This window comes from Acanthopleuribacter pedis, from assembly GCF_017377855.1.
In the GTDB taxonomy this organism is placed as follows: Bacteria; Acidobacteriota; Holophagae; order Acanthopleuribacterales; family Acanthopleuribacteraceae; genus Acanthopleuribacter; species Acanthopleuribacter pedis.
This window is the reverse complement of record NZ_JAFREP010000015.1, coordinates 1-115343: the sequence shown is the minus strand read 5'-3', so window position 1 is coordinate 115343 and position 115343 is coordinate 1. Positions and strand designations below refer to the sequence as shown.

The window sequence follows — 115343 nt, the reverse complement described above, 5'->3', positions numbered from 1 at the left end:
GCTCGCCGATGGTTGCCGTGGCGTCGCCGCCTGTACCAAACGCGGGTTGGGTATCTGTTCCGCTACCGAGGGGATGGTTGTCCGTGGTGAATGCGTCGCTGCTTCCGCCAGACGCGGGGTCGTTGTCCGTGGACAACGCGTCACCGAAGGGATCGTCGGTGGTGGGCTCGGATGCGTTATCCATGCCCGCGAAGGGATCGGGTGCATCGGTTGGTTCGGGTTCACCGCCCATGCCCGCAAAAGGATCGTCCGTGGGCGGAGGTTCGGGTTTGTCGCCCAGACCCGCAAAATCGTCATCGGTGACCGGTGCATCCTCGTTTGCTTGAGCCAGGAAAGCGTCGAGCTGGGAACGGTCGACCGCCACCGTGGAGCCCGCTTCGTCGAGGGGGCCTGTATCCGGGGTTTCATCAAAGGTCAAGGAATCGTCGTCAACCGTAACCGGAGGAGGGGTTGGTGTTTGGTTTTGTTCCAGGAAGGCGTCGATCTGAGAGCGGTCGACCGCCATGGTGGCGCCGGTGTCGCCTTCAAAGGCGCCAGAGTCGCCCTCAAAGGCGCCATTCGTGGCACCCGGGGTTTCATCCAGGCCCAGTTCATCGGAGGGTTCGCCCGGCGCTTGTTGTTGCTCGAGGAAGGCGTCGAGTTGATCGCGATCCATCGCCATGGTGGCACCCGTGTCGTCCGCCGGCGGCGGCTCTTGGGTTGCAAATGGATCGGGCGCGCCCGCGTCACCTTGGTTTTGGTTGAGGAAGGCGTCGATTTGGGAACGATCCACCGCCATGGTGGCGCCCGCGTCTTGGGGCGATTCGGCGGGCGGTTCTTGTGTGGCAAAGGGGTCGGGCGCCGGTGCTTGGGCGTCGCCGGATGGATTTTGATTCAGGAAAGCGTCGAGTTGAGAGCGATCCACCGCCATGGTGGCGCCCCCATCACCGCCGTTAGCCGGGGGGGGTTCTCCGCCGACATTGCCCAGACCCAGAAGGTCGTCATCCTCGCGTTGGTTCATCATCGCGTCGAGCTGGGAGCGGTCGAATGCCATGGTCGCGCCGGAATCGGCCGTGTCGGCGCCCAGTGGATCGTCGCCCGCCAATTCTCCGAGCGGGTCGTCTTCGTCGACTTGCTGTTTGAGGAATTGGTCGATGTGCGAACGATCAACCGCCATGGTGGCGCTCGCGTCGCCGCCCATTTGCGCCGCCAAGGCGTTGGGATCGACTTGGACCGTATCACCCGTGGTTCCGTGGTTGTCCAAATTGCCCAAGGGGAAATCATCCTCGGGGTCTTGTTTGAAGGCGTCAAGGGACGGGGGTGGGGGGGGCTCTTCCGGTGTGTCGTCCGACTGTTTGATGTAATCCTGGAGCTTGCTGCGATCCACCCGCACCGTGGCTTGGCCCGCCACCTCGCTGGAACTTGGATCGGCCGGAGGGGGGGCCGGTGCCGCCGGGGCTTGTGCGCCGACGCTGACTTTGATGCCCGCCGTCGCCGCCGCCGCCGCCGGATCGACCTGGCGCGTTTTAAAATCGTCTTCCTTGCCGGGCGCCGCTTTCAGCAGGACCGAGTCTTTGTCGCGGAATGCTTTGAAGATCGCGCCGCATTTTTTGCACTTGACCTTCTTTCCTTTTTCCTTGATCAGCTCGTCTTTTACTTTGTAACGCGCATTACAGGAAGGGCAGGCGATAATCATAGAGGCTCCTTGAATGATTCCAGCCGAATGGTTGGTGAAAAAGCTTCATGGATGTTGCAATCAGAGCACATGATTAAACCTAAACTCAAGGTTGGTGGTGGGCTTCTTTTTTGAATACAGCACACCCGGCAGGTTCACCATGCGTTGGAGGTCAACGGCTTGGGCAAATCCTCGCCAGAAATCGCATAGCTTAGGTTGAAGACAAACTTTAACACAATGACCGCTGCAACCCAAACCAACAATTAGGCTTGGCTCCTTTTGAAATGTCAACAGCTACCTCACTTTCTCTTGCGGCGATCTTTGGTCTTATCGCGCCTTGGTCTTCGAACCTAAAGAAGCGCGATAAGTCGCGGTGATTTTAGCCAAACCTCTGGGCTGCAAGGGCCTGTGAAAATGCACGACCGCATCCGGCGGGTGCGGTCGTGCGCGACCCCGGCTTGCTTTTTTCAAGCCATTTCGCTCCAGACTTTTAGCGGAAATCCCTCACGCTTATCGCGCCGCTTAGGTAAAATGCCGGTGTTTTATTCTAATCACGTTTTGGAGGTTTTATGGCCGGCGCCCATCACAGGCCCGCTCATCCTTTTATGATCGAACTCGAGGAAGCTTGGCGGCTGTTGGCCGAAACCGTCGCCGCTGTATCCCCGGCCCCCGCCAACCCCTCCTTGCCGGTCGAGGCCGCCTTGGGGCGGGTGCTCGCGGAAACCGTCGTCGCCCGTTGCGATAATCCGCCGTTTGACCAGAGTGCCATGGACGGCATCGCCTTGAGCGCCGCGCTTAAAAAGCCGGGTGAACCGCTGGCTTGCCCGGTTGTCGCCACCGTGGCCGCCGGCGATGTTCCAGACGATGCCAAACCTATTGGCCAAAATTGTGTTCGCATTATGACCGGCGCGCCGATTCCCAGTACCTGCGACACCGTGGTAATGGTTGAGGATGTTTCCTTTACCCCGGGTGAACCCGAGATCGCCCATCTTCAAAACGAGCTGATCGTCGGTCGGCATATTCGGCGTCGCGGCGAGAATATCGCACGTGGCGAGGTTCTCGCGCCGGCCGGCACACGGGTTACCGCGCCGATGTTGGCCGCCTTGTTGTCCCAAGGGGTGCGACGGGTCTCCGTGCGTCGTCCGATTCGGGTCGGCGTTGCCACCACGGGTGACGAGGTCGTCGATTACCGTCGCGAGTTGCGACCGGGGCAGATATACAACAGCAACGCCCTGGCCGTTGCCGCCGCGCTGTCGGGCTCGACCGGCACCTTCGCGCTTGGGCCCGCCGGGCTCGGCGACAGCGCGCTGGAGCTACAGCATCTGGGGGTTTTGCCCGATGATTTGGCGGAAACCGAGTCCGCCTTGGCCCGTTGCACCGATTTGGATGTGGTGGTGGTGACCGGCGGCGTGTCCATGGGCGAATTTGATCACGTACCTCGGGCCGCCGCTCAGGCCGGTTTTCAGCCGCTTTTTCACAAAGTACGCATGAAACCCGGCAAACCCGTGTGGTTCGGAAAACACAGCGCCGGCACCCTGATGCTCGGTTTGCCTGGGAACCCGGTATCTTCTTTGGTAGGGACCTTGTTGTTTGTTCAGCCGTTGGTGCGTGGACTCCAGGTGGGCGCTTTGACCCCGCCCGGTTTTATCCAGCTTCCCTTGGAAGGTGATGTGCGTAATGGGGGGCGTTTGCCGTTATTTGTTCCCGCGCGGGTGGTACGGCGGGCGGCAGGCTTCTCGGTGATGCCTTTGACGACGAGTGGCTCCGGTGATGTGACCCGTTTTTCCTTCTGTCAGGCCTTGCTCCGGGTCTTGCCGGGTGATGCTCTGAAGAAAGGTGAACTTGTCCAAGTTTTGCTTCCGTTCAATCCGTGACATCGGTTAGAATGGGCGTGCTTTAACCTTTTCGAACTGCAAAAGATCCGCAATATTCTCCGGGACTCTATGGGTACCATCGTGTTTCCGGTATTGATTCTTTTGTGTCAACCTCGGTAGGATAAGGCATCTCCGAAAAAAACTCCAAGAGCTAACCCCAGGAGGTTGATTTTGAAAATCCTGACGATTGATGATTCAACCACCATGCGACGCATCATTATTAATACGCTTGCCCGCATTGGTTATAAAGACGTCGTTCAGGCCGATAACGGCAAGACCGGGCTCCAAAAGTTGGATGAAGGCGGCGTTGACGTCATCATTACCGACTGGAACATGCCCGAGATGGACGGTCTTGAATTTGTGAAAAGAGTGCGTTCCGGCCCCTACAAAGAAGTACCGATCCTCATGGTAACGACCAACGCCGCCAAAGAGGATATCGTTGAAGCTTTGCAGGCTGGGGTTAACAACTATGTTGTCAAACCGTTCACGCCTGAAACCCTCAAAGAGAAAATCGAACTCTTGATTAACTCTTAGTCGGGGTGACTGAACGGACGGCCGCGAGCTCCTGTTTCGCGGCCGAACAAGTCCCCTCCCTTCTACCATGAACGATAGGCGTGGCTTTCGTCCGCGACGTTTTGACACGCTTCTCACCATGCCCGTCCCTTTGTTAGGTTGGCTTCATGCAGACGTTTGTCTTCCTTGGCCTGATCTTCGGAATCCTTAACGCCATCCTCCTTTCCGTGGTGATTTTCATTCTTAAGCAGCCCGACCCCAACCGCGGTCGTCAGCTTGCGGAAACACAAGAGTTACAGGAACGCATTACCGAACTCACCAAACACGTTGTCAGTTTCGAAAAGAAAATCGAAAGTTTGATTAACGATTCCAAGAATGAGAACCTTGCTAAACTGGAGCGTGTCAATCAGGACATGGGTCGTCAACTCAAAACGATCCATGACAATCTCTAACCCTCTTTCTTTTCCTGTCGGGAGCACCTGAATTGCTCAGCCAAGAGTTTTTGCGTCAGACCGTGTTGTTTAACGAGCTCACAGAAGATGAGTTGCTCGAAGTGGTCATGATTGGCTGTGTCAAAAATTACAACGCCGACACGGTGATTTTCAAAGAAGGTGATCCCGGCGACACCATTTACCTCGTCGTTTCCGGTTCCGTGCGTATTTCCAAAATGCACAACGGTACGGAAGAAGCGCTGGCTGTTTTAGAATCCCGCAGCTTTTTCGGCGAGATGGCCTTGTTTGACCGCCAGGATCGTTCGGCTTATGCCATTGCGCACGTGCAAACCTCGTTGTTTGCCATCACCATGCAGGATTTGGTGGCCCTGTTTGACCGCAATCAAGCGATTGCTTACAAGTTCCTGTGGGCCTTTTGTCGTACCCTCACCGACCGCCTACGCACCACCAACGAAAAATTCCAAGTGATCATGAGCCTGGCTAACAGCGGCTTTTAACGCGGATCTTTTTGGTTTGGTGGATGGATGCGCCCTATTTGGCAGGGCGTGGTATCCGTTATTTCGCGGGATGTGAGGATGGATGGAAGATGCGGGCGGGCGTGGGCGCCCTCTTGTGGCAATTCCCGGCCGCGGATGAAGCCGTGCCTTCGGAATGATGGTTTTTCGAAGGTTCGGCTTCATCCGCGTCGGGAATAGGTGAGCGCAACCGGAGGTTGGGCGGAAAAGGGGTTGAAGGGTAGGGCCGCATCCTCGACCGATCCCGCGATCCCGAGAAATAAAGGAACCCAAGCCGAGCCGCGGCCAATCAAACCCGAGTGGGGGCACCCTTCCATCCCCTCCTTGTGCTACAATGCCCGGCGCCGCAATGGGTCGGCTGTTATTTTTTGACGTCCGCGGGCGTCGTTTTCGGAGGCGGGAAATGAGCTTATCGGCGGGTATCGTCGGCTTACCCAATGTGGGCAAATCCACGATTTTTAATGCGTTAACTTCGGGGAAAGCGCAAAGCGCCAACTACCCTTTTTGTACCATCGACCCCAATGTCGGGGTGGTTCCGGTCCCGGACCCGCGCCTCAAGCAGATTCAAAAGTTTATTACCACCGAGAAGGTGATTCCCGCGGCCTTGGAAATTGTCGATATTGCCGGTTTGGTGCGCGGCGCCAGTAAAGGCGAAGGCCTCGGCAACCAATTCCTCGCCAATATCCGCCAGGTCGATGCGATTTTGCATGTTGTTCGTTGTTTTGAGGGCGATGTGATCCACGTTGACGGCAGCGTCGACGCCATGCGCGATGTGGAAACCATTGAAACCGAGCTGATGTTGGCGGACATGGACTCCTTGGAAAAACGCTTGAAGCGCATCGCCAAAATGCCGGATAAAGAATCCAAAACCCAAGCCGCCGCGATCCGGGCTGCCTTGGACAAGCTCAACGACGGCCAGTGGTTGGCCCACGCTGATTTTAGCGAGCTGGAGCGCGAGGCCTTGAAGCCCATGTTCCTGTTGTCCATGAAAGAGGTGCTTTACATCGCCAACGTTCACGAGGATGAGTTGGGTGAAGAGAATGCCCAGGTCGCCGCGCTGCGTGAGCATGCCGCCAAAGCGCAGGCCGGGGTTGTGTTGATCTCGGGCAAAATTGAATCGGAACTGTCCGACATGGAAGCGGAAGAGGCCGCTGAATTTTTGAGTGAACTGGGGTTGGAAGAGCCCGGTTTGCATGCCTTGACCCGCGAAACCTACCGCTTGCTGGGTTTGCAAAGTTATTTTACCGCCGGTAAGAAAGAGATCCGGGCTTGGACCGTTCGGGTCGGGGCGAAGGCGCCTGAAGCCGCGGGTGTGATTCACACTGATTTTGAGCGCGGTTTTATCCGAGCAGAGGTGTTTACCATCGCCGATTTGGAGAAGCACCAATCCGAGGCTGAAATCCGCAACAACGGGGTGATGCGTCAAGAAGGCAAGGAATATGTGGTTGCCGACGGCGACATCATGCACTTTAAGTTCAACGTGTAAACGACCGAAAAAGTCATCGACCAAAAAACCCCGCCGTTGACTCGGCGGGGTTTTTTGGTTGTGGGCCCGTCGGGGTGGTTGACGGCCGGGTTTTGTGTCCGGGCGGGGGTTGACAAATTCCGCGTCATCAATGTTTTACCTGTCCGGGTGTGGCCTTTTGTGGGGAAATTTTTGCGGGGGATAGATCGTTGGTGAGAAGCCCGCGATATAGGTTAGAATACGGCATCCCATCCCGAGGAGGAAATCCCTTGTCCGAACCTAAATACCAACGTATTTTGTTGAAGCTCTCGGGCGAAGCCCTCATGGGACCACGTGAGTTCGGGGTGGACCCCGATACGGTGGCTTCCCTTACGTCACAAATCCGCGAAGTCCATCGTATGGGCATTCAGGTTGCCGTGGTGGTCGGCGGCGGCAATATTTTTCGCGGCGTTTCCAATGCGGCCGCCGGCATGGTGCGCGCCACCGCGGATTACATGGGCATGCTGGCGACCGTCATGAACAGCCTGTCGTTGCAAGACGCATTTGAAAAACACGAAATTCCCACCCGTGTCCTCAGCGCTTTTGATATGCGCCAAGTCGCCGAAACCTATACCCGTCCTCGGGCGATGCACCACTTGAAATCCGGCCGCATTGTGATTTTTGCCGCCGGAACCGGCAACCCCTTTTTTACAACGGATACCGCCGCCGCATTGCGCGCGGTTGAGGTGGGTGCCGACATTATTATGAAAGCGACCAAAGTTGACGGGATTTACACCGAAGATCCGGTGAAAAATCCCAACGCCCAGCGAATCGAGCGGACCAGTCACATGAATGTGCTTGAGAAGCAGCTCAAGGTGATGGACGCTACCGCCATTTCCCTGTGTATGGACAATAAAATGCCGATCCTTGTGTTCCAAATGACCAAACCCGGCAACATTGTCAAAGCGGTATGTGGTGAAGAAATCGGAACCCTAGTGGAGGAATCATGTTAGACGAACATTATGCAGATGCGAAAACCCGGATGGGACAGGCCGTCAAGAAGTTTGCCGGCGAATTGTCGAAAGTGCGCACCGGTCGCGCTTCCTTGGCCGTTTTTGACGGGGTAAAGGTTGATTACTACGGTTCGCCCACGCCGATTAATCAGGTAGCCGCGCTCGCCAATCCCGAGCCCAACCTGATCACCATTCAACCCTGGGAACCCAACATGTTGGGACCGATTGAAAAAGCGATTCTCGGTGCCAACCTCGGTTTGACCCCCAACAACGACGGCGCCCTGATTCGCATTTCCGTTCCGCCACTGACGGAGGAGCGCCGCAAGGAATATGTCAAGCAGGTGCACAAGTTGGCCGAGGCCGCCAAAACCGCGGTGCGCAACATTCGCCGCGATGTGAACGACGCTTTGAAAGGGTTGGAGAAGGAGAAAGAGATTTCGCAGGACGACCTGCACCGTGGTCTGGATGAGATCCAGAAGATTACCGACGGCAAGGTCGGCGAAATCGACAAGTTAACCAAAGGCAAAGAGAGCGAGATTCTCGACGTTTAACCCGCCTGGGTTCTTTGCGTTTCCGCGGGCCGGTTCATGCCGGCCTGTTTTCATTTCTGATGTCCGCCGGGTTCCGTTATCCTTCGTGTGTCTCGCGTTGGGTTTCGGGGTCATAAGGTTAACCATGTCCATTCTTTATTATTGTTCCGTGTTGGTGTTACTATAAAAATCCCCTTTCCCGACCTTTCTCGCCACGGGTATCTCTCCCGATCGCGGCCCAGCTTTTTTGACGGGTTCCGCCGCGATTTCCCCATCGAGCGCGGCAACGACCGCATGGGTGGCCTGCCGGTTTTTGGCCGAGACCGCGTATTCGGGGTGGTGGTGGCGACTCAAGGCTCGCGGAGACGTTTTTGATGAATGATGAGTTTGTGCCGTTACAGCCCGGCGAAATGGTCGACCACTACGAAATATGGAAGTTCCTGGGCAAAGGTGCGATGGGCCGGGTCTATCAGGCGTTTGACAAGCAGCTTAATCGCTGGGTAGCCATAAAAATTTTGCATCATGCCGGCGACCCGGAGCGCGCCCAGAAGATGATGATTGAGGCGCGGAACCAAGCGACCGTCGATCACGAGCATGTTTGTAAGGTTTATGAAACAGGGGTGTTGCGCGGTTTTCCTTACGTGGTGATGCAATACATTGAAGGGATTACCTTGGATCGGGCCGTGCGGTTGATGTCGTTGCGCGAGAAAGTGCTGGCCATCCAAAAAATTGCCGAGGGTTTGCACAAGGCCCATGAGTGCGGTTTGATTCACCGCGATATCAAACCGCAAAACATCATGATGGAACGCGGCGATGTCGCCCATGTGTTCCTCATGGATTTCGGGGTTGCCAAGCAAAAAACCGCGCCCAGCAACACCATTGAAGGCGAGGTAAAAGGATCGCCCGCTTACATGTCGCCGGAGCAGGCCGAGGGCCGGGTCGACCTTGATCACACTTCCGATATTTACAACCTCGGTGCCACCCTTTATTTCCTGCTGGTGGGCCGTGCGCCCTTCAGCGGTGACAACACCGTGGAAGTGTTGTTGGATGTCATGGAAAAGGAACCGGAGCCGATTGGACGGGTGCAACCCGACTTGCCCCAGGACCTGCAGAACATCACCATGAAGTGCATTCAAAAAGAGCCTGAGAATCGTTATCAGAGTGCACTCGCCTTGGCTTCCGATCTGGGGCGACTGCTTGCCAACGAGCCGGTGACCGCCACCCCCGCCACCCCTTTGTACCTTATCTATAAGTTCATCCAAAAGAACCGTTACCCCGTTTTGGCGACCTTCCTGGTGTTGCTCTCCTTGGTTGCCGGCTTGCTAGGGACCACCGCCGCTATGTTGCGTGCCTATCAAGCCGCGGACGAGGCCGCCGCCTCGCGGCAGGAGGCTTCCGCCGAATCGCAAAAAGCCGTGACCATCTTAAACTTCGTCGAAGACCTTGTGGTGGATTTTGAGGCCGCTTCGCCGTGGGAACAATCGCCCTCGATTTCCGTGGCCATTCCCTTGGAACCTCGCGAAATCGTCGAGCGCATTGAAATTGAATTTGATCGTCATCCGCGCATCCAAGCGGCGGTCGCCGTTCTGGTCGGGAAAAAGTTACTCAACGAAAGCCGCACCACCGACGCGGTTTACCTGCTCGATTTCGGCTGCTCCCTTCTGGAACGAAACTACGGCCCTTGGCATCCCCGCACCCTACGCACGCGGTTGGAGTTATGTGTTGCTCTGGTGCGGGATCGCAAACCCGAGCAGGCCGTGGAACAAGCCGACCAACTACTGAAGCAAGGGCGTTTGGTGTTTGGCGAAGATCATCCGATGACCATGGCCATTCGCGAGCTTTGGTTGTACCTCCAACTTGACGGCCGTTCCGAGGATGAAGAGCCCGCCGCGGTTTATGCGGCCTACCGTCGTTTAGTCGAGGGTGAACTGTTGCTGCCCGCCAACTTTCGCTGGCGGTTTCTCGAGGGCCGGCGTCGGGCCGTTTATGAGGCCGTTGTCGCCCAGGGCTCCCCGTCCTCGGCGATTCATCGTGAATTTATGCTCAATTTCCTTGCATTGCGTTTAACAGCGGGTGACTACCGCGATGTCTTGCGCGACTTACGCGCGGTCAGCGGACATGTGGCCGACGTACGTCGTGAATCGCCCATTCATGAACTGTCACTCCACCTTTGGGAGGGGCGGATTCGGGCCCGGCTGGGTCAATTCCCACAGGCGCTTTCGTTGTTTGAGAAAATTCATCTTGCCAGCGAGGAGCGGGATGTTGAGGCCCATATTTTGGCGTTGCGGGCCCGCAACGAAATGGTGGATGCCTGGATTTGGGTCGGTGATGCCGAGGCCGCCCTTCAGCTTGCGGAAACCGCGGAGGGCGCCGCGCCTGAACCCGAGTATGCCTTCGAACATTTTTGGCGTGGCGTTTTGCGGGGCAAAATTGCGATTGCGCAAAACAAACCGGAAGAAGCACGATTGTGGTTAGAGCGCAGTCGTTCGGCCGTGCGCCAGTTCGGCGGTGGCTTCCAACTGCGCGCCTTAGAGCTGGAAGCGCTTTGGGCCGAATGGCTGCGTACCCAATACCGCTTTGAGGAGGCCGCGGTGGTGGTCGGCTACGCTTATCGGGCGGCGACCTTCTATTTTGAGCCGGAAAACCGGTTGTGTCTGCGGCTTCAACTGTTGCGCGGCCGTCTCTACATGGACCAGAAACTGATGCTGGGCGCCGAGCCCTTGCTGATCGCCTGTTACGAAACCTTTGCGCGCCAATTCGGTAACGACCATCCAGCTACCCGAGAGGCGATCCAGACCATCCTCTTCCTCTACGACCAAACCCAAAACCAGAACAAGCGCGAGGTTTTCCAAGAGCGTCTCACGCTTTAGGATGGTTTGGGATGCGGTGTGTCCGTAGGGGTTAGCTCGCATTTCTCACAAGGATAGCAGGATGGTTTGAGGATGCGGCTGATGATGGGAACCCTTGGTTGCCGGTTCCCGACGCGGATGGCGCCGTTATTTCGAGGAAGGCGCGGCGTGACTGTGCATTCGAACCCTTTCTGGTTTAACCCGCATTTCTCACAAGGAGGGGTTCGACCATTCGCGGGGCCGAGCATTCGCGGGGCCGACCATTCGCGGGGCCGAGCATTCGCGGGGCCGACCATTCGCGGGGCCGACCATTCGCGGGGCCGAGCATTCGCGGGGCCGACCATTCGGCGTAGCAGCCGCGGCGGAAGCGGCAAGACCCAGTAATACGGCCGCCCGCCCCGCGGATGGCAAACCCTCGTCATCGCATGGGGTTGCCCCGGTGCAGAATCCCTTTTGAGAAATGTGGGTTAGGAGCTATCGCTTAAACCAACCGGAACAGCGGGGTGACTTGCGGTGGGACGTGGTGGTGGGCGCTTTATCGCGGTTCGGTGGAAGCCAAACGAAGTAACGGCCCTATCCGCGGCGGGAAGTGGTTGAGAGGGGGGGACGGCAAAGCCGCATCCTCCATCCATCCTGCCTTCCTGTTAAAAAAAGGAGCCCAAGCCAAGCTGATTGGAACCCAAGCAGTCGAGAAGCCGATTCTTCAGACCGCGATCCTCACCGCAACTTAGGACGGATGGTTGCCCGACCCCAGCGCGCACTTTTATCCTCTTCCCAAATGGAGACCGAAATTTCGCAGAGGTTGAGGTTGTGGAAGCGGGGGTCTTCTCTAAATATGGGTTGAAGGCGCCACAGGAAATAATGGGCGAGCGTGTCACAGGTAGGAAATTGTTGGGTGGTGTTGACGAGGTGGTTGTCGCTCGTGAACTGGGGACATTCGTGGAGGTTGCACCCGTCCAGCTCTTTGACATAAGGGTCGAAAAACTTAGCGAGGTCGAGCATGTCATGAACCATCCCGGTGCGGGGATCTAATGGGCCGGAGACGCTAAACTCAACTTCCCATAGGTGCCCGTGCAGCTCGGGGCGGGCCGGCAATGCATGGGAGGCGTGGAAGTGTTTTTGGACACTGACCACGATTTCATATTCTTGATCATCGACGAACATGGCGTTTTTAAACCTTGTGGGTCACCGTTTTTGTGACGTGAAAAAATGTGCCGGTCGCATCGTTTAGGGTTGCGCCGGGGGTGGCGTAGTTTGTTTTGACGAGGGCTAGCCCGACAGAGACGCCTCGTTCCGGGTTGTTCATCAGCGAGGTTAAGCTGCCGGCCGGTTTGTCTTCCAAGGTGAGCGGGCGGGGGAGTGTGCCGACCTTGCCGTCGGGATCGCCGGTGACCAGGCATAAAACCTGTGGTGGGCGACCGCGGTCATTGGTTTTGGCAACCGTTTCTTGGCCGATGTAACAGCCTTTGTTAAAAGCGATGCCGCTCACTCCGCAAACCAAGGGGTTTTGACCGGCGAGCATGTCGATGCCGAACCAGGCAATCAACGCTTCGATGCGGGCTCGGTTGAGGGCGTTGAACCCGATGGGTGCCAAGCCCATGTCGATGAGGGCGGTAACCGCATCGCCTGCTTCTTCGCGACCGCACAGCACATCGGTTCCACCAAAGCCGCAGCGATTATGGTCGATAAAGTGCCAGTGTGGATAAATCTTGGCGAGCGCCTCGCGGTGCAAAGGCGCTTCCTTGCCTTGGAGTGAAAAGAAGTAATAGTCCGTCAAGGGGCGAATGGTTACATCTTCCATGATGACGAAACGAGACAGGTTTTTTTGAATCGTGTCACGCAATTCGAAGGGGCATTCCATGACCAAATGGTTGTCTTCCAGGTGGTAAAGGTTCAGTTTGGCTTGCACCTTACCGGAAGCGTCCAACAGAAGCGAGGGCTTGGCTTCGCCGACGGGAAAGGGCTGCATCGATTGGGTAAGCATGCCTTGCAGAAATGAGAAGACGTCGCGGCCGCGCAGGGAAAGCAAACGTTCTTGGGTGAGGTCGACCAAGCCGGCGCGCCGTTGGAGGGCGTCATATTCCGCTGAGCCGTAATTGGCGGAGAGCTGGTAATCGCCCTGGGTGTCGAGGATCTGATCGGGACGGCCTGACTGTTGATTCATGAGGTTAACTCGGCGCGACGGGTTTTGGGGCGGTGCCCCTTGTCGAAAAGGGAAGGTTCGACCGGTTTTTTTCCGGCCGAACCCTCAATTTGAATATACACAATGATCTAACCAAGCGCGATGAAAACGCGTGTCGTCGGTTAGCTCGGGATGGTAGGTCACGGCAGTCAGGTTGCGATACTGGACGCCGGTAATTTGATCACCCAGCCTGCTGATGACCTTGGTTTCGCCCTGGATGTTGGTGAATCGTGGGGCGCGAATAAACAGCGCGTGGTATTCGGCAAGGTTCCACGTCGGACAGGATTGGCTTTCGGTGAAACTGTCGACCTGAGAACCGTAGGCGTTGCGTTCGATGTCGGCCGGCAACCAGCCGAGGCTGTCTTGCTCCGGGTGGGTTACCCGTTGACTGAGCAGAATGGCCCCGGCGCAGGTTCCAAGCACGGCTTTCCCGGATGCGGCAAACTGATCCAAGGCGGGTTTGAGATCAAACGCTTGAATGAGTTTGAGCATTGTCGTGGATTCGCCGCCCGGCAGGATCAGTGCATCGCAGTCCTCAAGAGCCTCGGCGAGGCGCACCTCTTTGGAGGCGACGCCGCACCGATCAAGCGTTTTGCGGTGGGCGGCAAAGCCGCCCTGTATGGCTAAGACACCGATCATCAGGCGTTTACCAGCCTCGGCCGGCGAGGAGTTCGCCTTGGGGGATGTCGCTGATGTTGATGCCCACCATGGCTTCGCCCAAATTCGCGGAAACTTCCGCAAGAATTTTGGGGTCTCGGTAGTGCGTGGTTGCTTTGACAATCGCGGTGGCGCGTTTCAGTGGGTCGCCGGATTTGAAGATCCCGGAGCCGACAAAAACCGATTCGGCGCCGAGCTGCATCATCAGTGCCGCGTCCGCCGGCGTGGCAATGCCGCCCGCGGCGAAGTTAGGAACCGGCAGTTTGCCGTGTTCCGCCACGTAACGTACCAGGGTGAAAGGCGCACCCATGTTTTTGGCCGCGCTCATCAGCGAGGCCGGGTCCATGGCTTTTAATTCCGCGATGCCTTTGTTGATGGAGCGCATATGGCGAACTGCTTCAATGACATTCCCCGTGCCGGCTTCGCCTTTGGTGCGCATCAACGCTGCACCTTCGCCGATGCGGCGCAGTGCTTCTGCCAAATTGGTGGCGCCGCAAACGAAGGGCGATTTGAAATCGTGTTTCCAGATGTGATTGCTTTCATCTGCTGGGGTCAATACTTCGCTTTCATCGATGAAGTCGATGCCGAGTGATTCCAGAATTTGGGCTTCCACGAAGTGGCCGATGCGGCATTTGGCCATCACCGGAATGCTGACCGTTTCTTTAATGGAAGTTACCAATTCAGGAGGGGACATCCGGGCCACTCCGCCTTGAGCGCGGATATCGGCCGGGACCCGTTCCAGTGCCATGACGGCAACAGCGCCCGCGTCTTCCGCGATGCGTGCTTGTTCGGGCGTGACAACGTCCATAATGACGCCGCCCTTGAGCATTTCGGCCAAGCCGGTTTTGAGCTCAATCGTTCCTACTTCTTTCAATCCATGCCTCCCAGTAAGTGGTTGCTAGAGCGAGTGTTTGCTCCAACCCTTGAAGCGCCTTGTCAAAAAAAATTGAATCGTGATTACAAAGCTTCGCTTGCCTTGCGGCGCGAGAAAAATCGGGGGTGCTTCAAGGTGTGGTGGAACCACCTCATTTTCGGAGCATGATTATCGCTCTAAAGCCGTTGCAATGCAACTTGTCCGCTTGGTTTCCGGCACGCAGAAATTGAAATAATGACGACCAAAGGGGACTGATTCGGGTTCGCAACCCTTCCCGGTGCCGGTGCCGCGACCCTCGACGGCGACCACCTACCCGTTCCCACCGATTGAGCGCGTAAGGTTTTACTTTTTTCTGCTTGCGATTCGTGTATCATGATCATCTTTGTGGTGAAATGTGCCCCGATTTGACGCAAACGCCGCACTTACTGTCTGCGATGCGAACCCCCCAGCCGTTTTTTTATTCGTGTCTTTGTTCTTTTTGAGACGTGAGGTTTTCCGGGTTCATTTTTATCGTAGCTGAACAAGAACTGTGAAGCTTGAGGAATCCCTGCCATGACCAAACGCAAAGATGAACGCAAAGAGTTGCTGAAAACCGACGAATTCAAGGCCGCGCTTGAGAGCGGTATCTCTCAAACCAAGGAATCACCACGCACGGTAATCGGTGCCGTGGTCGGCGCTTTTGCGCTGTTGGGCCTTATCTTTTTGGTAATGTCCTTCCGTGACAACGCCGCCAAAAACGCTGCAGGCCAGGTCTATCAAATTGAAGGCCCTTTGTTTGCGCAGGTTGATGATACGCGTGACCGCTTTGATTTCAGCAGCGAGCGACAGAAATACGAACAAGCCTTGGCTGAAGCGGAAAATACCATTCCTTCCTTGAGTGGCGCTGCCAAGCAGCAAGCCCTTCTTCTCAAAGCCGGCGCCCTGGCCGCCCTGGGCCGTCAGGATGAAATTCCCGCGGTTTATGAAGAAGTTCTGAAAGGCGATTCCGGTTACCACTTCTTCGCCCACAAAGGTTTGGGCGATTATCACTTTGCAAAAAAAGCTTTTGATGAAGCGCTCTCTCATTACGATAAGTTGGCGAAGTCCGGTAGTGTGGTCCCCGACATGCAAGACTTTGTTAACTACCAGCGTGCGCGTTGTTTCCAAGGGAAGAATGATTTCGCCCAGGCGCGCACCTTGGCCAATGCCGTGATTGATCGTTACAAAGACAAGGAAGCGGTTGATCGTTCGCCCGTCTACCGTAAAGTGGAAGAGTTGTTGAAGGAATTGGATGAGGCGAGTCCCGCATCCGATGCAGGCGCCGCTTCCTAAGCGTCCTTTCCGTTGTTTATTGCTAAAAAGCCGGTCGATGACCGGCTTTTTTGATGTTTGCCCAGCGTGGCGGGCCAACCCGGCCGACTGAAAGAAGATGCAAGGAAAGCCTCCAAACCGGCGTTCTTGTGCCCGTCTAGGGCGGATAACTTGCAGGAGCCGTATACGAGGCCCGTAGGTACGGTTCTGTGAGAGGGATGAGCCGGGATTAATTGCCCCGTCTCACCCTGCTCGATGTTTGGAGTCCGCGTCTTTTTTTATGGGGTAGATCCGCTGGTGAGGCACGTGGATTAGCGGATTTTTGACTTCAGCCAGGAGACGACCCTTTGCGCTGCCTCAATTTGATGGGGTTGGTTGGTGAAGGGGGCCTCGTTTTTCTCTAAAAACCCGTTTAACCCCTGTTTTGGGCCGGGTAATGTGAATTGGGCCCCGAACCCGGTCTGTTCGAATTGGTGCGCTGTCACGTTTTTTGGTGCCGCTGAAAAGTAAGTGAGCAAGCGTCCCGGCAGGTTGGCGTCGATGCGACCGCGGATGACTTGCTCGAAAAAACGCAAGGCTTCATCGAAGCCCGTTGCTGCGCCGCGGAGTCTGAGTGGGTGCGTCGCGGGCGTGTTGATGGAGAGCAGGAAGGCCCGGTCGTACAGGGCGGTGTCCGTTGTTCGCGGTTGATGAACCATGAGCCATCCGTTTGTTGCGGATTTGGGGGCGCCTGGGGGCGGTCCGGCATGGAAGTTTCGAAAATCAAAGAAGAGTTGAGATTCGCTCATGATTAACCCTCATCATTCGCGGAAGCTGTGTTTTTCGGTTCGGAATGGGCCGACTTGTTTGCATCAAGTAACCTATTTAGATTAGGATAAAAGACTTGGTAGGGGAAGGTTAAACCAGGTCGGGCCGGTCCTCCCTGAGAATGGGTCCGGTTGAAACCTCGGGCCGGATTCCTGAGGCGGCGGGAAAAGAACCGCTAACCCGCATTTCTCACCAGAATTCGTCGCGAGGCTTTGAAATCGTTGTGAGGACACAGGTTACGACCGCGGGCAGGCGTAGCAGCGCCACGTCGAGGCTGTCACCGTTGCTTTGCAACGGTGCAACCGAGTAATCTAAGTAATTGCAGCTGTTTCAACGCGGGAGCAGAGCTTCTGGTGAGAAATGCGGGCTGATTGTTCGGGGTGGAGTCGGCGGCGGATGATGGGTGATCGAGTCCTTGTGTCATTCGGTTTTGTAGCTATTTGGGGAGCATTTTCACATGACCATCGGTGAAAAGCTAAAACGAGCGCGCAAAAAGATGAACTACGACCTCGACGATGTCGCGCGCGAGACCAAAATTGCCAAAATGTTTCTCATTGCCATTGAGAATGACGATGTTTCCGCGCTGCCGGGCGGTGTTTATACGCGGAATTTTTTGCGAACCTATGCCCAGTTCCTTGAACTGGATGAAGATATTATTACCGCTGAATTTCACGATCAGTACGACATCAAACCTCACTTTGTTTTACAGCAAGAACAAACCAAGCGCGATGATTCCGCTTTTAAACAGCAGCGCATGCGGCTCCTGATGGTGATTTCCTTGATCGTCGGTGTGGTCCTTTTGGTGCTTTTGGTTTTGTACCGGCCTTGGGCGTCCGCTGATCCCGCCGGCGCCGTGAAAACGTTGCCGCCCCGTGTTGAAGCGCCAGGGGCTGCTTCAACCTCGGTTACCGAGCCCGTGTCTCGGCCCGATGAGGGGCATGCGGGGGCGGTTGACCGCGGCGCTGAGGCCAAGCATGGGCGCGCCGAATCGGATCCTTTGACCGCGGATAAGGCGACGGCGACCCTGAATGGGGTTCCGTCGGAAATTTCCCCGGAAGTGTCCGGTGATATGCCTGTCGGCAATGATTCTCCCGCGGCGAGAAGCGCGGTTTCGGCCGGCGGCGGTGTTTCTTCCGGCTTGCCATTGCTTTCCCTCGCGGGAGAGCAGGTGTTGGGCGGGGCCGAGGGCGATGTCGTTTTGGATGATGTTTTTGTGATTGAGGCGCGTCGCTCCGTCCGGGTTGAGGTATACATCGACGGTGAGATGCTTACCAATCGACGCCTTCCCGCCGGAGAGCGCCGGATTTATCGCATGGGGCGTTTGCACGTCGTTAAAATATGGGATATTGCCGATGTGGTTGTGCAAGTTGATGGGGGTGTTTTTCAAGCGCCCGCCGGTCTGTCGGGCCCGGTTTTATTGACCGATTTTAAGCCGGGTGAGATGTTGGATCGGTTGCGGTCGGCCGAGGTGTCCGCTTCCGATGTGGAAGAGTAAGAGCGGTAACAATAATTCCCTACACAGGAAGTGAGGCGTCTCCATGGAAGGCATTTTAGACCAAATTATTAAGGGCGAATTGCCCGAGCAGGCGACCCTTGCGGTGGTTCGCGGCGTCTTTCCTCTGGAGATCGAAGATCAGTTGGCCGCGTTATTCCATATTTGTGAGGCCGATGAGGCCATGTTAGAAGAGGCGCGTGGTACTGTCGCCGGCTACAGTGAGGATGTGCTTAAGCCGTTTTTTCAAAACCGGGATCAGCGGGGGGAGCTGCTTGACTTCTACCTGCGCCGTTTCCTTTTTCCGCGTTCTGTTACCGAGGTGCTGTTGCTGAATCCCGCCATGCCCGCGGTTGCCTTGGCCGAGGTTGCACCGGAGTTGGAAGAGAACGTGTTGGATTTGGTGGTGAACAACCAGGTCAAAATCCAGGAGCATCCGCCGCTTGTTGATGCATTGCGCAGAAACCCTTCGCTGTCGGTCATTCACACCCAGAAACTTGAAGAATACGAACGTCTGCTCCTGAAGGAGTTGGTGTCAACAGACGAGGAATTGGCCGGCAAAAGCGCCAAAGAGATCGAAGAGGAGGCGATTGCCGAGGCCAAACGGTTTGTTGAGGTGTTTGGTAAAGAAAAGGAAAGTGTCAAAAGCAAAGTTAAGAAAAATGCCGCCGAAGCCAAGGAGAAAGAAAGCAAGGATCAGGGAAACAAGGAAGAGGCGCCCCGTTCCGAGTCGCTGAAAGATATTGCAGGCGACGCCGCCAAACAAAAGCGGCCCGTCCTTGAGTTGATTCAGGAGATGTCGATTCCACAAAAAATTCAGGCCGCGATCAAGGGTGACCGTGAGTACCGCGGTGCTTTGATTCGCGATTCGAATAAATTGGTTTGTTGTGCCGTGATCAAATCGCCGCGGGTTACCGAGTCGGAAGTGGAGTTTTACTCGAACTTGAGAAATGTTCAAACGGATGTGTTGCGGCTGATTGCGCAGAATCGCGAGTGGATCAAGAATTATAAAATTGTGCTGAATTTGGTTAAAAACCCGCGAACACCGCTGGCGTTTTCTATGAAGTTGATGCCGCGTCTCAATAAGGCCGATATGCGATTTTTGGTGCGGGACAAAAATGTGCCGGAAGCATTGCGTACCTTGGCACGGCGTTCGATTCGGACTGGGAAATAAGCCGTTTTTTAGGGGTGGATCGCGGTCTTTGCATGGATAAACAGCGGGGGAAACCGAGATTTATTGATGATCGTAATTGACAAGTAGTCACATCATCCTAAAATGGTGAAAAGACGTTTAAGCTGAGAGGCATTGACACTCGAATGGATCATTACCGAACCCTGCAGGTTTCGCGTCATTGCTCGCGAGAGGAACTTCACAAAGCGTTTCGGCGGCTTTCTAAGTCGAACCACCCCGATAGTTTTCCTGAATCCGAGCGCGACCAAGCCGAAAAGAAATACCAGCAGATTGTAGTTGCGTTTAACACGCTCAAAGACCCCCGCCAGCGCGAGAAGTATGACAAAACCCTTGATTTAGGCGCCCCGGCCGGGCGCCCTCAGGTGGATGAGTCCAACGAGGCACGCGCCGCCCGTTATCTCAAGATGGGGCAAATGCGTTATGAAAAGAACCTATATGACCAGGCGGTCGAAGCGCTCAAGCGGGCTGTGTATTTTCAGGAGACCGCCGAGGGCTGGTTTTACAAGGGTTTGGCTGAGATTAAGGTGTCGGGCATGGGGAAAGAAGGGGTGCGTAGTTTAGAGCGCGCCATCTCCATGGATTCACGGAACGGTTCTTACTATGCTGCTTTGGTTCGCTCCCTGATGCACTTCGGTCTCAAAACGCGGGCGCGCAACGCGCTCCAGAAAGGTTTGCAAATGGCGCCGGGTGATCGAGAGTTGCGCGCGTTGGCTCGGGAAATGGAGCCTGAAGAGGTCCAGAAAGACAAAAGCGCCAAAAAAGGCGGCTTGCTGGGTGGATTGTTCGGCAAAAAGTAGGAGACGGAATCTTGCATTTTCAATCATATGTTGCCACGGATGTCGGCATGAAGCGAAAAGCCAACGAGGATAATTTCTGTGCCAATCGGGAGATTGGTCTGTTTGTGGTGGCTGACGGCATGGGGGGTCATGCCGCCGGTGAAGTAGCCAGTCGGTTGGCGGTGGAAGAGATTGAAACGGTTTTGCTTGAGTCCGAGGGCGACGAGAATTGGACTTGGCCGGATACCTACGATACCGGTGTCTCTCTGACTGCCAACAAGCTGCGTTTTGCCATTAACCTCGCTAATGAAAAAATTCGTCGAACCACCATGGAGCGTGTCGAGTGTCGCGGCATGGGGACCACCATTGTTGCGGCGATTGTGCGAGGGGTCCATTGCACCGTGGCCCATGTTGGCGATTCGCGGGCTTATCTTTTTCGCGGTGGCAAGCTCTCGCCGCTGACCTCGGATCACAGTTGGGTAAATGAGCAGCTTAAGCAGGGGTTTTTGACCCTGGAGCATGCGCGCAACCACCCCTTCCGGAATGTGATCACCCAGGCCCTTGGCAGTGGTGCCGAGGTGAAGGCCGATTTAAAGGATTTGTTGCTTAAGGGCGACGATCTGTTGCTGCTCTGTTCCGATGGGCTTAACTCGATGTTGACCGATCATGAAATTCACGGCATTTTGCTGGAAAACCGTGAAGCGTCGCTTGATGAAACCACCCACAAGCTGGTTGACGCCGCCAATCGGAAAGGTGGCGACGACAATATTACCGTTGCCTTGGTGCGAATATGTGAATAAGGACGCATGTTTGACGTCCTTTTGTGTGAGCAAGCGCAAACTTGGCAGCTTAGCCCCAATTACCCCCCTTCCATCTGCCTTCTTTTCGGTTAAAGTGTTTTCAGACGCGCTCCGATGCACGTGGCGAGCGCGTGTGTTGTAGAACGGGACCTTTCAGTGGGAATGTGATTCTTAGGCGACGGTGCTCAGGTGCCGCCGTTGGGATCCAAGCAGGGGCTGATAATACTAATAGCCGTTATCTGTCCTAATGACATGAATAATGGGTTATGGCCGTGTGTCGCGAAGATGATTTCCGCCGCGGTGGACCCGCGGCGCGCCCGCCGAGGCTGGTAAACAACAAGTTTGCCAAGGGCTTCGTTCGGGATCACGCGAAACTGACCGGCGCGTCACGAAGCGCTAATAAACGGCGAGGCGGGCTTCCCGGCGGCAAATAATTCCCGAAAAACGTTAAACGTTTTCCGGGATAAGCCGATGTTAATGTAGCTTGACTCCCAAACTTGGAAAATGCTAATGTTTCCACACACTTAGTGTCCATAAGTTTGATTTTTCTTGGGTTATGCATGGATCAAAGGGGGCGATTGTGCTGTTTAGGAAGTCCAAGGGGCTTGTCGGTCTCGACATTGGTTCCAGCGCGATCAAGCTGGTGGAGCTGAAACCGTTATCCAAAGACGAAAACAAGTGGAAGCTGGTGAACCTGGGTGTTGCCCACCTGGCCCCGGAAGTGATCGTCGACGGTTCGATCATGGATAGCAGTGTGGTCGTCGACGGTGTTGTTCAGTTGTTTAACGAGAACAAGATCAAAACGAGTGAAGTTGCTATCGCCGTCTCAGGTCACTCGGTGATCATCAAAAAAATCACCATGGCCTACATGTCCGAGGAAGAACTTAACGAATCAATTCGCTGGGAAGCAGAAAGCTACATTCCCTTTGATATTGATGATGTGAACTTGGACTTCCAGGTTCTGGACGAAGGTGACCGCGGTGACGGCAATATGGATGTATTGCTGGTGGCCGCCAAAAAAGAAAAGGTCTCCGAATATGTTAGTGTGGTTCAGCAGGCCGGTCGCGCGCCGGTGACCGTGGATGTCGACTCTTTCGCGCTGCAAAACGCACTGACCGCAAATTACGACATTTCCGACTTTCAAGTGACCGCGGTCATTAACATTGGCGCCTCTGTTATGAATATAAATATCATGCAAGGGAATAACTCCATTTTCTGGCGTGATATTTCTTTTGGCGGCAATGTCTACACGGATGCCATCCAAAAGGATTTAGGCGTCGACTTTGAAACCGCTGAAGTTTTAAAACGCGGTGAGTCGGCCGATGACATCAACTTTGAAAGTGTCATCCCCATTCTTCAGAGTGTTACCAACGACCTTGGTGTGGAAGTTCAAAAAACCTTTGATTTCTTTAAGGCCACCACCTCCGCGGAAAAAATTAACCGCATTATGTTGACCGGCGGTAGCTCCAAGGTTCTCAACCTCGACCAATTTTTGTCGGAGCGATTTGAAGCACCGGTTGAAATGCTGAATCCTTTTCAGAACATCAGTTACAACGAGAAACAGTTTAACCCACAGTTAATACACGATTTGCGAGCGAGTGCCGCGATTGCGGTCGGTCTGGCGATGAGGAGGGTCAACGACAAATGACCATGATACGCATCAACCTTATAGCCGAGCGGAAAGCCGGCGCGCCTAAGGCTCAGAAAAAAGCGACACGCCAAGCCAGTGATTTGGAAGAGAACCTTATTCTGATCATCATGGTGCTCGTTGCCTTAGGTGCTTGCTACGCCAATTACTACGTTTACAAGCAAGAGCAGCAAGAGCTTTTGGCTGAAAAGCGTGCCTTGCAAGCCGAGTATGACAAACTGAAGGTTTGGATCGACAAACGGGAGCAATTTGAGATTCAAAAAGAATTGCTTAACGAGAAGATTCAGAAAATCAGTCAACTCAAAGACCGACGCCAAGGCCCGGTCAAACTTATGGAAGATATCCATAACGTTTTACCCGAGTCCGTGTGGTTAACTGATGTGACCCAAGGCTTGGACAAAAACCTGCTGAATGTTACCAAATCCGGACGACAGCGGGCCAAGGGCGGAAGCCAGCGTGGTATCACCGATATCAGGGAAGTTCGCATCAGTGGTTTTGCCAAAAATACCGATGCGATTACGACCTTTGCGCGAAGTGTTCAGGGGATGGAAGATCGCTACTCAGAGCTTGATCTCAACCAATACTCCATGGCGAGCGACAAAATCGACGAAGGTAGTGGTTTCCAATTCTTGCTTTATTTCAAAATCCAACCCGCGAATGCCGGTAAGGCCAAGCAGGAAGGAGGCACCCCGTGAAGCTCACCAAACTGCACCAGTTGTTGGCCGGCTTTGTCGTGATCATTGTCGGTTTGTTGTTCACTAACTTCTTTTTCCTCAAAGACGTGAAGTTAGGAATTGAACGTGCCAAGGCGGATATTGAACAACTCAATACCGATATTTCGGTTGCAAAAAATATTCAAAATACCGCGAATGAACTACAAGAACAGATGACCCATCTTCGCGCTCAATTGGACCGTCTTAAAAAGGTACTTCCTGTTGATATTAACAAGCCGAAATTCCAGGCGGATGTGAAGCGCTATGCCAACGAAAACGGCATTGAAATTGTTGGCGCGGTTAGCAATAAGCCGGTTATCGACGACGTCATTGTAGAGCACCCTTTTGCCTATGAGGCAGAGGGCAGTTTTCACGATTTTGGTCGCTTTTTTGCCCAGCTTACCAACTACCCTCGCATTGTGAACATCAAGGGTTTGAGTTTGAGCAAATCGGAAGAGGCCGCGCGAGGCGCGGTCGCCGCGACTTTTGTTGTTTCGGTTTACTCTTATCGGGAACCGACACCTGAAGAACTGAAAGCGCAAATTGAAGCCAAGAAAGCTGAGGCTTCCGGTGGAAAGAACAAGAAACGCAGAGGGAGGAGGTAGATGGCTATGAATTGGCTGAGAATCGCCGCTTTTTCCGCTTTCCTCCTGACCGGTTTATTTGTCTGGGCACAGGAACCGGCTGAGGAAGAAGATGATACCCCGATCACCGGTGGGATAACCTATTCACCCGTCGTCCCTGAGGACGAGTTGCCGCGTGATCCCTTTAAATCACCTTTTGAAATCGAAAAAGAACGCGAGGCGACGGTTACCGTCGCCACCGGCATTCCGAATGCCGAAAACCGTCTGCCCCACTCGATTTCGGAAATGGATTTGAAAGGTATTTACCTAGATGCCCGGACCGGATACTGGGCCATTTTCTCAATCGGTGGTGAATACGATTGGTTTCAAGTTGGCACGCTTTTGCGCGACGCCGACTTGGTTAACATTACTGATAAGGCCGTCTTCTTCAAGCACTATACCTCGGAAGACAGTGATCACATTCGTGAAGTGGTTAAAGAATTGCACCGTGGTGAGGAGTAGTCATGTTTAAGAAATGGATCGCTGCTTTTTGTTTGTTGTTCAGTGGCGCAGTCATTATTGCCGGCGATGTTGTCATCGAAAAAGCGGTGCCTATGTCTAATGATGGGAAAACATCGTTGGTCGTTTTTTACGAGGGCGCACCGCAATTAAGTTTTTTCGCGCTGGACACGACCGAGGGCGTTTTCTCGGTTGATTTTCCCGGCGCCACCAGCGAAGTCGATTTCAGCGCACTCGCCTTTCCCCAGGTTGAAAAAATTGTTCAGGAGCCGCTCGATGTGGACGCCGAAAGCGGGATCCGTGTTCGCTTTTTCCTGAACGGTTCAGTCAACTGCTCTGTTTACGACGGTGCACAAGGTGAAGTTACCTTATTCTTTAAATCCGAACTTCCCGAAACGGAAGCAGCGGTTGTTACGGCCCATGAGGAAGTTGAAAGCTTGCCCCAATCCGCGCAGCCGGTGGTCACGCAGCTTGATGGTGGTGACGGCTTGAAGCGTTTGGCACATGTCGACGCCGCCGACTACGACGATTATGGCGTGTTGCGCCTTTCCGTCGCGGGTCTCAAGGAATACCGTACCTTCTATTTAAAAGAACCCAACCGCTTTGTCATTGACCTGAAGGAAACCCTGGTCCGCATGAACGAGCCCAACATTCGTGTTGAAGGCGCGCTGCTTCAGCAAGTTCGTGTTCGCCAATTCCAACGGGAGCCACAGCCCATCACGCGTTGTGTGCTGGATCTCTCCGGGAAAGTCCCGGTGACGATTCGTGAGACCGAAGGTGGATTGGCACTGGTTTACGGTGTAGACGAAACCCGTTTGGCCCAGGCCGTTGCTTTCCTGGAAAGCAACGCAGCCGACTTGAAAGAAGCGGTGGCCGAGGCGACGATTGTTGAAGAACCCGCCGCTGAGGTGGTGGTTGCCGATGTGGCGGACACCGTTTCCGAGGTTAGCGAAGCTTCTGTAGCGGAGACGGCCACTGAAACCCCGCAACACGACACCAACGATGAAACCGTCGCGGTTTCAACAAACGAGCAAGTTGAGCCCTTAAGCCAAGCGAGCGCCGCCGCTGTTACCGAAGCCGCGGATGTTCAAACTGAAGCGCATGAGGCCCTTGCGGTTGAACCAGAACCGGCGGCAATCGAGTCCGCGGCGCGTGCGATTTCCGCTGAAGCCGATACGACTGATGCTGTGCAAATGGTTACGGAACCATCCGTGTCTGCCGCGCGGGAAGTTGACGTTCCGGTTCAGAATCTGCCCGTGGTTGCCGAGGTAGAAGCACCTGCAGCAGGCGTTTCTCAGCCCGCGGCTGAAACAGCGGAAGCGGGTTCCGTGGGTTCCTCATTGCCCGTTTTTGAAGAAGCAATGACCGCTATGGACGCGTTTGAGAAAAATAAAATCGTTGCATCCGCTGAGAAAGCGGATGATGTCATGCCTTCATTTACGATGGTTTCCGATCTTGACGAAGAAGTCACGGACGCCCTGGCCGGCGAAAATGCCTCCGGTAAGGAAAGCCTCTATAAAATGATGAAGGGTCAACGCAGCACCCATTATGAGCTCGGAACCATTGTCGTTACCAATACCGCAATTGAGTCCTCCAAACTTTTGGAAATGCGCCCCATGTTGCAAGACGGTGAAGGCGATTCCAAAGACTTTGCGTCCTTGTTTGAAGAAAACGACGATCCCTACGAAACCATTGACGGTGGCGAGGTTGAATACCGCGGTGAAGAAATTTCCATCATCGACGTTAAAGACGCCGATGTCGTTGACTTGCTTCGTTTCATCGCAGACCAAGTTGGTATCAACCTTTACGTTGATTCCTCGGTTCGGGATGTTCGCGCGACCTACCGTTTCCGCAATATTCCTTGGGACCAAGCGCTGGACATCATCCTGACCAACGCGAACTTGGACAAACAATTTCAAAACGGTGTTTTGCGGGTTGCCACCACGGACAAGTTCCGTCGCGAAGAAGAAGCGCGTGCCGAACTTCGTCTGCAACGTGAACTGGCTGTTGATCCGGTAACGGTGACCTTCCCACTGAGTTATGCCAATGCCAAAGAAGTTGTTCCCATCGTCGAGGAATACCTCTCTCAGCGCGGCATTATCCTGATGGACGAACGCACCAACACCTTGATTATTGTCGATATTCCCAAGAAGATGACTGCCATTCGCACGCTCATCAAAAAACTCGACAAAATGATTTCCCAGGTCACCATCGAAGCGCGTGTTGTTGAATCTTCCCGCCGCTTCCTGCGTGAACTCGGCGTTCAGTGGGGTCTTAATGGTAACTACTCACCTGAATTGGGTACGGATACCGGTTTAGACTTCCCCAACCGCGTCGGCGTGGGCGGACCGCGTCAAGGCACGGTTGGTCAGAGTGGTTTGGCAGGTGGTTATGCCGTCAACCTGCCGGTTGTTGCTGAAAACCCCGCCGGTATCGGCCTGTCCTTGGGTAACTTTCTCGACAACTTCAAGTTGGATATCTCTCTCCAGATGCTGGAAAGCGATGGTGAAGGCCAGATCATTTCCGCGCCTAAGGTAACCACGCAAAACAACCAAACCGCCACCATTAAAAACGGCCAAAAAATTCCCATCCAAACCGTACAACGGGGCACGGTAACCACCACCTTTATTGATGCGGTTTTGGAATTGCACGTGACACCGCACATCACGGCTGACGAAACCATTATTCTCGATGTGAAAGTTGACAAATCACAAGCCGACTTCTCCAGAACGGTTAATGGTAACCCTGTTATTACCGTTCGCGAGGCCGAAACGAAACTGTTGGTTCGCAATGGCGGTACGGCCGTGATTGGTGGGATTTTCACGCTTAACGAACAAAGCTCCGGCTCGGGTGTTCCTAAGTTGCGAAACGTTCCCTTTTTGAAGCGTTTGTTCGGTTATGAATCAGAGCAATTTGAAAATGATGAGCTTTTGATCTTCATCACGCCAAAAATTGTCAAATACTAATCAATCAAGATCGGTCATGTTGAACCGTTGCTCGATAAAGGATGTTAAACCGATGTGGAGAAAAAACTGGATATTGACGATCGCAGTTTGTGTGGTTGCTGTATTGTCACTGAGCTGTGGCGGTGGGGCGAATGACGATCCCCCTTCTTCCGCTGTTTTGTTGACGGTTGATGTCGATGGTAACGAAGGTGGCGCTTCTGATTTTGTAGCCGCCGAAATGGTTAAAAATGTGGCCAACACCACCGCCTTAGTGACGATTCGAGCCGCAACGTCAACCAATGCCCCGGTGGATCCAACCGTGGGTGTGATTACCCTGCGCCGCTACACGGTCACTTTTGAGCGCGTTGACGGTGGTTCCCCCACCTTACCCCCTGTTGAGGGCGTAATTAACCAAACAATTGAACCTGATAACATTACCCAGACATCCGGTGCCGATTCCCAGGCCGATGAAGACATTATTGTGGTTCCCACCAGTGCCAAGTTATTCTCCGATTTTGCATTGGCCTTTAATCAGAACCCCAATCCGGTTGAGTTCAACGCGACCTTCACCATTTTCGGTGACAACCGTGCCGGTCAAAATTTCGAGCGCACCGCCGGGTTCCGTCTGACCTGTGCTGTTTTCGGCGATACCGCCGAACTGGCACCCGAAATCCTTTCCTTCACGGAAAGTAAAAACGTCATTGTTGGCAACCCCTACCGTGCTTTCTGGAACACCGCGCGCCGCACCTTCCCCATTTTCGGCGCTTCCCTGATTTTGCCTTGGGGCCCTGAAGTCAGCATTCCATCCAACCAATTTCCGTTTGGGGGCGCTGAAGTCGATACCAGCTCGCTCATCAACGAAATTGCCCCGGGTGCTACCGCGACCTACCCGGCCGGTCAGCTTTTTGTGTTTAACGCTTTTGGTAGCGCAAGCCGGGTAGCCGACGGCAGTACCATGGATGTGACTGCCCCGGTTGCGGGTGGTAACAGTGTTTCCATTGATCAGTTTTTCCCTGATCGCGACACGATCAACGTTGGCGAATCGGTAAACCTTAACTGGTCCATCAGTGGTGGTCCCGACCGCTTGTCCATGCTTCCTGCTTCTTTTGGCGGGGTTCCTGTTGACTTTGGCGGCAAGAACTTGTCATTTGACGCCATTGAAATTGCGCCGACCCAATCAGTGACACCTTTATTGCGTGCCGAGAAAAACGACGGCTCCTTCGCTGAACAGTTTTTGTCGCGCACCATTCAGGTAAATTCGCCAAATGCAGGCGGCCCGCCTACGGTTGCTTTCTTCTCCGCCTCGCGTGATTCCGCCCCTGTCGGCAGTCAAATTGTTTTGTTCTGGAACATTCAAGGTGAATTTTCTAAAGCTGAGTTGTTCCCCATCAATGGTTCTCGCGTTGAGGTTACCGACCGTGACAGCTTCCTGACGCCGCCGGTTAACCTGGAAGGATCACAGGTCTACACTTTGGTTGTGACCGGTCTTGACGGAACTTTTGTGAACCAAACCGTGACGGTTTCTTATACCCTTAACGACAATGAGCAAATTGAAATTTCGGGTCTTGACCAAGAGCCCGGCACCTCGCTTCCCAACGGCGGCACTGCTTCCTTTAGTTTTGTGGTGACTGATCCCGAACGCCTTGATTCTACGTGGCGGGTTCGCCGCATTGCCGGTGACCGCGCGTCCCATTTCCCCACCGAAGGCCGTATCGACGATGGGTTGGGTGACGCGAGCGTGGCGGTAAGTGACGGTCTTGATTTCAACAATGGTTACATTGTTTTCGAAATTTCCGCCTGGGATGACAACCTCTTTGGTCTTTCACCCGGTTCCACCCGCGACGTTCTTCTGGTGACCTTTCAAACACCGGAAGAGTCGGTGGACACCAACAATGAACTTCCCGCAATTACCGAGGGCCCGACCTTCATCGAAGCCGGCGACTCCCCGGAAGACACCATTCCCGGTGTGATCGGTGTGATCACCTTTGCATTCGCCGATCCCGATACCCAGTCTTTGGAATGGTCGATTCGGATCATCGGTGGTGATTTCGGTGGTGATTTGACGCCTAACTTCGGTCTGAGTAACACCGGTGAAGGCGAAGTTTCGGTTCAGTACCGTGATGATGCCGATACCCCCGACGATCCCGTTATCTTCGAGGTCCGCGTTGAAGAGCGCGGCGTGGAAAATCCCCAATTTGATATCGCGGTGCTGCGTGTTGATAAAGGGACGACCACCGTCGGTGGCGGTGGCGGCGGCGGCTCCGGCGGCTCCGGTCCGATCTCGCTTGGTTTTGATGGTTTGTACGCCAACCTGTTTGGTGGTGTTCAGGAGACCCAAGTCGTCCGCGACTACATCCTGTTCTTCCCCGGTACCGGTAGCGGCAACATTTCTTTCTTCCGCAACAGCGATCTTTCCGGTGAAGTTGACGGTGCCTCGGCGATCTTTGATTTCGCTCACAACACCAGCGATCCCGGCCGTATTACCGATGCCGACTACGCGCGCAACTTCCAAACGGCGGGTACCATCGACAACAACGGTGATATGAGCTTCGCGGGGTACTTTGCAAACGCGGGCGCCAATACGGCATCGAGTAATGCGCCGATCCCCAACGGGGTATCTCGCTGGTACATGCCTTTCAACGTTAACTCGTTCCAAAATACCGGCGGCGATTACAACCTTCCCGCTTCCGGTAATCAGGTATACCAAATCACGATTAGCGTGTCGGATGTTGATACCTCGACGGCGACCTTCAACCGTGCTCTGACGATTGTTGTTCCCGCCCCATGAACCGGTACATTGTCTCTTCGCTAGAGCAGCAGCTTCGGAACGACCCGACCTCTCGGGTCTTCCTTCGGCTGGCTGAAGAGTTCCGTAAGGGGGCTCTTTATGACAAGGCCGTCCACGTTTGCGAGGACGGTCTTCGTCATCACCCGCGTTATGTTCCGGCTTGGGTTTGCCTGGGCCGGTGCTATGAAAGCTTGGGACATCCCGATCAGGCGGATACCGCCTTTTCGAAGGTTCTAGAATTCGCTCCAGATAACCCCCATGCCCTGCGAGGCCTGGGGGTTATTGCGCTTGAACACAAGCAATTCGATCAAGCTCGAAACTATTTTGAACGGCTCCAGATCCAAGAGCCTGCTGATGAAAAAATACTCGAATGGTTGCAACAGTGTGATGAAGGCGCGCTTCAGGAAGAAGCCGAACGTATGGCCCAGGACATTGATCCCACCCGTACCGTTGAGATGACCAAAGGCAACCGAGAAATGTTGCTTGGCGACATTTCGGACACACAGGCGGTACCGGTCGACGCTTTGCCTTCGCCGCCATCCGCGCCTGCCTATGATCCCAAGGATTACGCAACCGATCCCGGTGAATTTGACGGTTCCGAAGAATTCGAAGCGACAGAAGCTTCGGACGCGTTGGATGAGATAGGGGACATCGATGATCTTGAAGACATCGACGAGGACGATCTCGAAACGCTTGATGACGATGACTTAGAAGATCTCGACGAGGACGATTTCCTCGATGAAGATGCGTTTGAACTTGAAGAAGAAGACGATCTCGCGGCAACGATTTCCGATGATGTTGCGGGAATCCCCGTTGAGACTGATGAATCGGGTTCTTTCGATGGTTTGGATGACGATCTTCAGCCGGCGGCCGTGTTCCTGCCTAAGGACGATCCCAAACCCGCGTCATCCGCTTTTGTTGAGGTGACCTCGGAATCAGAGCCCGCCCTGGTATCTGAACCGGAAACCAACGTGGAAGCCGCCCGCTTTGACACTGCCGGTCTCGCCGATGGCGAAGCGGCGCCAACCGATGTGGACGATCCTTTACCGGCCGCTGCGCCCTTCGACGCTGAAGCGGGCGACCGCACTTTGGCGGATGCGTTGGTCGTCGCCCCCTCGATGACGGCCGATGAAGCCGCGGCCTTGGGAAGCGATAACGCCATTGAGTCGGGCTTAGAAGCACTTGATGCGGTGGCCGAGGAAGCTGAACGGGCCGCTCAAGAAATGGAAGCTGAAGAAGATGCCTTTGGCTTTGATTTGGATCCCGATGCCTCCGTGGATGCAGAAGTCACCGCGACCCTTATGGCCGAGGGTGGTGAAACCACCGATGATGAAGCCATGGACGCCATTGATCTTCACTTTGAGCGGGCATTGAGTGAAACCGACAGCGGCGTTTTGGAAGAAGATCTGGTGGTGGCCGCGCGACCGGCGCCCGCCGACGAGCCCTTGATGGGCGATCCCTTGTCTTCCGAGGAATTTGAATCTAAAATGACCAAAGGCTTAAAACACGAGAAAATGGAGCACTTTGAGCAGGCCGAGCAAATCTATCGGCTGTTGTTGCGGCACCGTCCTGGTGACGGGGTGGTGACCGGCCATTTGCAACGTTTGTTGGGCGTGTTGGCCGCGGAATCCAAGAAACGAAAGAAGATTCGCAAACTTTCAAACTGGCTGGATAAGATCAAAGGGGTTTACGATGTTTCATAGTCTAATCAAAGAGATTTGGTCAACAACCCCCGGACTTGAAAACGTTTTGCTTTCGGGTATCGACGGTATTGTCATTGCACGCCATCACGAGAGTGATAAGGATGAAATTGTTGCCGCGGAAGCAGCCAGCCTGATCAAAGATGTTCAGCGTTTTGGTGAAGAGATGGAAGCCGGCGCGTTAAAGGCGCTGACCGCACAGTACGAAGACACCATGATCGCCATCCAAATGGTGACGCCCGAGTATCTTTTGCTTGGGGTTCTGAGCGATGCTCAGTATTTGGGTTTGGTTCAGTACCGCTTCACCCTCAAGTCCTACGAGTGGTATTCGGCCATCGCCTGATCTTCCGATCCAATGAGCCACCGTTTGCGAACACCCGCTTGGTGGCGTTTCTTGCTCGGGCTGGACGGACGCTTTGGGTTTGATCCCTGCCAGGGTCTGGGCTAAGATGCCGAAGAACCAATCATGCAACGCCTTTGAAGCGATTTTTTTGGATGGGGAACCATGGAAGTTAAAGATTTAAAAGAACTGATCAAGTTGTTTTCCGATTCCAACGTGGATCAATTGTCCCTGGAACAAGAGGGTTTTTCCCTGCAACTTGGCAAAGAAAAAACCGTGGTTACCACGGTTGCCGCGGAAGCGCCGGTCGTTACCGCCGCGGTTCAGTCGGCCCCTGCACCGGCGGCCCCGGCCCAGGATGAAGACGAGGGTTTGTTCATCGTGACCTCGCCGATTGTTGGTACCTACTACGCCGCGCCGAATCCGGGTGCCGACCCGTTCGTGGCGATCGGCGACCGCGTTCGCGTCGGGCAAACGCTTTGCATTGTTGAAGCAATGAAATTGATGAACGAAATTATTTCGGATGAAGCGGGCGAAGTGGTCAAGATCTACGTCGAAAATGGTGAGGGCGTCGAATTCGGCCAAAAGTTGATGGGCGTTAAAGTAGGCTAACCGTCCTAGAGACGGCGTTGGGGTGCGGCTTTTTATGTTTAAAAAGATTCTGATTGCCAATCGTGGCGAAATTGCGCTACGCGTTATTTGGGCTTGTAAAGAGCTGGGTATTAAGACGGTTGCTGTTTATTCGGAGGCTGATCGGCTTTCTTTGCATCGTCGCTTTGCGGACGAGGATGTCTGTATCGGACCGGCCCCGTCGAACCAGAGCTACCTCAACATTCCTTCGATTATCAGCGCGGCTGAGATCACGGGTGCCGAGGCGATTCATCCCGGCTACGGCTTTTTGAGCGAGAATGCCCATTTCATTGAAGTCGCCCAGTCCTGTAAGTTGCAGTTTATCGGGCCGGAAACCCACGCCATCCGCACCATGGGTAACAAGGCCATGGCCCGAGATACCATGAATGCCGCCGGCGTCCCGATTCTGCCAGGTTCGGATGGACCGATAAGCGATGTGACCGCGGCTAAGAAGTTGGCCGATGAGATCGGTTACCCGGTCATTGTGAAAGCCAGTTCCGGCGGCGGTGGTCGCGGTATGCGTGTCGTTAACAAAGCGGACGAATTGGTCGATGCGGTTAATTTGGCACGTTCTGAGGCGGAAATTGCCTTCGGTGACAGCGATGTGTACATCGAAAAGTACTTGACGAACCCGCGCCATATCGAGATTCAGGTATTGGCGGATCATTTCGGACACGTGATTCACTTGGGAGAACGGGAGTGTTCGATTCAACGTCGCCACCAGAAAATTATTGAAGAGGCCCCTTCACCGGTTATCACGGAAGAGATGCGTCAAAAGATGGGTCTCGCCGCCGTTGAAGCGGCCAGGGCCGTGAACTATCGCGGGGCTGGGACCGTTGAGTTCCTCTACAACGAGGACGGCACCTTTTACTTCATGGAAATGAATACCCGCATCCAGGTTGAGCATGGCATTACCGAGCTGGTGACGGGTCTTGATTTGGTGAAATGGCAAATTCGCATTGCCGCCGGCGAGAAGTTGAGCATCCAACAGAGCGATGTGGTGATGACCGGTCACGCGGTCGAATGCCGTTTGAACGCGGAGCACCCGGAAACCTTCCGGCCTTCACCGGGTTTAATTGAGCATTTTCACCTACCGGGTGGGCCCGGGGTTCGCGTGGACTCGGCCGCATATGCGGGTTATCGGGTGCCGCCTAACTACGACTCTATGATCGGCAAGTTGATGACCCACGGCGCGGACCGCGCGGAGGCCGTTTCGCGTATGAAGCGGGCATTGGGTTTGACGGTTATCGAAGGGATCGATACGAACATCAGTTTGCACACGCGCATTATGGATGATCCCTTTTTCCTGAAAGGCGACATGTCGACGCGTTTTATGGAGCAATTCTTTGCAAGGCAATCCAAGCCTGAATAAGGCGGTTTACTTAACCGGTTTTATGGGGGCGGGCAAAACGTCTGTCGGTATTTGCTTGGCGACGCATTTGGCGCTCCCTTTTGTTGACTTGGACGCGCGCATTGAAGCGGCCGAACAGTGCTCGATTGCATCCCTTTTTTCGGCGCATGGCGAGCCTTGGTTTCGGGCGCTTGAGGTGCGCACCCTTCAGGCGCTTACCACGCCCGCGGTGGTTGCACTCGGGGGCGGCGCATTTATCCAAGAACCGATCCGGGCGTTAATTGCTTCACGCGGTGGACTTTCGGTTTTTCTGGATCCGCCTTTTTCGGTGCTTTATGCGCGCATCGCCGGGGATCCCAATCGCCCACTGTCGCGTTCAAGGACACAACTGGAGACCCTCTATCAGAGCCGGCTGCCGGTGTACCGGTTGGCCGATGTCGTGTGGGTGCCCGGCGAAGCGGAGACACCCGCGGTGACGGGGGCGCGCCTGGCGGCAGTCCTAAAATGTTGCGTGCGTGGTTCTGCCGACTAATTCAACTGCAGTGGTTTTAACTGCCTGTTTTAGAAAGGGTTGGCGTTGCCGTTAGGGCCCCGCGGAACAGGCGGCGGTGAATCTCGACGGCAGGGTGATTGCGTGCCTTTGTCCAATTCGACGAACCGGGGAGGCTCTGCCGGCCGGGACGGGTAACTGTGTTTAAATTCAGATTGTTCGAAAAATGAATGCGGCGTACAATGATTGACAATTAAGCATGCAAACATTAGGCTAAAGTATCCAATCGCAGTTCCCCTGGGGGCACAAGTGAGTAAAAAGCTAGGCGAGCTCCTGGTGAAAGCCGGTCTCATCACCCAAGAGCAGCTCGAAACGGCTATGAGTGTCCAGAACAAAGACGGTGGGCGGCTGGGTCACACCCTCATCAAGCTCAAATACGTTGGTGAGGATGAGATTACCCAGTTTCTGAGCAAGCAGTACGGTGTGCCCGCTATTAATCTGGCCAAACTCAACATCGACGGTTCAGTGGTTAAGTTGGTCCCGTCCGATGTGGCGTTAAAGTACGAAGTTTTGCCCGTAAGCCGTCAGGGCGCGACCCTGACCCTCGCGATGGTTGATCCAACCAATGTTTTTGCGATGGATGACATTAAGTTTATGACGGGTTACAACGTCGAACCGGTGGTTGCCAGTGAAATGGCGATCAAGGATGCCGTCTCCCGTTACTACGGTTCCAACACGGCGTTGGAGCTGAAGCAGATCATGGATGACATGCAGGAGCAGGAAGAGGAGGAACTCGAAGATCCCGATTTGGAGGTCATCGAGGAAGAAGACGAAATCGACGTCAACTCCCTGCAGGATTCCTCTTCCGAGGCGCCGGTTGTTAAATTGGTCAACATTATGCTCACGGATGCGGTTCGCAAGGGGGCCAGTGACATTCACGTGGAGCCTTACGAAAAAGAATTTCGTGTTCGCTACCGGATCGACGGCATGTTGCACGAGGTGATGACCCCGCCGCTTAAAATGCGCGACGCCATCATTAGCCGCCTAAAGATTCTCTCCAAATTGGATATTTCCGAAAAACGTTTGCCCCAAGACGGACGCATCAAGCTGAAGATGAACCTGGACGGGCGCAAAAAAGAACTGGATTACCGCGTCTCGGTGTTGCCCACCTTGTTTGGCGAAAAAGTTGTTTTGCGGCTTCTGGACCAAGACAATTTGATGCTGGATTTGACCAAACTTGGTTTTGAAGAATATTCGCTGGATATCTTTTTAACCTCGATTGAAAAGCCGTGGGGCATGGTGCTGGTAACCGGACCCACCGGATCCGGCAAAACCAACACCCTTTACAGTTCGATTCAGCGGTTAAACCGCCCGGATACCAACATTATGACGGCGGAGGATCCGGTTGAATTCAACATGGCGGGTATTAACCAGGTTCAGGTGCGCGAGAACATCGGTCTTAACTTTGCCTCGGCATTGCGTTCTTTCCTGAGGCAGGATCCAAACACGATCCTGGTGGGCGAGATCCGTGACTTTGAAACGGCGGAAATTTCCATCAAGGCCAGCTTGACCGGTCACTTGGTGCTGTCGACCCTGCACACCAACGATGCGCCGAGCACGATCAGCCGTTTGATGAACATGGGGATTGAACCTTTTCTCGTGGCGACTTCGGTGCATTGTATCGTCGCCCAACGCTTGATTCGCCGGGTTTGCAAGGACTGTAAAAAACCGATTGAGTTGCCGCAACAAGCGCTGCTCGACATTGGCATGACGGCGGAAGAAGCGGCCGGCGCCACGGTGATGGAAGGCGTGGGTTGCGGTACCTGCCACGGCAACAAGTACAAGGGCCGTGTTGGGCTTTACGAAGTGATGGAAGTTACCGATAACTTAAAAGAGCAGATTCTGACCGGTGCAAACTCTATTGAACTTAGGGAACAAGCGATTGAGGACGGTATGATTACCCTACGCCGTAGCGGTGTCCACAAAATCCTCGCCGGGGTCAGCAACATTGAAGAAGTTGTCCGTGAGACGGTGCTTTAGAGGTTTAACAAATGTCAGTTACGCTTTCGCAGCTTTTGAAAACGATGGTCGAACAAAATGGTTCGGATTTGCACATTACGACCAACTCGCCGCCTCAGATTCGCGTCGACGGTCGTTTGATTCCTTTAAAGAGTCCTCCTTTTTCAGCCTCTGAAACCAAGCAACTCTGCTACTCGGTATTAACCGACGCGCAAAAGCACCGCTTGGAAGAAGATCTTGAGATTGACTTTTCTTTTGGTGTGAAAGGCTTGGCGCGCTTTCGTGCCAACGTGTATACCCAAAAAGGAGCGACGGCGGGCGCGTTTCGGACGATTCCCAACCAGGTCCCGGAAATGTCTCAGTTAGGCTTGCCGCCGGTTGTCTCCAAGTTATGTGAAAAACCTCGCGGCTTGGTTTTGGTGACGGGCCCCACGGGTTCGGGCAAGTCCACGACCCTGGCTTCAATGGTCAACAAAATCAACGATGATCGTCATGCTCACATTTTAACAATTGAAGATCCGATAGAATACCTCCACGTGCACAAGAACTGCTTGGTGAACCAGCGTGAAATTCACGCCGACACCCACGCGTTCTCCGCGGCACTTCGCTCAGCTTTGCGTCAGGATCCCGATGTGATTCTGATTGGTGAGATGCGCGACCTGGAAACCATGGAAACGGCGATTACCATTGCTGAAACCGGTCACTTGACTTTTGCGACCTTGCACACCAATTCCGCTGCTGAAACGATTAACCGTTTGGTTGACTCTTTCCCCGCACACCAGCAGGCTCAGGTTCGAGCTCAGTTGAGTTTGGCGTTGGAAGGGATTTTGTGTCAGACGCTCCTGCCGAAAGCGAGTGGTAAGGGTCGGGTGCTGATCATGGAAATCATGATTCCCGATTCGGCGATTCGCAACCTGATTCGTCAGGACAAGATTCACCAAATTTACTCGGCGATGCAGGCCGGTCAAGCCAAACATGGGATGCAGACCTTTAACCAGGCGCTGGCGACGGCTTACTTTAAAAAACAGATTTCGATGGACATGGCGTTGCGCACGAGTTCAAACAGTGAGGAACTCAAAGAGATGATCGAGCGGGGGACTGGTTTGGTGGAAACCGCCGCTGATTTCCAGCAACAAAGAGGGGCCAAGCGCAACCCCAAACTCAAGTACCGCTAGATCTCGGAGGCAGAAATGGCAAGATTTGAATGGAAGGGTAAGACTAAATCGGGTGAAAACCAACGCGGTGTCTTGGTTGCCAAATCCCGAGAAGAAGCGGAGCAGTTGCTTAAGGCGCGCAGCATTAAGGTCAGCAGTATCCGCGAAGAAGGCAAAAGTTTTAAGTTGCCTTCCATCGGCGGCGGTGTTTCGGCCAAGGATGTGTCCATTTTTACCCGTCAATTCTCGGTTATGATCGATGCCGGTTTGCCGTTGATCCAATGTTTGGAACTCTTGGGTGGCCAGCAGAAAAACAAGAACTTCTCCAATATCATTCAAGCCGTCCGCGGCGATGTTGAGAGTGGTTCAACCCTTTCCGATGCGATGCGAAAACACCCCAAGGCTTTTGACACCTTGTACGTCAACATGATTGCGGCCGGTGAAGCCGGTGGTATCTTGGATCAGATTCTGGAGCGCCTCTCCGAGTATATTGAGAAGGCGGTTAAGCTTAAGTCTCAGGTTAAGTCGGCCTTGGTTTATCCCGCCATCGTTATGTTGGTTGCGGGCGTTGTTGTATTCATCATTCTTTACTTTGTTATTCCGACGTTTGCGTCGATGTTCGCAACGTCGGGAAACGAGCTACCGGCCATGACCCAGGTCACCATCTCGGCCAGTAAATTTGTAGAAAACTATGCGTTGCTGATGCTGGTTTTTGTCGTCTTGCTTTCCTACGCGATTAACCGTTACTACAATACCTTCCACGGTCGGCGCTTGATTGATCGCATCCTGCTCAAGGTCCCGGTTTTAGGGATGTTGCTGCAAAAAATCGCCATCGCGCGTTTTTGTCGTACCCTTGGCACCTTGATTAATGCCGGTGTTCCGATTCTCGACGGTATTGAAATCACCGCCCGTACTTCCGGGAACGCCATCATTGAGGACAGCTTGATGGGCGTTAAAAAAGAGATCGAAGAAGGTAAAACCATTGCCGAGCCGTTGGGCAAAACGTCCCTCTTCCCGCAGATGGTTGTTTCGATGATCAGCGTTGGTGAATCAACCGGTGCGCTGGACGTGATGTTGAACAAAATCGCCGACTTCTACGAGGATGAGGTTGATGTTGCCGTTGCCGCGTTGATGAGTATGTTGGAACCACTCCTGATTGTTGTCTTGGGTTCCATCATTGGTTACATCGTTATTTCGCTGTACCTGCCCATCTTCCAAATGGCCAACAACGCTTAAGCGTTTCTCGCAATTGAACACGACAAAACCCCAAAGAGTTCGTCTCTTTGGGGTTTTGTTTTTTTTGTTGTATCTGCCAAGGCGTTTCCGTTTAAGTTGATTCACTGAGCATCGGGAGTGTTTGATTGGTCGTTCGCGTTTTATCGCTGATTTTGTACCGGGCCGTTTTGGGTTCCATGATTCTCCTGTACCAAATTCTGGCTCTGGTTTTTCAATTTCCGCTGTTGTCCTTTCGGCCGATTGTGATCATGGTGTCTTTGATTAGCGCGCTGAGTTTGGCGTACGTCATTTATTTGGCGCGGCTGTTGGATCGGCGTCGTTTCCTATTGGATCTCAAGGAGGAGGAGAGCCGTTTTTCGCTTAATGGATTCGTATTGGTCCAGTTTCTCATTGATTTGATCATCGTCAGCTTATTGGTGTACTACGAGGGGGTCGTTGATTCGAGTTTCCGGTTTGCCTATTTGGCGGTGATTCTGGTATCCGCGGTGTTTCTCGATAAATTTTCTATTTATGCGATCATGGTCTGTTCACTCTCGATGTACTACGTGACCTTGGTATTGATGTTTTATCCCAAGGTTTCCCACCTGATGGAACTTGATCCGCTTTTTTTGGCGCGCAGCATCAACCCCTACATTACCGGTCAGGTTGTTCTTTGTTTTTTTACCGCGCTGCTCAGCGGTTTCCTGCAAACCTCCTATCGCAATGCGCGCGGGGTTTTGTTGGAGAAGGATCGCAACATTCGATCATTGCGCCACATGCGCCGAAAAATTGTCGAGAGTTTGCCGGGCGGTTTACTGATTTGCGATCTCGACGGCCATATCACCTTTGTGAATGGGGTAGGGATGCGTCTGCTCGGTTTGGATCCTTCACAAACCGATTCATCCGTGAACGTGTGGGCTTCATTCGGCTTGGCCGAATCGGTGGTGGAGGAAATCGATTTGAACCGGCCACCCTTGAGAACGGAGTGCTTGATTCAGGTGGGCGGCATTCAGCGAACGCTGGGGGTGACCTTAAGCTCCCTGGAATTTGAATCGGGTAACCGAGGTTATTTATTCGTTTTTCAAGACTTAACCAAAATCAAAATGCTCGAGGAAGACAAGCGTTTGATGGACCGCATGTCGGCGGTTGGGAAAATGGCGGCCGGTGTCGCCCACGAAATTCGCAATCCCCTTGCGGCGATTTCCGGTAGCATTCAAGTGTTGCGCGAGTTCCTGCCGCAAGAAGAGACCGCGCACGAACTGGCCGAGATTGTGGACAAGGAAACGCGCCGCTTGAACGATACCATTTCGGCGTTTTTGAACTACGCGCGCCCGGGCACCCCGGCGCTTCTGAAAAAATTGGACTTATGTCATGTTTTGCGCGACTTTTTTTTATTGTTGGAGAACGATGGGCAATACGCGCACCTGGCTTTAGAGTTATCCGTCGGTCAAGGCGATTTTTCGGTTTTGGCGGATGAAGGTAAACTCAATCAAGTCCTTTGGAATCTTGTGCGCAACAGTGCTAAGGCCGCTGGAGAAAATGGCCGGATCATCCTAGAATGTGATTTGATCGGCCATGAAGTTCGCTGTGCGGTGCGTGACAACGGAATTGGCATGACGGAGGATCAGGTCAACGAGTTGTTCACACCGTTCCGCAGTTTTTCCAACGGTACCGGTTTGGGCATGTCGGTGGTCTACGAGATTATGCAGGCCCACAAGGGGCGGATCAAAGTCGATAGTGAGCCAGGGCGGGGAACCACCGTTTCCTTGCTCTTCCCCCGTTATTTGGATTAAGGCAAAACCACGTAAAAGGAAAAGGCATGGCAGAGAATAAAGGTGTCATTTTAGTAGTCGACGACGAGCCGAGCATGCGGCGTTTCTTTGAGGTGACGCTCAAACGTGAAGGCTTTCATATTCTCACCGCCGACAGCGTGGCCGAAGGTAAGGCCGCGATCCAACGCGAGACCTATGACCTGGTGCTTTCCGACATTAAGTTGGGAGACGGCTTGGGTTTGGAAATCCTTTCCGCCAGTAAAGAGAAAGACCCGGATGTGCCCGTCATCATGATGACTGCTTATGCCAGTCCCGAAACCGCGGTTGAGGCGATGAAGTTAGGCGCCGTTGATTACCTCACCAAACCCTTTAATGTCGACGAGGTACGCATCGTGGTGCGGAACAACATCCGTACCAAAAAGTTGATTCATGAAAACCGCAAATTAAAAATGGCGCTTGCGGATTCCCAAAAGATCGAACTGGTTTACAAGTCCAACAAGATGCGTAAGCTAATCGAAACCCTAAAGCGCGTGGCCAAAATGGATACCACCATCCTCATTAACGGTGAAAGCGGGGTCGGCAAAGAGCTGATCATGAAAACCATTCACGATTTCTCAAAGCGGCGTGAATGCGATTATGTTTCGGTCAATTGTGGGGCTTTACCGGAGTCGCTGTTTGAAAGCGAATTGTTCGGCTATGAAAAAGGTTCTTTTACCGGGGCCAACGAGCGCCGGGCCGGTTTGTTTGAGAGTGCCCAGGGCGGTACCTTGTTTCTCGATGAGATTGGTGAAATGCCGCTGAAGATGCAGATTAAGTTGCTGCGGGTGCTTCAGGAGAAAAAAATTCGTCGCGTGGGCGGCACGGAAGAGATTTCTGTTGATTTCCGTTTGGTTGCGGCGACCAACCGGAACCTGGCCGAGGAAGTGAAACAAGGCAACTTCCGCGAGGATCTTTATTACCGTATCAACGTGGTTCCGATTAAAGTGCCCCCGTTGCGAGAGCGCCGCGAGGATGTGATCCCGCTGGTCACCTTTTTTTTGGACCGTTTTGCCAAGCAATATGGTGAAAACGCCAAACTCACAACGGGCGAGGTGCGCCGTTGCCTCGAGCATTACGATTGGCCCGGGAACGTGCGCGAACTAGAGAACACGATGGAGCGGATTGTCGCGCTTACACCGGGCGATACCATTGAAGAGGACGACCTGCCCGACTACATTCAAGACGTCTCCCAAGCCCAACCGGAGACCGAACTGAGCTTGCCGGAAGGCGGTATGGACTTGGAATCTTTTCTCGACGACCTGCGGTTTCGCTACATGGAACTGGCGATGACGCGGGAGAACGGCGTACAGAATAAGTCCTGTGAATTGCTCGGCATGTCGTTTCGCTCCTTCCGTTACTACTTGAGCAAAGGCAAGGAATCGGGTTATTTTCAATGAGTTGTGAACGAATTTCGACTAAATCGACCTTTGAACCGTCTGAGTAGGTAATGAAAACCGGAATTTTTGGTTAATGCCCGATGGGTATTTGCTAAAATGGCAACCAGAATACATGTTCACCGACCTAAAGCGTGTGGAGATATTGATGAAAAGAAACAAAGCGTTTTCCCTTTTGGAAATTCTGATCGGTTTGGCGATCATTGGGTTGATCGCGTCCATTGCCCATCCGATGTGGAAAAATACGCAGAACAAATCGAACTATGAGGTCTCGCGTATCCAACTGACCGAAGTTGCGAAGGCGATGGAGAAGCATTACCTCGAAAAAGGCAAGTATCCCGTCTTTTCCGATTGGGGCCAGCTTTCCGCGACCGAAACCCCGTTGCTGGAGTACACCACCAAGGTTCCCAAACAGGATCCCTGGGGTCGCGAGTATCGCATTATTGAGTCCGCCGAGGACAAGTACCAGTTTGAAGCCCTTGGGGTTCCCGGTAAAGAAACTGAATATCCCGATTTCTCTTATTCAGACGGACTGAAATTCAAAGAAAAAGGCAAGACGTCTTAAATTCTTTGTTCCGTGTAAAACCAAAATTCTTGATTTCCTTCACGCCCCTTTACGGGGCTTTTTATTTGCCCCAACACCACGTGCCCCACGCCTTCGAGCCACGCCGCCATCTCCGTGCACGCCGTTTCAACGGCCGCGGTATCCGTGACGATGCCGCCTTCACCTATCTTTTCTCTTGGCAGTTCAAACTGGGGCTTGAACAGCAACATAGCGCGCACCCCGGCCGCGGTAAGTGGGAAAACAAACGGCAAAACGTATTTCAGGCTGGTGAAACTGACGTCGGCGCATAGGAAGGCAATCGGTTCGGGGACCAGGGTTTTGGTCAGATTTTTGGCGTGGGTTTGTTCCAAGACGACCACCCGTTCATCACGTCGCAATCGGTAATCAAGCTGGTTGCTTCCGACATCGACCGCGTAGACCCGGCGTGCGCCGCGACGTAACATGCAGTCGGTGAAACCACCGGTGGAGGAACCCAAGTCGAGGGCCACAACCTGGTCGAGCGCGACCGACCAATGGTCGAGGGCCGCCGCTAGCTTTAACCCGCCACGACCGACATAATCGTGGCTTTTACCGCGCAGGCGGATGCTTGCATCAGCCGGGACCTTTTGGCCGGCTTTGGTAACGGGTGTATCGTTGACCAGAACCTGTCCACTCATCAACAGGCGTGTCGCCTGTTGGGTGTCCTCGGCCAGGGCGCGCGTCACCAGCAGCTGGTCGACACGCTGTTGTTTTTTCTTGGTTTTTTTCTTTGATTTCATCGTTTCCCTGGAGAAGCCTTGGCGCGAATTGCTTGGGATGGGGATGGTTTGCCGCGCGGCAATTGTTCCCGAAAGGGTGCGGTTCCCAAAACGAACAAGTCGGCAAAGATCTGCGTTGACGGGGATCTCGAGCCCGCTTTCATTTTAGAACACGGGCCAAGTGCCGATAACTGCAATACGTCATCAGGTGACGGGATCCGTTTCCCGCGCATCGGTGACGCTGGGCCGCCGATCCATCTCATCAAAGCACGTGACGAAAGCATGCGCCTCTTTTTTTTTAACCACCATGGGTTTCCTTCTGGAATGCAACCCCGTCTGGGTCGCTTGATGCGATGGACGGTTGCCGTTGTTTTCTCCCTTTTTGGGTTATTGGCGGGACCGCCGGACCTCAACCTGATGAATCATCGTCACTGGACCCATCGCGAAGGCTTAGCCGGGCATTCCTTGCAGGGGATCAGCCAAGATCAGCATGGTTTTATGTGGTTCGCCGCGCAACAAGGTGCGATTCGTTTTGACGGTCGATTTATGCGCTTGCAGCATGGCCACCCAGGTCACGCGTTTCCCCGTGACGATATGACCCGTTTGCACCGTGACCACGAGGGCGTTCTTTGGTGGGGAACTCATGGGCAGGGTGTGTGGCGTTTTCAGGACCAAGCCGTGACGCGGGCATACAGCCAAGATGCCGTGGGGGGACGACCCGTGCGTGCCTTGTTCCTCGATCATTCGGGAGCCCTATGGGTGGGCACTGGTGGCAACGGTTTGTTTCGTGGGGAGGGGGCCTCTTTGGCACCGGTTTCGTCGGTTTCGTTGCGGACCATCAAGGCCTTGGCTGAAACGGACGGAACCATTTGGGCCGGTGGTGCCGGGGGTTTGCTGCGGGGACGTGACGGAAACTTTGAAAAGGTGGTGTTTCCCAATTTTGCGCCGAACGATGTTCAGGCTTTGTTGACGGAAGGTGACAAGGTTTGGGTTGCCGATGGGGACCTGGGTTTGTGGTGCCTTGAGGGGGATCGAGCCACCCTTGTTTTTTCAGATAAGGCCCAATCAGATCGCGGCAGAATCTTAACCTTGGCACGGGACCGGCAAGGCGTGTTGTGGTTTGGAACGACTTTTGGTTTAGGTCTCTACGCGGACGGTGAAACGCGGTTTTTTGAATCCATCCAAGGCATTCCGCTGGGACGGATTACGGCCTTGTTTGAAGATCGCGAGGGTTACATGTGGGTCGCGAATTTTGAAAACGGCGTGCATCGTTTTAATCCTGGTTTGTTTCAAACGTTCTTGCCCGGAAAAGGGTTACAGGACGCGCTCACCTGGACTGTTTTCGGCCACCAAGGGGTTCTGTGGCTGGGCCGTGACGGGGGACGCTTGACCTGGCTGGATGCGCGAACCGGGGCGGTGCTCCCGCTACCGGAACCGCTTAGGAACATACGCGCTTTTTCGCTCGCCGACGACGGGGCCGGCGGCGTGTTGATGGGCACACTTTCGGGCTTGATGCGCTGGGACGGGCGCGCGCTTAGCAAGGTGGTGATGCGGGACGCCGGCGGCGATGTGGTGGAGCCCGGTTTGGTATTCCCGCTTTTCGTGGATCGGACGTCGCGCATCTGGTTTGGGATGGCGGAAGGATTAGGGGGTTTTGACGGGACGGTTTTCCGGCTCTTTCAAGAGCATGGCTTGGATGCCGCCACCGTGCAAAGCATGGCTGAGGATGAGAACGGTGCCTTGTGGCTGGGGACCGATAAAGGCCTTTTGGTGAAACGTGAAGCCGGCATTGATCATTACCCCCTAGATGAGATGGGTGTGGACGGGGTGGATGTGCTGGCGGTTGGTTTCGACGCCCGCAACCGAGTGGTGTTCTCCGTGACGGGCGCCGGCTTATGGGTTTTTGACGCGGATCAACCTCGGCCGGTGCGTATTCCCGAATTGGAGGGGCAATCCCTGTTTGGGGTTCTCTCCGACGCGGAGGGCAACCTGTGGATCCCTTCCAACATTGGGGTATTCATGGTGACACCGTCTCTTCTCGATGAAGCCTTGGACACCGGGGTTGCCTTGAATCGGGTTTTCCTGTTCGGGCAGGCCGACGGCATGGTGCGGGCTGAATGCAATATGGGTGGCTCGCCCGGTCTGGTGCGACTCAGCGACGGCCGTCTGGTGTTTGCCACCACGGCCGGTGCCGTTTTGGTTGATCCCGACCTGCGTGCCCGCGCGACACAACGGTGGCGGGAACCGACGGTCATCCTCGAAAAACTCACCGTGGACGGTCGGGATTTGCCCCTTCAGGCACCTGTTTTGTTACCGCCTGATTTTCAGCAATTGGCACTTCATTTTTCCGCGATTGAACATCGCGCGCCCGGTTCACTCAATGTTTACGCGCGTTTGGCCGGGTTTGATCGTGAATGGGACCAGGTCAATGCATTGTCTCGGTTGGATTACACCCATGTTCCGCCGGGGGAATACCAGTTCGAAGTTCGGGCATTCGGCCGGGGTGATTTGCAGGCTACGTCGGTGCTACCGGTGACGGTACCGACGCCTTGGTTTGCCCAAGGCGGACTGCTCGCGGGTCTGGCTTTGGCGGCGGCAATCCTAGGGGCCGCCTTGATTGGTGCCCAGCGACATTGGTTTAAAAAGGCTTACCGCCCGGTGGCCGTCAAACACGGCAAGGTTTATATGGCGGTGGAAGAAAGCCGCGCGCGACTGGCGCGGGCCCAACACCAAATCGACGAAGTGGGTGGGCAGGCTTCTCAAAATGAGGTAGTGACCCACTTGTTGCACAACATGGGCAATGTCTTGAACAGTGTCTCCGTATCGGCGGGGGTCATTGAAAAGTTATTGCGTGGCACCGGGGTCTACGGGGTTTTGACACGCATTGGCACCTTGTTCCCCGAAACAGCCGCGGCGCGACGCACCTTTTTGGCACATTCACCTCGGGCGCGGCGGTTACCGGAGACGTACACGCAAATAGCCGACTTATTGGATCAGCACCAGCAGGACTTATTTGACGAGGTTGCCAACCTCCAGGTGCAGTCAGCTCATATGAAGGAGTTGGTGCTTTCGGTGAGTGAGATCCAAAAACCGATTTTCGAGCTGTTCGACATCAACATCCTGATTGAGGATGCGGTGAAAATGCAGAGCCACACCTTGCGAAAGTACAGTATTGAAGTAGAACATGACTTGTTACCCCTAGAGCCGGTGCGCGGAAAGAAGTCTCAAATCCTACAAATTTTGGTGAACCTCATCAAAAACGCCTGTGAGGCCATGTTGGAAAATGAACCTGGCGGCAAGCGGTTGATTTCCATTTTGAGCTACCAACAGGATGGGTTTGTGGTGGTCGAAGTCAATGATTCCGGACCGGGCATCGCGGAAGATCACATGGCCCATTTGTTTGGTCATGGTTTTACCACCAAAGTGGGCGGCCATGGGTTCGGGCTTCATTTTTGCCGCAAGGTGATGCGTGAGATGGAGGGTGATTTGACCGTCGTCGGCCGCGGTCCCCTGGGTGGTGCCGCCTTTAAACTGTTGATTCGGAGTACTTAGGATGAAACAGGGATGAAACAGATTCTTGGATGCTTGGTGTTGTGGCTGCTTGTGTCGCCGGGTTTTGCCTTGGACGGCAATCTTCAGTTCAGCCAGTTGGTTCGCGACCATTGGTCGGTGGCCCAGGGCTTGCCACAGGACCATGTCACCGCTGTTTTACAGGGCCACGACGGGTTCCTGTGGGTCGGTACCCAGCAAGGTCTGGTGCGTTTTGACGGGGTTACCTTTGAGAATTGGAGTGAACATGTTTCCCCGCTGCAAGGTCGTGAAATTTTGTCGTTGGTGGAAACGGATGCCGGGGTATTGTGGGTGGGCACCAATCGCGGTTTGTTTCTTTTAAGCGGCCCCTACCGGCGCCAAGTTCAGGAAATTGAAGGGCTTACCAAGGTAACCGTCACCGCGCTCTGTTGGGCGGGGCCGGGCCAAATGTGGGCGGGCGGCTTACGGGGTGAACTCCTAAAGATTGTAGACGGCGGGGTTCAGCAAGTTGATCCCGGCTCGGTGACGGGTTACGACACGGTCAACAGTCTGGCCTTGGATGGAGAAGGCGGGGTATGGATCGCGCGAAACTCCGGGTTGTACCGCGGCGACAGTCGTTCCGTACGATTTCTGCCCGTTCCCGGTATCGAGGGTCCTGTGCTGGTGGCCGATATGAAACGGGATCCCCGTGGGCGGATGTGGTTTGCTACCTCGGCGGGTTTATTGCGGCAAGTAGGGGAGACCTTTGTTTGGGTCGGCCGTGATCAGCCGGGATTGGATCGTGGTTTAAGCGCCTTGGAAATTGCGGGTTCCGGTCGTATGTGGGTTGCGGGTTATCACGTCTTGTTTCGTTTTGATTGGCGCGAAGAAAAGCCGGTTTTCGAAAAACGCGTGGAGCGAGACTTTGCGCAAGTGCTCTACGCGGACCGTGTCGGGCGGATGTGGCTCGGCTATTATCTCTCCGGCTTGGTTCGCTTCCGCACGGGGCGGGTGGTCACGTTCGGTGTGGATCAGGGTTTGCGAAACGCGGTAGTGCGTTGTACGGTGGAGGATGGTCGGGGGCGTTTGTGGTTCGGTACGCTTGGTGGCTTGGGGTGTAAGGACGGGGAGACGGTTCACTGGTATGGTTCGGAAGAAGGTTATCCCGAATCCTTGGTGTACAGCCTGGCCATGGATAAACAGGCGGAACGGTTGTGGGTTGGCTACGACAGTGGCACGGTGCTGGTCAGAGATGAGACCGGTTTTACCGTCCAGAAAGCGCTGACCGAATGGCATGAGGGTCGGCGGGTCCGGGTTATGGCGCTGCAACCGGGGACGCGTCGCCTGTGGGTTGGTGGGGGAAAAGGGCTCTCCTTGGTAGACTTGGACGATTTCACCATCATCAAGCAGCGCGCCTTCCCCGAACCGGTGACGGCCTTGACCTTTGATGAGGCGGGCCGGCCTTGGGTTGGCACCGCCCACGGTTTGTACCGCTTGGATTCCGATGCGGGGGGAACCTTCGAAGCTCGGCTCGACGAAGGCTTTATCGCCGATCTTTTTATCGATTCAGAAGGGATTGTGTGGGTCGCGACCTATGGACGCGGCTTGATTCGCATTCAAGGCGACCGCGATTTTACGATTACCTCCGATCAAGGTTTTTTTGACAACAAACCGTTTCGGGTCCTTCTGGACGGGCTGGGTTATTTCTGGATAAGCAGCCATCGTGGCATTTTCCGGGTGGCCAAACGGGATTTGAACCAATTGGCCGCGGGAACCCGCGAGCGGATCGATGGTTTGTTGTTGGATCATCGCCACGGGATGCTCAGTGCCGAATGTTCCGGGGGAACCCATCCCGCGGGCATGATTTCACGTGACGGTGGATTGTGGTTTCCCACCGTGGCGGGTTTGGTGCGCATTGATCCCACCCGTGCCGTGCGCCCCGATGCGCCGGTTGTTCCCGTTCTGAATGCCGTTCGGTTAGACGGCCGTGCGTTTTTCCCCGAGGGGCCCTTGGCGGTTCCGGCCGAAACACGGCGCATTGAGGTGTTGTTTACCGCCGCGCGTTTGGCGGTGTCTGATCCTCCGGTTTTTACGGCACAACTCAGCGGCACCCAAACGCGGGATTTGCCGATTAGCGAACGGGGCTCGGTGTTTCTCAGTGGATTGGCGCCGGGTCATTACCAGGTAAGGATTCGGCAAGCCGGTGTGAATCGAGGGGCGACGGCGGATTTGGTGCTAGAAGTAGCGGGCGTGTCCTGGCTGGCTTCCATGCGATTGTGGTTGCCCGTTTCGATTGTGGTGGGTTGCTTGTTGTTGGTTGGCTTTCTGCATTTTCAGGGGCGGGGGCGTCATCAACGTGTGGCTCAATCCCTTGCGGAAGGCCAAAAAGAGCTCAAAACCTTTGCCCGACAGCAAACTGAGTTGAACCAGGTGATGGTGCAGCGGTTTCATTACGCGGGCATGGCCGAAATCGGCATGAGTGTTTTGCAGAACGTGGACCAGACCTTGAGTCAATTGGACCAATACATTCGCGGCTTGAAGCGGGGCCTGAACCAGAATACGGGGCTGGATGGGTTGCGGGCTGAGGCCGCCCGCCTGCAAGCGGCGTTTGATCGCGGCGCCGAAGCATGGGATGAGGAAGAGGCCATGGCCCGAGTTGCCGCGTACGAACGGCTTCGTGACGCGCTTGCCGCGCGTTGGGAGGAGCAAATTGAACAGGTGGTGGGTTTTCGCGAGTTGGTGCACCAGGTATGTGGATTGGTGGAGGCCCAGCAGCAATACGCCAAGTTAACCTCATTTGAGGAAACAGTGGATCTCAACATTGTGGTGGAAGATGTGTGTCGCATTAAACAATCGATTTTGTTGGAGAACCAAGTCGAGTTGATTCAGGACTTGATGCCGGTCTCATTGGTGAAGGTTCCCAAGGCTCGATTAATGCAGGTGCTGGTGTTGTTGGTGCGCTGTGGTCGGAATTCCCTTGACACGATCAAGGAGGGCGAAATGCGTAAGCTGAAAATCACCACACGCCCTTTTGGTCGGCGCGAGGTTAAAGTGGAGATCGGCTTTAGCGGGGTCGGCTATTCGATGGAGGAACTCCAGGCTTTGGCCGAGGAGCCTGATCTGGATAGCTTGGCAGGCATGGATTTTGCCCTTTGTCGGCGCCTGCTGGCCGATTTCTCTGCATCGCTTCAGGTCGAAACATCCGCAACGGATCGTTCGGCCCATTTGAGTTTGGTTCTGCCGGTGGAAGAAAACGAATCCGCTGTATGAACCACGGTTCCCGGCACATGGTTACTGGAAAATTTCTTCCAAGTAATCAAGCAGGACGGAGGAGGGGACTCCGTCAACGGACGTAAACTTTAAGCCTGATTGAAAGTGGTTTTTACGGATTTCTTTGGTGTAGCGGACCTCGGCGGTTGCTTCGATCAGATCGGTGTGTTGCGGCAATTCGAAACTCAGCAGCATGTTGTTTCCGACGGCCAGGGGGATCCGGGTGTTCACCAAGATCCCGCCCGCGCTTATGTTTTCTACGAAGAATGGGTTAAAACTGTCGTCGGTATCCAACGTCTTCATCCAGAACACCATATCGGTTTCGAAGCGTTTGTAGGATCTCCGGTTTTCAGTCACGGGGACCTCCGCATTGTGACGGGAATCGGGGGATGGGGCATACGAGGCGCGCTTCATGTGAGGCCCGTCTTCCCCCGCATCTTGTTTTCTTTCTTTTTCGGTTCAAGATCGTAATTTCGTTAACTCAATCAGCGACGGTTTTGAGAAAGTGGGTAAGGTGCTTCAGGAACCGCGAATGTGGGTCGATAAAAAAGGAAAGCACCCTTGGCAGCTATTGGTGGACCGCCTTCGTGCCAAAGCCGTTAGCCCGCATCTCTCACAAGGATTCGTCGCGAGAAGCTGAAAGCCTTGTGAGTATGAGGATTACGACCAAGCCACGACATAGGGGTTCGACCTTTCGGCGTAGCAGCTAAGGCGAAGGCGGCTCGACCAAGTAATGCGGAAGGCCGCCCCGCGGAAGGCCGCCCCGCGGAAGGCCGCCCCGCGGGAGGCAAACCCTGGTAATCGCATGGGTTGCCCCGTAGCAGAATTCCTTGCAAGCAATGCGGGTTAGCTGTTTGGGGCATTTCGGGCGCGCGTGGCGCCGTTTCTTGTCGGCGCCCTGGTTTTGCCAGGTTGGGAAAACGCGCGTTGCGGGCCTTGCTGTTCCGGTTGCAGGGGTTGGGCGCAGATGCAGGTGAAATCGGTATGGTATCTGCTAGATAAAGGACCTTAGTCGGGCTTTTCGTGATTTATTCGGCAGATATTTCCCAGCGATGGTTTTGGACACGTCTTCATGAAAGAGAAGTTAAGTCAGGAAGAGATCAGCATGCTGCTCGGTAATCAGGGCGGCGAGACCGCGGATGAGGGTTCGTCCGGCGGGATGATGGATCAATCTGACATTGACAAACTGATCGCCCAGGCACAACAAGGAAAAGCTGCAAATTCTGCCGAGCCGGAAAAGTCTGCCCCCGCGCCCACGGCGCCGGCCGACGCGGGATCGCTCGACCAAGCGGGAATCGACGCCCTGTTGGCGCAACGTGCCGGTAAACCGGCGCCACCCCGGCAAGCCGCCGCCCCAACCCCGACACCCGCGCCACCGCAACCCACACCCGCGAACGAGACGGCCGGCGGCGGGATGATGGATCAAGCGGCGATTGACGCTTTGCTTGCCCAACACCAGAGCGGTGCGGTCAAGGCGCCGCCACCGAAGCCGGCGCCCCAGCCACCGCCCGCGGATTCGGGTGGGATGATGGACCAGGCGGCGATTGACGCCCTACTGGCCCAACAAAGTGCGGGGGGCGGCAAGACGCCGAAAGCGAGCGCCGCGCCGGCACCGGCACCGGCACCGGCACCGGCACCCGCGGAGGATGCGGGCGGGGGCTTACTGGATCAAGCGGCCATCGATGCGATGTTGGCGCAACAGCAAGGCGGCGGGGCGCAAGCGGCGGCCCCGGAACCGGCGGCCCCGGAACCGGCGGGAGAATCGGGCGGCTTGTTAGATCAAGCGGCGATTGACGCGATGTTGGCAGGTCAGAGCGGCGGTGGTGGGACCCCGGCCGCGGCGGACGATGGTGGCGGCTTGCTGGACCAAGCGGCCATCGATGCAATGTTGGCGCAGCAGCAAGGCGGCGGGGCGCAAGCGGCGGCCCCGGAACCGGCGGGAGAATCGGGAGGCTTGTTAGATCAAGCGGCGATTGACGCGATGTTGGCAGGTCAGAGCGGCGGTGGCGGGACCCCGGCCGCGGCGGACGATGGTGGCGGCTTGCTGGACCAAGCGGCCATCGATGCAATGTTGGCGCAACAGCAAGGCGGCGGGACGCAAGCGGCGGCCCCGGAACCGGCGGGAGAATCGGGCGGCTTGTTAGATCAAGCGGCGATTGACGCGATGTTGGCAGGTCAGAGCGGCGGTGGCGGGACCCCGGCCGCGGCGGACGACGGTGGCGGCTTGCTGGATCAAGCGGCCATCGATGCAATGTTGGCGCAACAGCAAGGCGGCGGGGCGCAAGCGGCGGCCCCGGAACCGGCGGGAGAATCGGGAGGCTTGTTAGATCAAGCGGCGATTGACGCGATGTTGGCAGGTCAGAGCGGTGGCGGGACCCCGGCCGCGGCAGACGACGGTGGCGGCTTGCTGGATCAAGCGGCCATCGATGCGATGCTGGCCGGTCAGAGCGGCGGCGGTGGGGCCCCTGCCGCGGCGGACGACGGCGGGGGCATGCTGGATCAAGCGGCCATCGATGCGATGCTTGCCGGTCAGAGCGGCGGCGGTGCGGCCCCTGCCGCGGCGGACGACGGCGGGGGCATGCTGGATCAAGCGGCGATCGATGCGATGCTGGCCGGTCAGAGCGGCGGCGGTGCGACCCCGGCCGCGGCGGACGACGGTGGCGGCTTGCTGGATCAAGCGGCCATCGATGCGATGATTGCCGGTCAGAGCGGCGGTGGCGCGCCTGTTGAAACCGCCGCGTTGGATCAAAATGCCGTAGACGCACTGTTGGCGGCACAGCATGCCGCACCTGCTGAAACGACGCTCGACCAAGCCGCGGTAGACGCCTTATTAGCCGGGCAGGCAGCCGCTCCGCCCCCGGCCGCTCCTGCATCCGCGCCGCCTTCAGGCGGACCGGAGCTTTTGGACCAAGCGGCGATTGATGCCTTGATCGCCGGAAACGCCGCCGCGCCCAGCCCCGCGCCTGCACCGGCCAACCCGGCCCCGGCCGGCGGAGATATGTTGGATAAGACGGCGATTGATGCGCTCATTTCCGGCGGTGCCCCACCCGCCGCGGTGCCCGCGCCCACGCCCGCCGCCCAGGCGCCTGAACCCGCCAAGGCGCTCGAAAAAGTACCGCAGGTTCCCAACGCGCTGGGGGCGCGGACCTTATCTCCCAGTGAAATTAAAAAGGCGCCCAAGGTTCACCGCGGCAATTACAACCCCCAGGTTACCCATTTTCGCCGGGCCGTCATGCACATGCCCGCCCAAGTCGATGTTCAGGAAGCCGCTTTAACCGCCATTCAACATCTGTTTGCCATGGCGGGTCACTTCCGCTCTCGGAGTCGGGCCGACCAGCGCTTCGAAGAAATTGCCTCCATCACCAACCGCTGGGGCCACGAGGCGGTTATTGCACTTACCAAAAACGAATACCAGCCTGTCAAAATTCGGATGCAGGGAATTCAGACCTTGAATGTCTACCAGCGGTTCGTGGAATCCGAACAGGTGTTTTTTGTGGATTATTTCCAGCCGAATTCACGGTCTACCGGACGGCGCTGGGTGCGTTGGTTTGTGATGCATTTTGACCAAGAGACACTACAGGAATTGGGAAAAATCGCCTGAACCCGCGCGGTACCGATGCCGCCTTAAAAAGGATGCTCCGTCCATAGCAGTTGCGCGGAGAAGGGGGTCTCGGACTTGCGGTATACCCCGATGCAGGTTCCTGGATAAAAAGTCACCGCCGTGCCCGTCAAGCTGCTTGCCACCTCGGCAATCACCGGCAGGTGGGAAACCAACAGGGTCGGCCGTTCGATCTCCGCGATGTTCATCAGGATGGATTCCGCGCTGCCACCGGGGATCAGCTCAGGCATCTCCACCAGTGCCGCGTCGGGAAAGGTTTTATGGACGATCAGCGCTGTTTCAATGGCGCGTTTGTAGGGCGAGTGCCGAATCGCGTGCAGGGTAACACCCTTGGCCAACAGTTTTTTGGCCTGCTTGTCGACATCGGCGCGGCCTTCGTCGGTTAAGGCGCGATCACGATCAGGCATACCCGACGGTGGATATTCTGCCTGCCCATGGCGAATCAAATAAAGTGGGTCGGCACTCATGGCTTTGTCCTTTTGAGAAAAGTTCCGCGTTCCGCTTTCCCCAGACTACAAGAAAAGAGAACGAATTATTAGTGGAAAAGCGAAGGAACGGCGGCTTCTTCTTCCTACCGCCAAATCGAATCTTATTCGAGATGCGCCGTGGGCTTTTCGTTGCGATGACCCGGTTTTCTTTTTGTTAAAGTGTTGTAAGGCATTGGTTTGGCGGCTTAGGGGGTGGGCCCCATGGTCGTGGCGCGCTGCAAGAAATTTCGGTCGAATAAAAAAACCACGGGGTAGCCTTGTCGGTAACCGGCCAGCCAATCACCCGATTCACCCTCAAAGAAGACCAAGGTCATTTCCGCTTGTGCGGCCGTGATGGTCAGTTGGGCGATGGGTTTGCGGCCCCTTAGGGTTTCTGGATTGAAATGCAAACCGCCCGCGCGAATGTGGGCGAATTTCGGTAAAACCCCCGCCTCGAATTGAGGGGTGATCTTCATCGGATTGGGGGTGAGATCTTGCCAGCCTTGTTCGGTCTTTTTAAGGTTCACGGTGGTTTCGCCACCCGTTTGTAGGCGGACGGATGTCAACAATGAAGCGGGGACCTGCCAACAGGTTCGGTTTCCCCAGGTGGGACGGTGGGTGTTTGCGAACCAAGGGGCCGCCGCCTCGAAGATCGTGGGGCCGTCGTTGATGCGAATAAAGGCCGCGTGTTGATCGTTGGTTGCCGCCCCAACCGCTACGCGAAAAAGGGTCTTGCCCGTTTTGTCTAAAAAGGTGACTTCATTGGTTTTGTTGAAGCCGAAATGGGCGGCCTCTTTCGGGTAAAGGCCCACGGGTTCAGCGCCGGCCAAACTATCCAGCCCATTGAGCAGGCCACGTACGAAGGTCTGCTCAGCCGCCCATTGACGATGGTTCGGGAGCAACCAACGCGTACCCGTGCGCTGGAGCGTCACCGTTTCCCCGTTGTTGTTTAGCCTGATCTCGGTAATGGCTTGGGTGTTCGCGCGTGGCGGTGTCGGTGTCGTGGGCCGCGGTTTGTCTTTTTCCACGGCAAGGGGTGCACCGTCGGGTTGGTCGGTGGTTTGGCTACAGCCGAGCAACAGGAGCAAGCTCGCCAAAGAGACAAACTGTCGCGGGCGGAATTGGGAACGAAACATGACAGGCTCCCTACAGATAAGGATCAACCGAACGCAGGCGGCGGTAGCAGAGGTGGGCGGTACCGATCAGGGCCGGTAGCAGCAGTGCGGCAAGTAAACTCAACAGGCGGGTTCGCTTGCGTTCCGATTCGGTCAAGGCTTTGAGTGGTCGGGCCGCGTTGTCGCGGCGCGGGATGCCCACCGTGAGGCTTTGACGGGTCATGGCGTCGGCGGTTTGGTTAACCCACACCAAGGTGCCCGCTTTGCGGATCGAGGTCAGTAAAAATTCGCTGCTCCACACCCGCAAGGTCGTGTGCTCGCCTCGCGCGAGGTGGTTTTCCGCCGGGAGATGTTCCGGTCGTGGGAAATAGGCATTGTAGCGGCCTCCGAGCTTTAGGCCGATTGCGTACTGGTCAAACTGTGTCGGGCCGGGTAGCTTGGCGGGATCGAGTTGGTAGGTTTCTTTTTGAAGCCAGGCCTGCTCGGAGCTTTGTCCGATGATGTTGGTGGTGACGCCCGCCGGGTGCGTTTGCGTAAGGGGTGAACACCAGGGGACGACCAAGCTGTTTATTTGGTGATGGGCACGTTCTTCCTGTCCCAGACCACCGCCGGCAGCCTTGAGTTCGGGAAACAGGGGGTATGCCTTCAGGACGGGGGGTTTGCTTTCGGTGTACCTCACCCGCGCCGAGGACTGATCCGCGACCAGGGCGCGTTCTACCCTGAAGCCGAGGTGGTCGAACCAACTGTCCACATCAGTAACCGCCCGTGATTCAGCCACCGCGTATACCGGATCGAGCGCCACGCCGCCGACCAGTAAGGTTGCAGGATGGCCTGCCAACAGCCATTGTTCGAATTGGTAGTGCTGAACCGGCTCAAACCGATCCAAACCCCAGACAAATACCGCGTCCAATCCGTCAAGAACCAACGGTTCGCCCGGCATGACGGGGATCACTTTGACCGCGTAGGTCTCGCTGAGACTTTGGATGACCGTTTTTAGGTTGCCGTCCTCGGTGTAGGCATAACCCCCGTTTCCGTAAGACAGCGGCGGTCCCACCAAGCCGATGGTGATCGGCCCGTCCCATGTGAGACGCAGCATCGCGGCCGTGAGTTGGTATTCGGGTTCACGTAACTGGGTTAGGTCCGCGAAAACTTCCTCGTGTTCCCCGTAACGCAGGCGCAGGGCGTACCACAGTTCCACCATTTCTAAACGATCATCGCGAACTTGGTTCACGCGGGCGCGCTTGAGTCCCCGTTTTTCCAGTTCCTGTTCCAGATCTTGCTCGTTGGCGGGGTGACGAACGACCAGATCGACTTTGCCACCCCCTGCTTGGCTGTATTGCTGGAGTAGGGTGGTCAGGCGTTGGAGGTGGGGGCGAAGGTGGGCCGGGGGTGCCTCGGAAACCAAGACCTCAATCGTTAAAACGTCTTCCAGGCGTGCCACCATCTTTCGGCTTGTGTCGCTTAACGTGTGGCGGCCTTCTTCGGTAAGATCCCAACGGAGTGGTATCCATTGGGTGGCGGCGGCAAGACCGGCAAGGGCAAGTAAACCGAAAAGGTTGCGAAGCATGATGGATCGATGGCGGATGATCATAAAAGGTGATCTCGGTGGTTGGATTTAGCGGCGCAGGCCGATGGCGATGCGGTTAATGGTGAGAAAACAGGCCGTGAGGCCGATGAAGAAACCCAGATCGGGAAAAAGCACCAAGCCTTCTGCAAAGTTTTGGAAGCGGGTTTGAATGTTGAGCGCGGGAACGGGTAGCACCATCAGGGTTCCGAGCAAACACAGAGACACCACAAAAGAGGATGTCTGGTTGGGGCAGAAGACGCCGGCACTAAGACACACCGCCAAACAGACCGCGCCAAAAAGCACGGCACCCAGGTAGCCGCCGAAAACCGGTCCCCAATCGAGATCGCCGAGTTGGGCAACCAGAAGTGGGAGGCCGAAGGTTGCGGCGAGGCCGACCAAAAGAATGATGAAGCTGCCGAGAAATTTCCCCAACACAATCGGCCAATCCCCGGCTTGGGTGAGCAAGAGCTCAAAACTGCCGGCGTGGTGCTCTTCTCCGTAGGCGCGCATCGCCAGAGCGGGGACAAACACCGTCAGGAAAAGGGGCAAGACCTGGAAGAACCCCACCAGGGAGGTGTGATTGCTTATAAAAACGTTGGTTGGCGCCGGGTTCCAAAATAAGGAGAAGGCCGGGGCGGCGGCGAAGACCACCGCGATCAGATAAAAAAACAGCGCGTTTAAGCCGTGGCGGATTTCTTTTTGGGCCACGGCCAGGGTGGCGATCATGAAGCCGAGACCTCGTTGTTGGTAAGTTGGGTGAACAGGTGTTCCATGGGATTCGCTTCCAGGTGCCAGCCGCCGATGTGCCAGCCGAGATCCGACCATTGTTTTACCGTTTTTGCCATGCGGTGATCGTCCCAGGTGCCGTGGATCCGGTAGCTGTAGAATCCTGAACCGGGGAGTTGTTTAAAGGACGGGTCCAGGTTGAGGCCTAAACCGCTGAGTTGGGCGCGCACGGTTTCCGGGTTTTGGTCCGTGACCAGGCAGGCGCGGGTGCGACTTTGGTTCAGCAGCGTGCTGGTGGCTCCGTTATAAACCAAGTGGCCCTGGTTTAGCACGAGAACGCGATCACACAATTCAGGAACGGGGTGAAGTTGGTGGGTGGAGAGCAGTACGGTGCGACGGCAGGCCAGTTTACGGATCAGCAGATGGATGTCTTTTATTTGGTTGGGATCCAGGCCGTTGGTGGGTTCGTCTAGAAGCAGAACCTCGGGGTTACCGAGCATGGCTTGGCCCAGGCCGATGCGTTGACGGGTTCCTTTCGACAGGTTGCCAACCGTTTGTTTGAGTAAATCGCCCAGCTTACACGACTCAACCGCTTCCTGAATTGCTTTGCGCGCTTGCTTTCCGCGTAACCCTTTGGCGCCGGCCGCAAATTGCAGGGCGTCGATCACCTGGAGGTCGTTGTAGAGCGGGTTGTGTTCGGGCAGGTAACCGATACGGGTGCGGACTTGCTTGCCTTGCTCAAAGGGATCGACCCCCAGCAAGCGGACAGAACCTTCATCTGGAAACAGATAACCCGCGATCAGTCGTTTGGTGGTGGTTTTTCCCGCGCCGTTGGGGCCCAAAAAGGCGGTAATTTCGCCGCGGTTGAGTTTGAAAGAAATGCCTTTCAGGGCATAGCGCGGTTTACCCCACACGGAGGAGAAGCGTTTTTTGACGTTATCGAGTTCGACCACCGCTTGTGTTGGTTGTTTTTCCAAAAAGGGACCTCTTGAATCACAAAAAAGGAAGGTGGGTGTCTTGCGAAAAAGCCGATTTACCGGGTGCTCGCGTGGGCTCGTACTGAGAAGGGCGTTTTCCTTCCTAGCCTGGGGAGGTGAAGCCGGCGAATCTGCAACAGGGTTCCAGGACTTAGATCGCTTTTTCACTTGAAGGTCGATACAGGTAGGCGATTTGCCGTTGACTTCCATGGACCACGTGCTAAGGTGGCGCGACATAGCAACTTAAACCTGATCAGAATGCATTCATTTAGAATAGAAGCAAGCCGCATTGTCTGGTCGGCTTTCGTCATTCCGAGGGCCGGCGCCGCGCGCCTTTCCGAATGGCTGCATAGAACGACCGCATTGTGGTAGCGCGGTCGATGGGTTGCCGGGGTCGGCCCGCTTATTGGCGAAACCATAGGACCATTGAGCAACAGGATGGGTGCGGTGCGTTCTTCGCGGCGCCCCATAGTGATAGACACGCTAAATCCTAACACAAGCGTCAGGAATCAGTTGTGACTGATTTGCGTTTTTATGATGATAACCCTATGAAAAATCTTGACTTCGGGTTTGCTTTTCAGATTTTTTTGGGATTGTCCGAGTGGGTTACCCTTGCCGTTTGGGACGGCTTGTGGGTGAATTTTCCGAAAACATCGGGGTTTGGGAGGTTGTGCCGTGTCGGAACGAAAGAAACTCGTCGCCTTTACCGGCGCCGGCGTGAGCGCGGGCAGTGGATTGAAAACCTACCGCGACCTTGACGGTCTCTGGACTCAAGAGAACCACGAAGCTGTTGCCTCGGTGACGGCCTGGCATCGGAACCGTGAGCCGGTGCTCGCCTTTTGGAATAAGGTGCTGACGAATGTACGTGAAGCTCAGCCCAACGACGCCCATCGGGCCTTGGCCGACCTTCAGGATCATTTGGATGTAACCGTCGTTACCCAGAATATCGACGACCTTCACGAACGAGCCGGTAGCAAACGGGTGCTCCATCTGCACGGTGAAATAACCAAGGTCCAAGGCGCTTTGGATCCAAAGGTTGTCACGTCCACCCCGGCCCATGGGTTCCGCTTGGGTGACAAATGTGCCCGTGGTAGCCAACTTCGTCCCCACATCGTTTGGTTTGGGGAGCCGGTTTTACACCTGGCCGCCGCCGCGGAGGCGATTGACGCGGCAGATCTCTTTTGGGTTATCGGTACATCTCTGACGGTTTATCCCGCCGCCGGCTTGGTTGACCTCGCCCGTTGCGCCGTGGATAAGGTGCTGATCAACCCTGGTTTTGTCGCCTGTGAACGCACGGACTTTCGGTTGGTGGCCGAGTGTGCAACCATCGCTTTGCCGCGTATGGCCGCGGCTTTGACGGGCTGAGGGGGTGACGCTCCGCACCGCTTCCGCCTGTCGGTTATCCGGTTTCGCTTGGTGCGCGGGGCGTGCTGGGGTAAGCTAGCGCGTATTTCTCGCGGTGCGTCCCCCGAGCATCCTTGTCTGGAGGTGGTTGATGGTTGAAGCCGGTCGACCCATTTCTGATCCCCGCATGTTGGCGGTTCGTTGTCTTGTAACCGCGGCCCGGCAGCGTTTATTGGTGCCCGAGGCCATGGCCCGGTTTGCCTACCAACTCGATGCTCGGGACTTGGCCTTTGCTCATGAAATTGTTTACGGGACCTTTCGGTTCCTACCCGGCTTGGAGCAGGTGTTGCGACAGTTTTGTCCCAAGCCCAAATTCCCTCCCGAGGTCCATTGGTTGTTGCTCGCCTCGCTTTATGAGTTGGGTTTTATGCGTTCCGCCGATTACGCGACCATTGACCAGGCCAACCGCAACATCAGGAAGCTGGGTTTTCCACGCCTGAAAGGTTTGGTGAACGCGGTGCTACGCAATGCACAGCGGGCCGGGGACGATCTTTGGCGGGAACGGGACCAGGCCTCTTGGCTTTTACCGCGCTGGTTGGAAAAACTGCTCGTGAAGCAACACGGACCGGAACGGGTCGCAACCTGGATCAAACGTTGGTCCGAACGTGGTTTGCTCAGTTACTGGCACCAAGGCGGCGAATTGCCGGGAGACGATGCGGTGTTGTCTGGGGACGACGTTGTATCGCCGGTGTTACCGCACTGCCGACGCCGAGAAGGGGCGGTGCCGGAGGCTTGGCTGGAGCAAGGCGTCTACATCCAAAACGAATCGTCGCAATTGATCGCCCATGTTGCCGTCGGTTTGAGCCCGGCCAAAGCCATTGATTTATGTTCCGCGCCGGGCGGCAAGGCTTGTTACCTCGCGGCGTTTTCGCCTGAGACTGAACTCACCGCCTGCGATTTGGATGAATACCGACTGGGTCTCATCCGTCAGAACCAACGGCGCCTGAACCTGAACTTCCCATTGATTGTCGGCGATGCGACCCAAATGAACTGCACTGGTGAATTTGATTTGGTGATGCTTGATGCGCCCTGCAGCGGCATTGGAATTTTAGGCCGGCATCCCGAAATTAAACGGCACAAGGAAAAGCCCGCCGACGCAGCCATGTTTGACGTGCAAGCCGCTTTGATGAAAGCGGCTTGGCAATACGTAAAGCCGGGCGGCCATGTGCTTTATTCCGTTTGTTCGCTTGATCAAAATGAGATCCCCGCCTTGCCCGAGGACGCGCACATTGCCAATGATCGGTTGAAGGAATTGATCCCGGCGGGGGCACCGGTGGTATGGCAAGAAAACGGCCTGCTCATCGAGCCGGACGTTGCCTTTGACGGCTTCCAAGCGGTGTTGCTGCAAAAGCCCTGATGGTGAAGGTCGGCAGCGACCCCGGTCTTTTGCGAGGTGCAAATTTAAGCATGGCGAGGGCGTTGGTAGGCTTTGGCTAAACGCTAATGCGGGTGGGAAGGCGTTGCCGTTTAAGGTGTCGAAATTGTGTGAAGGATGAAGTGATCGGCGGTTTGGTGCCCGACGCTTTGGGTCGGAGAAAACGATGAGTTAGCCATCTTCCCGAGAAGAATCGTGTTCTTTTTTATGAGGTGGAGAACTTGGTCCGCGGTAATGACGTGGGTTTCTCTCAGATTTTTTGCCTGAAAAAAATGTCGGGAAAAATAGGGCTAGCCGATGCTTTTTTTAAAAAACAGAAAGTGTTCGCTAGAGCAGGGTGTTGGTGTTCCCCATGCGTTTGCGCAGCATCAGCGGGACCAATTCCCCCTTCTTGAACAGGCGGGTGTCACCGAAGTCCGACAGGCGCTTGCTTTCAAAAAGGTAGCGGATGCACGAGATGATGTACTCAAAGTTCTCGTATTCGTTTTCTTTCTTTTTGGTTTTGTACATTGCTTCGATGGCGTTGAGCTGCGAGATCAGCGCGTCCTCGGTTGGCCCTTTCTTGGGGGCCTTTTTGGCTTTTTTGGTGGGCTTTTCTTTGCGCAGACCGGTTAACTCGTAAAGGGCTTCCAGTTTCTTGTCGATCTTTTTTTTGCTTTTGGGGGTCGACCCCTTCTGGGGCGTGGACGTGTTCATCTTGGCGTGGTGTTGCAAAATATAGGGCACCGAGTCCATGTTGCACTGGTGGTAGCGCTTGGATTCCATGATCCAGCCCAGGTTGCTAATGTTGACCCGCGGCGAGATGTTGTCGGAAATATTTTCGACAAAAGGTTTAACCGCGGTCTCAAACGAAGCTTCAACGCTGTCGAAGCGGTTGAGCACGTAGTAAACCCGAAAGTACTCCACCATGTCGTTGAGCATTTGCACAATGGGGTGGTCGTTGGTTTCCTCGCGTAATTGATCGAGAAACACGTCGAGGTTGGCAATGTCGTGCTCGTAGACATCTTCGGCCATGTCGATTTTCTCATTGATCGCTTCAGGGTTAATCGCGCCGCGCGCAAAGTACTCGTACACCGGTGAGCCGATATGGAACACTTCGCGTACCTTGCGGAATAGGGCTGCTTTGACAATATCAGATGCGGCGAGGGTTGCCGCTGGGTGGTTGGGGGTGAACACCAAAATGCCCGTGTTGCTGTGCGGCAAAAAATCGGTAACCAAGGGATCCAAACCGGCGCGTAAATCCAGAATCACAAAGTCGGCATCGAGTCCGTTGACCGCGTCGATCATTTTGTTGCGGTCGTTTTGGTCCAGGTTCGCAATCGAATTGATCATGTGGAGCGGGGAGGCGACGAAGCCGAAATTGTTAAATGCGCGCTCGGGATCCAGAATCAGCGGCAGGGTGGTGATGCATTCGTCGAGAGAGGCCCCTTTTTTGTAAAAATGGTAAAGATCACGCCGGATTGGCGCGCCGATCACATTGCGGATTGAGGAGGTGCCCGTGTCGAGGTCGACGAGTACCGTTTTACCGAATTTCGAAAGACAGAGGGCGAGGTTTATGGCAAACGAAGTTTTGCCGACGCCGCCTTTTCCCGAGGAGATGGGAATGATTCTTTTGGTCATGGGCGGTAGATCCTTTGGGGACGTCCGGGGAATCGGTGGAAACAGAAAGCAACAGCCGGCATCATGAAGGGGAATCGCGACACTTACTTGAAATCAAATCATGGGTACGCCGTAAGATGGAACGAACGCCGGCGACACGGGACCGAGGTCTGCCTTTCGCCGCATAAAGGTGGCCTTCTCGAATCGGCCACGTCCTACCATGCAAGCAAGCGAAACGGGCTAAAACCGAAGAGGCGCGAAGCGAGGGGTTTTGGCTAAAGATCTGGAGCGAAATGGTTTGGAAAAACGGAGGCGTACCCGTAGGGTGCGGTGAGCATTTTTACAGGCCGTTTCAGCCCAGAGGTTTAGCCAAAATCGCCGCGAGTTATTGCGCTTCTTAGGTAAAATAACACTCGGAAAGAACCTCATCATAGGCGCTTTTAGGGATGTCTGTCAATGGAGCCGGCCCAGCGTCCTAATGAAAAGAACCCTTGGCGCGAGGCAGCTTTTGGAAGAAACCTTTTTTACCTGTCCGACCTGTTGGCAGCGCATCTCGATGCTGCTCGATACGAGTGTCGCCCACCAACGGTATATCGAAGATTGTGAAGTCTGTTGCAATCCTATTGAAATCGCGTACCAGGTTGAGCACGGCGAGATCGTCTCTTTTCAGGCCGAGGCGATTCCTTGAACACGGCCTTGTCATTTCCCGCTTGGTGAATGTGTGGCAAGCTTCTATGCTAAAGAACTCGAGAGAAACCGTGGAACGGCGAGCCGGGGAGGTTACCTTGGGCGGAAAAGCGACCCTGTTGGTGGTTGAAGATGAAGTTTTTACCCGAAAAATGATGGGCCTCCATCTCGAAAAAGCGGGTTACCGGGTGCGTGCCGTCGGCAACGGGCGCGAGGCACTCGATGCACTGGAAGAACAAGGCGTGGACATGGTCCTCGCCGACGTGTTTATGCCCGAGATGGACGGTCCCGCCCTGCTCGAAGCGATTCGCCAAACCTGGAGCGAGCAGGATCTGCCCGTATTGATGCTTACCTCCGTGGACGACCGCGACAAAATCGTCGAATTTTTTACAGCGGGTGCGAATGACTGCATCACCAAACACAAAGACCCCGCCGTTCTGCTCATCAAAATCAAACAACATTTGGAGCTGTCCAGCCTGCGGCGTTATGCCCAAAAAGCACCGACCGAACGCGAGCCTGAGTTTCGTGAACCCAACGACGGCCTCTGGAAATGGAACCTAGCCGACGGCAAAATTTTCTTTTCGCCGCGCTGGAAGGGGATTCTCGGTTTCCAGGCGGATGAGCTGCCCGACCATTTGGACACCTGGTTTTCTCGGATTCATCCCGCCGATTTTGAGCGGGTTTCCCGAGCACTCCGTGCGCATCAGCAGCAACAGAGCCCCCACTATGAAGCCGACTATCGCGTTCGGCTCAAAGGCGGGAATTACCATTGGGTTCACGATTTCGGTATCGCCGTTTTTGATCGCAAGGAAGGTCGGGCCACCCACATGGTCGGTGCCATGAGCTGGATTCTGCCGCGTAAGGAATGGGAACGAGAGCGCAAGGTCATTGCCAACGAACTCCGGGTGATCCGCGGCCTGGTGCATGAAATTACCCCGCACGCCCACCTCGACCCCGACTTACACAAAGCCGTGGAAGCTTTAGGCGAACACTTTGATTTGTTGACCAGCAAAATGGAGACGCTCATCTCCGACGATGATTAAACCGATAGGCGTGGTTTCTCGCGCCTTTTTAGATTTAAGAGCGCGCCTCGAAGGTGAACCATGCTTCCTCCGGCCGCTTCGGTGAATGAAGTCCTTGCACCGCACCGCCGTTTTGCACCAAGATGACCTGTTAGCCTGCATGGCTTACAACCTAAGAAGCGCGATAAAAGTGAGGGATTTTGGCTAAAGATCTGGAGCGAAATGGTTTGGGAAAAGCGGAAGCGCACCCACTGGGTGCGGTGAGCATTTTCACAGACCGTTGCAGCCTAGAGGTTTAGCTAAAATCACCGCGAGTCGCGCTTCTTAGGTACAAGGATTCGCGGCAGATTCCTTGTAAGCCATGCGGGTTGGGAAGGCCGTTACGACTTTTGATCTTTGAGGGAAGCAATGCTTCAAATGAAAAATGCCTGCGAAAGTTGCAATTCGACACTGGTGCTTAAAAGCCCCTGCTTTATTTGTAGTTATGAATGCACCTTTTGTCCCGACTGTAGCAAACGTTTTAAATTCGTTTGCCCCAATTGTCGCGGCGAACTCGTTGCGCGTCCCAAGCGCAATCCGGCCCCCGTCACCTCGACCGGCTCTTTCTGAGCACAGCTACCACCACTTTTCAAAGTACAGATTTGCGAAACCACGGTCCGGCAGGGTGGTGCTCAGCGCGTCGATCATGGCTGGCGGCCCGCACATGTAGGTGTCGACCGCGCCCGGTTCATCCACGAGCGCGACCCAGGTCTCTGCTGAAGGACGGCCGAACTCATGGCGGATACCCTGTTCATCCAATTCACGCCGGCGAGCTTGCACCGCTTCCGGCACGGGGGCCGTGAAGAAAAAAGAAACCTTGTGGTGCGGGTTTTGCCGAGCCAAGGCGCGGATGGGCTCGGCAAAAAGGGTTGTGTCGGGATCTTTGCTGCAATAGGCGAGGGTGATCGGCCGCGTGGGGTCGCTGACGGCGGCGGTCTGGAAAATGGACCACATTGGGTTGATGCCAATCCCACCGGCGATCAGGAACAGGGGGCGGGTTTGTTGCGGCCGCCACACACAATCGCCGCCCACCCGAATCGCAACCCGGTCGCCCACGGCGAGTTGCCGGTGAATCGCTTGGGTGACCGGGTGACGCCCTTGCCGCACCGCCAAGCCGAGGCCGCGACGCGTCTGCATCTCACCCGGGGTGGAGGTCATGGAGTAACCACCGGCGCGATCAATACCCTGCACCACCAGATCGACCCATTGCCCGGGGGCGAAGGGGACGGCGGTGTCGAGGCTCAGCCACACCGTGACGACCGCCGCGTTCACGGTGTGTTTTTCGGTGATAACGGCTTCTTGGAAGCCCGCGGGTGGAAACGGCATGGGCGGTTCCTTCAGCACGTTAAGGGAGGGCCTTTTTCAAATCAATCGCGCGGTACTCAATGGGTTTGAGGTTGTCCGTAACCGGTTGAAATTGCTTGTCGTAGTGGCCCCACTGGCTATTTGCGAGGAAGGTGAAGGTATCGCCGACCAAGGTGCCCAGGGTGGGTTCGTCAAAGGCGGGATGATTGGCCGCCAGCACCTTTTGGCCGGTCAAAGCGCGCCCGTTTTTTGCCAATTGAAATGCCGCTACCCGATGGGGTTTGACACCGTTTTGAATCAGGATGAGATGGTTTTTGTAGCGAACCAAACCATCGCCGCCCGAGGTTAACAGGTTGGCCGGTGCGCTGAGAGGTTGGATCGTTTTGGTTGCGATATCAACCACCAGCAGGCCGAAGCTGTAATCAGCCACATAAAGAAGGGATTCGTCGGCCGACAGTGCAAGGCCTTGCGGTGAACGGAGCAATGGGGAGCGCAGCCAAGGTTCCGGCTGGTCCTGCCAGGTTTCACCCTTGTCTTTGACCTGTGGCTTGCGGTAAATCACCCCGGCCGTGCTGTCGCTGAGGTAGAGTACCCCGCGTTTGTCGCTGATGACCTCCCCGATCACGGAGGGGTTTTCGGCGTCACCGAAAAAGTGAACACCCAGGGACTTTCCGTCTTTGAGGCGCAGCTTCATGAGCGCCGAGCGACCGTTCATGTCGCCGCAACCCGCCTTGGTTTGGTCCATGCAAGCACTGGTGACCCACAGACTTTTTCCGTCGCGGCTTAAGGTTAAGCCCAAGATGCTAAAGGGCAAAAGGCCGGGTTTGGCCGGGTCGAACGCCAGCCAATCGGTGACCGTTCCCCGTGCATCGCGGCTGATAATTTTGCGCTGGTGAATGCTGCTGATGAAATAGCGTTTGCCGCCGGGGTCGAAGACCAAACCTTCTGGAAAAAGATCTGGTTGATCGATCGTAAAGGCCGCGGTGCTGTGGTCGATCAACTGACGGTTGGCGGCGAACTTCTGGGCCACCGCCGCGTAAGCCGGCTGCTCCGTCAACTGCTTAAACGAGGGGTCCTTGCCGACGTCGAGGTCGTAACCCATGTCGGCAATGGCGTTAAGCTGGGCCAGGGTTTCCACCGTGTGACCGTTGAGGCTCAGCGCGACGGTAAGGTAGTAACGACCGAGGAAATTTTGCGGGAATGCCTGGTGGCAGCGACGCGCCTGTTCGAGCAGCGCGGCTTGATCGCCGGCTTTAAAGGCTTCGCGAACAGCCTGGCGCGCGGCCATGTGTTCTGCCACATCGACGTCGGAAAAGAGTAAAGAAAACCAGAGAAAAAGCGACACGAGGGCTCCTTTGTGTGCTTTTGCCCGGCGCCCTCGTTTGGTCGGTGATGAAGGCGTTACAGGCCCAAGCGTTTTTTGAGGAAATTAATGCGGCGATCCGCCTTGACGTTATCGTCCTTGCCGGCCAAGTAGATTTCAGCCAATTCTTTGGCCTCGGGCCGTTTCTCTTGAACCGCCCAGGCCGCCGCTAAAAACAACAACGACGCATCTTTGGTTTTTTCTGCCAATAATTTGCACTCATCATAGCGTTCCGACTTCTTGCGTTCCATGGCATTGAGTAAATCGAGGTACTTGGGCTCCAGGCGCAAGGGATGTTCTTCCTTGAGCAAGGACAGGTAGCCTTCGCGGTTGTTCTTATAAAGGCGCACGATATTTTTGGTGGCCGAATCCGCGTCGATAGAACACAACCAATCGAGGTATGAGGTTTCTTTGCGCGCTACTTCCGACAACGCCCAGCCGCGGTATTTGCCGCGGGTTAACGTGGGTTCACTTTGGTTGCCGGTCCAAGCCAGCCAACCACTGCCGCCCACGGGCAGGCGTTCGGGTTCCGCCAGCATGGTCAGTTCATCAAGAGAAGTCGGCAGGTCGGGATGCTTTTCGAACATACCCAAAAAGCCCTTGCGGGTGCAGGCGCAATCGTAAACCGCGTCATGGGCTTCCTCGCTGTCCATCGGTTCGCCCGTGTAGTGCTGGAAAAACCAGGCCAAGGTGCGCGGATTCATCTTTTGGTTCAATTCGAACAGGTCGAGAATCGGCAGGGGCGGGAAGGGGCGGTCGGTTGCAGCCACCTCGCGACGCAAGACGGGGACATCGAATTTGCGGATGTTAAAGCCGGAAAGAACGCTGTCTTGAATGAAGGCCAGCACGTCGTCGACGATGTCGGCAAACGTGGGGGCGTCCACCACGTCGGCATCCGTAATACGGTGAATTTCGGTGGACTCGGGGGGGATCGGCATGCCGGGATTTACCAAACTCTGGTAGATTTTTTCGCCGCGAATCATCGCGATTTGCACTATTTTGCAATCGGCTTCCAAGCCGGTTGTTTCCAAATCAAACACCACGAGTTTTTCCAGGTCGAGTGCAGCTTCTCTTGACATACGTTTCCTATCCCAAATCATTGATCACGATACGTTGTGTGTGCGCCGGGTATCCTCGGTAGCGGCCCTTGCCGTTCAAGCTGTTTGAAGGCAGCAGGGTTCTTGGCCGGCGCGAAAGCCCAAGCATAGCAGGAAAACGAGCAAACACCCGTTTTTCTGATTAAATTCCTCCGGTCAAGCCGGTTAGCCCGCATTTCTCACAAGGCTTTCAGCTTCGCGGCAGAATTCCTTGTGCGCGAAATGCGGGCTAGATCAAACTACGCCGGTTCTCGAAGGCTTTGGCCATGGTGACCTCGTCGCAATAATCCAGCGAGGCGCCGATGGGAATACCGACCCCAATCCGCGTGACCTTCACCTTGCCGGCACTGGGCAGGTTGGCGAGCATGTCGGCCAGATACATCGCCGTGGCTTCGCCTTCGACCGTGGGGTTGGTGGCGAGAATGACTTCTTGCACCGTTTCATCCTCGAGGCGTTTGAACAGTTCGCCGATGCGCAAATCCTCGGGACCGATCCCGTTGACCGGGGAGAGGACGCCTTGGAGCACGTGGTAATAACCGCGAAAGCCGCCGCTGCGTTCGATGTTGGCCAGGTTGGCCGCGTCTTCAACCACGCAAACCACCTGTTCTTCGCGATCCGGGCGACCGCAGATGTCGCATTGTTCGGTGGCGCTGATGTTGTAGCAGGTGCGGCACCACTGCAAACTCTCTTTCAGTTCTCGCAGTGCCGCCGCCAATTGAAACGCGTAGTCATGCTCGCGGGCGAGCACGTAATACGCCAGTCGTTGGGCCGTTTTCCCGCCGATTCCGGGCATCTCGCCCAGCAGGCGCACCACGGCTTCCAGTGCATTACCTTGGGTCATGAGTGATGCCGCCTGTTACTTGCGGAACAGGTTGGCGATTTGCGAGAGGTCGATATTGCCCAGCATGTTGCCCATCTGACCTTTGATTCGTTCATCGGCCTGCGCGTAGGCGTCGCTGAGGGCGACCAGGACCAGGTCCGCCAGGTATTCTTTGTCGTCGGGCGCGTTGGGTGCGAATTCGATCTTGGTGACTTCTTTGTTGCCGTTGATGGTGACTTTGACCATTTCGCCGGCCGCGTGGCCGTGGATTGCCATTTTGGCCAAACGGTCCTTGATTTCCTGTTGTGCTTGCTGGGCCTGGCCCATCATCTGCTGAATTTGGTTCATGTCGAACATGGATTCGCTCCCTTTCTGTAGCAGTCGATCACGGGGATCGGTAGTTTTCCGGCGTGGTTCCGTCTTAAAACGGGCCTCGACGAAACCGGTTATTTGTCCAGAATCTTACAATTAATAATGGTACCGCGGTATTGTTCGATCAATTGTTGCACGACGGGATTCGCTTTTACCGTGGCCAGTGCCTGTTGATCCCGTTCCTTGGCCGCCTTAATGCCGGGGTCGTTGCCGATGGAAAAGTTGAGGTTGAACTTACCGCGAAAAAATTTATCGGTGGCGTCCTGGAGAATGTTGTGGTTTTTGCCGGAGCGAACCATCGGGATTAGGTTGGCGTGCGAACGGTCAAAATAAAAGGTCAAGTTCTCGCCGTCGCGTTTGATGAAAAAGGCGTTGCCCATCAGGGCCGCGACAGCGGGTTGTTGTTCGCGACGAATGTAATCGAGCAACTGTTTTAATTGCTCCTGACCTTTTGCGAGTTCGCTGCTGTCGACCTTTTTGAGTGGCTTGACCGGGGCAAGCGGTGGCGGCGGCGCAAAATTGTTTTTGCCGGAGGCGTCATTTGCGGCGGCGCCGCGGGTAACGTTGCCTTTGGTTGTCTGGGGCGATTTTGCCGCGGCGTTTCTACGGGCTATCCGTTTTTTTTTTCGTTCTCGACGAAGGTTTTAAGATCGTCCAACATGCGTTCAATGGGTACCAGCTTGCGCTGTTCCAACAACTTCAGAAATACCAACTCAAAAGCGTAACGCGGGCTGGCGGCTTGACGGAAAACCGGCTCGTGTTTCACCAACACATCAAGCATGCGAATCAAATCGGGGGTTCCCATGTCACCCAGGGTTTCCTGGTGGCTGTCGCCGTGGCCGTAACGACGCTCGAGTAATTCACTGGTATCGGCACAGCTTTTGAGGACGATGGAGTCGCGGATGAAACCCGTGAAGGTTTCGTAGACCTGTTTGAGGTCGTGTCCGTAGTGGACCAGTTCATTAATACGCCCAAAGACCTGATCGGCGGATTGTTTGACCACACCGGTTAATAAGTCGATGAGGATCGCGTCTTCAACCACGCCCAAAATCGAACGCACGTCGAGACCCGTGATTTTTTCGCCGGATGCCGCGATGACTTGGTCGAAAATGGAAAGCGCGTCGCGCATCGAGCCGCCGGAGGCTTGGGCGACCAAGGTCAGCGATTCGTCGTCGATGTCCAGCTTGCTGCTGTCGGCGATGACGCGCAGGCGGGCCTCGATTTTAAACAAAGGGATTTGGCGAAAATCGAACTGTTGGCATCGCGACAGGATGGTCGCGGGGATTTTGTGCAGCTCGGTGGTGGCCATGATGAAAACGACGTTGGGCGGGGGCTCTTCCAGTGTTTTCAACAAAGCGTTGAAGGCACTGGTCGTGAGCATGTGTACTTCATCAATAATGTAGATTTTGTAGCGGTCGCGGGCCGCGTTGTAACGCACCAGTTCGCGTAACTCGCGAATGTTGTCGACCGAGTTGTTGGATGCGGCGTCAATTTCAACCACATCTAAAGCATTGCCCAACTTGATCTCTTCACAAGACGGACATTTTAAGCAAGGCGTGTCGGTTGGGCCTTGTTCGCAGTTAAGTGCCTTGGCGAAAATACGTGCCGAAGACGTTTTGCCGGAACCCCGCAGGCCGGCAAACAAATAAGCGTGATGGACGCGGTCGGACTTTATCGCGTTCTTAAGAGTCTGACTAACGACCTCTTGGCCGACCAAGTCATCGAATGTCTGCGGGCGCCACTTAAGGGCGGTAACTTGAGACGCCATAAACTTGGTCCTATCACGAAAATAAGGTTGAACAATCAGACACCGGTGCCCGGGAAGTCATACTTAGTGCTGCTCCCGTCAAGGCCTGACACGGTTCGTAAACACCCGCCACCGATGCCCGATTCTTCAACCTTATTTTTTTAACAACTGCTTTTTGACACTTGATAGATGGCGGAGAGGGAGGGATTCGAACCCTCGGTGACGTTGCCGCCACACACGCTTTCCAGGCGTGCTCCTTCGACCACTCGGACACCTCTCCGTGTCAAACCCGCCCAAGATATCATGGGGTTTTTGAAGATGCCAAGAGAAAAAGTAAAATAATGATGTAAATGTTTGAAATTGGTGAGTTTGTTGTTGGCTTTTGGGTTTTTTGAGACTGGGCGGCCCTGAAACCGACCTTTTTTTTCAGCTTTTTCGCCGGTTTTTCCCCGCTTCCACGCGTTGATAGGGGGTGACCTGCAATCCCCCCACCCACCGGATTCGCGTCGCCGGCCCTCCGCCGTTTTCCTTGACGCCCCTAACCCTGCATCGTGCTATCTTTTTAGCGATCCCCTCGTTAGCGATCCCCCCGCGTTTACCATCCCGGCGGACCCGTTCATCCTAAGGAATTCCGTTCTTAGGGCCGTGTCGGCCTTTCAAATTGTGTGAAGGAGCTTCCTTTATATGGAACCATTTGAGCCACCATCGTCCAACATGTACGAACCCCGACCCAATCGTCGTGAGGCTGCTTCAAGCATGCCCGAGCCGCCCTTCGAAGATCCCCATCGCAGTTCCGGGCTCATTGGGGCGGCCGGCCAAACCCTCGTTCAGGTTTATACCAATCCCTTCGACTTCTTCCGCGGTATCCGCGACGGGCGTTCGCCCGTGCCCGCCGTGATTTGGGCTACCGTGATTTACGCCGGTGGTTCCATCATTCAACAAATCTTCAGCATGATGTTCGGCGCGCAGCAAGCGCAGATGGAACCCATCAAACAGATGCTTGAAGAAATGTCGGGGTCGGGGCAGCTAAGCATTCCCGTTGATGATCTCATGGGCGCGGGCCAGATTTTGACCCTGCTGATGGTTCCCATCATTGTGTTTCTGGCGATCTTCATTTTTGTGCTGCTTCACTACGTCACCGCCTTGATTCTGGGCGCCGCCAAGCGGGACTTCGATGTGTACTTGCGGGTGATCGGTTACGCCTATACCTCCTTTGCGCCGACCTTCATTCCTTACCAGTTCTTGATTGCGTTTTCCCCCCTCATGAGCATTCCCGTCTCGGGCATTGGTTTTTTGATCTTTATTCACTACACCGCTTTGGTGACCATTGGTTTTTATGTGAACGGTGAAGAGGAATCTTCCATGCATCTGTTCAAATCCATATTCGTTGCCCTTGCCCCGATTTTGATTTGCTGCTGCTTAGGCATTGGCATGGTGATCATGTTCTCCGCCATGATTGGCGCCGCCGGCGCCGGTATGGGCGGCTAGCTTGGTTTCCCCCGTGACCGGCATCCATGAGCGAACCTAACCCAAATCCCCGCGCACGCCATGGTGCGCCGCCGGCGTTCGATGTCGCCGGTCAAGGTTGTCGCGCGTTCCACGCGGCAACCTCGGGGGCCCGGTTGCGCCTTGATTAAGTGGGCCTCAATGGCATCCTGGCAACGACCTCGGTTTGCCTGGCGTGCTCGCCGTCGCGGTGACATCGCCTATGGTTATGTTTATGTGTGCGTGGGCTTGTTGTCCCTGTTGGTGATGCCGATTTTGGCCTTGATGTTTCGGCTGCCTTGTCCCTTGCGGCGCGCCACCGGTATCGCCTGCCCCACCTGTGGCTTAAACCGCATGCTTGCCGCTGTATTACGCGGCGATTGGTGGCAAGCCTTCTGGTTTAACCCCGGCTTTGTCGTCGCTTCAGGCCTGTTCGGCATCTGGCTTTTGATCGACATTTACGGCTTCCACAAAAGCAAGATTCTGTTGGTTCGTCCCGAATCGGTTCCCGCATTTCGCAACTGGTTTCTGTTGCTGGGCGGGCTCAACTGGCTTTACCTGATCATCTTCAATCTTCATTTCGGCTGATACCGGGGGGTCAGGGCGGCCAAATCATGGGGATAAGTATCGAAGCCGTGACCCACAACAGCAAATTGAGGGGTAAGCCGATACGGGTGAAATCCGAGAATTTATACCCGCCCGGTCCAAACACGATGGTGTTGGTTTGGTAGCCGATGGGTGTCGCGAAGCTGGCCGAGGCGCCAAAGGTGATCGCCACCAGCAAAGGTTTTGGGTCGATGCCCATGTTTTGTGCAACCACCAGGGTGATGGGGGTGAGGAGCACGGCCGTGGCGTTGTTGGAGAAAAACTCCGTCAGCAGGTTGGACATTAAATACAGCGCGGAGATCATAACCAGCGGTCCCCAGGGGCCGAGGATTTGGATGAGGTTTTCCGCCAGCAGGCTCGCCATGCCGGTTTTGTCCATCGCCAAGCCAAGCGGAATGGTGCCGGCGAGCAGGAACAGCACCGAACTGTCGAGGGCGTTCATGGCGTCTCTGAAGCGGATGCAGCGCAACAGCAGCATCAGCAAGGCGCCGACAATCGCCATGGTGGCGATGGGGAAAACGCCAAGGGCCGACAGCGAAACCACGCCGAGCATAATCGCCAAGGCCAAGGGGGCTTGGCGTGGAAACCGCAAACTGCATTCAATGCCTTCGATCAAAAGTACATTTTCGCTTTCCTGTAGCTTGCGCAAACCTTCCGGGTCGCTTTGGATCAACAGCACGTCGCCGCTGCGAATCTTCATGTTGCCGAGGCGGTAGATGTGCTGGCGGCCGAGCCGGCGGAGTGCGAGCAGGTGTACGCCGTAATCGCGAAACAAGCCGATATCGGCAAGCGCGCGGTTACCGAAGTGTGAGTTGGGTGTAACCACCGCCTCGGTGGTGGCCAGATCAATGTGTTTGATATTGACGCGGTCCCCGTCGGCGACCGCGTAACCCGCGAGGTTTTCACCGTCCGTGAGTTTGTTGATGGTGTTGGCGTCGGCTTCAAGCACGACCGCGTCGCGTGCCGCGAGTTCTGTTTCCAGGTCGGGTGTGAAAATAACCTGTTCGTCGCGGACCAATTGCAGGACGCGGACCTTTTCCTTGGGAAACACCTCGCCCAGCTTTTTGCCGGGGTAGCGGGAGCGCGCCATGATGATCATTTCGGTAATAAAGGAAGAGCGTTTTTTGCTGTCGAGCAATTGGCTGAGGAGGGTGCGTTCCGGCAACAAACGTTGCGAGAACAAAATGATGTAAATGAAACCAATGGTCCAGAAGGGGATACCCAGGGAGGCAAATTCAAAGAAGGTAAAACCGGGGCCGCCGCTACCGCGAAACAGGCTGTCCACCAGGATGTTGGTGCTGGTGCCGATTAAGGTGCAGGTTCCGCCCAAGATGGCGAAGTAGCTGATGGGAATCAGCAATTTGGAGGGTGCGGTATCAAAGTGTTTGGCGATCGCCAGGATGACCGGGACCAACATCACCACAATCGGGGTGTTGTTGACGAAGGCGCTGAAAAACGAGGTAGTAATGCCGGTGACCACCAGCAAAACCAATAACCGGCCCGCCGCCATGCGTTCCAGGCCGACGGTGATGTAGTCGACCACCCCGGTGCGAACCAAACCGCTACTGAGGATGAACATCGCGGCGACGGTGACCACCGCCTGGTTGGAAAAACCACTAAAGGCTTCGCTTGGTTCGAGAATGCCGGTGATCAACAAAGCCGAGATGGTGATCATCGCGGTGATCTCTGTACGAACCCACTGGCCCATTAGCAAAACAACCGTGACGAGGGCGATGATGGAAAGCGCAATCATACCAACGAGACCGCCTGGGAAAGAATCGAGCAGGTCCAAACAATCGGTGCTCGATTCGGGGTACGCTCCTCGCCGGCAAGCTACCTATAAAAGATGCTGTTGCGGCGAAGGATGGTGAAACAGGGTGTTTCCATCATAACGCATATGGTGCCAAAACCCAGCAGCTTATCGCGTCGGCTCGCGAGAGAATTGTTGCGATCTCTGCTCGGCGTCAAACGAAAAAAGGCCGGTTCAGCACGTCACGACTGAACCGGCAAAGGGGGGAGGGAGCGGAAAAGGTTTGGGAAAAAGAGGCCGGTGTCGTGACGAAAAATCGCGACACCGGCCGCAAGGCCGCGTGCGAGGCGAAAGGGTGGGGGAAGGCCGGTGCTTAGAATGGAATCGGAGAACCGGCCGAGGTGGGGTGGAGAGACATTAAGGGTGAAAAAGAGGCCGGCTCTTCGATGAGAACCGGAGAACCGGCCGAGGTGGGGGGAGAGACATTAAGGGTGAAAAAGAGGCCGGTGTCGTGACGGAAGATCGCGACACCGGCCGCAAGGCCGCGTGCGAGGCGAAAGCTTTGGCGGGGGCGATTAAGCGGAAAAAAAAGGCCGGTTCTTCGATGAGAACCGGAGAACCGGCCGAGGTGGGGGGAGCAGTTAAACGAGGGGTTCCTTTTGCGGTCGCAACCACACCAAATAACGGTGCGGCGCCGAGCCGGTATAGGTGAAGGGATAGCAGGTCACCAGCACGACGGCGTCGCGGTCCTGGGACATAATCAGGTGGTCGCCCAATTGTTCTTTTTCGACGATCTCGATTTGGTCAACCACGAATGTTTGGCCGCCTTGTTGGGTTTTGAGCTGGACCGTTTCGCCCTGGCTCATCAGGCCTAACTCCCGGAAATGGGCGTCGCGATGACCGAGGATGATTTTCAGGCCGCGCCGGTCCGGCATCGAACCCGCCATGGACCAACAGGGGAAGCGGTTCAAGTTCTCTTGATTGCCGTCGAGCAGCACCAAGGTGTCCAGCCCTGATTCCCGGTGGCTCAACCACGCGATGGGGTCGCCTGAAAAAACCAACTGGCTGTTTTGGGGGCGGTCGCGCCAGAGCCGTTCGGCTTGCCATTGGCTCACCACGCGCAGGGTCAGGTGGTAAACGGGACGGACGGCGATTAACAGTGCGGCGAACAACAGGCCGAGGGGCAAGCGACGCGAGGTGAGCAATTCACCCAGCAGGCGGGTGGTGGCGGCGATGGGGGCGGCGGTGTCGGCGGTGGCGGATTTCATGCGGTCGTCTCCTTGCGGCCAAAGGTGTGCTGGAGGACATAAAGCGGCGCGGCGAGGGCGAGCAGCAGGGCCGCGGCGAGCAGCAGGTTGAAGTCATTGGTGGCGGTGGCGGCCAAGCCGTTGGCGCGGCGCATGATCGGGACCCGCACCGTGGTGAGGCTGCCGTCCGGCATTTTTTGGAGCCGTTCCTCCACCGCGACCCGTGAGGTGTAGGGGGTCACCAGTTGGTACTTCAAACCCAAGGCGACGATTTGATCGCGAATCCCGGCTTTTTGGTCGTAAGGCGCGGTTAAGTGGTCGGCGGTTAAATCCTTGATCTGGGCCGAGCCGACCAGCTTTTCAAGCCCCGGCAGGTGGGTTTTGCGACCTTGGTCGACCGCGAAATCGTACTGAACCCAGCGACCGTTGAGGTAACCACCGACCCCGACATAACCGGTGATCGGCTGGTCGTTTTGGAAGAGCAACCGCAGCGGACGGCCCAGGAACAGGTCGGGAATGCGGCTGGGGTAGATCCGACGGATGGATTGGGGGTTGCCGGCGCGATCACTGAAATCCAGGGTGACGTCCGTCAGCACCGGGGTATTGATGGTTTCGATGAAATTCGAAACGACCTGACCGATGTCCTCGTTGTTGCGCAGGAAGTTGGCAACGCCTTGACCCTGTTCACTAATGCGTTTCAACAGGTGTTCGTTGGGGGCTGAGCCGATGCCGAAGGAGAACAGGCGGGCGTTCCCCAAGGTGCGTTGTACCAGGGCGAGCAGGCGGTTTTCGTTGCCGACGTCGCCGTCGGTCAGGAGCACGACCATTTTGAGGTGTTCCGGCGATTCCGGCAGGTCCAACACGTGGGCCAAGGCTTGCTGCATTTCCGTGCCGCCGCCTGATGCCAGGTTGTCGATATAGGCGTGGGCGCGGCTCAGGTTTTCCGAGCTGACCGATTCGTAGGTTTGGGTGTAGCTGGAAAAGTCACTGGAAAAGCGGACGATGTTAAATCGGTCGCGGTCGTGCAGCATGGCCAGGCAGGCTTTGAGACCGTCTTTGGCCTGTTGCATCGGCAAACCACCCATCGAGCCGCTGGTATCAACCAGAAACACGATGTCCTTGGGGGTTGGGTCCGTGCCGATCACGTCTTCAAGTGGGGGATACAGGGTGAGCATGCCGTGAACCCCGTCGGCTTGGTGCGATTGAACCAAACTCAATTGGGGTTCCTCGTCGAGGTAGGGCTCTATGAAGAGCACGAAGTCGCGGTTGGGCAGGTTGTCGACCGGTGAAAGTTCCACCGCGAAGTGGCGTTCGCCGTGGTGGTCGATAAAAATTTCGTGGCTGGGTGATTGGATGTCGGCGACGGGGATTCCGGCAACATTGGCGGTCAGGGTAACAAAGTGGTTGTTTTCGGCCTCGGAAACACGCCCGGGTTGGACCAGGGGCGCCTGGGCCTGTACCGGCGGAGGTTCGCTCAGCGGATGGAGTTCCACCATACCGTCGTCGGTATGACCCATGTGGTAACGTGCGCCGAACACGGTCGGGAATACCAATTCGTAGCGGTCGTCGACCCGTGGGAGCGGCGTTAAGTAGGTGAACGTAATGGTGATTTCATCGCCTGGCTGCAGGTTGGCGACCCGCGTCTCAAACAGGTTTTGTCGCTGGTGTTCGATGAGCGAGGCGCGCCGCCCGCTGCGTTTGGCTTGTTCGTAGGTTTGGCGCGCGGTTTCTTTTTCTTGAACCACCCCGCGAATGCGGCGTTCGCCGATTTGCATGAACATGTCGGTGACGGTGGCCTCGTCGGGGAGCGGGAAATTGTAAAGGGCCTCCAGGCGGGCGACGCTGTCGTTGAAAAAGGTTTGGCGAACGCGGGCGTGGACGGCGTTGCCGGTAATTTCCAAATGGACGTTGGTTTCTTTCAGGGGCAGGATGCGCTCGTTGCGTTCTTCGTCGTAACCGGTGAGGACACCGGCGCTGTCGCGATGATCGCCGGCGCCGGCGGGTGAAGGGGTGGCGGCCGACCACAAGAACAGCAGGATGAAGGCCAATTTGACGATGGCGATGCGGTGACGGTATCCATAAACAAGGCTTGAATGAATCGGCATGGGTGGGACCTCTCAGCAGCGGGGTGGTTCATTTCCGTGTTGCTGCCTAATTTAGAAGAGGTCCTTGAAATCGAATCGAACCGGAAGAGAAATCAACATGAAATCGCGATGAATCGCGGACGGTCCGCTGCTTCATATTCGGTTCACAGTGCTTTCTTTTTTGAAACGAAACGCTAAGATTTACCAAACGCGCCCGATAGAACGGGTGCCGAAAGGATGGTGGGAAGCTTTTATGAGCAAGCACATTCTGGTGATTGAAGACGAACCGGCCATTGCCGATACCATCACTTATGCCTTGGAAACCGAGGGGTTTCGCTGTACCTGGTGTGGCACGGCCTCGGCCGGTCAGGAGACCCTTGCCGAGCAGGCCGTCGACCTGATTGTGCTTGATGTGGGGCTACCCGATCTCAATGGTTTCGAATTGTGCAAACGCATTCGCAAAACCCAAACGGTGCCCATCATTTTCCTCACCGCGCGCGCGGATGAGATCGACCGGGTGGTCGGCCTGGAAATCGGGGCCGACGATTACGTGGTCAAACCCTTTAGCCCGCGCGAACTCGCGGCGCGGGTCAAGGCCGTATTGCGGCGCTATGCCGCCGTTGAGGCACGCCGGGATGAAGCGCCCGAGCCCAAAGCGCCTGCCGAGCCTGAAAAACGGAACAGCCCGCGCTTCCAAATCGACGAGGCGCGCATGACCATTCTTTATTTCGGGTCGCGCTTGCAACTTTCCCGTTACGAATACCGCTTGTTGAAGATACTGGTGCAGCGGCCCGGCATGGTTTTTACCCGCGATCAGCTCATGGATTTGGCTTGGGACGAGCCCGAGGCCAGCATGGACCGCACCGTTGACGCCCATATCAAATCGCTGCGGGCCAAGCTCAAGGCGGTACGGCCCGACGAACACCCCATCAATACCATTCGTGGGGTGGGTTATGCGCTGAAGGAACAAGACGCCGTTTCTTAAAAGTGGCTGGGTTCGGGTTTCGTCAATCAAGAGGAGGCTGTTATTAAAGTCCGCACGCGTATGATTCTCGCGTTTATCGCGATGGTGGCCGCCGGTTTTTTTTACCTCTTACACCGCATCGACGAGTCGGTCCGACCCATTTATTTAGTCGCGGTCGAAGACGACATGATCGAATTGGCGACCCTGCTCTCCAGTGACATTTCGCGCCGTTCGGAGGAAGGGACCTTGGTGTTGGAGGGCTTTCGCGAACTGATCAGTCACGCCATGTGGCGCCGTTTCGAGGCCGTGATTTACGACCGAACCAAGGACCGTATCGAGTTTGGGGTCTACGTGGTGGATCACAACGGCATCGTGGTGTTCGACAGCCTCGACGACAGCCGCCGCGGCCAGGATTACAGTGAATGGATTGACGTGCGGCGAACCTTAACCGGTCAGTACGGCGCGCGCGCAACCTGGGAAGACGATCCCCAATCGCCGGGTGACCGTGTGCAGGTTTTTTACGTGGCCTCACCCATCGTGGTGGAGGGGCGGGTCCTGGGCGCTGTGACCGTTTATAAGACAACCAGCAAAGGGTTTAGCTATTTTTTGCAGGTGCGGCGCGAAACCATGCGTGGCGCTGTTTTGGTGTCCTTGTTGGTGTTGGGTTGGGGTTTGATGATCACCCATTGGGTTAACCGACCGATCCAACAGTTAACGGAATACGCGCAGACCATTCGCGACGGTGGTCGCGCCGCCACCCCGATGCTGGGAAGTAAGGACATGGAATCCATGGCGCGCGCCTTCGACGAAATGCGCGAGGCTTTGGAGGGCAAAGCCTACGTCGAGCAATATGTGCAAACGCTAACCCATGAAATCAAGAGCCCGCTGTCGGCGATCCGCGGGGCGGCCGAACTGCTTGAAGAACCGATGACGGAGGAACGCCACGCGGCTTTTGTCGCCAACATTCGCGGTGAATCCGCGCGTATCCAACAACTGGTGGATCGTCTGTTGGAACTGTCGGCGATTGAAAACCGCAAGGGGTTGCGGCAGACCGAACCCATTGCGCTGGACGACCTGGTCCATGAAATTCTCGATGAACTGAGCCCCGTGATCGAAACCAAACATCTGCGGGTCAACTTTGAGGCCGACCCCGCCAAACATGTCAAAGGCGAACGGTTTCTGCTCAAGCTGGCCCTGCGCAACTTGGTGCAAAATGCCTGCGAGTTCACGCCCACATCGGGCGGGATTCACATTTATTACCGCGCCTGCTCGCTCCACATTCACGACGACGGCCCGGGCATCCCCGACTACGCCGCCAACCGGGTGTTCGAGCGGTTTTATTCATTGCAGCGTCCCGAGACCGGCAAAAAAAGCTCCGGTCTGGGATTAAGCATCGTTCGGCAGGTGGCCGACCTGCACCAGGGCGAGGTCCACCTGCGCAATCATGCCGAGGGGGGTGCCGAGGCCGTGTTTGTGTTTCGGCCTGCTTAGGTTTTGTTTTTGAATCGGTTCAGCTAGCTTTCCAATTCGGAAAACTTGCGCTCCAGTTCAAACTCGCGCGAGGTGGCGATGGTTTCCACGTTGGATAGCCGTTCCTCGATGGCGGCCAGGCGTTGTTCGATATCGCGCAGGGCGGCCGGTGAGCCCTGTTGCGGGGCGGCCAATTTGGCGCGAATCACCGTTAGGGCAAGGTTGAAGCCGAGCACAATAATCAGGATGATGATACCGGTGGAAAAGATAAGTTGTAGCGCGTGCATGGGGGGGTCCTCCAAGGGGGAAATCAAATGGCGGCTTTCCCGCGCGTGTTCATTATAAGGTGCCGGAAAAGAAATAACGCCCGAGCCCGATGGTAAAGATGAAGCAGCCGTACAGTGAGTGCTCAAGCCCGACGCAAAACAGCGAGCGGGTGCGCAAGTAGGTGCGCGAGAAGAGGAACCCGCCGATAAGGGTTAGGGCGACGGCGAGCACGTTTTCAAACACGATGTGCATCCAACCAAAGGCCAAGGCGCTCATCCAAACCAACATCCGTTCGCGTGGAAAGATCGGTTCGTAACGCCTGAAGAAGAAGGCGCGGTAAACCAGCTCTTGGGGATACACAGAAATAATCGGATACAAACAAAGAATCGAAAGGTAGATGGCCGGCTTGTGGTACGGCAGGTCAAACAGCCGGTCCGGTTCGCGCAAATAAACCAGTGCCGCAAGCGCCAAGGCGCCGATGGCGAAGAAGCCAAACAGCGGAAGCAACACCTTGGAAAGCGCGCCCGCCCGCCACAGTCGGGTTCGGTCGAATTCTTTATCGCAAAAGAGAATCACGCAACATACCACCGTTACAAGTAACAAGGTGGGAATGACGGGAAGCGGCAGGTAACCCAGCACGTAAAGCAGGGGCAGTAGCCAAAACAGTGCGATGAATTCGACGATCAGGTACAGGCGCATGTTCCCTCCTTGATTCCGGCCGTCAGGTGGTGGATGGTGGTTGGGTGCGTGACGTTTGGCGCGCGGGGTTTCTGTCCGGGCCTTGGCGATGGGGAACCCTTTGGTGAGCCCAGACACACCGAGTCCGCCGTGCGACAAAGACACGGTGGCGGTTTACCTGGGGACGCGCGGTTGTCGGCGAAGCGGATGGGCGTGAGGTGGGTCTGTAAATGGGGAACGGAAAAACGCGCCGAGGCGAGGCGCGGTGATGCTTGTTTTTACACGCGTTTGTCAATCTTTTGCGTCAGGATCGGTTGCAATGGGTAACAATACTCATCGGAATCAGGACTTCGGATCTTAACAAAATCATCACATTCGGGAAATTCTGCACCGCGATGAAGGCTTCGCCGCGGCGCGCTGTTTTTTCGAATGAAACGAAGGATTTTTTACCGACAGGCCTACGTACACTTGGGTTCCCAAAGAACCCGGCCCGCTTTGACCGGCACACCCCGGAATGGGGCCGTTCCGCCCGCCAAAAACGGCTTTATGACTATGGAAGCGAACGCTTCGGGAAATTTTTTCGAGGCCCTAACCGGATCCAGGCATCGCCTTATGTGTCGTTCCGGTTTGAGAACATGGTTTTTTCCCACGTGGTGGGAGGAGGTTTGCCATGAACAGTGCCCCCGGCCAAGGTGAGGCGGTTTTTTCCGTGCGCGGGTTAACCAAAGGGTACGATATGGGCGAGGTCCAGGTGCAGGCGTTGCGCGGTGTCGATCTCGACCTTTACCGCGGCGAGTTCTCCGTCTTGCTCGGTCCCTCCGGCAGCGGGAAATCGACCTTGCTGAACATTCTCGGTGGGTTGGATGTTCCCAGCGACGGGTCTGTTATCTACCAAGGCCGCGACTTGAGCCGCGCCGACGAACGCGACTTGACCGAGTTTCGCCGCCGTCACGTCGGTTTTATTTTTCAGTTTTACAACCTCATTCCCAGCCTGACCAGTCGGGAAAACGTGGCCTTGGTGACGGAACTTGCCGATCACCCCATGGCGCCCGAGGAAGCGCTTGCTTTGGTTAAGTTGGCGCATCGCCTGGATCACTTTCCGGCGCAGTTAAGCGGTGGTGAGCAGCAGCGCGTGGCCATCGCCCGCGCCATCGCCAAACGTCCCGATATTTTGTTGTGCGACGAACCCACCGGCGCGCTCGATATCCAAACCGGGATTGTGGTGCTCGAGGCTTTGGCGCGGATCAATCGCGAGCTGGGGACCACCACCGCCGTGATCACCCACAACCGCGCCATCGCCGACATGGCCGACCGTGTCTTTTCCATGGCCGACGGCCAAATTGTGGACGTTCAGCATCGTACGGACAAGGTGGCTCCCGATCAGTTGGCCTGGTAGCGGAGGCTGTTGTGAAGAGTTTGAACCGAAAACTGTTCCGCGATATATGGCGGCTCAAGGGCCAGATGATCGCCATCATGATGGTGTTGGCCGCCGGGGTGACCTTGTTCGTGCTCACCATGAGCAACTACGAATCGCTGGTGGTTTCCCGGGACCGCTACTACGAACGCAATCGTTTTGCCGATGTGTTCGCCGGCTGCAAACGGGCCCCGCGTTCCCTGCTCGATAAAATCGCCGCCATCGACGGGGTTCAACATGCGGAGGGTCGTATCCTTCAGGAAGTGACCCTCGACGTGCCCGGCCTCAGTGATCCGGCCACCGGTCGCTTGGTTTCTTTGCCGCCCAACCCGGCAAGCGGCCTCAACAAACCCTACCTGCGCGCCGGGCGTTTTCCCCGGCTGGGTGTCGACGATGAAATCCTTGCCGGCGAAGTGTTTATGGAAGCGCACGGGTTTCAGATCGGCACGCGGATCAATGCGGTGATTAACGGCCGTGCCAAAAGTCTGCACATTGTCGGCACCGCCCTTTCCCCCGAATTCATTTACGTTCTCAAACCGGGTACGCTTTTTCCCGATAACCTGCGTTACGGCGTGTTTTGGATGAACGAGGACAGCCTGGAAGCCTCGCTCAATATGGAAGGCGCCTTTAACGATGTCACCCTCAAACTGGCGCGCGACGGTTCGGCCGACGAGGTGGTTTTCCAGCTGGACGAACTACTCGAACCTTACGGCGGCGTGCGCGCGATCAAACGCCGCGACCAGGCTTCCCACTGGTACCTTGAGAATGAAATGCAGCAATTGCGCAGTGCCGGTTGGTTTATTCCCGTGATGTTTTTCGGGGTGGCTGTCTTCTTGCTCAACCTGGTTATTGCGCGCTTGATCCGCGCCCAACGGGAACAAATCGCGGTGTTAAAAGCCTTCGGTTACGCCTCTTCCGAAATAGGGTTCCATTATTTAAAGTTCGTCGTGGTGGTGGTGTTGCTGGGGAATTTGGTGGGGATTGCCATGGGCGCCTACCTGGGTTCCGGTTTGGTAAAGGTATACGGTACCTTGTACAAGTTCCCGGAGCTCACTTTTTTGCTGAGTGCGCGCACCTTGATCCTGGGCGTTTTGGTCAGCGGTCTTTCCTCGTGCCTCGGTACCTTGAGCACCGTGCGCCGTGCCGTGTTGTTGCCACCGGCGGAGGCGATGAAACCGGAGCCGCCCGCCAATTACCGCCCAACCTTTCTGGAGCGGTTGGGATTGGGCCGCTTTATGTCGGTTCAGATGCAGATGATCATGCGGAATATGGAACGGGCGCCTTTGCGTACCTTTCTCTCCTGTGTGGGGATTGCCATGGCGACCGGGTTGTTGGTATTGGGTCGCGTCAATGTGGACGCCTTAAATTCATTGATCCGCGTTCAGTTCGAAACCATTCAGCGCGAAGACATGATGGTCACCTTCTATGAGCCCAATAACTATCGTGCTTTCTATGAGTTACAGCAGTTGCCAGGCGTTGCGGTTGCTGAGCCGCTGCGGAGCGTGGGCGTAAATATGGTGTTTGGGCAGCATGAAAAACAGCTCTCTTTGCAAGGAGTCCACCATGTGCCGCGTTTGCGGCGTTACCTCGGCAAGGACATGTCGCCGATTTCCATGGCGCCGGAAGGGCTGATGCTCGACCGCTTCACCGCGGAAAAGTACGGCATTCGTCCGGGTCATACCTTGACCTTGGAAGTGCTGGAAGGTAGCCGGCCGGTGATCCGTATGCCCGTGGTGGGTTTGGTGGAGGAGTTGATCGGCGGTGGTGCCTACATCAACATGGCGCGGTTGCACGAGGTGTTGGGCGAGGACCGCACCGTGAACGGCGCCTATCTCTTGGTAGACGAACCCCATTGGGACAGCGTGTTGCATCGCTTAAAAGAGACGCCCAAGGTTGCGGGGGTCACCATTGCCGACGCCGCCCTCAAGGGATTTATGGATACCATTGCCCAGAGTCTTTTGATCATGAACCTGTTTAACATCATTTTCGCCGGCATTATTGCATTTGGTGTGGTGTACAACGCCGCGCAAATGTCGGTCGGTGAGCGGAGTCGTGACTTGGCGACCTTGCGCGTGCTGGGATTTTCCCGTGCTGAGATTTCGGATATTTTGCTGGGCGAGCTTGCGCTGGTCACTTTGGCCGCGATTCCGTTTGGTTTGGTGCTGGGTACCTTGATGGCCCACGGTGCCATCGCGGACCTGCAAACCGAACAGTTTCGCATTCCCTTCGCGTTGAGCACCCGCAGTTACGCCGTGGCCGTGTTGGTGGTCCTACTCAGTGCGTTGATTTCGGGCCTGGTGGTGCGCCGCCGCCTCGACAAGCTGGACTTAATGGCCGTGTTGAAAACCCGTGAATAATTGGCCGCACCCAAGGGTTTGGTGCCACGGGCACCGAACAGGTCGGTGCCTGTCTTCGAGCGGCCGGAACCGCCGCTGAAAAGGAGTAACCATGACGCAATCTTCTTCTAAAACGCGAAATCTTTTGGCTCGATTGAGTTGGAAATGGTTGATCGCCGTCCTGGTGATGGTTGCTTTGGTCGCCGTCGCGCTGCAACCAAAGGAAGTCACCGTCGAGGCCGGCACCGTGATTCGCGGCGACCTTGAAGTGACCGTGGCCGAGGACGGCCGTACCCGCGTGAAGCAGCGTTACACCTTGGTTGCGCCCGTTAGCGGCAACCTGCTGCGGGTTGATTTGAAAGCCGGCGACACCGTGAAGGCCGACCGTGATCGGGTGTTCGCGGTGAAGCCGCAACCGCCGGCGCTGCTCAACCAACGGGACCGTGCCGAACGCGAGGCCCGTGTTGCCGTGGCGCAAGCGCGGCTTGCCGAGGCAAAGGCCCAAATTGACAAGGTCAAAGCCGCGCTGGCTTTGGCCGAGCGGCAAGCCGGCCGCCAAAAGGATTTGGCCGACAAGGGTTTTGCCGGCAAAGAGGCCTTTGATCAGGCGCGCACCGAGTTATTGCTGCGTCGCGCCGAACTTCGCGTTGCGCAAGACGGCGTTGACGTGGCCGCTTCAGACGTGCGGCTGGCCGAGGCCGGTCTGTTGTTGGGTGAAGGGGACGCCGGTACCTTGGAAGCCCTGGAAGTGATCGCACCCATCAACGGCCAGGTGTTTCGTGTGTTCCGCGAGAGCGAAGGCTGGATTAATCAGGGCGAACCCGTGCTCGAATTAGGCGACAGTCGCCAATTGGAAGTGGTGGTCGACCTGCTGTCGAAGGACGCCGTGCAAATTCAACCCGGTGCCGCGGTGAAGCTCAAACACTGGGGTGGCGAGACCGTCCTGCAGGGGACCGTGCGTTTGATTGAGCCCTCCGGGTTTACCAAGGTTTCCGCGCTGGGTGTGGAAGAACAACGTGTGAATGTCATCGTCGATATTTTGTCGGCGCCCGCTGAGTGGGAACACCTGCGCGACGGTTTTCGGGTCGAGGTCGACATCACCACCTGGCAGGCAAAAAACCTGGTACTCACGCCGGCTTCCTCGCTGTTTTGGGCCGACGACCAATGGTGGGTGTACCGTCTCCAACAGGATCGCCTTGAAAAGGTTGCCGTGGAAGTCGGTCGCCGTAACACGCGATTTGCCGAGGTGAAACAGGGTTTGACCGCGGAGGACCGCGTCGTGCTTTTTCCCGGTGACGAGGTGAAAGCCGGCGTGAAGGTGAAAACCATGTAAGCCAATTCTTGGTGCGGCATTGAAGCAGGGTCAGAATGCAGCGGACGGCTAGCCCGCATTTCTCACAAGGATTCGTCGCGAGAAGCAGAAAGCCTTGTGAGTACGAAGATTACGACCGAGAGATGGCACAGGCGTAGCAGCGCTACGGTGAAGGCGGCTCGACCGAGTAATGCGGAAGGCCGCCCCCTCGTAATCGCATGGCTTTCTGCTTCGCAGCAGAATTCCTTGTGAGAAATGCGGGCTAGGGTCGACAGTCGGATCCCCTGCCGTCTTTTTGTGGTTATCTTGTGATTGTTTTGCGGGAGGTTAAAGTTTTTAGGGAAGTGCGTCGTTCTTAAATATTAAAGATAACTGTTCATTTGTCGGTGGTGTGTGGCTTAGAACCTAGGGGGGCCTTCCTGGATCCCCCGCGGTTTTCCACCACGGCGACGACGCTTTGGGTTTTCCCTTTCTGTCCTCGGTGGTGTTCCCCATGCCCCGGCTTCCAACCTCGTTCGGTTTTTTCCCGATCTTGGAGGCGTCTTCATGTTCCCCAAAAAAATGTTGCTGATGTTGCTTGTGTCTGGGTTTCTAGCGACCTTGGGCCAGGCGGCGGAAGGTGACGAATTACTCGAAATGAGCTTGGACGAATTGCTCAACGTCGAGGTCACCACCGCGACCAAAAAAGCTGAAAAGTCGGATTCCGCCCCGGCGACCGTTTATGTGGTCACCGCGGATACTATTGCCGCCAGGGGTTATCGCAACCTCAAAGAACTGCTTGAAGATATTCCCGAAATCGAAATCCAGAGCAACGCCGTGGCCGAGTTCAACAATTACTTCAGCATCCGCGGCATTGCCGGCAACGAACGGTTCATTGTGCTGCTCAACGGTTTCCGGTTTAACTCGCCCACCGGCAGCCCCCACGTGATCGAACACAACTACCCGTTGGTGAATGTCGCCCAGGTTGAGATCATCCTCGGCCCCGCTTCCGCGCTCTACGGGGCGGACGCTTTCGGTGGCATCGTGAACATCATTACCCGCGATGGTGAGCAAGGCAAAGGCGGCGTAATGGATGTCGCCTTCGGGCGTTTTGCCACCCAAGAAACCGCGCTCACCTACGGGCACACCTTTGATCGGCTCAGGGTCAGCGCCTCCGCGTTTCGGTATGAAAGCGACGAAGCCGTGATGCCGGATTTTTACCCCGAGGAATATGCCTGGTACCGCAATAACTACCAACAGCAGGGCACTGCTTTGATCTCACCGTTTATTCCCGTCGAAATTGAAATCGACCCCTCCTTGCAAAACCGGCCCTATGAAACGCCCAATAAAGCTGAGTTTATCAACCTCCTTGTCGGTACCGATCAATTCCAATTGGGGTACAGCACCAATAGCGAACGCCATTCCTCGTCAACCGGCATGCGCCCCGAGTTTAACCTCTTCGTCGGCGAAGCCCTGTACCGCACCGATTTGGAATCCATGTTCGCCAAATACCAGTACAAAAGCAGCAATGAACGTTGGTTCCTCGACAGTTCGGTTTGGAAAGGCACCTATGAAATCGCACCGGAGTCCGCCTTCCTCAATACCTTCACCTTCTACCGACCCGGCTACAAATATGCCGATGCGCAAACCGTCAAATTTGAAGAACAATTGACCGTGGATATGGGCAAACGCGGAACGCTGATTGCCGGCCTCTCCTATGAAGACGTGTCCGCCCTGCCAAAAACCGGGGATTTGCCCGCGCCCTTTGACCCCGATCTGCCCGCGGATTCCCAGGACCTCTTTTACATTGGCACCGATACCACCGACGCCGCCGGCAACGACCTCACGGTGGAACAAGCCTTCTTTCCGGTGGATTACCAAAACTTGGCCGCCTACCTGCAAGTTTCTTTTTCGATGCGGGACACCTTGGACGTAACGCTGGGGGCGCGCTTTGACGACAGCACCCGTTACGGTTCCACCTTTAACCCGCGCCTCGGTTTGGTGAAACGGTTTAGCCCGCGTTTAACCTTTAAATTCCTTTACGGGACCGCATTCCTGGCCCCCTCGCCCTACTTGGCCTTGCAGCACTACGGTTCTTTTATTCCGGTCGATGCCGAGGGCAATGCCGCCGCCGGCCCGGAAGACACCGCCGGCTTGTTCGGCCCTTTCTGGCATTTGCCCAATCCCGACTTGGCACCCGAGGAATTAACCTCTTTTGAGACCAGTTTGGCCTACTATGCCAATGATCACTGGGGTTTGTTCATCAACGCCTACCACAACAACGTCACCGACCGGGTGGTGAACAGTGGTCAGTTCGGACGGACGTTTGCGGGGATTCCCGTTGGTTTTGCCGAGGTGCCGATTAACGGTGGTGAATCCGACGCCTATGGCGGTACCCTGCGTTTGAACTACCTGGGTTCCTTGGGGTCGCTGCAGGTAAACGCTTTTGCCGCTTGGTCTTATGCCGACGGGGAAGTTGACGAGGGACCCTTGACTTATACCGCGGAAAACACCTTCCGGCTTGTTGCCGAACTTCGCGCCGGCAAGTTAACCGCATCGCCGCGCTTGCTTGTACGGGGCAAAAGCCGTCATTTCCTGCTCGATGAAAACGGCCGCAATTTTGAGAACGAAGCCTACGAGGTCGTAAACCTGTTTGCGCGTTACCGTTCGTTGGTCAAACAAGGTCGCTGGGAAATCGATACCTATTTGCGGGTCACCAACCTTTTCGATGAACGTTATACCAACGTGCCTTTGGCGCAGTTTGAGGGGTTCACCGCGACCCCACAGGATCCACGCTTCTTCAGCGGTGGTTTTACGGTGAAATTTTAGGACGCGGCACCCCTTGGTGTTATTGTGAACCTTTGTGACACCAAGGGGTCTGCCGGCCCACGGCTTAGCGTGCTATGATGCGCAGGCCCGCAATGCGCACCAAAAGTTCTGCTACGAAACTGAAATAGCTGTGATTACTTCGTTTACTCGGCTGGGTAAGCTGCGACGTAGCGCTGCTACGCCAACGTTCACCCTCTGTCGTAACCTTCGTACTCTCAAGTGTTTCAGTTCCTCACGGCGAATTCTGGTGAGCGACGCGGGCGCTGATTTTCGATACCACATTGATGGGAGCGGTTTTATGCGGCGTCTTAGCAAACTCGCTTTGTGTGTTTTTTGGATGGGGATGAGCGTGCCCATGTGGGCGCAACTCCACGATTCCAGTATCAAATTGAAATTGGGTTACCTTGATCAATACATGTACCGCGGGCGCCTCTTGCACGATGACGCCGTTTACCAGGGTCAATTCACCCTGGGCATTTCGCGTTGGTCATACGATGCGATTTACAATGAAGCCGCCGACCCCGCGATTGATGGTTTCGAGCGGGAAACCACCCACAACATCAGCTTTACGTCCATCGTTAACAACAACACCGTCAGCACCATCGGTTACCAGTACAGCGATTTCCAGGGCGGCATGAGCGACAGCCAAGAATTTTTTGTGCGTTTTGCACGCTCCGGCGGCTGGAACCCGTCCTACGGCATCGCTTTTGACATCGACGCCTTCCGCGGTTATTACGGTGACTTCGCGCTCAACCGCCTGATGCCGATTTCGCGCCGCACCGTGTTGTCCGGCACGCTTAAAACTGCTTTAGCTTTTGACATGGAACCCGAAATCGAAGAGGAAAGCGGGGAAGTGGTGGAGGAAGGTCTGTTCGGCAAAGACGGCTTTGTTCACAGCTATTTCCAGCTTAATGTGACCTATACTTTTTCGCGTTGGTTCAAGTTGGACTTTGGCGGACGGTACCATTTCGCTCACGACGACACCCTGTTTGAGGATCGCTTGGGCGAAGAAGACGAAATTGTCGGCTACGCCAACGTCACCATTTCCCTTCAATGACCCCGACCCCGCTGCTCATCGCCACCGCGGGCCATGTGGACCACGGCAAAAGTGCTCTGGTCCATAGCCTGACCGGTACCGATCCCGACCGTTGGGCCGAGGAGCAGCAGCGCGGCATCACCATTGATCTCGGTTTTGCCGCCCGCGTCGAAGGGACCCGCCTTTATTCTTTTGTGGACGTGCCAGGGCACGAGCGTTTTGTCCACAACATGTTGGCCGGGGTTGGTTGTCTCGACGCTGCGCTGTTGGTGATCGCCGCCGATGAATCCATCATGCCCCAAACGCGGGAACACGCGCTAGCCTTGCATTTTTTGCGTGTCCCGCACGTGATCATCGTGCTGACCAAAGTCGATTTGGTGGATGAGGAGATGCTTGCGCTTGTCCACGAGGAACTGGACGATTGGTTGCCCGACTTTGGTTGGGAAAAGGCGCCGCGTCTCGGTTTTTCTAAGGTCCAACCCGAGACCCATCAGCGGCTACGCCAAGTCTTGGGCGAGGTACCGAAGCGATCAGGTCGACCCCACGGCCAGGCGCGGTTCGCCGTTGATCGGGTTTTTTCCGCCGACGGTTCCGGGACCGTGGTCACCGGCGTGATGGAGCGTGGGGTCCTGGCGGTTGAGGATGAACTGGTGCGCGACGCCGACGGGGAACCCCTGCGTGTGCGGCGCATACAAATGCACGGCGCCGAGGTCGATCAGGTCTCCGAGCGGGGCCGGGCCGCGCTGAACCTGACCCGAATCCATTACCGTGACGCGCACCGCGGCGATCTGCTCACCGCGGCGCCCGCGCCCTATCCGAGCAAATTTTTGCTGGTTCGCTTAACTGATTTCGATCCCGATTGGGCGCCCGGCATCAAGCATCGGCTCCATCTCCACTTTCTCAGCCGGCGCCAACAGGCTCGTTTGCTCTGGCGCGAGGGATCGCTCGCCATGTTGGCCTTGGAACAACCCGCCGGCTACTGGTTGTTTGACCGCGGTCTCATTCGCGATCACAGCCCGCTCGCCATTGTCGCCGGTTTTGAGGTGCTGCACCCCAACCCAGCCCACACCAAAAGGCGCGCTGTTCGTGATCGTTTGGCAACCACCGAGATTCCGCTACTTGCAACCCCCACTGATGCAATCACCTTTGCTGCCTGGTGGCGCTGGATCGCGGCGCTGGAAAACGCGGTCATCGAACAAGCTCACGTCCACCGTTTATGGGGATTGCGGGTTCCGGTGGAATGGGCCGCGGATTGGGTCGTGCTCGACGCGCGACACTGGGTAACCCGCGACCTATGGCAACAAACCAAAACGCGTTTTCATGAGCTGCTGGCGCGCCACCATCAACAGCACAGCTACCGAACCTGGCTTGATCGTGAAACCTGTATCGCGGCAGCCAAGGCAGCCGGCATGGCCCCCGAGCTGCTGCCAAAAACCATCAGCAGTTTGGAAGCGCGGGGGATTCTGACAGTTGCAGGGGATCGTTTGCGGCTCACGGATTTCAAGCCGGGCTGGCGGCCGGAAGACCGCCGTCGCCTCGAAGCATTCCTTGCCGCATGGGACCCGGAAAACGGAACCCTCGATTTGCGTCATTTAAAACACGCGCGCAAACAAACCGCCGACATCGAGCAATGGCTCCACCGCATCGGCTGTCTCGTGTGGTTAACCCCCGATCTCATGATCGATGTCGCCAAGCTTCACGCCGTCAAGCAACGTATGGCCGCGGACCACGGCGACACACCACTGACCGTGCAAACACTCAAGGCAAGCTTCGGTTTTTCCCGCAAACTCGCGATCCCGCTGCTGGAATGGATGGACCACGCCGGTTGGACGCGCCGGGAAGACACCCACCGCGTCTGGCTCCATCCATCCCTCGCGCCACCCACGCGCACACTCGCTATGATTCGGGCGGATGCCGATCTTTAGCCTGCTACTTTTCCTCGGCTAACTCGCGGATCGCTTGCTCCAGCACTTTTTTCCCGGAAGCAATCCGTGCCTGAAGTTGCTCTACCCGTTCCTGTTCGTCCTGTAGCGCGTTGGTCAAATCGTGGCACTTGCTTTGGAATTCCTTCAAGCGCGTGATCTCGTTTTCCTGGTCGACGATTTGATCGCGTAACTGAGAAACGGTTTGGCGTTCGCCGTCGATTTGGTCCTGCATGGTTTTCTTGACTTGGCCCATTTCCTTTTCGTGGTCGTTAAACTGCTGCTGCATTTGGTGTTGCAGTTCTTGCTTCTCGCCACTCAGCGTGTCCCGCTCGGTTTTGGTTTGGGTCAAGGTCTCTTGCAGTTGGTGCTTGGCTGAATCCAACTCGCTAATGCGTCGGCTGCTTTCGTCCTGTAATTGGGTCAGGTGTTCGTTCAGTTCAGCAAGTTTTTTATCCCGGTGTTCCAATTGCTCGCCCAACTCTTGGTTGTTGCGGGCCAACTGCCGTTGCGCCTCCTCTTGCTTGTCCATCTCGCGTTGGTGATCCTCGCGCAATTTGGCTTTAACTTGATCTGCTTCCTGATCCTTTTGTTTCAAGGCTTCCGAATGGGCGCTGTTGAGCTGATTGACCGCAACCTCGTGTTCTTCCTGCAGTTGTTTGATTTTTTTGCCGCGACTCTCCGCCAACTCCTTTTGGCTGTAGAAATTGGCTTCGCTGGTGCGTAACTTCTCCGTCCAGTCCTGCTCGTGTAACCGTTGCTCTTCTTTGAGTGAACCCATTTGGTTTTCGTGTTTGGCAATGGTGGACGCCAAGGTTTCCCGCGCATGGCTTAAATCGTTTTCCAAGGATTCGATGCGCGCCGTCTGCTTTTGGCGTTCTTCGTTGAAGTGCTCCTCGTTGCTTTTGCGCAGGGTTTCGCTTTCGTGTAACTGGTTGCGCAGGGTTTCGCCGTCCTGTTGCTCGGTTTCCAGTTTTTTGTTGGCTTTCTCCAACTGAGCGGCGATCTTGTCCAACTCGGTTTTGCGTTCATTTAAAGTAAGCTGTAAGTTCGATTTCTCGTGGCGCATGGCGTCGAGATCGGCTTCCGCCACATTGCGTGCCTCGCGCACCTTGTTGATTTCCATTTGCTGGCTGTCTAAACGGGCCGACAGTTCCTGCAACTCGAAATCGGCGTTGGTTTGGAAGGCCTCGAAATTTTGATTTTTTTCCTCGTAGTCGCGTTTGAGCTGGTCGTTTTTCTCAGTCAGCGTCGCGATCTCGTTGTTGGCTTCCTTGAGATCGGCCTCCGTTTTTTGGAGCTGCCGGCCCTGTTTTTCGAATTCCTTGCGCTGCGTGTCTTGAAGCGTTTGGTTTTCCTGATCGCGCTGTTCTTGATCTTCTTGAACATGTGCCAGTTGGGATTGGAGCGAGGCAACGGAGGCTTCCAGGGAGCTGATCGTTGTGTTGTTCTGTTGTTGGGTTTCTCCCAGCTGTTTGTTTTTCTGGCTGAGATCTTCGGCCAGGTCTTGACTTGCTTCCAACTGGATTTGCGCTTGTTTCAGCATGTGTGCTTTTTCTTCCACGCTGTTTTCGAGCTGCTTCTCGCGGGCTTGCAGGTTCTCTACTTCTTCGCGCGTACTGGATAAATCGCGTTGCAGCATCGTCAGGCGTTGGTCGCTGCTTTCCAGTTGGTTGTGGCGGTCGTTGATTTGTTCATTGGCGCGTTTTAATTCCTCGCGCAAGCGGTGATTTTCGTCCGCGACGTGGGCCTGATCTTGGGCCGTGTCGGCTTGCGCGCTTTCCGCGGCGTTTAGGCGTTGTTCCGCGTCTTGCAGTTTGGCCCGTAACGCTTGGACCTGGTCCTGTAATCCTTCCAGTTCCTGCTGCCGTGTTTCCGCGCGTTGTTGTTCCGCGCGCTCCTGCTTTTCCAACTCCTCCATTTTTTTGTGTTCCAGCTCGTGATCCCGCTGAAGCTGATGGTGTTCCTGAAGCAGGGTTTCGTAATCCGATTGGACCTTATCGCTGTTGCTGCGCAAATCTTCCAGTTTGCCGCCCAAGTCATGGGAGGACTGCGACACGTCGTTGAGCTGGGTTTCCAGTGCCAGCACTTGGTCGCGGGTTTGTTCCAGTCGGCTTCGGCTTTCTTCTAACTGGGATTTGAGGTCCTCATTTTGTTTGGTGAGCCGTTCTCGTTCACTCGATTCTTGTTCCAGCAGGGTTTCGCGGTGGGCGTGCTCCTGCTCCATGTGCTGGATGCGCGCTTTGTAGTCGATTAAGGTGTCGTCTTCTGATTCGTTTTGACTGCTTTCCGAGACCTGGGCTTCCAAGGACTGGATGGTTTCTTTAGCCTGCTCAAGCTCTTGTTGAATGCGGCGGTTTTGCTCTAGGAAACCTTTAAAACCCCGGGCTTCTTTGCGCAGGTACTCTAGTTCGCGTTCCTGGGTTTCGATTTTATCCAACAGTTCCTTTTGGGCCGTCATATCCACCGTGGGTCCCGCGGGCACGGGTTGGGTTTGAATCGCCAGGGTGCGCGTGCTTTGAAGGTCCCAAGCCGTGAGGTGTTCCACATGATCGATGATCGTGGAAGGGGCGATGGGTTTGCGCAAGTAAACATTGGCCGCGAAACGCAGGCGGCTGTGCTTGTCGAGTGCCTGCTGGGGGCTTTTTCCGGTGGTGAAAATAATTGGGACCGTCGCCGTCCCTGGATTTTCTCGCAAACGACGGATGGTCATAAACCCGTTCATGTCGGTGAGTTCTTCGGCCAGAATGATCAAGCCCGGCGGGGTTTGAGTGGCCAGGGTCATGCCTTCCTGGCCGCTGCCGGTCACCGCAATGTCCACCGCTGCCGGTGTGAGAAGATGTTGCACATGTTGCACGTAGGCTTGGTCGCTATCCATGATGAGAAGGCTTTTACTCATTCTGTGACTCCGAGAACGTGTGAGTTGGCGCGCGAGGGCCCCGTCCGGGGCTGTGACGGATGCATTGACCGTCATTGGGTTCGACGACACATGAGGCGCGAGGAAAGGTGTGGCGAGGCACCTTTACCGGCGGCTGTTACAGTCAGAACATGGGCGGAGGGGGATCGCTCCTATTGTATTGGGTTCTTGAGAAGCTTTAAACCCTTTTAACGAGAATCGGCGAGGCGACCACGAGGTGGCGACACCCAAGCGGCGGACAGTGATTCCCGAAGTGTACCCGAACGACATGGATGGGCGCTGTGATTGGGCGGGTGTGTCTGACGATGGGTGGCCGGCAGGCAAGGGTCTTACACTGGTTTTTTAGCCGGCAGGCTGAGGGCGACTGAAAGGAAGGTGAGGTAAAAAGGCGGGCGGGTGCCGTCATTTAGCCTTGGAAAGGTGGTTTGATGACGGGTGCTCGACGAATTTATGAAGCCTGTTACCTTATCACGCGTCGGCTCGTGCTACTGTGATCCAGCCCGCGTTTTGGCGCTTCCGGGGAGGGGGGGACCTTGGGAACACGTCGGTTTTTGAGAAAGAAAAACGCCGTGCTTCATCGTGTGAAGCGGCTGAAGATGCTGGGTTTATTCTGCAAAAAATCAGGCTTCGGCGCCTGAGGGTGCGGCCCTTTGTGATGTTTTTGTTTGGTTCGTTTGCGGCCTGGTGGTAGCATATGCTCCGCGTGGGACCTTCGGGTTGTCGCGGTGTGGCTTGACTGCACCGAGGAAAGTCCGAGCACCATAGGGTAGTATGCTGGTTAACGGCCAGGCGGGGGAACCCGACGGCAAGTGCAACAGAGAGTAGACCGCCGAACTCGCGTCTTCGGGCGTGGGTGGTAAGGGTGAAAGGGTGGGGTAAGAGCCCACCAGCACGGGTAGTGATACACGTGGCTGGGTAAACCCCATACGGTGCAAGACTAAATAGGGAAACAGGGCATCCCAGAGGTGTCGAGAAGTGACCCGCTTCTGGTTTCCGGGTAAGTCGCTTGAGGGGGTCGGTAACGGCCTTCCCAGATGAATGACAACCGGCTCGTTTCGGCGAGTTACAGGACTCGGCTTATAGAAGGTCCCACGTCCCTACATTATATATATAGGAAAATTTGAGATGCTCGGCGCTTATCTGTGGCCGGGGTCTGGTTTATCCGCCTTCGAACCCGAGCCGGATCGCCCCAGGCGATTGCCCGTTGATGCTCCTTCGGGCTTTGTGCGTGCGTGTCCCTTTTTCTTGCATCCTTTTTTCGAAATCACGGTCGTGGTGCGGTTATGATAGGGGCCATGTAACCCTGCTTGAAATCAGGTTGGACCTTGCCGGTTTCAAGCACTTTCGGTTAGGAGTGGCACCTTGCTGTACGATCAATTCGAATTGCACCAGTCTCGCATTTTTCTCGGCAGTGATTGTTTTGCCGAGGCGCTGGCGCGATGTGAACCGAGCGCCTACTCGCGGTGTTTCTTCATCAGCCAGGAACAGGTTTGGGGTTTTCATGGCCAAGCCCTGGCCGAGGCCTTTGCCGCGAGTGGGGTCACTGTTTCCGAGGATCATCTTTATTTTATGCCTGACGGCGAGCAGTTCAAAAGTTTGGCTACCTTTGAGGCGATCCAGCAATGGCTGGTGGATCGCGGCGCCGACCGGCGCTCATTGCTGGTCGTGCTCGGCGGCGGCGTTGTCGGTGATTTGGCCGGCTTTGTTGCCGCAACCTACATGCGCGGAATGGCTTGGCTTTATGTGCCGACCACCCTGTTGGCGCAACAGGATGCTTCGATTGGCGGCAAAACCGCGGTGAACCTGCCGCAGGGCAAAAACCTGGTCGGCCAATTTTGGGAGCCGCGTGCCGTAATCGTTGACAGCGCCGTGTTGGGAACCTTGCCGCAACGGCAGATCAACGCCGGCTACATGGAGTTCCTCAAGCACGGTATGTTGCAGGGCGAGGCCCTTTACCAAGACGCTTTGGCCGTGCCGACCGCCACCGATGATTGGGCCGCGCAGATGCCGGTTCTTGCACGCGGAGTACGGGTGAAAGCGGATGTGGTTGCTCAAGATCCACACGAGAAGAACCAGCGTCGCTTGCTGAATCTTGGTCACACCTTGGCCCATGCGTTGGAAAGTTATACCGAGTACCGCCAATTTCTTCATGGCGAAGCCGTCGGCATCGGCTTGTTGTATGTGGCGATGGTGGCGCGGCGGTTGGGGTCAACCTATGCATGGCCTGGCTTGATGGAAGCGGTGGTTCCGCGTTTGCCCGCCTGTGATCCCGCGAACTGGGACCAAACCCGTTTGTTGGATTTAACCCGGCGCGATAAAAAAGGCGTTGGGGGCAAAATCGCCTGGATTATTCCCCATCGTCCTGGTGATGTTGAAATTATTACCGGAATTGATCGGGCCGTTTTGGCCGCGAGCCTGGAAGAGTTGGTTGCCGTGCTGGGTGACCGCGTCGCCGCGGTGCGCTGAATTGGTTGGCGGTTCATGGCGCGGCGCCCTGTTTGGGTTCGGCTGGTGGGTGGCAACCTTGTTGTACGCGGCGTCGCCTCGCGAGGGGGTTACGCTGCCGGAGCCGCCGCGACCCCAAGCCGGCACGTCCGAGGTCGGTCTCGGTCTATTGCTGAAAGCCCAGTATGCACGTGAAACCGGGGATTTGGCCCAGGCCTTGGCCTTTGTGGAGGAAGCACGGCGCCTTCAGCCCGACGATGCCGACATCGCCTACTTCTATTTATCGCTACGCATCGAAAACGTTGAAGAAAATGCATTTACCTCGCAGCCGGAACGCGCCGAGGTGTTGGTGGTCCTGAAGGAGATGCTGGCGCATTTTGTGGATGATTACCGGTTTCCGTTGATGATGGGTTCTTTGCTGATTGACGACTCGCGCTGGAGTCAGTTCGCTGAGGTTGAGGATCCCGAGCGTCACCTCTTGCGCGCGCTTGAATTACTCCAACGCGACGCGTCGCGGCCTCAAAGCGACTTGTCGCGGGACCAAAGCGATCCTTCACAGAATCAAAGGGACGCCGCGCCGGATCAAAATCAGGAATCGCGGCAAGTGCGTGACGCCGCTGATTTGGAGATTTTGGTCGAGGTTCACTTTAACCTCGGTCGTTATTACTGGAGCCGGCAGCGTTATGCCGATGCCGCCGAAGCCTTTGAGTGGGTGTGCGCGCGCGATCCCCGCAATACTTGGGGTTATTACTACGCCGGCCAGAGCTATGAAAACATCAATCACCTTCGCACCGCCTTGCGTTACTACAAGCAGTTTCAGAAGTTGCGGTTGGACGAGGTTTGGCCGGGCAAGCCGCCTGTCGACTTGAACGTTTCGATTATTCAGGCCTTGTTGGAGCCCAGTGAAACCGCCTTGCAGGACTTGGCCATGCTGGGCAGCAACCGGCGCATGCTGCTTCGGGTGGCCGCGCGGTTTTTGCGCGTGGAACGTTTTCAGCTAGGCATCCAGTTGCTGGACTTTTTGCCGGCTTCCGATTGGAACACCGATTATTTCAACTACCTGCTGTATGCCCATATGCAGCTTGGTAACTACGATTTGGTTTTTGAGTTGTGCCGAGACCGTTTGGTTCAAAGTGGGGAACCCGCCGCCCAAGATCTGTTTTTTAATCACTTGCTGGAGGCCGGCTTGCTGGCCGGTCATTATCAAGAAGTGGTTGATTGGTATGAGCGGTTTCCCGAATTGGCACGGCGTGAAGAGAATACCTTGCTTTCGGCCGCCTTGGCGGAGATGCTGCTCCCGGACCGAGAGGTGTATTTGGTGAATCGCCTGCGCGAGCCGGGTATGCGCAATGCTTATTTAGATCAGTTGGTTGAGGATTTTGATTGTTACGGACGGCGCGTTGCCGGCTTGCGCGGTCTGCTTGATCTTAGCGTTGCGCGTAATGACGCCCTGGGTGCGATCCAGGTAGTGGCTGAGGATTTTGACCCTTTTGATTTTGAGAAGCTGCCTGAGCCCTTCAAAGAGAACACTGCCTTTGCCGCGATCCAATTGGGTTTTGCCGATGAGGGCTTTGCGCTTTATGATTCTCTTTTGGCCGCCGATCCCGAGAACCCCTCGCTGAATAACAACTACGGTTATTTTTTGGCCGATGTAGGGGTTGGACTCCGGAAAGCCGAGTTCTTAATCCAACGTGCCTTGGATGCCGCGCCCGAGAACGGTGCCTATCTCGACAGTCTCGGATGGGTGCTGTACCGCCAGGGTCGCTATCAGCAAGCCCGCGATGTACTGGAGCGAGCCTTGGAAATAGAACCCAACGACCCCGAAAAGTTGGCGCATTTAGGTGACGTGCTCGCCGCCTTGGGTTTGTACCGAGAGGCGAAAGCCTGTTGGAGCAAAGCCATGGATCTTAAGGGCGCGTTGTATTTTCCTTTGCTCGATAAGCTTGACCCCTAGGCGGCTGGTTTGCGTCGCCATGGATTGGCAGGCTTGCGTCGCGGGGGGTCGCGTAACCTTCGAGGCCAAATGTAAACCGGCGAAAGCTGGCCGGCGTTATCCTTGCACTCGTTGTGGTGGGGCTAAAGCGCGAACACGGAGGATCGTATGTTGCTATCGATGTTGGGATTGTTGTTTTGGCAAGAACCGTCTTCTCTGTTTCAAATCCAATTTGAACTTAAAATCTTCCAGGCCGACCGGCGCCTATCGGCCCAGTTGGTGCTAAGCAAAGCGGCCGACGACCATTTTTCGATTCATTGCCGCAAAGCGCCTTCCGGCACCTTGTTTACGTTTTGGGCGCAGCCAACGGAAAACACCTTGGCGCTTCCCAAGGAGAAGTTGGCTTTTGTGGGGGCGGCCGACGAGCGGGTCGTGCTCTTCCCCGAGGGGCCTGCTTTGACGCGGGCCGAGTGGCTGGCCCTGCTCGAATTTGGAACCTGGCCGGACGCTCCCGTCGGCGACTGGCGGTTTGAGAAAAACGACCAGACTTTTTCGCTGCGTCACGCCAAACAAGAATGGGCGATTGAGTGGCGCGTGCGCAAGCGCCGTTATAAGAATAAATTTTCGCAACGGATCTTGACCCCCTCGCTTGGCGAGCGTTACCAAACCAAACCACTCGCCGAGGTTGTTCACTATTGGCAACAATAATCGGCCGTCTAAGGAGCAGAGCCATGTTTTATGCGCGTCGTTGTTTTGCCAAAATCAACCTTTTCCTTAAAGTATTGGGGCGTCGCGAGGACGGCTACCATCAACTCGATACGCTTTTCCAAGAGATTGACCTGAGCGAAACCTTGACCTGGCGGCTGGACGATCAGCCTTATCGGCTTCGGGTTACCGGGGGCGAGGTTGGGCCGGCCGCGCAAAACTTAATCACCCGCGCGGTGCGGGCCTTTGAGGCCGAGGCCGGTGTCGCCGTGACCGGGTTGTTTTCCCTGGAGAAACGCATTCCGACCGGCGGTGGCCTGGGTGGTGGCTCGGCCAACGCGGCCCATACTTTAATGATGTTGAACCAACACCACGGTGAACCCTTGGACCGAACCGCCCTGCACCGTCTCGCCGTGGGTTTGGGGGCCGACGTGCCGTTTTTCCTGATTGGCGGAACCTGCCGCGGCGGCGGCATTGGTGAAGAACTGTCGCCGGTCACCTGGACGGCGCCGACGCCGGGTGGCTTTTTGATTCTGCCTCCTTATGGGGTGCCCACCGCGTCCGTGTTTCGTGCCTTGGCCGCGCCGCCGCTGGGTGAGGCGTGCGCGGGGCATGAGCCCGCGGTAGGTGAAAACGACCTGTGGCCGCCGGTGGCGCGGTTGTTCCCGGAGCTGGCGGCCCTGTTGGCGGCCTGGCCGAGGGAAGGTGACGAAGCCTGTTTCATGACCGGGAGCGGCAGCACTTTGGTGCATCTGACCGATACGGCCGTTTTAAGCCCGGCGCAACAGGCCGTGTTGACGCAATACAAGGCCGAGGCCGTGCCTTTTCGCTTTCGGTTTTTGTGAGAGGCGGGGTGAACCCCATGAAACACGCGGCACGAGCGGGCGTATTAGATTTTTATGAATCTTTTTTCGAATAAAGTGTTGACGCCTAAAACGATTTCGGGCATTATACGCGCTGTGTGATCGCGAAGGTGATCTACCGGGCTTAAAAAACGAATAATTCAGTTAAATGTTGGGGAGTCGCCAAGCGGCAAGGCTACGGTTTTTGGTACCGTCATTCGAGGGTTCGAATCCTTCCTCCCCAACCATTTTTATTTTAGGGGCTCGTACGATGCTGACCTGCCCGGTGACCAAAGGGCTGCTTCCTCGCATTCCAGGAAACGCCGCCTCCTAACAATGATTTTGTTTGAATTTTGAGGAATGATTCAATGACGCATCAAGCTGGTGAAGTCCTACTGTTCTCCGGTTCTTCCAACCGGGTTCTCGCTGAGAAGATTAGCGAATCCATGGGTGTTGAACTTGGTAACATTGAACTGGGTCGCTTTAAAGACGGCGAAGTTTCTTGTCAGATTCTCGAGAACGTTCGCGGTGCCGACGCCTTTATCGTGCAAAGCACCTGTTACCCGGTTAACGATCACTTGATGGAACTGCTCATTATCCTTGACGCCTTCAAGCGCGCCTCGGCTTCGCGGGTTACCGCCGTCATTCCTTATTTTGGTTACGCACGTCAGGATCGCAAAGACAAGCCCCGTGTGCCGATCTCGGCCAAGTTGGTTGCCGACCTTTTGTTGTCGGCCGGTGCCAGCCGCGTTTTGACCATGGACTTGCACGCCAACCAGATCCAGGGATTTTTTGATATCCCCGTGGACCATCTTTACGGCTCTCAGGTTTTGCTGGAACACATCCAGCGCCTGGACCGTAATTTTGTCGTGGTGTCGCCCGACGCCGGCGGGGTCGAACGTGCCCGCGCCGTGGCCAAACGGCTGGATGCGTCGCTCGCCATCGTTGACAAGCGCCGTGAAAAGGCCAATGTTTCTAAAGTCATGCATATCATCGGCGAGGTCAAAGGCCGTGACTGCATCATCATCGACGATATTATCGACACAGCCGGTACCTTAACCTTAACCGCCCAGGCGCTTCGGGATGCCGGGGCCAACAGTGTTTTTGCCGCTTGCTCGCACCCCGTTTTGTCTGATCCGGCCGCCGAGCGCATAGAGAAGTCGGTTTTGGAAAAAGTTTTTCTGACGGATTCCATTCCCCTCCGCGAGGATCTTCCTTATCGAAGTAAACTTGAAGTGGTCTCTATTGCCGGTTTGCTTGGCGAAGCCATTAAACGGATTCATGAGGAGAGCTCGATCAGCACGCTGTTCGACTAAGGTCGGTTGCCGTTTCAGAATTAGTGAGGGAGATCCATAAGATGAGTAACATTCCAGAGATCGTGGTTTTTCCACGTGAACTTACCGGCAAAGGGGCCGCCGGCCGCCTGCGCAAAGAAGGTATGATTCCCAGCGTCGTTTACGGCCTGGACGTTGCACCCAGCAGTATTTCCGTTGAGCCCAAAACCATCGGCAAAATTCTTCACTCCGAGAAGGGTTTGAATGCCGTGGTGAACCTGCGTTTGGACAACAGTGACCAGACCCGCCACGTGATGATCAAAGATTTGGATCGCCACCCCGTGACCGGCCGTTTGACCCACGTTGATTTCATCCGCGTCGACATGGACAAAGAAGTTGATGCTTCGATTGAACTCGAAATCAGCGGCTTGCCCAAGGGTGTTAAAGAAGGCGGTGTCTTGACCGTCGTTCGTCACGATGTTGAAGTTCGCTGCTTGCCCAAGTTCTTGCCCGGCGTTTTGAAAGTCGACGTGAGCAGCCTGGGTATCGACGACGCCAAGCGTGTGAGCGATCTGCCCGAGCTTGAGGGCGTCACCTACAAGTTGGACGCCAAGCGTGTTATCGCGGTTGTTCACCTGCCTTCCAACAAAAACGTGGTGGACGAGCCCGAGGAAGAAGAAGCCTAGTTCGTCTCACGGTAGCTCGCCTGGTTTTGGCGAGACACGCGGCCGCCTTTTGAATCCCGCTTTGGGTTCGAGGCGGCCGACGGCTATTTCTCTTTTATTTGTCCTTATTTCGCGTGTATGATGAACGATTTTGCGGAATAAGGTGGGTTGAAACACGATGGATATACGTCTGGTTGTCGGTTTGGGGAATCCCGGGGTCGACTACGAAGCGACACGGCACAACGCCGGTTTCCTTTTAATGGATCGTTTGATTGAACGAAATCAAGCGCAACGTGTTGAATTTTCTGGTATTTGCGACCTTTGGACTTTTCAGCGTGACGGGCAAACCGTTTTTTTGATGAAGCCGCTAACCTACATGAACTTAAGCGGTGACGCACTTGTTGCATTTTTTGAGCGCTACTCCGTGCCACACGAGGCTATACTAGTGGCATATGATGACATTGCCTTACCGCTTGGTCGCTTACGTATCCGTCCTTCCGGTTCCGCCGGCGGCCAAAAGGGTATGCGCCATATTATCGATACGCTTCAAACCTCAGCGCTTCCCCGGTTGCGGATTGGGATAAAAACCGAAGCCCTCGCTCACACCCCCGTGGTGGATTACGTTCTTGGACGTTTCTCTTCTGACGAAACACCCATCATGTCGCGGGTTCTGGATATTGCGGCGGATGCCGTCGAGGCTTGGTTTCTTTCGGAGCTAGCCGAGGTCATGAATCGCTATAACAAAAAGGCCGCCGAACCGCTGTCTCCCTGATCCGGCTTGCTTCACCGGAACGGGTACGGTCCGGTGTGGTATGGCCCCTTCAATGGGAGGAGAAATTGACTGATCCTGGAACTTTGTTGTACTTGTTCCCCGCGTCGGGACTCGTGGCATTGGCCTTCGCGTACTACAAAGCATTAATGGTTAACAAAGAAGAGGTAGGCACCGAGAAGATGGCCAAAATCGCGGGTCACATCCGCGAGGGCGCCATGGCCTTCCTCAAGCGTGAATACACCGTTCTCTCTATTTTCGTGGTGGTTGTCGCCATCCTGCTGGCCGCGCTGAACGCGTCCCAAGAAGATTCCAGCCCCTTGATTGCGCTCGCTTTTGTCGTCGGCGCCTTGTGCTCCGGCCTCGCCGGCTTTTTCGGCATGCACATCGCTACCGCCGCCAATGTGCGGACCTCCAACGCGGCCCGCGACGGGCTTAACAAAGCACTCTACATCGCCTTTAGCGGCGGCACCGTCATGGGGATGTGTGTTGTCGGTTTGGGGATTCTCGGCCTAAGCGGCCTGTTGCTGATGTTCTCTTCCGAGGGGTTCGGCATGTTGGGTGACGCCGACCTGGGCAAGGTCGTCCGAGTGCTTACCGGCTTCTCCATGGGGGCTTCCTCGATTGCGCTGTTTGCCCGCGTGGGCGGCGGCATTTACACCAAGGCCGCCGACGTCGGCGCCGACCTGGTTGGTAAGGTAGAAAACAACATTCCCGAGGACGATCCCCGCAACCCCGCCACCATCGCCGACAACGTGGGCGACAACGTGGGCGACGTTGCCGGTATGGGTGCCGACCTGTTTGAATCCTACGTCGGTTGTATCATCGCCGCCATGGTTATCGGTTCCGTTTACCTGCCCGACGCCACCCAGGCCTTGAATTCCGTGTTGCTGCCCCTGTCTTTGGCCGCGGCCGGGATCATGGTTTCGATTATCGGTACCTTTTTGGTGCGTACCTCCGAGGGCGGAAACCCTCAGACCGCGTTAAACGTGGGGACCATGGTTGCCGCTGTTTTGATGACCGCTGTTTCCTACGTCATCATCCAGAACTTCGCCGGTGAAACCGGTTTTGTATTCCAGGAAGCGGCCGGATCGAAAACCGTGACCACCATGGACCTGTTCCTGGCGACCTTGGTTGGTTTGGCTGCCGGATTGGCGGTGGGGTTCACCACCGAATACTACTGTGCCAAACACAAAAAACCGGTTAACGAAATTGTTGACAGTTCCAAAATGGGTCCTGCCACCAACATCATTTCCGGTTTGGGTGTCGGCATGCGTTCGACCGCGTTGCCCATCATCTACATCGCCATCGCCATCGGCGTGTCCTTCCACCTCTCCGGTATTTACGGGATCGCCATCGCCGCCTTCGGCATGCTTTCCACCACCGGCATCCAGTTGGCTGTTGACGCCTACGGCCCCATCGCCGACAACGCCGGCGGTATTTCCGAAATGGCCGAATTGCCGCCCGAGGTTCGCGAGCGTACCGACAACCTCGATGCCGTCGGTAACACCACCGCCGCCATCGGTAAAGGGTTTGCCATTGCCTCCGCCGCCTTGACCGCGCTTTCCCTTTTCGCCGCCTTCCGTGCCGCGATTGAAGCCAAAGGCATCACCTTGGCGCTGGATATTACCCAGCCCGACGTCACCATTGGTTTGTTCATCGGTGGTATGTTGCCTTTTGTCTTCTCCGCCATGGCCATGAAAGCCGTTGGTTTGGCCGCCAACGACATGATCGAGGAAGTGCGCCGCCAGTTCCGCGAAATTCCCGGTTTGCTGGAAGGTAAAGCAGAGGCCGAGTACGGCAAATGTGTTGACATCTCAACCCAGGCCGCCATTCGCCAAATGATCATGCCCGGCTTGACCGCCGTTGCCGCGCCGGTTTTGATTGGTTTCATCTTCGGCCCGCAAATGTTGGGCGGCCTGTTGGCCGGCGCCACCGTTTGCGGCGTGTTGATGGCGATCTTCATGTCCAACACCGGTGGTGCTTGGGACAACGCCAAGAAACAGGTTGAGGAAGAACCCAAAGAGATAAACGCCGAAGGCGTTCAAATCAGTGGCAAGGGTTCCGAAAAACACAAAGCCGCCGTGATTGGCGACACCGTGGGTGACCCGTTCAAAGATACCGCCGGTCCATCGCTTAATATTTTGATTAAGTTAATGTCCGTTGTTGCGGTTGTCATCGCACCCCTTTTGGTGTAACCTAGAGATCTTTGCCAAATTGGGCGCCGCTCAAGGTGGCGCCCGTGTTCCTCTTACACCGCGAGACGGGAACATCTGTTCATTCACAACCTGTGGAGGCTTTTTCGACACAATGAACACTTACGAGTCTGTTTTTATCTCGGCTCCAACCGTTGCGCCTGAAGCGCATGAGAAGCTTGTGAGCCATTTTGAGGAACTGATCGCGAATAACGGCGGTACCGTCCTCAACACGGTACGCTGGGGTCGCCGTCAGCTTGCCTACGAAATCAAACGTTTCCGCGATGGCATTTACACCATCTATGAAATGGAAGCGCCTGGCGATGTTATTAAAGAACTAGAACGCCAGTACCGTTTGAACGAGTCCATCATCAAGTTTTTGACCGTTAAAACGGATCGCAAGAAAAAACTTATTCAAAAAGGCACGGCCAAGCGCCAAGCCAAACAGGAAGCTCGCCAGAAACGCAAGGCGCGCAAGTCTTCCGATAGCTAAGATAGAGAGGATTTCATGACCGAAACCACCAATCGGCCGCCTTCAGGTGAGGCGCGCCCAGCTCAAGGTGATCGTCCCCCCCGTCAAGGTGCTCCCTCCGGCGAGCGTCGTCCCGGCGGCCCTCAGGGCGGTGATCGTCGTGGCGGCCCCCAAGGGCGCGGCGGCCCCCGTGGCAAGAAAAAGTTCTACTACCGCAAGCGTAAGTTCTGCAAATTCAAAGCTGAAAAAATCGATTACATCGATTTCAAAGACGTTGAGTTGCTGCGCAGCTTTACGCCGGAACGCGGTAAAATCGCACCGCGTCGTCAAACCGGTACCAGTGCAAAGTTCCAGCGTATGTTGGCGACCGCCATCAAACGCGCGCGTCACATCGCGCTTTTGCCTTATACCACTGACTAATGCGACCAAGCGCGGACTTCTGTCCGCGTTTTTGGCATTTTGCTAGGGGTTCGAATACGTTGTATTCGACACCCCTATCGCCATTTCTGGGAGACCCTCATGAGCGCACAACCGGAAACGTCCCAATTTGATCCTCAGCTCTTCTTTTCACCGATCACCCTTCGCAACTGTGTCGCCGCTTGGTTGGTTCCAGGGCTCGGTTATTATCTGCTTGGAAAAAAACGGGTTGCCGTTATTATGGCTGTCTGCCTTTACCTGGCTTTTCTCTTGGGTGTCGCGCTTGGCGGCGATCTTTACGTGCTTGGCGCTGAAGGCAAAATCCGCAGTCTCGGCTCGCTGTGTCAGCTCGGCATGGGGGTTCCCTACATGTTCGCCAAGCTGTTGCTGGATCGCGGCTCGCCCCTCAACCTTACCTACGATTACGGCACCAACTACTTCCTGATTGCCGGCATGATTAATTGGCTGGTGGTCATGGACGTATTCGATTACTCGGTGAAACGAAAATGAGTCAACAAATTGTGGTTTACAAAGGCGTCACGGTTCAGGCCGTAGAACGCGCTGGTTCACGCATTCGCATCCAGTCACGCAACGCCGCGGATGCCAATAAAGTAGGGCTTACCTTCAAAGATATGGAAGACGGTGTCGCCGTGTTTGAAGGTTGGGTTGAAGAAGACCAACTGGTTGCCGTCGACCTCTAGCGGGTTCATCCCCTTTTTTCGTGCGATAATCATCCGTTGGCTTGCCACCCCGCTGAGTCCATCGGTGGGTGCCTATCAGGAGTTCTGCTTTTGTCCCCCACTGTTACCATCATCGGCGCGGGTTTGGCCGGCTGTGAAGCGGCCCATCAAGTTGCCCGACGCGGTTTTAAGGTGCGTTTGTTCGAGATGCGTCCCGCGGTTTCGACAGACGTTCACAACGGCGGCCGTTTGGCCGACCTGGTGTGCAGCAACTCGCTGCGTTCTGACGACCCTTTCCATCCCGTCGGCCTGATAAAACGAGAAATGGCCGGATGGGACTCGCTCATCATCGGCGCCGCGCGCGCCGCCGCGGTACCTGCCGGAAGCGCCTTAGCTGTTGATCGCGAAGGGTTTAGCCAAGGTGTTAGCCAGGCGATTGAAGGCAATGCAAACATTGAGTTGGTTCGCGAGGAAGTTACCGCGATTCCCGACGGGCCCGTTATTTTGGCTGCCGGCCCCCTGTGTTCCGAGGCGCTTTCTCGTGATTTGTACCGGTTCGTCGACGACCGTGCGCTTTATTTTTACGATGCGATTGCGCCCGTCATTGAGTACGATTCGCTCGACCACGATGTGGTTTATTTAAAGTCGCGTTATGACAAGGGCGAGGGCGCCGATTACCTGAACATTCCCCTCGACAAAGAAACCTATGAGCGCTTTCACCAGGCGTTGGTGACCGGCGAGCGGGTGGAAGCCAAAAACCACGAGAAGCTCATTTTCTTTGAGGGGTGTCTGCCCGTTGAGATCATGGCGGATCGCGGTGTGGATACCTTGCGTTTCGGTCCCATGAAACCCGTCGGCCTGGAAGATCCGCGCACCGGCAAGCAGCCTTACGCCGTGATCCAGTTGCGTCAGGATAATTTTGCCAAGTCCCATTGGAACATGGTCGGTTTTCAGACCCAGTTGAAATGGGGTGAGCAAAAGCGGGTGTTCCAAATGTTGCCGGGATTGGAACGAGCGCGTTTTGTGCGCTACGGCATGATTCACCGAAACACCTACGTCGACAGTTCGAAACACCTGTTGCCGACCCTTCAGTTCCGCCGGCGGCCCGACTTGTTTCTGGCAGGCCAGATTAGCGGGGTTGAGGGTTATGTGGAATCGGCAGCCGCCGGTTTAATGGCCGGTGTCAACATGGCGCGGTTTTTGGCCGGGGAGACGCCCGACCCTTTTCCGGCCACCACCGCGATGGGCGCTCTGGCGCATTACGTTTCGTTCCAAGGCCATGCCAAGCTTGACCCCACCAACATCAATTTCGGTTTGTTGCCGCCACTGGCACGCAAAGGCCGTATGAAACGCCGAGAGAAACGGGCGGCCATGGTTCACCGGGCTGTCGCCGATATGATTGCCTTTGCGCACGCACGTGGGTTGAGCGAATTTGCGATGCCCGACTACGATGCCTCGGAGGCCGTCACACCCAGCACCTAATCGCGGGAGTTTAGATATGAGCGAAACTGCACCACCACCCACACCACCCAGCCAACCGAAACGACCCGTGCCTACGCCGCCGCGTCCGGCCCCACGCAAGAAGAAACCCAACTATCTGCTGCCGTTACTCCTGTTCGGTCTGCTGTTGTTTGGCGGTGTGTTTATCGGCGGCTTCGCCCTCATGGTGTTCATGATGGGTGGCGGCCCGCAACTGGTGGATGTGAAAAGCGACTCCGTGCTCAAGGTACGTGTCGCCGGTGTGATCGCCGAATACGAACCGCCCAATCCAATGGCCGCCTTGTTTAACCAGCAATTCGTTTACTTCCACGACATCGTCAACGCCGTGAACAAGGCCAAAACCGATGTGCGCATCTCTGGGATTTACCTGGAAATCGGCGGCTCCAGTTTGGGCTGGGCGCAAGCCGAGGAACTGCGCGAAGCCTTGAAGGACTTTAAATCAGACGGTAAATGGATCATCGCCCACGGTGAGATTTGGACCGAAAAAGAATACTACCTTGCTTCCGTTTCGGACGAGGTGTACTTCGAGCCCGAGGGGTACCTGTTTCTCGATGGTTTTATGTCGCGTTCCTCGTTTTACAACGAGTTGCTGACCAAATACGGTGTCAACGTGCATGTCGAAGCTTTTGGTGAGTACAAATCTTTTGCCGATCAATACCGCAACAACGCCATGTCCGAGGCCCATCGCGAGGCCACCTCGGAGATGCTAAACGGTCTGGAAGCGACTTTCTTGGAAGCTGTTGCGGAAAAAGTGCCCGAGATTGAACCCGTTGCTTCAGCCATCGCCGCCGGTCTGTACCGCACCGACACCGCGCAAGAGCTGGGTTTGATTGACGAGCTCAAGTACACCGACGAAATTCATCAGCTGTTAAAGGAAAAAACCGGGCGTACCACCGAGGGGCCTTTCGGCGGTGCCCCCGTCGTGCGCGTCGGCCAATACCATGGCCCCGATCCCTTCGCATCCTTCAGCGGACCGGCCGTGGCCGTCATCTACGCCAAGGGCGGTATTCAGTCCGGTTCTCAGAGCAAGGGCTTTTTTGGTGACAGCGTGATTGCCTCGGGCGATTTCCTGCGCCACTTGAAGCGCGCTCGCGAGGACAAGCGGGTCAAAGCCATTGTTTTGCGGATCGATTCGCCGGGTGGTTCCTCCCTTGCGAGTGATGTTATGTGGCGTGAGATCCAGCGAACCTCGTTGGATTTTGGCAAACCCGTGATTGCCTCGATGGGTAGCGTGGCCGCCTCGGGCGGTTACTACATGGCCATGGCCTGCGACGAAATCGTCGCCCAGCCCACCACCATTACCGGCTCGATCGGTGTGGTAACCATGCGCTGGGACTTTGACGACCTTTACAAAAAGATGCTGGTTAACGTCGACGTCGTGAAGACCGGTGAAAGCGCCGACTTTTTCGATCCCCATCGCAAGTTGACCGAGGCCGAAATCGCGGCGTTCCATGATCGCACCCAAATGGCCTACCAATCCTTTGTTCAAAAGGCCGCCGACTCGCGCGAGATGCCTTACGAAAACCTGGAACCCCATGCACGCGGCCGGGTTTGGCTCGGTAAAGATGCCTTGGAACGCAAGTTGGTTGACCATCTCGGTGGGCTTGATACCGCCTTGTCGCTGGCCGCCGAGCGCGCGGGTCTAGACGATTACGCCGTCATCAACTATCCTTTGCAGGACGATCCCTGGGCTGCTTTTTCGAACGGCCCCAACGCCGTCGAATCCAAATTGGCCGCGCTCCTTCCTTATGAAATGCGGCTGTTATGGGACTTACAGAGCCAGTCTCCCCAGCCTTTTCAAACCTTGGCACTGACCCCTTATGACGTAAACATTGAATAACATTTCCCCGAGGCACCCATGATAAGCCAACAGGAAGAGCCTTCCAAGCTGGTCGGTTTTTTTCGCGAGTACCAACCTGAAATCAAATTCATCATCATTTTTTGTTTCGGGTTGCTCCTGGCCTTTTTTACCCTTTCCAATAAGTTCATCGGCGAAAATGCCGTGAAACCGCTCACCGCCGGGCAGGCCTATGTTGCTTCTAACATTCTTAATTTGGTAGGGTTCCCCAACCGTCAAAACGGGATTTTGGTAAGCTCCGTCCCTGAGGCCAAATACAAATTCGGCATGGAAGTGAAAAACAACTGTAATGGGGTTTTTGAATCCATCGTGTTCTTGATGGCCTTTGTCGCCATCCAAATCCCGTGGCGTCGCAAATTTGGTTGGATGATGGTGGGATTTACCATCTTCCACGTCATCAACATGATGCGGCTGGTGAGTTTGTTTGTCATCGGCAGCATGTACGACAAGCCGACCTTTGACTTCTTCCACGAAACCTTCTGGAACTACACCTTGGTCCTGCTGACCTTGGGGATTTTCATTTTTTGCGCCCACCAGGCCATCAAAGCACCCGCCACGCCGAGTGCCGCCGACGCGGTGACTTAGCCTTGATCCGATTCTTAACCACGGAATAAACCACCATGACCAAAAACGAGATCTACCAACAATTACCCAGTGTTCTTCGCCGACTATTCACCTGGGGTTTGGGTGGATCGGTCCTGTTTTTGGCTTTTTGGTATTACGGCGGCCTGAACTTATGGGGTTCCGTCATCGCCTGGCTGCTCTCTTTCGCGCCGGGGCTGGGTGAGATCAGCTTTCGCGCCGGTGGCAGCAACGATGCCGCTATTTTGTGTGACGCCCTGATTGACGGCATGTACGACGTCCAGATCACTTTTCCTGTAAATATTTTGAACCTCACCATCATTGAGGTCATTACCTTGCTGGCGATTTTCCCCGCCGACCGCCGCGAGGCCATGTTGAAAACCGGCCTCCTCAGCTTTTTCTTTTTGCCGCTTTACCACGTGGCCCATAGTTGGCTTCAGCTCTATAAGATGAAAATCGGCCCCGATGTCGCCAACCAAATCGGTATTTTTTGGGATGAAACCACCTGGTTCCTTGTCATTCACAAGCTCGGTTCCTTCGATGTGTTCCTTGTTCGCTATTGGGGAGGTATCCCCATTTTTATCCTGGCTTTCATGGTCCAACATTTTCTGGCGTTCCCCAGGAAGGCGACCACCTGAGCCAACCCCTGTTTCTTGTTCCCCGTGCGGCTTAACCGCCGTCACAAACCTTTGTTACGAGGTTGTGCCCCATGACTGTTTCCCTCGATCAGCCCGGCGCCCCGAAGGGTCCTGATCAGACGCCCCTGCGTTTTGTGTCCGTGACCGACCGGTTCCGCATGGACTGCGAAACCCCGGTCTCCCTGTACCTCAAGCTTGTTTATGAAAAATCCAACGCGTTCATTCTAGAGAGCGTGGAGCATGGCAGCCATTCCGGCCGTTACAGCTTCATCGGTTGGGATCCCATTCTGACCCTGTCCTATCAGCCCGATGTGTTTAAGGTCAGCGGTGCCGTCAATTACGAAAGCCATACGGATAAACCTTTGGACGCGTTGCGGCAGTTGATGGCGCGCCTGGATATGCTCGACGAGCAGGATATCCCCAATGCCCGCGGCGGATTGGTCGGCCACTTTAGCTATGACGCCATTCGTCTCGTCGAAGATATCGGACCGGTTAAAGGGGAGAGCGATCCCTGGATTTACCTCATCCTGCCCAAGGTGCTGCTGGTTTTCGACCACTTACAGCATGTCGTCTCGCTGATCGTTCACCAAGAGGTCGGCGGCGATGAATCCCAGGCACGTGCGCTGGCGCGTGGTACCCTTCGCGAGGTGCTTACCAAAATCCGTGTGCTCAGTGTCGCCAACGACCCCGTGGCCGTCGACGATCCGCCCGTTGACTGGTCTCAATGGACGTCCAATCTGGATCAAGAGGCCTTCTGTGCCATGGTGGATCGGGCCAAGCAGCATATTGTCGACGGCGATATATTTCAGGTCGTGCTTTCGCGGGCCGTGCGCCGGGAATTTCCGGGCGATCCTTTTGCCATCTACCGGGTTTTGCGACAAATCAACCCCAGCCCCTACATGTTCTTTTTGAAGCAGGAGGGGCGTGTTGTGGTCGGCGGTTCACCCGAATCACTCGTGAAACTCGACGGCGGCCGGCTTTCAACCAAACCCATCGCCGGCACCCGGCCGCGGGGCAAAACCCTCGATGAAGACCTGGCGTTGGAAAACGATTTGCTCGGTGATGCCAAAGAAATTGCCGAACACGTGATGTTGGTTGATTTGGGCCGCAACGACCTGGGTCGCATCAGTCGGCCAGGCAGCGTGTCGGTGCCGCGTTTTATGCAAATTGAGCGGTATAGCCACGTGATGCATATCGTGTCTGATGTGCAGGGCGAATTGCGCGACGATTACGGCGCTATCGACGCACTGATGTCGGTTTTCCCCGCGGGTACCCTGTCGGGGGCGCCGAAGATTCGCGCCATGCAGATCATTAATGATTTCGAACCCGAGATTCGCAATCTCTACGGTGGCGCCATTGGCTTTGTCGACTTCAGCGGGAACCTGGATTCGTGTATTGCGATTCGGACTGCGACCGTGGAAAACGGGGTGGTCCGGGTTCAGGCCGGCGCCGGCATCGTGGCCGACTCCGTTCCCATTAAAGAATTCGAGGAAACCACCCATAAAATGATGAGCGTGGTAACCGCCGTTGAATACGCCTTGCGACAGAGCCGTCGCCATCGTTAACCGATCCCGGTTCTATCTTTTGAACCCATCGCGGTGATCTGAATCCTCCATGGAGGCATCGCCGCGTGGGACCTACCGGCCGCGGCCGTGAAGAGAAGAGTGAATGCCCATGATTATCATGATCGATAACTACGATTCTTTTACCTACAACCTGGTGCAGTACCTGTCGATGTGCGGGCGCGAGGTTAAGGTGTTCCGCAATGATGCCAAAACCGTTGACGAGGTGTTGGCGCTTAAACCCGATATGGTGGTGATTAGCCCGGGCCCGGGCCGACCCGAGGACGCCGGCATTTGTATTGAGTTGATCCAACGCGCCCCCGCCGATTTACCGGTCTTCGGGGTCTGCCTCGGTTTCCAAGCCATGGTCAGCGCATTTGGCGGGGATGTGGTCCATGCGCCTTATCTAATGCACGGAAAGGTGTCGGCCATGCTTCACGACGGCAAAGGGGCCTTTGCCGACCTACCCAGTCCCTTGAATGCGACCCGCTACCATTCATTAATGGCCGCCCCTGAAAAGTTGCCCGACTGTTTCGAAATAAGCGCGCGCACCCAGGACGACTTGATCATGGGGATCCGTCACAAGGCCCGTCGTTTGGAAGGGGTGCAGTTCCATCCCGAGAGTTATCTGACCGAGCACGGGCTTCAAATGATCCGCAATATGTTGGTGTAGAAAAATCAGGTGTTAAGCCATTTGTAACTAGTTGTTTCGAACAAAAACGAAAAAAGGTTAAAAAAGGGTTTGACAGTTTGAAGGGGAGTCCCTAGAATCTGCATCTTGTCGGCGGCACACAACGCCGAGTTGGTTGAAAGTTGAAAATGGAAGAGAAACACGTCATTACCGACACGAGGTTGGTAATGAACCTAGTCAGTTTCGTTTGTTCTTGAAACAAACAACAGGCATCAACATGAGAGTTTGATCCTGGCTCAGAA

General features: G+C 55.7%; 93 protein-coding genes, 2 tRNA genes and 2 other RNA genes (1 of these 97 running past the window's edge). 68 read left to right on the top strand and 29 right to left on the bottom strand.

All coding sequences use genetic code 11. From position 1 onward, the window contains the following. Positions 1-1675, bottom strand: partial view of a zinc-ribbon domain-containing protein gene (locus J3U88_RS16255; protein ID WP_207859978.1) — the 5' portion only. It extends 590 nt beyond the left edge of the window; the window shows 1675 of its 2265 coding nt (coding positions 1-1675); its start codon is at positions 1673-1675; its stop codon lies off the left edge, out of view. A 548-nt stretch (positions 1676-2223) separates the two neighbouring features. Between J3U88_RS16255 and J3U88_RS16250 the strand changes: the two genes are divergently transcribed. From J3U88_RS16250 to J3U88_RS16215, 8 genes are all read left to right on the top strand, one after another. Further along, the gene (locus J3U88_RS16250) at positions 2224-3528 is read left to right on the top strand and encodes a molybdopterin molybdotransferase MoeA (protein ID WP_207859977.1); all 1305 of its coding nucleotides are present in this window, start codon (positions 2224-2226) and stop codon (positions 3526-3528) included. Positions 3529-3699: 171 nt separating this feature from the next. After that, positions 3700-4062: a response regulator gene (locus J3U88_RS16245; RefSeq protein ID WP_243435979.1), complete on the top strand. Its 363-nt coding sequence runs from the start codon at positions 3700-3702 to the stop codon at positions 4060-4062. Positions 4063-4208: 146 nt separating this feature from the next. Continuing rightward, positions 4209-4493, top strand: a complete 285-nt coding sequence (locus tag J3U88_RS16240) for a hypothetical protein (protein WP_207859976.1) — start codon at positions 4209-4211, stop codon at positions 4491-4493. A 32-nt stretch (positions 4494-4525) separates the two neighbouring features. Next, positions 4526-4990, top strand: a complete 465-nt coding sequence (locus J3U88_RS16235; protein WP_207859975.1) for a cyclic nucleotide-binding domain-containing protein — start codon at positions 4526-4528, stop codon at positions 4988-4990. A 421-nt stretch (positions 4991-5411) separates the two neighbouring features. Then, complete coding sequence (ychF, locus tag J3U88_RS16230) at positions 5412-6494, top strand: redox-regulated ATPase YchF (protein ID WP_207859974.1); 1083 nt, start codon at positions 5412-5414, stop codon at positions 6492-6494. A gap of 248 nt (positions 6495-6742) precedes the next feature. After that, a complete protein-coding gene (gene pyrH, locus J3U88_RS16225; protein WP_207859973.1) occupies positions 6743-7465 on the top strand; it encodes a UMP kinase in 723 nt (240 codons plus the stop codon). Then, the gene (gene frr, locus J3U88_RS16220; RefSeq protein WP_207859972.1) at positions 7459-8016 is read left to right on the top strand and encodes a ribosome recycling factor; all 558 of its coding nucleotides are present in this window, start codon (positions 7459-7461) and stop codon (positions 8014-8016) included. The genes pyrH and frr overlap by 7 nt, the downstream gene beginning before the upstream one ends. A 353-nt stretch (positions 8017-8369) precedes the next feature. Then, entirely contained in the window at positions 8370-10865 is a 2496-nt protein-coding gene (locus J3U88_RS16215) for a serine/threonine-protein kinase (RefSeq protein ID WP_207859971.1), read from the top strand. Between the two features lie 696 nt (positions 10866-11561). Here the strand turns inward: J3U88_RS16215 and J3U88_RS16210 are convergent. The 4 genes from J3U88_RS16210 to pdxS all read right to left on the bottom strand — a co-directional run bounded on the left by J3U88_RS16210 (position 11562) and on the right by pdxS (position 14557). Next, positions 11562-12008, bottom strand: a complete 447-nt coding sequence (locus J3U88_RS16210) for a 6-carboxytetrahydropterin synthase (RefSeq protein WP_207859970.1) — start codon at positions 12006-12008, stop codon at positions 11562-11564. 7 nt (positions 12009-12015) lie between these two features. After that, positions 12016-13008 carry a CAF17-like 4Fe-4S cluster assembly/insertion protein YgfZ gene (gene ygfZ, locus J3U88_RS16205; protein ID WP_207859969.1) on the bottom strand — a complete coding sequence of 331 codons (993 nt, stop codon included), beginning with the start codon at positions 13006-13008 and terminating at the stop codon, positions 12016-12018. An 84-nt stretch (positions 13009-13092) separates the two neighbouring features. Next, positions 13093-13665, bottom strand: a complete 573-nt coding sequence (gene pdxT, locus J3U88_RS16200; protein WP_207859968.1) for a pyridoxal 5'-phosphate synthase glutaminase subunit PdxT — start codon at positions 13663-13665, stop codon at positions 13093-13095. A gap of 7 nt (positions 13666-13672) precedes the next feature. Next, the gene (gene pdxS, locus J3U88_RS16195; RefSeq protein ID WP_207859967.1) at positions 13673-14557 is read right to left on the bottom strand and encodes a pyridoxal 5'-phosphate synthase lyase subunit PdxS; all 885 of its coding nucleotides are present in this window, start codon (positions 14555-14557) and stop codon (positions 13673-13675) included. Between the two features lie 552 nt (positions 14558-15109). On the opposite strand from pdxS, the gene J3U88_RS16190 reads away from it, so the two are divergent. Further along, entirely contained in the window at positions 15110-15868 is a 759-nt protein-coding gene (locus J3U88_RS16190; RefSeq protein WP_207859966.1) for a tetratricopeptide repeat protein, read from the top strand. A 290-nt stretch (positions 15869-16158) separates the two neighbouring features. Here the strand turns inward: J3U88_RS16190 and J3U88_RS16185 are convergent, their stop codons facing one another. Beyond that, on the bottom strand, positions 16159-16545 hold the full coding sequence (locus tag J3U88_RS16185) for a hypothetical protein (protein ID WP_207859965.1): 387 nt from the start codon (positions 16543-16545) through the stop codon (positions 16159-16161). Between the two features lie 566 nt (positions 16546-17111). Between J3U88_RS16185 and J3U88_RS16180 the strand changes: the two genes are divergently transcribed. From J3U88_RS16180 to J3U88_RS16080, 21 genes are all read left to right on the top strand, one after another. Beyond that, positions 17112-18149: a helix-turn-helix domain-containing protein gene (locus tag J3U88_RS16180; protein ID WP_207859964.1), complete on the top strand. Its 1038-nt coding sequence runs from the start codon at positions 17112-17114 to the stop codon at positions 18147-18149. Between the two features lie 43 nt (positions 18150-18192). Beyond that, positions 18193-19320: a hypothetical protein gene (locus J3U88_RS16175; RefSeq protein ID WP_207859963.1), complete on the top strand. Its 1128-nt coding sequence runs from the start codon at positions 18193-18195 to the stop codon at positions 19318-19320. Between the two features lie 143 nt (positions 19321-19463). Further along, positions 19464-20135, top strand: coding sequence for a J domain-containing protein (locus J3U88_RS16170; protein ID WP_207859962.1), 672 nt, complete (start codon positions 19464-19466; stop codon positions 20133-20135). Between the two features lie 11 nt (positions 20136-20146). Next, positions 20147-20914 (top strand): Stp1/IreP family PP2C-type Ser/Thr phosphatase, encoded by a 768-nt coding sequence (locus tag J3U88_RS16165; RefSeq protein ID WP_207859961.1) that lies wholly within the window; start codon positions 20147-20149, stop codon positions 20912-20914. Between the two features lie 580 nt (positions 20915-21494). Beyond that, positions 21495-22562 carry a type IV pilus assembly protein PilM gene (gene pilM, locus J3U88_RS16160; RefSeq protein WP_207859960.1) on the top strand — a complete coding sequence of 356 codons (1068 nt, stop codon included), beginning with the start codon at positions 21495-21497 and terminating at the stop codon, positions 22560-22562. A gap of 2 nt (positions 22563-22564) precedes the next feature. Beyond that, entirely contained in the window at positions 22565-23257 is a 693-nt protein-coding gene (locus J3U88_RS16155; RefSeq protein ID WP_207859959.1) for a PilN domain-containing protein, read from the top strand. Further along, a complete protein-coding gene (locus J3U88_RS16150; protein ID WP_207859958.1) occupies positions 23254-23880 on the top strand; it encodes a type 4a pilus biogenesis protein PilO in 627 nt (208 codons plus the stop codon). The genes J3U88_RS16155 and J3U88_RS16150 overlap by 4 nt, the downstream gene beginning before the upstream one ends. 6 nt (positions 23881-23886) lie before the next feature. Continuing rightward, positions 23887-24360: a hypothetical protein gene (locus J3U88_RS16145; RefSeq protein ID WP_207859957.1), complete on the top strand. Its 474-nt coding sequence runs from the start codon at positions 23887-23889 to the stop codon at positions 24358-24360. Positions 24361-24362: 2 nt separating this feature from the next. Next, positions 24363-27323, top strand: a complete 2961-nt coding sequence (locus J3U88_RS16140) for a type IV pilus secretin PilQ (protein ID WP_207859956.1) — start codon at positions 24363-24365, stop codon at positions 27321-27323. Positions 27324-27396: 73 nt separating this feature from the next. Further along, positions 27397-30090 (top strand): hypothetical protein, encoded by a 2694-nt coding sequence (locus J3U88_RS16135; RefSeq protein WP_207859955.1) that lies wholly within the window; start codon positions 27397-27399, stop codon positions 30088-30090. Then, complete coding sequence (locus J3U88_RS16130) at positions 30087-31793, top strand: tetratricopeptide repeat protein (RefSeq protein ID WP_279382553.1); 1707 nt, start codon at positions 30087-30089, stop codon at positions 31791-31793. Before J3U88_RS16135 ends, J3U88_RS16130 begins: the two co-directional genes overlap by 4 nt. Further along, entirely contained in the window at positions 31783-32133 is a 351-nt protein-coding gene (locus J3U88_RS16125) for a roadblock/LC7 domain-containing protein (RefSeq protein ID WP_207859953.1), read from the top strand. Before J3U88_RS16130 ends, J3U88_RS16125 begins: the two co-directional genes overlap by 11 nt. A gap of 162 nt (positions 32134-32295) precedes the next feature. Next, positions 32296-32742, top strand: a complete 447-nt coding sequence (accB, locus tag J3U88_RS16120; RefSeq protein ID WP_207859952.1) for an acetyl-CoA carboxylase biotin carboxyl carrier protein — start codon at positions 32296-32298, stop codon at positions 32740-32742. 34 nt (positions 32743-32776) lie between these two features. Beyond that, the gene (gene accC, locus J3U88_RS16115) at positions 32777-34132 is read left to right on the top strand and encodes an acetyl-CoA carboxylase biotin carboxylase subunit (RefSeq protein WP_207859951.1); all 1356 of its coding nucleotides are present in this window, start codon (positions 32777-32779) and stop codon (positions 34130-34132) included. After that, positions 34107-34643, top strand: a complete 537-nt coding sequence (locus J3U88_RS16110) for a shikimate kinase (RefSeq protein WP_207859950.1) — start codon at positions 34107-34109, stop codon at positions 34641-34643. The genes accC and J3U88_RS16110 overlap by 26 nt, the downstream gene beginning before the upstream one ends. A 267-nt stretch (positions 34644-34910) precedes the next feature. After that, on the top strand, positions 34911-36641 hold the full coding sequence (pilB, locus tag J3U88_RS16105; RefSeq protein WP_207859949.1) for a type IV-A pilus assembly ATPase PilB: 1731 nt from the start codon (positions 34911-34913) through the stop codon (positions 36639-36641). Between the two features lie 11 nt (positions 36642-36652). After that, positions 36653-37795 carry a type IV pilus twitching motility protein PilT gene (locus J3U88_RS16100; RefSeq protein WP_207859948.1) on the top strand — a complete coding sequence of 381 codons (1143 nt, stop codon included), beginning with the start codon at positions 36653-36655 and terminating at the stop codon, positions 37793-37795. A gap of 15 nt (positions 37796-37810) precedes the next feature. After that, positions 37811-39010: a type II secretion system F family protein gene (locus J3U88_RS16095; RefSeq protein WP_207859947.1), complete on the top strand. Its 1200-nt coding sequence runs from the start codon at positions 37811-37813 to the stop codon at positions 39008-39010. Between the two features lie 125 nt (positions 39011-39135). Next, positions 39136-40782, top strand: a complete 1647-nt coding sequence (locus tag J3U88_RS16090; RefSeq protein WP_207859946.1) for a two-component system sensor histidine kinase NtrB — start codon at positions 39136-39138, stop codon at positions 40780-40782. Positions 40783-40808: 26 nt separating this feature from the next. Next, complete coding sequence (locus J3U88_RS16085) at positions 40809-42197, top strand: sigma-54-dependent transcriptional regulator (RefSeq protein ID WP_207859945.1); 1389 nt, start codon at positions 40809-40811, stop codon at positions 42195-42197. Between the two features lie 145 nt (positions 42198-42342). Further along, positions 42343-42759: a type IV pilin protein gene (locus J3U88_RS16080; RefSeq protein ID WP_207859944.1), complete on the top strand. Its 417-nt coding sequence runs from the start codon at positions 42343-42345 to the stop codon at positions 42757-42759. On the opposite strand, the gene J3U88_RS16075 is transcribed toward J3U88_RS16080, so the two are convergent. Next, complete coding sequence (locus J3U88_RS16075) at positions 42756-43517, bottom strand: TlyA family RNA methyltransferase (RefSeq protein ID WP_207859943.1); 762 nt, start codon at positions 43515-43517, stop codon at positions 42756-42758. The genes J3U88_RS16080 and J3U88_RS16075 overlap by 4 nt on opposite strands. A 261-nt stretch (positions 43518-43778) precedes the next feature. Here J3U88_RS16075 and J3U88_RS16070 point away from each other — a divergent pair, with 261 nt between their 5' ends. After that, positions 43779-47048, top strand: a complete 3270-nt coding sequence (locus J3U88_RS16070; RefSeq protein ID WP_207859942.1) for a sensor histidine kinase — start codon at positions 43779-43781, stop codon at positions 47046-47048. A 12-nt stretch (positions 47049-47060) separates the two neighbouring features. Then, positions 47061-50276: a two-component regulator propeller domain-containing protein gene (locus J3U88_RS16065; RefSeq protein ID WP_207859941.1), complete on the top strand. Its 3216-nt coding sequence runs from the start codon at positions 47061-47063 to the stop codon at positions 50274-50276. A gap of 21 nt (positions 50277-50297) precedes the next feature. Here the strand turns inward: J3U88_RS16065 and J3U88_RS16060 are convergent, their stop codons facing one another. Beyond that, on the bottom strand, positions 50298-50633 hold the full coding sequence (locus tag J3U88_RS16060; protein ID WP_207859940.1) for a PilZ domain-containing protein: 336 nt from the start codon (positions 50631-50633) through the stop codon (positions 50298-50300). A gap of 715 nt (positions 50634-51348) precedes the next feature. Between J3U88_RS16060 and J3U88_RS16055 the strand changes: the two genes are divergently transcribed. Further along, positions 51349-53877, top strand: coding sequence for a hypothetical protein (locus tag J3U88_RS16055; RefSeq protein ID WP_207859939.1), 2529 nt, complete (start codon positions 51349-51351; stop codon positions 53875-53877). A 23-nt stretch (positions 53878-53900) separates the two neighbouring features. Here J3U88_RS16055 and sixA read toward each other — a convergent pair whose 3' ends face one another. From sixA to J3U88_RS16030, 5 genes are all read right to left on the bottom strand, one after another. Then, positions 53901-54362, bottom strand: a complete 462-nt coding sequence (gene sixA, locus J3U88_RS16050; protein ID WP_207859938.1) for a phosphohistidine phosphatase SixA — start codon at positions 54360-54362, stop codon at positions 53901-53903. A 206-nt stretch (positions 54363-54568) separates the two neighbouring features. After that, positions 54569-55498, bottom strand: coding sequence for a DUF4340 domain-containing protein (locus J3U88_RS16045; protein WP_207859937.1), 930 nt, complete (start codon positions 55496-55498; stop codon positions 54569-54571). 10 nt (positions 55499-55508) lie between these two features. After that, a complete protein-coding gene (locus tag J3U88_RS16040; RefSeq protein ID WP_207859936.1) occupies positions 55509-57044 on the bottom strand; it encodes a GldG family protein in 1536 nt (511 codons plus the stop codon). A 48-nt stretch (positions 57045-57092) separates the two neighbouring features. Next, entirely contained in the window at positions 57093-57770 is a 678-nt protein-coding gene (locus J3U88_RS16035) for an ABC transporter permease (protein ID WP_207859935.1), read from the bottom strand. After that, positions 57767-58747: an ABC transporter ATP-binding protein gene (locus J3U88_RS16030; protein WP_207859934.1), complete on the bottom strand. Its 981-nt coding sequence runs from the start codon at positions 58745-58747 to the stop codon at positions 57767-57769. Before J3U88_RS16030 ends, J3U88_RS16035 begins: the two co-directional genes overlap by 4 nt. 675 nt (positions 58748-59422) lie before the next feature. Here J3U88_RS16030 and J3U88_RS16025 point away from each other — a divergent pair. Continuing rightward, a complete protein-coding gene (locus J3U88_RS16025) occupies positions 59423-60112 on the top strand; it encodes a Sir2 family NAD-dependent protein deacetylase (protein WP_207859933.1) in 690 nt (229 codons plus the stop codon). Between the two features lie 130 nt (positions 60113-60242). Continuing rightward, positions 60243-61508, top strand: coding sequence for a transcription antitermination factor NusB (locus J3U88_RS16020; RefSeq protein WP_207859932.1), 1266 nt, complete (start codon positions 60243-60245; stop codon positions 61506-61508). 345 nt (positions 61509-61853) lie between these two features. Here the strand turns inward: J3U88_RS16020 and J3U88_RS16015 are convergent, their stop codons facing one another. Further along, on the bottom strand, positions 61854-63146 hold the full coding sequence (locus J3U88_RS16015) for an AAA family ATPase (protein WP_207859931.1): 1293 nt from the start codon (positions 63144-63146) through the stop codon (positions 61854-61856). Positions 63147-63633: 487 nt separating this feature from the next. On the opposite strand from J3U88_RS16015, the gene J3U88_RS16010 reads away from it, so the two are divergent. The 3 genes from J3U88_RS16010 to J3U88_RS35335 all read left to right on the top strand — a co-directional run bounded on the left by J3U88_RS16010 (position 63634) and on the right by J3U88_RS35335 (position 65443). After that, entirely contained in the window at positions 63634-63813 is a 180-nt protein-coding gene (locus J3U88_RS16010; RefSeq protein ID WP_207859930.1) for a zinc ribbon domain-containing protein, read from the top strand. Positions 63814-63910: 97 nt separating this feature from the next. Continuing rightward, positions 63911-64855: a response regulator gene (locus J3U88_RS16005; RefSeq protein ID WP_207859929.1), complete on the top strand. Its 945-nt coding sequence runs from the start codon at positions 63911-63913 to the stop codon at positions 64853-64855. 387 nt (positions 64856-65242) lie between these two features. Then, positions 65243-65443, top strand: coding sequence for a DUF1272 domain-containing protein (locus J3U88_RS35335; RefSeq protein ID WP_207859928.1), 201 nt, complete (start codon positions 65243-65245; stop codon positions 65441-65443). A 6-nt stretch (positions 65444-65449) separates the two neighbouring features. Here J3U88_RS35335 and J3U88_RS15995 read toward each other — a convergent pair whose 3' ends face one another. From J3U88_RS15995 to J3U88_RS15955, 9 genes are all read right to left on the bottom strand, one after another. Beyond that, positions 65450-66199, bottom strand: coding sequence for a ferredoxin--NADP reductase (locus J3U88_RS15995; protein ID WP_207859927.1), 750 nt, complete (start codon positions 66197-66199; stop codon positions 65450-65452). A 19-nt stretch (positions 66200-66218) separates the two neighbouring features. Beyond that, entirely contained in the window at positions 66219-67523 is a 1305-nt protein-coding gene (locus tag J3U88_RS15990; RefSeq protein WP_207859926.1) for an SMP-30/gluconolactonase/LRE family protein, read from the bottom strand. Between the two features lie 56 nt (positions 67524-67579). After that, positions 67580-68620, bottom strand: coding sequence for a 3'-5' exonuclease (locus J3U88_RS15985; protein ID WP_207859925.1), 1041 nt, complete (start codon positions 68618-68620; stop codon positions 67580-67582). Between the two features lie 247 nt (positions 68621-68867). Further along, positions 68868-69479, bottom strand: coding sequence for a recombination mediator RecR (recR, locus tag J3U88_RS15980; protein ID WP_207859924.1), 612 nt, complete (start codon positions 69477-69479; stop codon positions 68868-68870). Between the two features lie 15 nt (positions 69480-69494). Further along, entirely contained in the window at positions 69495-69815 is a 321-nt protein-coding gene (locus tag J3U88_RS15975; RefSeq protein ID WP_207859923.1) for a YbaB/EbfC family nucleoid-associated protein, read from the bottom strand. Positions 69816-69904: 89 nt separating this feature from the next. Beyond that, positions 69905-70258 carry a hypothetical protein gene (locus J3U88_RS15970; protein ID WP_207859922.1) on the bottom strand — a complete coding sequence of 118 codons (354 nt, stop codon included), beginning with the start codon at positions 70256-70258 and terminating at the stop codon, positions 69905-69907. A gap of 182 nt (positions 70259-70440) precedes the next feature. Continuing rightward, complete coding sequence (dnaX, locus tag J3U88_RS15965) at positions 70441-71598, bottom strand: DNA polymerase III subunit gamma/tau (protein WP_207859921.1); 1158 nt, start codon at positions 71596-71598, stop codon at positions 70441-70443. A 29-nt stretch (positions 71599-71627) separates the two neighbouring features. Further along, positions 71628-71723: signal recognition particle sRNA small type (ffs, locus tag J3U88_RS15960), an RNA gene on the bottom strand. A gap of 44 nt (positions 71724-71767) precedes the next feature. After that, a tRNA-Ser gene (locus J3U88_RS15955) sits at positions 71768-71857 on the bottom strand. A gap of 404 nt (positions 71858-72261) precedes the next feature. Here J3U88_RS15955 and J3U88_RS15950 point away from each other — a divergent pair. Continuing rightward, positions 72262-73065: a YIP1 family protein gene (locus J3U88_RS15950; protein WP_207859920.1), complete on the top strand. Its 804-nt coding sequence runs from the start codon at positions 72262-72264 to the stop codon at positions 73063-73065. Between the two features lie 159 nt (positions 73066-73224). Then, on the top strand, positions 73225-73650 hold the full coding sequence (locus J3U88_RS15945) for a DUF2752 domain-containing protein (protein WP_207859919.1): 426 nt from the start codon (positions 73225-73227) through the stop codon (positions 73648-73650). Positions 73651-73660: 10 nt separating this feature from the next. On the opposite strand, the gene J3U88_RS15940 is transcribed toward J3U88_RS15945, so the two are convergent. The 3 genes from J3U88_RS15940 to J3U88_RS15930 all read right to left on the bottom strand — a co-directional run bounded on the left by J3U88_RS15940 (position 73661) and on the right by J3U88_RS15930 (position 78770). Continuing rightward, positions 73661-75421 carry an SLC13 family permease gene (locus J3U88_RS15940; RefSeq protein ID WP_207859918.1) on the bottom strand — a complete coding sequence of 587 codons (1761 nt, stop codon included), beginning with the start codon at positions 75419-75421 and terminating at the stop codon, positions 73661-73663. A gap of 638 nt (positions 75422-76059) precedes the next feature. Continuing rightward, the gene (locus J3U88_RS15935; RefSeq protein WP_207859917.1) at positions 76060-76686 is read right to left on the bottom strand and encodes a class D sortase; all 627 of its coding nucleotides are present in this window, start codon (positions 76684-76686) and stop codon (positions 76060-76062) included. Then, positions 76683-78770 carry a VIT domain-containing protein gene (locus J3U88_RS15930; protein ID WP_207859916.1) on the bottom strand — a complete coding sequence of 696 codons (2088 nt, stop codon included), beginning with the start codon at positions 78768-78770 and terminating at the stop codon, positions 76683-76685. Before J3U88_RS15930 ends, J3U88_RS15935 begins: the two co-directional genes overlap by 4 nt. A gap of 232 nt (positions 78771-79002) precedes the next feature. Between J3U88_RS15930 and creB the strand changes: the two genes are divergently transcribed. Further along, complete coding sequence (creB, locus tag J3U88_RS15925; protein ID WP_207859915.1) at positions 79003-79734, top strand: two-component system response regulator CreB; 732 nt, start codon at positions 79003-79005, stop codon at positions 79732-79734. 6 nt (positions 79735-79740) lie between these two features. Continuing rightward, positions 79741-81204, top strand: coding sequence for a two-component system sensor histidine kinase CreC (gene creC / locus J3U88_RS15920; protein WP_279382557.1), 1464 nt, complete (start codon positions 79741-79743; stop codon positions 81202-81204). A gap of 23 nt (positions 81205-81227) precedes the next feature. Here the strand turns inward: creC and J3U88_RS15915 are convergent, their stop codons facing one another. Together J3U88_RS15915 and J3U88_RS15910 are read right to left on the bottom strand one after the other, a co-directional pair. After that, positions 81228-81470 carry a hypothetical protein gene (locus J3U88_RS15915; RefSeq protein WP_207859913.1) on the bottom strand — a complete coding sequence of 81 codons (243 nt, stop codon included), beginning with the start codon at positions 81468-81470 and terminating at the stop codon, positions 81228-81230. A gap of 52 nt (positions 81471-81522) precedes the next feature. Further along, a complete protein-coding gene (locus J3U88_RS15910; protein ID WP_207859912.1) occupies positions 81523-82149 on the bottom strand; it encodes a CPBP family intramembrane glutamic endopeptidase in 627 nt (208 codons plus the stop codon). A 649-nt stretch (positions 82150-82798) separates the two neighbouring features. Here J3U88_RS15910 and J3U88_RS15905 point away from each other — a divergent pair. From J3U88_RS15905 to selB, 6 genes are all read left to right on the top strand, one after another. Continuing rightward, a complete protein-coding gene (locus J3U88_RS15905) occupies positions 82799-83524 on the top strand; it encodes an ABC transporter ATP-binding protein (RefSeq protein WP_207859911.1) in 726 nt (241 codons plus the stop codon). 11 nt (positions 83525-83535) lie between these two features. Continuing rightward, complete coding sequence (locus J3U88_RS15900) at positions 83536-85899, top strand: FtsX-like permease family protein (RefSeq protein WP_207859910.1); 2364 nt, start codon at positions 83536-83538, stop codon at positions 85897-85899. Positions 85900-85990: 91 nt separating this feature from the next. Then, complete coding sequence (locus J3U88_RS15895; RefSeq protein WP_207859909.1) at positions 85991-87211, top strand: efflux RND transporter periplasmic adaptor subunit; 1221 nt, start codon at positions 85991-85993, stop codon at positions 87209-87211. A gap of 525 nt (positions 87212-87736) precedes the next feature. Next, on the top strand, positions 87737-89998 hold the full coding sequence (locus J3U88_RS15890) for a TonB-dependent receptor plug domain-containing protein (RefSeq protein WP_207859908.1): 2262 nt from the start codon (positions 87737-87739) through the stop codon (positions 89996-89998). 298 nt (positions 89999-90296) lie between these two features. Beyond that, the gene (locus J3U88_RS15885; protein WP_207859907.1) at positions 90297-91055 is read left to right on the top strand and encodes a hypothetical protein; all 759 of its coding nucleotides are present in this window, start codon (positions 90297-90299) and stop codon (positions 91053-91055) included. Then, positions 91052-92959: a selenocysteine-specific translation elongation factor gene (gene selB, locus J3U88_RS15880; RefSeq protein WP_207859906.1), complete on the top strand. Its 1908-nt coding sequence runs from the start codon at positions 91052-91054 to the stop codon at positions 92957-92959. Before J3U88_RS15885 ends, selB begins: the two co-directional genes overlap by 4 nt. A gap of 4 nt (positions 92960-92963) precedes the next feature. Here the strand turns inward: selB and J3U88_RS15875 are convergent, their stop codons facing one another. Further along, positions 92964-95855 carry a response regulator gene (locus J3U88_RS15875; RefSeq protein ID WP_207859905.1) on the bottom strand — a complete coding sequence of 964 codons (2892 nt, stop codon included), beginning with the start codon at positions 95853-95855 and terminating at the stop codon, positions 92964-92966. Between the two features lie 722 nt (positions 95856-96577). Between J3U88_RS15875 and rnpB the strand changes: the two genes are divergently transcribed. From rnpB to J3U88_RS15775, 20 genes are all read left to right on the top strand, one after another. After that, positions 96578-96969, top strand: an RNA gene (rnpB, locus tag J3U88_RS15870) — RNase P RNA component class A. A 266-nt stretch (positions 96970-97235) separates the two neighbouring features. Continuing rightward, positions 97236-98339: a 3-dehydroquinate synthase gene (locus J3U88_RS15865; RefSeq protein WP_207859904.1), complete on the top strand. Its 1104-nt coding sequence runs from the start codon at positions 97236-97238 to the stop codon at positions 98337-98339. Position 98340: 1 nt separating this feature from the next. Continuing rightward, positions 98341-100272 (top strand): tetratricopeptide repeat protein, encoded by a 1932-nt coding sequence (locus J3U88_RS15860; protein ID WP_207859903.1) that lies wholly within the window; start codon positions 98341-98343, stop codon positions 100270-100272. Positions 100273-100419: 147 nt separating this feature from the next. Then, positions 100420-100959, top strand: coding sequence for a hypothetical protein (locus J3U88_RS15855; RefSeq protein WP_207859902.1), 540 nt, complete (start codon positions 100420-100422; stop codon positions 100957-100959). Positions 100960-100982: 23 nt separating this feature from the next. Further along, positions 100983-101801 (top strand): 4-(cytidine 5'-diphospho)-2-C-methyl-D-erythritol kinase, encoded by an 819-nt coding sequence (gene ispE, locus J3U88_RS15850; RefSeq protein ID WP_207859901.1) that lies wholly within the window; start codon positions 100983-100985, stop codon positions 101799-101801. Between the two features lie 170 nt (positions 101802-101971). Continuing rightward, positions 101972-102046 (top strand) — tRNA-Gln (locus tag J3U88_RS15845). A gap of 120 nt (positions 102047-102166) precedes the next feature. Beyond that, entirely contained in the window at positions 102167-103114 is a 948-nt protein-coding gene (locus J3U88_RS15840) for a ribose-phosphate pyrophosphokinase (protein ID WP_207859900.1), read from the top strand. Between the two features lie 41 nt (positions 103115-103155). Next, positions 103156-103758: a 50S ribosomal protein L25 gene (locus J3U88_RS15835; protein WP_207859899.1), complete on the top strand. Its 603-nt coding sequence runs from the start codon at positions 103156-103158 to the stop codon at positions 103756-103758. Between the two features lie 157 nt (positions 103759-103915). Continuing rightward, positions 103916-104509, top strand: coding sequence for an aminoacyl-tRNA hydrolase (gene pth / locus J3U88_RS15830; RefSeq protein ID WP_207859898.1), 594 nt, complete (start codon positions 103916-103918; stop codon positions 104507-104509). Between the two features lie 65 nt (positions 104510-104574). Continuing rightward, the gene (locus J3U88_RS15825) at positions 104575-106704 is read left to right on the top strand and encodes a sodium-translocating pyrophosphatase (protein WP_207859897.1); all 2130 of its coding nucleotides are present in this window, start codon (positions 104575-104577) and stop codon (positions 106702-106704) included. Positions 106705-106816: 112 nt separating this feature from the next. Then, positions 106817-107194 carry a 30S ribosomal protein S6 gene (rpsF, locus tag J3U88_RS15820; RefSeq protein ID WP_207859896.1) on the top strand — a complete coding sequence of 126 codons (378 nt, stop codon included), beginning with the start codon at positions 106817-106819 and terminating at the stop codon, positions 107192-107194. A gap of 15 nt (positions 107195-107209) precedes the next feature. Continuing rightward, the gene (gene rpsR, locus J3U88_RS35330; protein WP_207859895.1) at positions 107210-107593 is read left to right on the top strand and encodes a 30S ribosomal protein S18; all 384 of its coding nucleotides are present in this window, start codon (positions 107210-107212) and stop codon (positions 107591-107593) included. 99 nt (positions 107594-107692) lie between these two features. Continuing rightward, positions 107693-108100: a DUF6677 family protein gene (locus J3U88_RS15810; RefSeq protein ID WP_207859894.1), complete on the top strand. Its 408-nt coding sequence runs from the start codon at positions 107693-107695 to the stop codon at positions 108098-108100. Next, on the top strand, positions 108097-108291 hold the full coding sequence (locus J3U88_RS15805) for a hypothetical protein (RefSeq protein WP_207859893.1): 195 nt from the start codon (positions 108097-108099) through the stop codon (positions 108289-108291). The genes J3U88_RS15810 and J3U88_RS15805 overlap by 4 nt, the downstream gene beginning before the upstream one ends. A gap of 90 nt (positions 108292-108381) precedes the next feature. Next, positions 108382-109752 (top strand): methylenetetrahydrofolate--tRNA-(uracil(54)-C(5))-methyltransferase (FADH(2)-oxidizing) TrmFO, encoded by a 1371-nt coding sequence (gene trmFO, locus J3U88_RS15800; protein ID WP_207859892.1) that lies wholly within the window; start codon positions 108382-108384, stop codon positions 109750-109752. A 16-nt stretch (positions 109753-109768) separates the two neighbouring features. Further along, positions 109769-111610: a signal peptide peptidase SppA gene (gene sppA / locus J3U88_RS15795; RefSeq protein WP_207859891.1), complete on the top strand. Its 1842-nt coding sequence runs from the start codon at positions 109769-109771 to the stop codon at positions 111608-111610. A gap of 18 nt (positions 111611-111628) precedes the next feature. Continuing rightward, on the top strand, positions 111629-112213 hold the full coding sequence (locus J3U88_RS15790; protein WP_207859890.1) for an archaeosortase/exosortase family protein: 585 nt from the start codon (positions 111629-111631) through the stop codon (positions 112211-112213). A gap of 35 nt (positions 112214-112248) precedes the next feature. Further along, entirely contained in the window at positions 112249-112848 is a 600-nt protein-coding gene (locus J3U88_RS15785; protein ID WP_207859889.1) for a hypothetical protein, read from the top strand. Positions 112849-112919: 71 nt separating this feature from the next. Beyond that, a complete protein-coding gene (gene trpE, locus J3U88_RS15780) occupies positions 112920-114413 on the top strand; it encodes an anthranilate synthase component I (protein ID WP_207859888.1) in 1494 nt (497 codons plus the stop codon). A gap of 109 nt (positions 114414-114522) precedes the next feature. Further along, positions 114523-115083, top strand: coding sequence for an anthranilate synthase component II (locus J3U88_RS15775; RefSeq protein ID WP_207859887.1), 561 nt, complete (start codon positions 114523-114525; stop codon positions 115081-115083). Positions 115084-115343 lie beyond the last annotated feature (260 nt).

Coding starts and splice junctions, on each gene's coding strand:
- J3U88_RS16100 (WP_207859948.1), top strand. CDS start 36,653: ATGTCAGTTACGCTTTCGCAGCTTTTGAAAACGATGGTCGAACAAAAT.
- J3U88_RS16045 (WP_207859937.1), bottom strand. CDS start 55,498: ATGTTTCGTTCCCAATTCCGCCCGCGACAGTTTGTCTCTTTGGCGAGC.
- J3U88_RS15885 (WP_207859907.1), top strand. CDS start 90,297: ATGCGGCGTCTTAGCAAACTCGCTTTGTGTGTTTTTTGGATGGGGATG.
- J3U88_RS16130 (WP_279382553.1), top strand. CDS start 30,087: ATGAACCGGTACATTGTCTCTTCGCTAGAGCAGCAGCTTCGGAACGAC.
- J3U88_RS16020 (WP_207859932.1), top strand. CDS start 60,243: ATGGTTGAAGCCGGTCGACCCATTTCTGATCCCCGCATGTTGGCGGTT.
- J3U88_RS15810 (WP_207859894.1), top strand. CDS start 107,693: ATGAGCGCACAACCGGAAACGTCCCAATTTGATCCTCAGCTCTTCTTT.
- J3U88_RS16240 (WP_207859976.1), top strand. CDS start 4,209: ATGCAGACGTTTGTCTTCCTTGGCCTGATCTTCGGAATCCTTAACGCC.
- J3U88_RS15840 (WP_207859900.1), top strand. CDS start 102,167: ATGACGCATCAAGCTGGTGAAGTCCTACTGTTCTCCGGTTCTTCCAAC.
- J3U88_RS16215 (WP_207859971.1), top strand. CDS start 8,370: ATGAATGATGAGTTTGTGCCGTTACAGCCCGGCGAAATGGTCGACCAC.
- accC (WP_207859951.1), top strand. CDS start 32,777: ATGTTTAAAAAGATTCTGATTGCCAATCGTGGCGAAATTGCGCTACGC.
- J3U88_RS16035 (WP_207859935.1), bottom strand. CDS start 57,770: ATGATCGCCACCCTGGCCGTGGCCCAAAAAGAAATCCGCCACGGCTTA.
- ygfZ (WP_207859969.1), bottom strand. CDS start 13,008: ATGAATCAACAGTCAGGCCGTCCCGATCAGATCCTCGACACCCAGGGC.
- J3U88_RS15895 (WP_207859909.1), top strand. CDS start 85,991: ATGACGCAATCTTCTTCTAAAACGCGAAATCTTTTGGCTCGATTGAGT.
- J3U88_RS16175 (WP_207859963.1), top strand. CDS start 18,193: ATGGAAGGCATTTTAGACCAAATTATTAAGGGCGAATTGCCCGAGCAG.
- J3U88_RS15890 (WP_207859908.1), top strand. CDS start 87,737: ATGTTCCCCAAAAAAATGTTGCTGATGTTGCTTGTGTCTGGGTTTCTA.
- J3U88_RS15905 (WP_207859911.1), top strand. CDS start 82,799: ATGAACAGTGCCCCCGGCCAAGGTGAGGCGGTTTTTTCCGTGCGCGGG.
- J3U88_RS16075 (WP_207859943.1), bottom strand. CDS start 43,517: ATGAAATCAAAGAAAAAAACCAAGAAAAAACAACAGCGTGTCGACCAG.
- pdxT (WP_207859968.1), bottom strand. CDS start 13,665: ATGATCGGTGTCTTAGCCATACAGGGCGGCTTTGCCGCCCACCGCAAA.
- J3U88_RS35335 (WP_207859928.1), top strand. CDS start 65,243: ATGCTTCAAATGAAAAATGCCTGCGAAAGTTGCAATTCGACACTGGTG.
- J3U88_RS15940 (WP_207859918.1), bottom strand. CDS start 75,421: ATGATTGCGCTTTCCATCATCGCCCTCGTCACGGTTGTTTTGCTAATG.
- J3U88_RS16155 (WP_207859959.1), top strand. CDS start 22,565: ATGATACGCATCAACCTTATAGCCGAGCGGAAAGCCGGCGCGCCTAAG.
- J3U88_RS15910 (WP_207859912.1), bottom strand. CDS start 82,149: ATGCGCCTGTACCTGATCGTCGAATTCATCGCACTGTTTTGGCTACTG.
- ychF (WP_207859974.1), top strand. CDS start 5,412: ATGAGCTTATCGGCGGGTATCGTCGGCTTACCCAATGTGGGCAAATCC.
- J3U88_RS16210 (WP_207859970.1), bottom strand. CDS start 12,008: ATGTTCGTCGATGATCAAGAATATGAAATCGTGGTCAGTGTCCAAAAA.
- J3U88_RS16190 (WP_207859966.1), top strand. CDS start 15,110: ATGACCAAACGCAAAGATGAACGCAAAGAGTTGCTGAAAACCGACGAA.
- rpsR (WP_207859895.1), top strand. CDS start 107,210: ATGACCGAAACCACCAATCGGCCGCCTTCAGGTGAGGCGCGCCCAGCT.
- accB (WP_207859952.1), top strand. CDS start 32,296: ATGGAAGTTAAAGATTTAAAAGAACTGATCAAGTTGTTTTCCGATTCC.
- J3U88_RS15935 (WP_207859917.1), bottom strand. CDS start 76,686: ATGAAATCCGCCACCGCCGACACCGCCGCCCCCATCGCCGCCACCACC.
- J3U88_RS16095 (WP_207859947.1), top strand. CDS start 37,811: ATGGCAAGATTTGAATGGAAGGGTAAGACTAAATCGGGTGAAAACCAA.
- J3U88_RS16085 (WP_207859945.1), top strand. CDS start 40,809: ATGGCAGAGAATAAAGGTGTCATTTTAGTAGTCGACGACGAGCCGAGC.
- J3U88_RS15790 (WP_207859890.1), top strand. CDS start 111,629: ATGATAAGCCAACAGGAAGAGCCTTCCAAGCTGGTCGGTTTTTTTCGC.
- selB (WP_207859906.1), top strand. CDS start 91,052: ATGACCCCGACCCCGCTGCTCATCGCCACCGCGGGCCATGTGGACCAC.
- creB (WP_207859915.1), top strand. CDS start 79,003: ATGAGCAAGCACATTCTGGTGATTGAAGACGAACCGGCCATTGCCGAT.
- J3U88_RS16015 (WP_207859931.1), bottom strand. CDS start 63,146: ATGACCAAAAGAATCATTCCCATCTCCTCGGGAAAAGGCGGCGTCGGC.
- J3U88_RS15805 (WP_207859893.1), top strand. CDS start 108,097: ATGAGTCAACAAATTGTGGTTTACAAAGGCGTCACGGTTCAGGCCGTA.
- J3U88_RS15775 (WP_207859887.1), top strand. CDS start 114,523: ATGATTATCATGATCGATAACTACGATTCTTTTACCTACAACCTGGTG.
- J3U88_RS16070 (WP_207859942.1), top strand. CDS start 43,779: ATGCGCCTCTTTTTTTTTAACCACCATGGGTTTCCTTCTGGAATGCAA.
- J3U88_RS16145 (WP_207859957.1), top strand. CDS start 23,887: ATGAATTGGCTGAGAATCGCCGCTTTTTCCGCTTTCCTCCTGACCGGT.
- recR (WP_207859924.1), bottom strand. CDS start 69,479: ATGACCCAAGGTAATGCACTGGAAGCCGTGGTGCGCCTGCTGGGCGAG.
- ispE (WP_207859901.1), top strand. CDS start 100,983: ATGTTTTATGCGCGTCGTTGTTTTGCCAAAATCAACCTTTTCCTTAAA.
- pth (WP_207859898.1), top strand. CDS start 103,916: ATGGATATACGTCTGGTTGTCGGTTTGGGGAATCCCGGGGTCGACTAC.
- J3U88_RS15835 (WP_207859899.1), top strand. CDS start 103,156: ATGAGTAACATTCCAGAGATCGTGGTTTTTCCACGTGAACTTACCGGC.
- J3U88_RS16185 (WP_207859965.1), bottom strand. CDS start 16,545: ATGGTTCATCAACCGCGAACAACGGACACCGCCCTGTACGACCGGGCC.
- rpsF (WP_207859896.1), top strand. CDS start 106,817: ATGAACACTTACGAGTCTGTTTTTATCTCGGCTCCAACCGTTGCGCCT.
- J3U88_RS15875 (WP_207859905.1), bottom strand. CDS start 95,855: ATGAGTAAAAGCCTTCTCATCATGGATAGCGACCAAGCCTACGTGCAA.
- J3U88_RS15915 (WP_207859913.1), bottom strand. CDS start 81,470: ATGCACGCGCTACAACTTATCTTTTCCACCGGTATCATCATCCTGATT.
- J3U88_RS16040 (WP_207859936.1), bottom strand. CDS start 57,044: ATGCTTCGCAACCTTTTCGGTTTACTTGCCCTTGCCGGTCTTGCCGCC.
- J3U88_RS16125 (WP_207859953.1), top strand. CDS start 31,783: ATGTTTCATAGTCTAATCAAAGAGATTTGGTCAACAACCCCCGGACTT.
- J3U88_RS15785 (WP_207859889.1), top strand. CDS start 112,249: ATGACCAAAAACGAGATCTACCAACAATTACCCAGTGTTCTTCGCCGA.
- J3U88_RS15975 (WP_207859923.1), bottom strand. CDS start 69,815: ATGTTCGACATGAACCAAATTCAGCAGATGATGGGCCAGGCCCAGCAA.
- J3U88_RS16250 (WP_207859977.1), top strand. CDS start 2,224: ATGGCCGGCGCCCATCACAGGCCCGCTCATCCTTTTATGATCGAACTC.
- J3U88_RS15950 (WP_207859920.1), top strand. CDS start 72,262: ATGGAACCATTTGAGCCACCATCGTCCAACATGTACGAACCCCGACCC.
- J3U88_RS15945 (WP_207859919.1), top strand. CDS start 73,225: ATGGCATCCTGGCAACGACCTCGGTTTGCCTGGCGTGCTCGCCGTCGC.
- J3U88_RS15985 (WP_207859925.1), bottom strand. CDS start 68,620: ATGTCAAGAGAAGCTGCACTCGACCTGGAAAAACTCGTGGTGTTTGAT.
- J3U88_RS15995 (WP_207859927.1), bottom strand. CDS start 66,199: ATGCCGTTTCCACCCGCGGGCTTCCAAGAAGCCGTTATCACCGAAAAA.
- J3U88_RS15855 (WP_207859902.1), top strand. CDS start 100,420: ATGTTGCTATCGATGTTGGGATTGTTGTTTTGGCAAGAACCGTCTTCT.
- trpE (WP_207859888.1), top strand. CDS start 112,920: ATGACTGTTTCCCTCGATCAGCCCGGCGCCCCGAAGGGTCCTGATCAG.
- J3U88_RS16055 (WP_207859939.1), top strand. CDS start 51,349: ATGAAAGAGAAGTTAAGTCAGGAAGAGATCAGCATGCTGCTCGGTAAT.
- J3U88_RS16080 (WP_207859944.1), top strand. CDS start 42,343: ATGAAAAGAAACAAAGCGTTTTCCCTTTTGGAAATTCTGATCGGTTTG.
- J3U88_RS16170 (WP_207859962.1), top strand. CDS start 19,464: ATGGATCATTACCGAACCCTGCAGGTTTCGCGTCATTGCTCGCGAGAG.
- J3U88_RS16140 (WP_207859956.1), top strand. CDS start 24,363: ATGTTTAAGAAATGGATCGCTGCTTTTTGTTTGTTGTTCAGTGGCGCA.
- sppA (WP_207859891.1), top strand. CDS start 109,769: ATGAGCGAAACTGCACCACCACCCACACCACCCAGCCAACCGAAACGA.
- J3U88_RS15930 (WP_207859916.1), bottom strand. CDS start 78,770: ATGCCGATTCATTCAAGCCTTGTTTATGGATACCGTCACCGCATCGCC.
- J3U88_RS16180 (WP_207859964.1), top strand. CDS start 17,112: ATGACCATCGGTGAAAAGCTAAAACGAGCGCGCAAAAAGATGAACTAC.
- dnaX (WP_207859921.1), bottom strand. CDS start 71,598: ATGGCGTCTCAAGTTACCGCCCTTAAGTGGCGCCCGCAGACATTCGAT.
- sixA (WP_207859938.1), bottom strand. CDS start 54,362: ATGAGTGCCGACCCACTTTATTTGATTCGCCATGGGCAGGCAGAATAT.
- J3U88_RS16065 (WP_207859941.1), top strand. CDS start 47,061: ATGAAACAGATTCTTGGATGCTTGGTGTTGTGGCTGCTTGTGTCGCCG.
- frr (WP_207859972.1), top strand. CDS start 7,459: ATGTTAGACGAACATTATGCAGATGCGAAAACCCGGATGGGACAGGCC.